This window comes from Pseudomonas sp. BN102, assembly GCF_029871245.1.
GTDB lineage: Bacteria > Pseudomonadota > Gammaproteobacteria > Pseudomonadales > Pseudomonadaceae > Metapseudomonas.
Genome location: NZ_SSON01000078.1, coordinates 110117 through 202424, shown reverse-complemented (window position 1 = coordinate 202424; position 92308 = coordinate 110117). Strand labels below are relative to the sequence as shown.

The following is a 92308-nucleotide window of genomic DNA, read 5'->3' as shown; positions in this document are numbered from 1 at the left end:
GGCCAGGACACCATCGCCGACTTCACCCTCGGCCAGGACCGGCTGAACCTCGAGAACCTGGGGATCACCGCGGCCAACTTCGCGGCCAACGCGAGCATCGTCGACCTGGGGGACAGCACTCAGGTCAACCTCGTCGGCGCCAACAGCATCACCCTGGTGGGGGTGGCTGATGCCAACAGCGTCAACCTGAGTGATTTCATCCTGGCAAGCTGATTCATCGAGGGGGTCCGACGGGGTGAAGTGCCTGGCACTTCACCCCGTTTTCCATGGCGGGAGAAATCCATCCCCACCGCTTGCACATCTTTAATCCAGGCTTCCATGCCGATCTGCAACCGAGGCGGTGCCCTGTCAGGGTCACCGCCTCGGTTGCTGCTTTGCCTAGCAAGAAAGATGCCTCCGAAATGCCCGAATTCCTCAGTCGAATCAACGGTTGTATTCGGCTGATAAGTGGAAATATCGCTGTAGCCGCTCTGGAACGGGGCTTTCAGTGTGGTGGGGAGTGGCGCTACAGGGTGGTCGTGACAGTATTACCGCATGTTTAAGCGGTCCTGGGGTTGCTTGTTTAAATATTTTATTTAAATTCAAATACTTATGGTGTTTTTACATTTTGAAACATGTTGCGACGTATTCTTGACAGTGTCTGGGCACGGAACTTTATTCAGGAATGAGAAATTGCTATTTCTCGGCAGACTGCATCCAGGACGGGACGTTGCAGCCTTTGGCAGTTTTATCTGCTTGGGGAGGACGTCATCATGGATATCGAGTGGTCGCGGCATTGCATGCTGGAGTGTCCACCGATTAGCACACGTATTTCGGGCCGGTTCCACGGGCCGCCTACCGTGTGCATGTGACCGCCGCCAACTTGGGCGCGGCGCGTCACTGATCCGAATCATTCCTCTGATACCTGAGCCCTCATAAGGGCTCGGTGCTTCCGTTCGCGGATTCGATTCGGACTTTTCTTCGACTTCTTCGTTGCAAACGTGGAATCGCTCCCGCGTGGGCGTGATTCAGCCTGACTTTTTGCTGTCGGAACTGAGGACATATAAATGGCCAACTTCATTCAATCTGACCTCGAGTTCATCCTTCAGCAGATTCTCATCGCTGAAGCCAACGCGGCGGGCAAGGACCTCTCCGCCCTGTTGCCCAACAGCCAGGTGCCCTTTGGCCTCAGGACCGTCGACGGAAGATTCAACAATCTGATCTTCGGCCAAGCTGGGTTCGGCGCGGCCGATCAACTCTTTCCACTGTTGCTCGAACAGTCGTTCCGCAATGACCTGGATGGCGACATCTTCGACCTGAACGGTCCGGCACCCGGCGGCGAGCTGACCAATACCAACTTCGCCACTACCGGCCCGGTAGCCGGCAATGTGGTGGACGCCGATCCGCGGATTATCTCCAACCTGATCGCCGACCAGACCAGCAACAACCCGGCGGCGGTCCAGGCGTTCGTCGATGCCGGACAAGGGGCCCTCGCCGATGGCACCCAAATCGATCCGGCGACAGGGTTGCCGTTCGCCATCGGTACCTTGCTGGACCTGAACAATGCACCGATTCCCGCCGGGACGCTCCTGGGCATCCCGAACACCACCCCGGACGAAGGGCTGTCGGCGCCGTTCAACACCTGGTTCACCTTCTTCGGCCAGTTCTTCGACCATGGCCTGGACCTTATCCAGAAGGCCAACAACGGTACCGTTTTCATTCCGTTGCAGCCGGATGACCCCTTGTTCGTGCCGGGCGGAACGAGCAATTTCATGGTCCTCACCCGGGCCGACAACATTGCAGTGGGGGCGGGTGCCGACGGGGTCCTGAACACCGCCGACGATGTGCACCGGCACCTGAACACCACCTCACCCTTCGTCGACCAGAACCAGACCTATACTTCGCACCCCTCGCACCAGGTGTTCCTGCGCGCCTATGAGCTGAATGCGGCCGGCCGGCCGGAGGCCACCGGCAAGCTGATCACCAACCGCAATCTGGGCGCCGATGGCGTGTTCGGCACCGCGGACGACGTGGAACTCGGCGGCATGTCCACCTGGGCAGTGGTCAAGGCCCAGGCCCGCGACCTGCTGGGGATAAACCTGACCGATGCCGATGTGGGCAATCTCCCGCTGCTCGCCACCGACCTCTATGGCAATTTCATCAGGGGCCCGAACGGCTTCCCGCAGGTGGTGATGAGGGGGTTCGATGACGTCGCCGGCACCGCCGATGACGTCCTGGTCGAGGGCAACCCGGCAGCGCCCATCAGTCTGGCCGGCGCGGTGCGCACCGGGCACGCTTTCCTCGTCGATATCGCCCATAGTGCCAATCCCTTCGACAGCGTGACCGGGGCACTGAAGCTCGCGGACGCCGATGGGGTCGCCGGTGTCGATGATGGCATCGCGGGGACCTATGACGACGAACTGCTGGGTCAGCACTTCATGGCCGGTGATGGTCGGGTCAACGAGAATATCGGCCTGACCGCCGTGCACCACGTGTTCCATTCCGAGCACAACCGCCTGGTGGATCACACCAAGTCGGTGATCCTGGCGTCCAACGACCTGGCCTTCCTCACCCCGTGGCTGATGCCGGGCACCGCGCCGGCCACCTTCCCGGTCACGCCGGCGGAGATTGCTGCCCTGCAATGGAACGGCGAACGCCTGTTCCAGGCCGCCAAGTTCGGCACCGAAATGCAGTACCAGCACCTGGTGTTCGAGGAGTTCGCGCGCAAGGTGCAGCCGCAAGTGGATGCCTTCCTCGCGCCGGATGGATTCGATGCGACCATCAACCCGGCGATACTTAACGAGTTCGCCAGCGTGGTGTTCCGCTTCGGTCACTCGATGCTGGTCGAGTCCATCGATCGCCTGGATCCTGACTTCGGCTCGAACGAGATCGGCCTGATCGCCGCCTTCCTCAATCCACTGGCATTCAACAATGTCGGTGGCGTGACCGTCACCGCGGATCAGGCCGCCGGCCTCATAGTCCGGGGCGTGACCCGCCAGCAGGGCAATGAGATCGACGAGTTCGTCACCGAGGCGGTACGCAACAACTTGCTCGGGCTGCCCCTGGACCTGCCGGCCCTTAACTTGAGTCGCGGCCGCGACACCGGGGTGCCTTCCCTGAACGCAGCACGTCGCGAGTTCTACCAGATGACTGGCGACAACCAGCTGAAGCCCTATGCCAGCTGGGTCGAATTCATGGGTAACCTCAAGCATGAGACGTCCCTGATCAACTTCATCGCGGCCTATGGTGCCCACGCGAGTATCACCGGGGCCACGACGCTGGCCGCCAAACGCCTGGCGGCCATGGAACTGGTATTGGGCACCGATCAGAACGGTGACGGCCTGGTGGCCGCCGACCGCCTGGATTTCCTGAACAGCACGGGCGCCTGGGTCAGTGGGGCCAATGGTGTCACCACCACCGGTCTTGATACTGTCGACTTCTGGATCGGCGGCCTGGCCGAGAAGCAGATGCCCTTCGGCGGCCTGCTCGGCTCCACCTTCAACTTCGTCTTCGAGACCCAACTGGAGGCGCTGCAGAACGGCGATCGCCTCTACTACCTGGCCCGGCTGGCGGGGCTGAACTTCCTCACCGAGATGGAGAACAACTCCTTCGCCAAGCTGGTGATGCTCAACACTGACGTGCGGCACCTGCCGGCGGACATCTTCTCGACCCCGGCCTTCATGCTCGAATCCAACCCCGTGGTGCAGCACACTGGCCTGGACGACGCCGGCGCGGATGGTATCCAGGGCACGCTTGACGATGTAATCGGTGCCGATGGGATTGCCGGCAATTCCGATCCGCTGGGCGGCAGCGCCCTGATCCCGCTGGTGATCCGCGACAACCCCGCGACGCCCGGCGCCGACACCAACTACCTGCGCTACACCGGCGAGGACCACGTGGTGCTCGGTGGGAACGAACTCGACGACACCCTCATCGCCAGCATCGGCGACGACACCATTTGGGGTGACGCCGGCAACGACCGGCTGGAAGGCGGCGATGGCGTCGACAATATCGAAGGTGGCGACGGTAATGACATCATCACCGACTTGGGTGGCGACGACGTCCTCAAGGGCAATGCCGGCGACGACGTCATCCACGGCGGCAACGGCGAAAACCTGATTCTCGGCGGTGACGGCAGCGACTTCATCATCACCGGCGAAGACATTACCGAGACCTTCGGCGGACAGGGCAACGACTTCATCCTCGGTTCCCAGATGAACCTGCAGACCTTGGGTAACGAAGGCGATGACTGGATCGAGATAGGTACCTCGGACGGCGCCGGCGGTGACAACTTCGACCCGCTGGAAGCCAGCACCGTGCAAGGCCATGACGTCATCATCACCGGTGGCGGCTTCGACGAGGCCGACGGCGAAGGCGGCGACGACATCATGGTCTTGTCCGACGGCGAGGATCACTTCAATGGCGGTGGCGGCTTCGACTGGGCCAGCTATGACAACGATCCTCTCGGCGTCTCTGCCGACCTGCTGGTCAACGACCTTATCGAGCCGCCGGTGGCGCCCTCGAACCAGGGGATACTCGACCGCTTCGCCTTCGTCGAAGGCCTGACCGGCTCGCAATTCGCTGATGTGCTGCGCGGCGATCACGCCGACGCGGCGGAAATCAACGTACCCGGCGCGTTGAACGGTGGACTCAACGCCGCGGGCATCGCCCGCATCACCGGCCTGCAGGACTTCCTCAACCAGATGCTGGGTACCGATGCAGTACCCGTGGTGACGTCGTTCGCAGCCGGCAACATCATCCTCGGTGGTGGTGGCAGCGACATCATGGAAGGCCGTGGTGGCGATGACCTATTGGACGGCGAGCGCTTCCTCAACGTTCGCATCGCGGTGACCGGCCACGTGCCGCAGCCGGGGCAACCGGTCATCACCACCGTCGATAGCCTGACCGAGCTCATCCCCTTCATGCTGTCCGGCGAAATCACGCCCAGCCAGCTCAGCATCGTCCGTGAAATCAATACGGCCGCCGTTGCCTCCTTCGACACGGCGGTGTTCTCCGATGTCCTGGCCAACTACAACGTGACCACCGATGCGGTCACCGGCGTTACCACGGTCGAGCACTTGGTGGTGGATGTCGATGGCGTTGTGGTGGCGGGACCCGACGGTACGGACCGCGTGGTCAATATCGAGCGGCTGCAGTTCGCTGACCAGACCATGGTGCTGGTGGCCGGTCTCAACGCCGAGCCGGTTGGCCTGCTGACGATCGATGACACTGCGCCGGCGGTCAACCAGGTGCTGACGGTTTCGGCGGCGGACATTACCGATGCCGACAATCCGGGGACTGGTGCGATCACTGGCCCCATCAGCTTCGTCTGGCAGGTGGAACGGATCGCCGGCACGGGCATTTTCGAGGACGTCCGTGCTGAGGGTGCCAACAACCCGGCGACGGTCCACGGCACTACCTTCCGCGTTACGCCCGATCTCGATGGGCTGGCGCTGAGGGTCAGAGCGGTCTACCAGGACGCCAACGGGACGCTGGAAAACGTGTTCTCGGCAGCGACCACGCCGGTCACCGGCGTCATAGTCGTGGCCCCGCCGGCGCCGATTCCCGCCGAGAGCCCCACTGTCAGCCCGGGTAACGGCCTGCACCTTATCCGCAGCGACCTGCAGTTCATCCTCGACCAGATCCTGATCTCGGAACAGCATGCGGCCGGTGCGGACCTGCTGTCCCTGCTGCCCAACTCGCGGGTGCCCTTCGGCATACGCACTGTGGACGGCTCATTGAACAACCTGGTCGTGGGGCAGACCAATTTCGGTGCAGCGGACCAGGACTTCCCGCTGCTGGTGGACCAGCAGTTCCGCAATGACCTGGACGAAGCGCCGTTCAACGGCATCACCAACACCAACTTCGCCACCACCGGACCTGTGGATGGCAACGTGGTCGATTCCGATCCGCGGATCATCTCCAACCTGATCGTCGACCAGACCATCACCAACCCGTCGGCGGTGCAGGCTTTCCTCGAAGCGGGGCTGGGCACCCAGGCCGTAGATCCGGTCACTGGTGCTCCGCTCTTCAATGCCGATGGCACGCCGATCATCCTCGACCTCGGCGGGGTCGTCATCCCGCGTGGCCAGACCCTGACCATCCCCAACACCACGCCTGACGAGGGGCTGTCGGCACCGTTCAACGCCTGGTTCACCTTCTTCGGGCAGTTCTTCGACCACGGCCTGGACCTGGTGCAGAAGGGCGAGAACGGCACGGTCTTCGTTCCCCTGCAGCCGGACGATCCGCTGATCACCCATGGGCCGGACGGCATTGCCGGAACCGGCGACGAACTGACCAACCCGGCCCTGCAGTTCATGATGGTCACCCGTGCCGTCAATACCCAGGTCCTGCCGGGCGTCGATGGCATCCTGGGGACCGCCGATGACGTGCATACGCAGAACAACCAGACGACGCCTTTCGTCGACCAGAACCAGACCTACACCTCGCATCCGGCGCACCAGGTCTTCCTGCGTGCCTATGAGCTGGTTGGGGGCGTACCGATTGCGACAGGCCGGCTGATCACCAACAGGGACCTGGTGGACGGCATCTTCGGCAACGGCAACGACATAGAACTCGGCGGGATGGCCACCTGGGGCGTGGTCAAGGCGCAGGCACGTGACCTCCTGGGCATCGACCTCAGCGACTTCGACGCCCTCAACGTGCCGCTGGTGGCAGTCGATCCCTACGGCAAGTTCATCCCCGGCGCGAATGGCTTCGCCCAGCTGGTGGTCGACCTCGGCCCCGATGGTCTGCCCAACACGGCGGACGATGTGCTGGTGGAAGGCGACCCGGCTGTGCCGATCAGCCCTGCCGCCGTCGGCGCCCTGCGCACCGGCCATATGTTCCTCGCCGACATTGCCCACAGCGCCAACCCCTTCAGTGCCTTCGGCGTTCCGCTGACGGCCGATGCCGACCTCATTGCCGGTGTCGACGATGGCCTGGGTACCACCTACGACGACGAGCTGCTGGCCGAGCACTTCATGGCCGGCGACGGCCGGGTCAACGAGAACATCGCCCTGACCGCCGTGCACCATGTGTTCCACGCCGAGCACAATCGCCTGGTCACGCACATCAAGGATGTGGTGCTCGCCAGCAATGACGTCGCCTTCGTCAACCAGTGGCTGCGGACGCCGATTGCGACCCTGCCCACCACCCAAGGGGAAATCGATACCCTGCAGTGGAATGGCGAGCGCCTGTTCCAGGCGGCGCGCTTCGGCACCGAGATGCAGTACCAGCACTTGGTGTTCGAAGAGTTCGCCCGCAAGGTCCAGCCGCAGGTGGACGTGTTCCTGACCGAAGGCCAGGGCTACGACTCCACGATCGACGCGGCGATTGTCGCCGAGTTCGCTCACGCGGTGTACCGCTTCGGGCACTCGATGCTGCTCGACACCGTCGACCGGCTCGACCCCAACTTCGCCTCCAGCGAGATCGGCCTGGTGCAGGCGTTCCTCAACCCGCTGGCGTTCGATGCCAACGGCACCCTCACCGCTGAGCAGGCGGCCGGCGCCATCGTGCGCGGCGTGACCCGGCAGCAGGGCAACGAGATCGACAACCACGTGACCGAGGCGCTGCGCAACAACCTCCTCGGCCTGCCGCTCGACCTGCCGACCGTCAACCTCAGCCGCGCCCGTGATACCGGTGTTCCGTCGCTGAACGCGGCACGCAGGGAGTTCTACACCGCCACCGGCGACGCCCAGCTCAAGCCCTATGCGAGCTGGGTCGACTTCGCGATGAACTTGCGGCACGAGTCGGCGATCGTGAATTTCATCGCTGCCTACGCTACTCACGGGACCGTCGCCAGTGCGACGACGCTGGCCGACAAGCGCATAGCGGCCATGGAGCTGGTCTTCGGCACGGATCAGAACTTTGATGGGGTGGTGGCGGCCGACCGGCTCGAGTTCCTGAACGGCCCGGCGGCGACCACCGGCGTCGACGATATCGACCTCTGGGTCGGCGGCCTGGCCGAGCGGCAGATGCCCTTCGGTGGCCTGCTGGGTTCGACCTTCAACTACGTGTTCGAAAACCAGATGGAGAAGCTGCAGAACGGCGACCGCTTCTACTACCTGGAACGCACGGCGGGGCTGAACTTCCTCACCGAGCTGGAGAACAACTCGTTCGCCAAGCTGATCATGGCCAACACCAATGCCACGCACTTGCCGGGTGACGTGTTCTCGACACCAGCCTTCATCCTCGAGGCCAATCCGCTGGTGCAGCACACCGGCCTGAACGATGCCGGCCTGGATGGTGTCCAGGGGACGCCCGATGATGTGGCCGGCGTCGATGGCCTGTTCGGCAATGCCGACCCACAAGGCGGCAGTGCCCTGCGCCCGCTGGTGATTCGCGATGACCCGGCGACGCTGGCTTTCGATCCCAACTACCTGCGCTACACCGGCGAAGACCATGTTGTCCTGGGTGGCACCGAGTTCAATGACATCCTCATCTCCAGCATCGGCGACGATACGCTGTATGGCGATGCCGGCAATGACAGGCTGGAGGGTGGCGACGGCGTCGACATGATCCTCGGTGGCGCAGGCGACGACATCATCACGGACCAGGGAGGCGACGATAACCTGCAGGGTGGCGACGGCAATGACGTGATCCATGCAGGCAATGGCATCAACCTGATGCTCGGTGGCTTCGGCAAGGACTTCATCATCACCGGCGAGGACGAGTCCGAGAGCTTCGGTGGCCCGGGTGATGACTTCATCCTGGGCGTGCGGCCGAATGAAATGGTATTCGGTAACGAAGGCGACGACTGGCTCGAGCACGGCATGGCCGACGGCAGTGCCGGCGAGAACTTCGACGCCCGCGGGCTGGACGCCATAGTCGGCAATGATGTGTTCATCGGGCAGGGCACCATCGACCGGATGGAAGGCGAGGGCGGCGACGACATCATGGTCGGCAATGGCGGCCCGACGGACCGCTATATCGGCGGCTCCGGCTTCGACTGGGCGGCGTTCAAGGATGACCCGGGCGGCGTGAATATCGATATGCGCTTCCGCGCCTTCAATGAAGCCCCGCTCGGAGCCTCCGCGGCGTCGGTACTGGCTCGCTTCGAATCCACCGAAGGCCTGTCGGGGTCGGCATTCGGCGATGTCCTGCGTGGCGATGATATCGACGCAGCGGGCATTTCCGTCTCCGGCTTCACCGGCAGCGTGCTGACCAACTTCGACCTGATCAGCAGCCTGCGGTCGTTCATCGGCTCTGTCGGTGACGGCCCGGATGGTATCTCCGGCAACGCCGACGACAGGTTTGGTGCCGGTAATGTCATCCTCGGTGGCAATGGCGGTGATCTCATCGAGGGTGGTGGCGGCGATGACCTGATCGATGGCGACAAGTGGTTGAACGTGCGCATCAGCGTTCGCCAGAACCTGGATGGCAGCGGGCCGGAAATCGCCAGCTTCAACAGCTTGACGGCACTCTTGCCCTTCATGACGACGGGTGTCTTCAACCCGGGGCAACTGGTCATCGTGCGCGAGATCCTACCGGGTACGGGCTCCGGCCTGGACACCGTCGGATTTACCGGCAATGCCGCCGATTACACTGTCAGCATCGACAACAACGGCACCACGCTCGACTTCAGTGACGACATCGTCACCGTGACTGATGTGGAAGTCGGACGGGATGGTGTCGACCGACTGACCGGCATTGAGCGCCTGCAGTTCGCCGACCAGACCCTGAGCCTGGTTCCCACCAGCAATTCGGCTCCGGAAGGGCTGGTGACGGTGAACGATGCGACGCCTGAGGTCGGTACCCTGATGAAGGCGTCCATCGCCGGCGTCACGGATGCGGACAACCCTGGCGGAGCGGTCAGCGGCCCGGTGGCCTACTCCTGGCAGGTGGATAATGGCGATGGCCTGTTCCGGGACATTATCCAGATCGATGTCGCGGCTGCGGATCAGGTGGCGACTGGCGAAACGTTCAGAGTGACAGCCGATCTCGCCGGCCAGACCCTGCGTGCCAAGGCGATCTACAGGGATGCCCAGGGCGTGGTGGAAACCGCGTTCTCGGCACCGACCGCGCTGGTGTCGGCCACGCCGGCCCAGGATGCTGCCACAGGCGAGCCGGCCATCAGCGACATTAGCCCGACCCAGGGCCAAGGCCTGATAGTCGGGCCGGGTACCATCGATGATCCGGATGGACTCACCACCTCGATCTTCAACTTCCAGTGGCAGTCGTCGAGCGATGGGGCCACCTTCACCAACATCGCCGGGGCGACCAACCGTGGCTTCACGCCGACGGCGACGCAGGTCGGCCAGCAGCTGCGGGTCGTGGCGAGCTTCACGGATGACCTCGGTGGCGCGGAAACGCGGACGTCGGCGGCAACGGCGGTGGTGGGGGCGCTGATCCTCGGGACCCCCGGCGCGGATATCCTGGTCGGCACCATTGGTGGCGACATGATCCTGGGCGGTGACGGCAACGACACGCTGCTCGGTGGCCTGGGCGACGATACGCTGCAAGGCGAGGTCGGCGACGATCTGCTGATCGGCGGACCTGGTGCGGATACCATGGTCGGCCTCGTCGGCAACGATGTCTATGAAGTCACCGACGCCGGCGACGTTGTTGTCGAACTCCTCGGCGTAGGCCATGACACGGTGTCCACCTCGCTGAACAGCTACACCTTGGGCGCCAATGTCGAGGGCCTGTTCTTCGGTGGCAGCGGCGACTTCGTCGGCTTCGGCAATGTGCTGGACAACGTCATCGTCGGTGGCGCCGGCAATGATGTGCTGGTGGGTGGTGTCGGGGCCGACATGATGGCCGGCGGCCAGGGCAACGACGCCTATAACGTCGACAACCTCGGGGATGTGGTCAGCGAAGCCGCCAGCGGCGGTGTGGACTGGCTGGTGACCACCTTGGCCAGCCATACCCTGGGTGCCAACATCGAGAACCTGATCTTCGACGGCAGCGCCAACTTCACCGGTATCGGCAACGCCCTGGACAACGTGATGGTCGGTGGCAGCGGCAATGACGTGCTGATCGGCGGCGCCGGTGCCGACACCCTGCGCGGCGGCCTGGGCAACGACATCTTCGAAGTCACCGACGTCGGGGATGGGGTGAACGAACTGGCCGGCGAGGGCCATGACACGGTGTCGACCTCGCTGGCCAGCTACACCCTGGGCGCCAACGTCGAAGGGCTGTTCTTCGGCGGCAGCGGCAACTTCACCGGCATCGGCAACGAGCTGAACAACACCATCGTCGGTGGTGCGGGCAGTGACGTGCTGATCGGTGGCGCCGGGTTCGACGTCATGGCCGGTGGCCTGGGCAACGATATCTACGAAATGACCGAAGTCGCGGATGTAGTGCTCGAGCTGGCGGGCGCCGGTATCGACTCGGTGTCGACCTCGCTGTCGGTCTTCGAGCTTGGGGCGAACCTCGAGCAGATGTTCTTCGGCGGCGCCGGCAACTTCGATGTGGGTATGGGCAACGCCCTGGACAACACCATCGTGGGCGGTGCCGGCCACGACGCGCTGTTCGGCATGGGCGGCAATGACTTCCTGATCGGTGGCGCCGGCAACGACATCTTCGTGTTCGGCGCGGGCTTCGGCCAGGACACCATCGCCGACTTCACCCTCGGCCAGGACCGGCTGAACCTCGAGAACCTGGGGGTCACCGCGGCCAACTTCGCGGCCAACGCGAGCATCGTCGCCGTGGCGGGCGGCACCCAGGTCAATCTCGTCGGCGCCAACAGCATCACCCTGGTGGGGGTGGCGGATGCCAACAGCGTGACCCTGAGTGACTTCATCCTGGCAGGTTGAGGAGGCTGCCGGAGCGCAAGTCGTGGTACTGAAATGAGGATGGGGCGCATTGCGCCCCATCCTCATTTCCTGCCTTTGGAAATCGTCCTTGCTGCTGCTTGATATTCCGAACGCCCGATGCGTATTTTGTACAGACCGCACTATGGAGCGGCCGTCGTGTACAAGGACAACAATCATGACTACCAAAATCCGCAGCCCGCTCGCCGAGCGCCTGGCTGGCGTTGAAGAGATCGAGTGCGTTACCCCGGACCTGAACGGAGTGATGCGGGGCAAGGTGATGACGGGGGAGGGGTTCCTTTCCGGGCGCCGCCTGCAACTGGCCAGGGGCGTGCTGTTGCAATGCATCATGGGCGGCTACCCGCCGGCACGCTTCTATGGCAGCGATGATGGTGACCTGGCCCTCGTCGCGGAGGCGAACCAGGTGCACCGCCTGCCCTGGAGCAAAAGGCCCCGTGCCCTGGCTATCTGCGATGCCCAGGAGTTGGACGGCCGGCCATCCGGGCTTTCCACCCGCGGGTTGTTGCGCAGGGTAGTGGAGCGCTATGCGGCGCATGGGTGGAAGCCGGTGGTGGCCACCGAACTGGAGTTCTTCGTCTTCGCCCCCAACCCCGATCCGCGTCAGGCCTTCGAACCGCCGCTGGGCCTGGATGGTCGACGCGAGACGGGGTGCTCGGCATTCAGCGTGTCGTCCAACAATGGCTTGCGGCCCTTCTTCGAGGAGGTCTATCGCGCCATGGAGACGTTCGGCATGCCGCGCGACACCTTCATGCACGAGATGGGCATCAGCCAGTTCGAGATCAATTTCCTCCACGGCGACCCGCTCCTGTTGGCGGACCAGACCTTCCTGTTCAAGCACCTGCTCAAGGAGATTGCGCTCAAGCACGGGATCCAGGTGGTGTGCATGGCCAAGCCGCTGGCGCACACGCCGGGCAGTTCAATGCACATCCACCAGAGCGTGGTGACGAGCGATGACGGTCGGAACATCTTCAGTGACGACCAGGGGGAGCCGACCGCTGCATTCGCGCATTTCATCGGTGGGCAGCAAGCGGCCATGGCGGACTTCACCGCCCTGTTCGCGCCCAACGTGAATTCCTACCAGCGGCTCTGTCACCCCTATGCCTCGCCGAACAATGCCTGCTGGTCCCACGACAACCGCGCGGCGGGCCTGCGCATTCCGGCCAGCGCGCCGGTGGCCAGAAGGGTGGAAAACCGACTGCCCGGGGCCGACGCCAACCCCTACCTGGCCATTGCCGCCAGCCTGGCGGCGGGGCTTTACGGGATGGAACAGCAACTGCAGCCGAGCGCGCCGATCCAGGGCGAGTTCGAAGCGCCCGACGAGCTGCTGCTGCCCTGTACCCTGCACGCCGCCATCGGACGTCTGAAACGCAGCGATCTGGCGCGTGAACTGTTCGGCAAGGAGTTCATCGAAGGCTACATTGCTACCAAGACGATGGAGCTCAGCAGCTTCTTCGATGAGATCACGCCCTGGGAACGACGCATCCTCGCGTCCCAGGTGTGATCGCCCAAGGGCCGTCCGATCGGGCGGCCCTCCCTGTACATGGAGCCGCCTGGAGCGCCGATGCATCGGATCTGGAAGTCGTTTCGCGCACTGTATTTCGCCACCCTGCTCATGTTGATCGGCTCCGGCCTGCTCAGTACCTACCTGGGGCTGCGCCTGGCCGCCGACAAGGTGGACGGGCTCTGGGTCGGCGCCCTTATGGCGGCCAACTATTTCGGCCTGATCCTTGGCGGCAAGCTGGGTCACCGACTGATCGCCAGGGTGGGGCACATCCGTGCCTATGTGGCCTGCGCCGGGGTGGTGACGGCGGCGGTGCTCGGTCATGGGCTGATCGATATCCTGCCGGTCTGGCTGTTCATGCGGATGCTGGTGGGCCTGGGCATGATGTGCCAGTACATGGTGATCGAGAGCTGGCTCACCGAGCAGGCCGACGCCAGCCAGCGTGGGCAGGTATTCGCCGGCTACATGGTGGCCTCCTACCTCGGTCTGGTGCTGGGCCAACTGGTCCTGGTGCTGCACCCGGGGCTGGGACCGGAACTGCTGATGCTGGTCGCCATGTGCTTCGCCCTGTGCCTGGTACCGGTGGCCCTGACCCGCAAGTTGCACCCGGCGCCCCTGCACCCGGCGCCGCTGGAGCCGCGCTTCTTCATCAAGCGGGTGCCGCAGTCGATGACCACGGTACTGGTCTCCGGCCTGGTGATCGGTTCCTTCTACGGTCTTGCGCCACTCTATGCGACCGCCCAGGGCCTGCCCATCAACCAGGTGGGCCTGTTCATGGGCAGCTGCATTCTCGCCGGCCTGTTGGTGCAGTGGCCGCTCGGCTGGCTGTCCGACCGCCATGACCGCGCGGTGCTGATCCGCATCACGGCGGCCTTGCTCGCGCTCTCCGCGCTGCCGCTGGCGATCATGCCCGAGGTTCCACTGAAGGTTCTGTTCCCGGTGGGCTTCCTGGTCTGTCTGCTGCAGTTCAGCCTTTATCCGCTGGCGGTGGCCTTCTCCAATGACCATATAGAGGCTGAGCGTCGTGTTTCGCTCACCGCGATGCTGCTGATCACGTTCGGTGTCGGCGCCAGTATCGGCCCGTTATTGACCGGCGCTCTGATGAAGCAACTGGGGCCGAACATGCTCTATGCCTTCGTCTGTTTCTGCGCGGCGGTCCTGGTGTTGCGGGTGCGTCCGGATGCTGTCACCGGCCTGCACCGGGTCGACGAGGCGCCGCTGCACCACGTGCCCACGCCCGACAACATGATCAGTTCGCCGCTGGTCGCGGCCCTGGACCCTCGAGTCGACGAAAAGTCGGTGCACGACCAGATGCAGAATGGCGATGGTTCACCGCCGCCGGACGTGCCACCCAAGGACATTCCGGAGCAGCCGCAGCCCAACAAGTAGTGGCCCAACGCCACATCGCTTTTGCCCAATGATCGACGGGTGTGGCTACCTGAGCTTCAAGCCCAAGGCCTGCCTTGGGACTTCAAGGAGGAATTGGTCATGATGTTGAGCATCTCCCTGCATTTGCTGGCCAGCGCTCCGCAGGCCGGCAAGCTTGACCCCAGGCTCGTTCCGGCGCTGGGGGAGGAGGGGGTGAGCCAGTTGCATCGACAACTGGTGGCACGCGTTCTCAATCTCCCGCCCATGGGCTTCAGCGAGCGGATCTTCTGGATCGAGGATGGACCGGACGAGGCCCTGGAAGCCCTGGCCGAGGACAATGACTGGATGGTGGTGGGGCAACCGGTCGGGGACTTGGGGGAACGAATGCGCCGCATTGCCACCTTGGGTCTGTCGGAGAACGACGCTGTGGTGCTCATCGGCCAGCATTGCCCGATGCTGGATGCCGACTACCTGTCAGCCGCCTGCGAGGCATTGGCCGAACACCAGGCCGTGCTGGGGCCTACCGAGGGCGGCCGCTATATGCTGCTTGGCCTGCGTTGCGTGCATCCACGCCTGTTCGAGGACATGCCCTGGGGCAGCAACCAGGTGCTGGCGAGGACCTGCGAACGCCTGCAGCAGCTGGAGTGGCAGCATGGCCTGTTACCGTCGCTCTGGGAGCTGGACCGACCCGAGCATTTGCCGCGCCTGAGTCGATTGGGGTTCAAGCTCGGGGTCGCCTAAGGCAGGCTGTTGAAAAACTACTGCGCTCGGCCATGCGTCGTTGAAATCAGCCTCAAGATGCTCATTTACAACGCGTAAACTGCGCTCTTTCGGCTGATTTCGCCTAGCCTGGCCGTCGCTCGTGACGTTTTTTAACGGCCTGCTAGAAGAGTTCGTCCTTCTCGAAACGCCTCGCTTCGCGCTGCAGCTGGTAGACGAAGCGCTCGACGTTGCGTTGCACCAGGCCGCTCATGTTATGGAAGCGAATCCCCGCGAAGCTCATGCCGAGCTTCTCGTCGAAGCGCACATGGCGCAGTTCGACGGGCGTGGTGATGGGACCGATCGGCAGCTTGGCGGTGAAGCGTTCATAGACCTGGCCCGGTTGCAGGCGCCCGTTCAGGTCACCTTCGAAGCGCAGTTTGCAGCCAGTGGCGGAGATATCGAGCATCATCCCGCTGATCGGCTCCTTCAGCTTGTCGCCGTCCAGCTCGATAGCCACCAATTGGGTCTGCTTGAGCGTCGCACGGTAGGCATTGCGCCGCTGGTGGTAGGTCACTTCGGTGGGCAGGGCGCACCAGTAGCAGCGGTCGCCTTCGAACTCGCCGACCGTGGCCGGCTGGAGGGTCTCCCAGGCGATGCGCACACCTTCGCGAAAACCTTCGATGCGGAAGGTTTCGCCGCTCTTCAGGAAGCGCTCGCCATCGTTCGGGATGATTTCGTCCAGGGCGAGCAGGCCGCGCTCGCGATCCACTTCCACCAGGTAACTCTGGAAGCGTTGGTTGCGGTCGTGGAAAGTGACGATCAGCGGATCGTGGTGCTGCTGCAGCAGACGAAGATTAGCCAGGATCTCGACCGGTGCCTTGAGCACCTTGGGCGGTTGCGGGCCGTTTTCTTCGTGGAATGGGTTGGACACGGTCCAGGTCTCTCCAAACGCAAAGCGGGCTGCACAAAGCATGGCGGCATCGTGCCTTCATGTCTCGGTGGTCTTCTTCTAATGTCGTGTCAGGCCTGGCTGAGCGGGCGCTGCTGGCCGATTCTAGCGGCAGTGCCACGGCTGTCATAGAGGCCGGGTGCGTCGCCGCCGCGCAGGATACCGAGCATGCCGCCGACCGAAGCCCGGTTGGCGCGAATCAGCCGTCCATTGCGCTGATTGGCGGACTGGCAGCCCTCCAGCAATTGGCTGAGTTCGTCGCTGCGGTCGAGCAGCTCCTGGCCAAGGGGGGAGCGTTCGGCCAACTGTTGCAGGCCGGCGCGGTCGGCGCTGAGGTCGAGGCTGGCGAGCAGCTGGCTGCGCTGGCGGCCGTGCTGGTCGAGCAGCGCGAGCAGGGGTTGCTTGTCGGCGAGCAGAAGCTCCAGGCGGGTCAGGTCGCGCTCGCCCAGGGCCTGGAATTCCTCGTCCATCAGCTCAAGCAAGCGCTTGGCGTGGCCGATATCGTCGGTGAACAGCTGGAGCAGGTTGGTGTCGTGCATTACGCGCTCTGGGGATCAGGCGTCCAAGTTCCCCAGCGCTGCCCGTGGACTAGCGCTGGGATTCGAAATTCAGCAGCTTGCTGGCCACGCGCTTGCTGTCGACCTGGTAAGAGCCGTCGGCAATGGCCTGCTTGAGTTTCTCCACGCGTTCCTTGTCCACCACGGGCAGGTCGCGCAGTTTTTCGCCGGCCTGTTGCAGCACCTGGACATCGCTGCTCAGTTGCACGGAATCGTCGCTACGGGCAACCGGGGCCTGCTCACCAGCATTTGGGGTGGCAGCAGGCTGGCCGCTGGTGACGGTCTCGCTCTTGCCACCGGCCTGAGTGTTGCCGGTACGCCCCGAGCCAGCGGGCGTGGGGCCGTCATTGAGCCGGTTGAAGTCGATAACCATGATGTTGAACCTCGGACGCAATTTGGACGCTTACCGTTTTATCGGCCCTGTCCGGGATAACTTTAGAAAATTCTTCGGTACCGGCTGAGTTTAGAAAATCAGCCCTCCCGGGCGCCAGCGGAATCATCCCTACATATCCACCTGGACTTGCCCCGGGCCCTTGACGCGGGCCTTGACCACGCGGCCGGAACTCAGGTTGCGCACGCGAATCTGTTCGCCCGGCGCGCCGTTGGACAGTGCCTCGCCCGGCATGCGCACATTGATCGCCGTGCTCATGGCGCTGATCACCACCTGGTCGCCCTTGCTCACCACTTCCGCCTGTTGCAGATGCAGGGGCGCCAGCACCTGATCGGGTAGCAGCGCGCGGGTGGTCTTCTGGCCGAGGATCTGGCCGGGGTCGGTGAGGAACCCCTGGTTCAGGGTGCCGACGTCCCGCTCGGCCAAGGCAACGTCCTGGGTCCCGATTGGGGCGCCGCGGCGCAGCGAGCGGGTCACCACCACGACTTCACGGTAAAGCCTGACCTGGGCCGGGACGAACACCGTCCACGGCGAGCTGCCGTCGCAGCGGATGCGCACGGTGACCCGTCCCAGTGGCTGGGCCGGACTCTCCAGTTTCGTCGTCAAATCCCTGTCGCACTGCGGCAGGCGCAGGCGCGGATCGAGGCGATTGACCTGGATTTCACTGCGTCCCTGGATGTTGCCGCGTTGCAGATATTCTTCGACAGCGTACTCAAGAAAGCCTTCCGCCGTGCCGATAAGTATCTCAGGCGACGTCAGGTTCGCACTCGACGCCGGGCTGTAGCCGAGGCAGCACAAAGCAGGTAAAACAGCCGCAAGTGATTTACGGCGTTTTGCCATCAGGCGTCGGAAAAGCGTCGTTGTAGCGTTCATACCCATATAGAAGCAAGGCTCGTGCCGCCTGCTTGGCTGAGCTTGTCACAGGAGTCTGGTCATGGCCGGTGTTTTGGATTCGGTAAACCAGCGTACCCAACTGGTCGGGCAGAACCGCCTGGAGTTGCTGCTGTTCCGCCTCGACGGATCGCAGCTCTACGGGATCAACGTGTTCAAGGTGAAGGAGGTGCTGCAGTGTCCCCGCCTCACCCTGTTGCCCAAGTCCAGTCCGGTGGTACGCGGGGTCGCGAATATCCGTGGGGGTACCATTCCGATTCTCGACCTGTCCATGGCGACCGGGCGCAGGGGCCTGGATGACCTGAAGAACAGCTTCGTCATCATCACGGAATACAACACCAAGGTGCAGGGTTTCCTGGTGCGCTCGGTGGAGCGCATCGTCAACATGAACTGGGAAGAGATCCATCCTCCACCCAAGGGCACCGGTCGCGACCACTACCTGACGGCCGTCACCCGGGTCGACAAGCAACTGGTGGAGATCATCGATGTCGAGAAGATCCTCGCCGAAGTGGCGCCTACGTCGGAAGTGGTGTCCGCCGGGATAGTGGACGTCGAGACCCAGAACAAGGCTTTCAGCAAGCGGGTGCTGATCGTCGACGACTCCTCTGTGGCGCGCAAGCAGGTGATCCGCTGCCTGGAGTCCGTCGGCGTCGAGGTCAAGGCCCTCAACGATGGGCGCCAGGCCTACAACTACCTGCGCGAGATGGTCGAGGAGGGCAGGTCGCCGGAGCAGGAATTGCTGATGATGGTTTCCGACATCGAGATGCCGGAGATGGACGGCTACACCCTGACGGCGGAGGTCCGCAACGATCCGCGCATGCAGAAACTGCATATCCTCCTGCATACTTCGCTTTCCGGTGTGTTCAACCAGGCGATGGTGAAGAAGGTGGGCGCGGACGATTTCCTCGCCAAGTTCAAGCCGGACGACCTCGCTGCGCGAGTGGTGGAACGTATCAAGGTAACCGATGGGGGCTGACGGCACGGCCCCCTGACATGGAAATTGATTGGTGAGGCGCCCCTAGTGTCTTCAGGCAATGTGGAATTCGAGCAGTTCCGGGTGTTCCTGGAAAAGACCTGCGGCATCCTGCTGGGCAGCAACAAGCAGTACCTGGTCTCCAGCCGGCTGAACAAGCTGATGGAGCAGAATGGCATCAAGACCCTGGGTGAGCTGACCCAGCGCATCCAGGGTCTCTCCCGTGGCGGCCTGCGCGAGCAGGTGATCGACGCCATGACCACCAATGAAACCCTCTGGTTTCGCGATACCTATCCCTTCGAGGTGCTGAAGAGCCGGGTGTTACCCGAGCTGATCAAGGCCAACCCGAACCAGCCGCTGCGGATCTGGTCGGCGGCCAGTTCCTCAGGGCAGGAACCTTTCTCCATTTCCATGGCGATCGACGAGTTCGAGAAGGTCAATCTCGGCCAGCTCAAGGCCGGTGCGCGCATCGTCGCCACGGACCTGTCGAGCTCCATGCTGGCGGCTTGCCGCTCCGGCGAGTACGACAGCCTGGCCATGGGGCGCGGATTGTCCCAGGAGCGTCTGACTCGTTACTTCGACCCGAAGGGACCGGGGCGCTGGGCAGTGAAGCCGGCGATCCGCAGCCGGGTGGAGTTCCGCCCGCTGAACCTGCTGGACAGCTTTGCGGCGCTGGGCAAGTTCGACATCGTCTTCTGCCGCAATGTGCTGATCTACTTCTCCGCGGAAATGAAGAGGGACATCCTCACCCGCATCCACGCCACCCTGAAACCGGGCGGTTACCTGTTCCTCGGCGCCTCCGAGGCGCTCAACGGCCTGCCGGATCACTATCAGATGGTCCAGTGCAGTCCGGGGATCATCTACAAGGTGAAATGAAGGAGGGAGGCCAGTGGCCTCCCTTTCTGTCGAAATCACACCAGCGTCAGGGTCACGTTGATATTGCCGCGCGTGGCATTGGAGTAGGGGCAGACGATGTGCGCCTTGTCCACCAGTTCCTTGGCGGCCTGCCTGTCCAGCCCGGGCAGGGAAATCTTCAGCTCCACCTCGATGCCGAAGCCGGTGGGCAGGGTGCCGATGCCGACCGCGCCTTCTATATAGGTGTCCTCGCTGAGGGCGATCTTTTCCTTGCCGGCGACGAACTTGATGGCGCCGAGGAAGCAGGCCGAATAGCCGGCCGCGAACAGCTGCTCGGGGTTGGTGCCGTCGCCGCCGGGGCCGCCCAGTTCCTTGGGCGTGGTCAGTTTCACATCCAGCACGCCGTCCGAGGATACGGCGCGGCCTTCACGGCCGCCGTAGGCTTCGGCACGGGCGGTGTACAGGGCTTTCTCGATGGGCATGGCGGGTCTCCGGGTTGGTGGTAGAGACAAGCAAGCCTAGTCAAAGGATTCGGTGCCATCCCTCCGGGCTGACTGAAGGTCAGGCCGTCAGCCAGTCGATGAAGAGGGCGAAGAGTTCCGCCTGTGAACTGATTTCCAGCTTGGTGTAGAGATTCTTGCGGTGCATGCGCACGGTCTCCGGGGAGATTTCCAGGACCTTGGCGCTGGACTTGACCGAGTGGCCGCGCAGCAGCAAGTGGGCGATTTCCCGTTCGCGTTCGGTCAGGCGGTCGCTGCCGAAGTTCATGAAGGCTTCGCGGATCTGCCGGTTGAGGCCGGCGGGGGCGCCACCGCGCGGGACTGCCGCGCTGTGGCCGTCGAGGCAGCGCACCAGGCCGCCGCGCTCGTCGAACTGGCACATCAGCTCACGGACCAGCGGGTGTGCCGTTCGCAGCAAGGCCAGCTCGGCGTCGCTGAAGCGCGCGCCGCTGCGGCCTTGATAGACGCAGAGGGAAACCTTGCGCTGGCCGCCCAGGTCGACGATGAAATGGGCGTCTTCCACCGAGCCGCATTTGAGGTAGTTGGTGCGGTAATACTCGCTGCTGAAGAAGTCGTCCGGGGCGATTTCCGAGAGGTGGTAGAACCCCTCGGCCAGGCCGTTCTCCATGGCCAGGCAGAAGGGGTCGAGCAGGTAGCCCCGGGCGTAGTAGCGCTCGATCAGCGCCTCTCGGTACTCCGCCGGGATGCCGCACTGGTAGAGCGGGCGCGGTGCCAGCCCCCTGCACTCCAGGCCGAGCAGCACCGACTCGATGGGCACCAGGCTCCTCAACGCCTCGATCAGGCGTTCGCAGAACACCGGCTCGGCGACGCTGGCCATGGCCCGCGCCAGCCCCGCATGCCAGGCATGCAGGGCGGCGAGGGTCGGGGCTTCGGGCGCAGTGTTTTCAGTCATGCCCGGCAGTCTACTGGCGCCACCTGGCCGCTGCAAAATGCCCTCAACGGCCCGCATAGTCGCCGCTGCGTTGCAGGTCCGCGGCGGTTTCCAGAATGGCCTCGCGCAATGTCTCGGCTATCTCGTCCACCTGGGCGCGGGTGATGGTCAGGGGCGGCGACATCACGTTCAGGTGCACGATCGGCCGTACCAGCAGACCGCGTTTCTGCGCCCGCAGGTGGATCTGCTCACCGATGTTCAGTTCATCGGGAAACAGCGCCTTGCTCGCCTTGTCGGCGACGAACTCGACGCAGGCCATCAGCTTCTTGCAGCGCACGCTGCCTACCAACGGCAGGTCGGCCAGGCTCTGCAGGCGCTCTTCCAGGTAGGCACCGACCTCGTCCACGTGGGACAGCAGGTTCTCCCGCTGGATGATCTCGATGTTCTTCAGCGCGCTGACGCAGCTCACCGGGTGCCCGCTGTAGGTGAAGCCATGGCTGAAGCAGCGGCCCTTGCCCGGCTCGCCGATCACCTGCCAGATGCGTTGCGAGAAGATGCAGGCGCCCAGCGGCAGGTAGCCGGAGGTCAGGCCCTTGGCGGTGGTGATGATGTCCGGCACCACGCCGAACACCTCCTCCGAGGCGAAGAAGGCGCCCAGACGGCCGAAGGAGGTCACCACCTCGTCCGCCACGTAGAGCACGTCGTGGCGCTGGCAGACTTCCCACATGCGCTTGTGGTAGCCGGCCGGCGGGATGATCACGCCCCCCGAACCCATGATCGGCTCGGCGAAGAAGGCCGCGACTCGGTCGGCGCCCAGGGTGAGGATCTTGTCCTCGAACTCGTTGACCAGGAACTCGAGGAACTCGGCCTCGTCCATGCCCTCCGGCGCGCGGTAGGGGTTGGGGCAGGAGATGTGGTGGATGCGGTCCTTGAGGAAGTCGAACTCCGCCGGCCGGTCCGCCGCCTTTCCGCCCAGGGACATCGTCAGGTAGGTGGAGCCGTGGTAGGCGTTGATTCGGGTGATGACGTGTTTCTTTTCCGGCTTGCCGCGGCAGTTCTGGTAGTACTGCACCAGACGGTAGGCGGTATCCACGGCGGTGGAGCCGCCGGTGGTGAGGAATACGTGGTTCAGGTCGCCGGGCGCGAGCTCGGCGAGCTTCTCGCAGAGTTCGATGGCGGTGACGTTGGCCATGTCGCAGAAGGGGTTGGAATAGGCCAGGCGGCGCACCTGCTCGGCGATGGCCTCGGCCATCTCCTCGCGGCCCAGGCCGATATTGGTGCACCACATGCCGCCTACGGCATCGAGGTAGCGATTGCCGGAGGTGTCGTAGATATAGGCGCCTTCTCCGGCGGCAATGTTCAGCGCGCCGTTCTCCCGGTGGTCGTCGAAGATGTGGTAGCCGTGCATGTAGTGCGCCTTGTCGGCGGCCACCAGGCGCTCGTTGTCGAACTGGGCGAAGAAGTCGGCGTTTGCGGTAGTCATGGTCGTTACCTCGGGTCCATCTGATGCTTGGCAGTTCAAATCACTTGCCGGTCTTGACCGCATTCCAGGTGCGGGTGATCAGGCGCATGGCCTTGGGTGACTGCGGCTTCTGGGTGAAGAGTCGGGCGCGGGTGGCGTCGTCCGGGTAGATCGCCGGGTCGTTGCGCACTTCGGGCGCCACCAGCGGCGTGGCGGCCTGGTTGCTGTTGGCGTAGCGGATGTAATCGGTGACCTCGGCAATCACCTTGGGCTGCAGCATGAACTCGATGAACCTGTGGGCGTTCTCCACATGGGGCGCGTCGTTGGGGATGTAGAAGTCATCGAACCAGATCAGCGAGCCTTCCTTCGGGATGAAGTAATCCAGCTTCACCTTGGCGCCGGCTTCGGTGGCACGGGCCTGGGCGGTGGCGTAGTCGCCGGACCAGGTCATGGCAATGCACTGGTCGCCGTTGGCCAGGCCGTTCAGGTAGCTCATGGAATCGAACTTGCGGATGTAGGGACGTACCTTCATCAGCAGGTCCTGGGCGGCCTTGAGATCCTCGGGCTCCACGCTGTTGGGGTCGCGGCCGAGGTAGGCCAGGGCGAGCGGCAGCACATCGGTCGGCGAGTCGATCAGGGTCACGCCGCAATCGGCGAAGCGCGAGACCACTTGCGGATCGAAGATCATCGCCAGGGAGCCGATGGGCGCATCGGGCATGCGCGCCTTGATCATCTCGACGTTGTAGGTGATGCCATTGCTGCCCCAGGTGTAGGGCGCCGAGTAGGCCACGCCCGGATCGTAGTGTTCGAGGCTGGCCAGCACCTGCGGGTCCAGGTTGCCCCAACTGGGCAAGCGGCTCTTGTCCAGCGGCTGGAACACCCCGGCCTTGAGCAGTGGCGGCACCAGCGCGGCGTTGAGTACCACGAGGTCGTAGCCGGAGCGGCCCGGCAGCAGCTTGCCCTGTACCGTCTCGTAAGAGTCGAAGGTGTCGTAGACCACCTTGATGCCGGTGGCTTTCTCGAAGTCGGCGAGGGTGCGTTCGCCCATGTAGTCCGACCAGTTGTACAGGCGCAGGGTATTGCCATCGTCGGCCGGGCTCAGGGCCGGCAACAGGATAAGCGTCGCGCCAAGTGCTGCAACCAGGGTCTTGCGCATGTCGGTTCCACCTGTGTTGTCGTTATCGGGTCACCTGGCAGCTACTTTGTGCCCCCTGCCGGGTCACGGCCATAACCCGAACGGGTAGGTGGCAATCCCTTTCTTCCTGTACAGTCGTTCAGATTCGCCGTATCACCACAGGAACTGTCTGCATGACGACCCAGGATGTGCGCTATTCCCGTCTGGACCCCGAGCTGCGCAAGGCCCACCTGATCGAAGCGACCCTCATCTGCCTCAAGCGCCATGGCTTCCAGGGCGCATCGATCCGCAAGATCTGCGCCGAAGCCGGGGTTTCGGTGGGGCTGATCAACCACCACTACGCCGGCAAGGACGAACTGGTGGCCGAAGCCTACCTGGCCGTCACCGGGCGGGTGATGGGGCTGCTGCGTGATGCCATCGACGCCGCCCCGTCCAGGCCCCGGGCGAGGCTGTCGGCGTTCTTCCAGGCCTCCTTCTGCGCCGAGCTGCTCGACCCGCAGCTGCTGGAGGCCTGGCTGGCCTTCTGGGGCGCGGTGAAGACCGCCCAGGCCATCAACCTGGCCCACGACCAGTCCTATGGCGAATACCGCGCCATCCTCGCCAAGGTGCTCACCGAGCTGGCGGCGGAGGAGGGCTGGCAGGGCTTCGATGCGGAACTTGCGGCCATCAGCCTCAGCGCGTTGCTTGACGGCCTCTGGCTGGAGTCCGGCCTGAACCCGCAGACCTTCACCCCGGAGCAGGGCGTGCAGATCTGCGAGGCCTGGGTGGATGGTCTGCAGGCCGGCGCCGTGCAGCGATTCCTGCGCCCCGTCGGAGGCCGTTGATCGGTCGTTCAGCTGGCGATAACCTCCTGCCACTCCAACAATAAGAACGCCCCGCCCACTCGCGGTGGCGGAGGGTAATTGCAATGGCTCCCAGTGTGCTGATCGTCGACGACGATCCGCTGATCCGTGAACTGCTCCAGACCTACCTGACCCAGGAGGGCTACCAGGTGCTCTGCGCCAGCACCGCCGAACAGGCCGAAGCCTGCCTGGCCGAGAGCCCGGTGGACCTGGTGATGCTGGACATCCGCCTGCCCGGCAAGGACGGTCTGACCCTGACCCGCGAACTGCGTGTGCGCTCGGAGGTGGGCATCATCCTGATCACCGGCCGCAACGACGAGGTGGACCGCATCGTCGGCCTGGAATGCGGCGCCGACGATTACGTGGTCAAACCCCTCAATCCCCGCGAACTGGTGTCCCGCGCCAAGAACCTGGTGCGCCGGGTGCGCCACGCCCGGCAACCAGCCACGGCGGCCACCACTGTTCAGCTCAAGCGCTTCGCCGATTGGATGCTGGATAGCGACCGCCGGCGCCTGATCGACCAGGATGGCAGCGAAACCCTGCTCACCCACGGTGAGTTCCAGCTGCTCAGCGTCTTCCTGCGCAACGCCGGCCATACCCTCAGCCGTGACCAGCTGATGGACCAGATCCGCAATCGCGAATGGCTGCCCAACGACCGCTCCATCGATGTACTGGTGGGGCGCCTGCGCCGCAAGCTGCGAGACGATCCCGCCGAGCCCCAGCTGATCATCACCATCCACGGTGCGGGCTATCTGTTCACTGCCAATGCTTGTGCCGCCTGAACGCATGAGGGCCGGCGCGCTGCTGTTGTCGCTCCTGCTGAGCGGCGCGGCGCAGGCCGCGCAACCGGTGCGTTACTGCGACCATCCGGTCTATCCGCCGATCTCCTGGAGCGACGGCAAGCAGATGCGCGGCCTCGCCCCGCAGATGGTGCACGCGGTAATGGCCAAGCTGGGCTTCGACGTCGAGCTGGTGGTGCTGGGAAACTGGAAGCGCTGCCTGCTGGACGCCGCCGAGGGGCGGGTGGACGTGGTGCTGGCCTATCGCACCCAGCCGCGTGAAGGCTTCCTGCAGTTCGCGTCGGTGCCGGTGCTGCGCGAGGAAGTGGCGATCTTCTATAACCGCCAGCATCCACTGAAGGTCGAGCGCCTGGAGGACCTGACCCGCTATCGCGGTGGCCTGCTGTTCGGCGAGAGCTACGGCGAGGCCTTCGACCAGACGGTGGCCCGCGCCGGCAATATCGAATGGGTCTCCGACAGCCGGCAGAATTTCGGCAAGCTGATCCGTGGCCGCATCGACTTCATCCCCCACGAGCGGCGAACCGGCCGGTTGTTCATCGAGCACCTGCCCGGCGGCGGCGACATCGGCACCTTGCCGAACACCGTAGCGGTGGACTACCTGCGACTGGCGGTCTCCCGCCACTCACCCCTGGCCGCGCGCATGGACGAGATCGATCGCGAGCTGCAACGGCTGACCGACTCGGGCCAGATCGAACGCTGGCTGAACCAGAGCGAAGCCACCTATCGCGACATGGTCGTGCAACCGGAGCCACAGCCATGACCCGGCTGAAACCCGACAGCGGCCTGCTGCGCAGGCTGCTGCTGTTCATCCTGCTGTTCAGCCTGTGCTTCACCCTGGTGGCCAGCGCCGTGCAGTTGCACCTGGAGTACCGCCGCGAGATGCGCGAGATCGAGGCGCGCCTGGAGCTGATCCGCACCGGCTATCTGGCCAGCTTCGAGCGCAGCTTGTGGGACCTCAACCAGGAGCAGCTGAAGATGCAGGTGCGCGGGTTGGCGGACTTTCCGGACATCGCCCTGGTGCACCTGACCAGCGCCGACTTCGACCTGCAGGAGGGCGTCCGCGACCCGGCCGGCCCGCTGCGCCGCGAGCGCTTCCCCCTGGCCTACCAGCCGCCGGGCGGTGAAGAGCGCCATCTGGGCGAGCTGGAAATCGCCATCGACCTGGGTGCGGTCCACAAGCGCCTCTACGCCACCGGCCTGACCAGCCTGCTGTGGATGGGCGTGTTCCTCTGCGGCCTGGCGGTGGCCTTGTCCTGGCTGTTCCACCGCCTGGTCACCCGTCACTTGCGGGTGATGGCCGACTTCGCCCGGCGCATCGCCACCGGCGACTGGCACGAGGCCCTGCATCTGCACCGCCGGGCCGGGCGCAGTGCCGACGAGATCGACACGGTGGCCCAGTCCCTGGACGACATGCGCCGGGCCATCCTCGACGACATGCAGCGCCGTGAAGACGATCGCGCCGCCTTGCAGGGTCTGGTGGAGCGGCGTACCGCCAGCCTGCAGCGGGCGAAGGAAGAAGCCGAAGCGGCCAACCTGGCCAAGTCGCGCTTCCTCGCCACCATGAGCCATGAAATCCGCACCCCGCTCAACGGCATCCTCGGCATGGCCGAACTGCTGCGCGGCGCGATCCCGGGGGAGCGCGACCGCCAGCGCCTGGAGGCCCTCCACAAGGCTGCCGAAGGCTTGCTGGCGATCCTCAATGAAGTGCTCTATTTCGCCCGCCTGGAAGAAGGGCAGAGCCGCCCGGAGCAGTTGGACTTCTCCCTGCCGGCGCTCCTGGACCAAGTGCTGACCTTGCTCGAACCCAGGGCCAGCGCCAACGGCACCATCCTGCGCTCGCGCCTCGACCCGCGGGTGCAGGGCCGCTGCCATGGCGCCGAGCAGTTCCTCCGCCAGGTGCTGAGCAACCTGCTGGCCAATGCGGTGAAGTTCACCGAGGAGGGCGAGATCCTGGTTGAGGTGCAGTTGCTCGAGGAATTGGCCGACGGCCAGCGCCTGCGCATCAGCGTCACCGACGACGGCATCGGCATCGCCCCCGAGATGCAGGCGAAGATCTTCGAACGCTTCACCCAGGCCAGCGAGGCCGTGGCCCAGCGCTATGGCGGCACCGGCCTGGGCCTGGCCATCAGCAAGCGGCTGGTGGAGCTGATGGGCGGGCGCATTGGCGTGGAAAGTGTGGAGGGCGAGGGAAGCTGTTTCTGGTTCGAGGTGGCCCTGGGGGCCGCGCACAACCAGGTCGCGCAGCCGGCCGCCGTGCCTGCGCTGCGGACGCTGGAGGTGCTGGTGGTGGAGGATGTCGCCCTCAACCGCGAAGTGGTGTCCGGCTTGCTGGAACGCGACGGCCACCGCGTCACCCTGGCCGAGGACGCCGAGCCGGCCCTGGCCTTGAGCCGGCAGCGGCGCTTCGACCTGATCCTTCTCGACTTGCACCTGCCGGGCATGGCCGGCACCGAGTTGTGCCGGCTGATCCGCGCCGACGAGTTGGGCGCCAACCGCGACAGCCGCATCCTCGCCTTCACCGCCAGCCTGCAGCCGGCCCTGGTGCGCAGTTGCCTGGATGCCGGGATGCAGGGCGCCCTGGCCAAGCCGCTGAAGCTCGACGACCTGCGCCGCGCCCTGGCTGGCCAGACCCGGTCGCAGCCGCTCGCGGGGGATGCCGAGTTGCTCGACCTGCAATTGCTGGACACCCACCGTGGCCTGCTCGGCGAGCAGAAGCTCCAGGGACTGCTGGGCCTGCTGCGGCGCATGCTCGACGAGCACCGCGCCGGGCTACTGGAGGCGCTGGCGGCACAGGATTGCGCCGAGGTCGGCAACCTTTCCCATCGCCTGGCCGGCAGCGGCGAGTCCCTCGGTCTGCGCGCGCTGGCCGCCTGCCTGCGGGAGCTGGAGTCGGCGGCCCAGGCCGGCGATACCGCTGCCTTGCTGGCCCTGAAGCCGCGCCTGGAAGCGCTCCTTGCGGACTCCGCCGCGGTGCTCGACGGCCTGCTGCAACCGGTCCCGTGAAAATCGAACAATTTCCTTACGACTTTTTACAACTTCGATCCCGGCTAACAACGGCGTCTTACAAGTCCTTCCAATAATCGGCCCGAACCGCGCTCGAACGCGGTCCCAGTGGCCTATTGGAGACAAGAATAATGACCCGCAAAGCCCGCCTGCGTTGCCACCTCGCCATGGAGGTGCGCCATGTCTGAAGAACGCATCCAGCTCACCCGTGCGCTGAAGAGCCGCCATATTTTCATGCTGTCCCTGGGCGGCGTCATCGGCACCGGCCTGTTCATGGGCTCCGGCTTCACCATCAATCAGGGCGGCCCCGCCGGTGCCGTGCTGGCCTACCTGGTCGCCGGCCTGCTGATGTACCTGGTAATGGTCTGCCTGGGTGAACTCTCGGTGCAGATGCCGGTTTCCGGCTCCTTCCAGGCCCACGCCACCCGTTACGTCGGCCCTGCCACGGGGTTCATGGTGGGCTGGGTCTACTGGCTGAGCTGGGCCACCACCGTCGGCCTGGAATTCACCGCCGCCGGCATGCTGATGGACCGCTGGTTCCCCGATGTCCCTGTCGCGTATTGGTCGGCCCTGTTCGTGGTGCTGCTGTTCGGTATCAACTCCCTCAGCACCCGCGCCTTTGGCGAGGCCGAGTACTGGTTCTCGGGCGTCAAGGTGGCGGCCATTCTGATCTTCATCGTCGTCGGCATCCTGGCCATCTTCGGCGGCCTGCCGCTGGCCAATGGCGAGCCGGCGCCGAAGTTCTCCAACCTGATCGGCGACACCCTGTTCCCCAATGGCATCTCCGCGGTGCTCGCCGTGATGATGACGGTGGTCTACGCCTTCCAGGGCTGCGAGATCATGGGCGTCGCCGCCGGCGAGACCGACGAACCGGAGAAGAGTATTCCCCGTGCCGTACGCAACGTGGTGTTCCGCGTGCTGATCTTCTACGTGCTGGCCATTATCGTGCTGTCGGCCATCGTGCCCTGGCAGCAGGCGGGTCTGATGGAGAGCCCCTTCGTCCAGGTGTTCGACATGGTCGGCATTCCCTTCGCCGCTGACCTGATGAACTTCGTGATCCTCACCGCCATCCTCTCGGTGGGCAACTCCGGCCTCTATGCCTGCACGCGCATCCTCTGGGCCATGTCCAAGTCCGGCATGGCGCCACGCGGGCTGACAAAGCTCAACAAGCGTGGGGTGCCGGTCTACGCCCTGTCCATCACCCTCTGCTTCGCGCTGCTGTCGCTGCTGACCAGCTTCGTCGCCGCGGACACCCTGTTCGTGGTCCTGACCGCCATCAGCGGGCTGGCCGGCACCGTGACCTGGATCGTCATCGCCCTGGCCCAGTACCGCTTCCGCCGCGAACACTACAAGGCCGGTGGCACCGTGCAGGACCTCAAGTACGCCGCGCCGCTGTTCCCGCTGATCCCGATGGCGTGCATCCTGCTGTGCGTCTCGCTGTTCGTGTTCCTGGCCATGGACCCCACCCAGCGTCCGTCGCTGTACTGGGGCTTCGGATTCATCGCGCTCTGCTATGGGGCCTACTACTTCCTGCAGTTCAAGCGCCAGCGCAACCTTGCGCCGATCCCGGCGGCCTGACCTCCGGCGATACCCGAAGAAAGCGCGGCAGAGCGATCTGCCGCGCTTTTTTGTCGGGCCCGCACGGACCGCCCCCTCTCCCTTCCGGGAGAGGGTTGGGGAGAGGGGCGGGAGCCCGCTGGATCTCCCCGGTTCCGAGTTGTTCAAAGATGTAACAACGTCCGCAACCGCGTTCCGTGTAAAAAATAAAAAAGTTAATAAAAACAATCAGATATGAAATTTATGGGGTCGTTACATACCCCATTCGGGCAGGATTGCCGTCTTGTTGAACAGTCGTTTAGGATCGCTTCAATTTCCTCATCATCAAAGACAACAAGACGAGGGCTCCATGACCACACTGCTCAGCCAGGTCGACGCCGGCATCGCCCGGATCACCCTGAACCGCCCCCAGCAGCGCAATGCGCTGGATATCCCCACCCTGAAAGCCCTGCTCGAAGTGCTGGACGCCCATGAGGCCGATCCGGCCGTGCGCGTGGTGGTACTGAGCGGGGAGGGCCGCAGCTTCTGCGCCGGAGCGGACCTGGCCGAATGGGCCGAGGCCGAAGCCCGTGGCGAGCTGGAAACCTACGGTTGGACCGAAACCGCCCACGCCCTGATGACCCGCCTGCATGGCCTGAGCAAGCCCACCATCGCCGCCATCAACGGCACCGCCGTCGGCGCGGGGATGGACCTGGCGCTGTGCTGCGACTTCCGCATCGCCGCCGCCTCGGCGCGCTTCAAGGCCGGCTACACCGGCATGGCCTATTCACCGGATGCCGGCGCCAGCTGGCACCTGCCGCGGCTGATCGGTGCCGAGCAAGCCAAGCGCCTGCTGTTCCTCGACGAGCTCTGGGGTGCCGAACGTGCCCTGGCCGTCGGCCTGGTGGGCGAGGTCTGCGCCGACGAGCAACTGCAGGCGGTGTCCGGCGAACTGGCCGCGCGCCTGGCCGCCGGCCCGACCTTCGCCTTCGCCCAGACCAAGGCGCTGATCCGCGATGGCGCCAGCCGCAGCCTGGCCCAGCAGCTGGAGGCCGAGCAGGCCGCCGGGCTGCTCTGTGGCCGCAGCGAGGATGCCGCCGAGGCGCTGCGCGCAGTCGCCGAAAAACGTTCCCCCCAATTCAAAGGCCGCTGAGAGCGGGTAGGTGAAGCCATGGATTTCAATCTGACCCAGGAACAGGAAATGCTCGTCGAGGCGGTGAAGAGCTTCGTCGAGAAGGAACTGCTGCCCTACGAGGAAGAAGTGGACCGCGCCGATGCCGTGTCCCCGGAGCTGGCCGCGCGGATTCGCGGCAAGGCCATCGCCGCCGGTTTCTATGCCTTCAACATGCCGGAGGAGGTCGGTGGTGGTGGCCTCGACTACCTGTCCCAGGCGCTGATCGAGCGTGAGCTGTCCAAGGTGTCCTGGGCGCTGCACGTATTCGTCGCGCGGCCCTCGAAGATCCTCATGGCCTGCAAGGGCCAGCAGATCGAGGACTACCTGCTGCCTTGCGTGCAGGGCGAGAAAATCGACTGCTTCGCCCTCACCGAGCCGGGCGCGGGCTCCGATGCCAATGCCATCAAGACCCGCGCCGTGCGTGACGGCGACGACTTCGTGCTGAACGGCAGCAAGCACTTCATCAGCCACGCCGGGCACGCCGACTTCGCCATCGTCTTCGCCGTCACCGACACCTATGAACGCAACGGCAAGAAGCGCAATGCCGTAACCTCCTTCCTGGTCGACAAGGGCACCCCGGGCATGACCATCCGCCGTGGGCCCAGGTGCGTCAGCAACAAGGGCTACCACACCTACGAGATCTTCTTCGACGACTGCCGCGTGCCAGCCTCGAAAGTCCTCGGCGAAGTGGACAAGGGCTGGGAAGTGGCCAACGCCTGGCTTACCGCCGGCCGCGTGATGGTCGCCGCCAACTGCGTTGGCCAGGCCCAGCGCGCCCTTGACCTGTCGCTGCAGTGGGCGGCCGACCGCAAGCAGTTCGGCCAGCCCATCGGCAGCTACCAGGGCATCTCCTTCAAGCTTGCCGACATGGCCACGCAGATCCGCGCCGCCGAGCTGATGACCCTGCACACCGCCTGGAAGATGGACCAGGGAACCATGACCGACGGCGAAGCCGGCATGGCCAAGCTGTTCGCCAGCGAAGTGCTGGGCAAGGTGGCCGACGAGACGGTGCAGATCTTCGGTGGCATGGGCCTGATGGACGAAGGTCCGGTGGAGCGCATCTGGCGCAACGCGCGGATCGAGCGGATCTGGGAAGGCACCTCGGAAATCCAGCGCCACATCATTTCCCGCGAACTGCTGCGGCCGCTGCTGCGCTGAATTCTTCGCTCCCCTCCCGCTTGCGTGAGAGGGGCTGGGGGAGAGGGAAATGAGCCTTGTACCGAGACCTGACATGAAAAGAGAAAACCTCAAGCGCCTGCTGGCGCCCAAACACCTCGCCTTCATCGGCGGCCGCAGCATGGCGCGCGCCCTCAAGCGCTGCGCCGAGGGCGGCTTCAGTGGCCAGATGTGGCTGGTCAACCCGCAGCATTCAGAGCTGGAAGGCGTGCCCTGCGTGGCCAGCGTCGCCGACCTGCCGTGCGGGCCCGATGCGGTGTTCATCGCCACCAACCGCGAGCTGACCCTGGACGTGGTCGCCGCGCTCGCCGCCAAGGGCGCCGGCGGCGCCATCTGCTACGCCTCCGGCTTCGCCGAGACAGGCGAGGAAGGCCAGGCCCTGCAACAGAAACTGCTCGCCGCCGCCGGTGAGATGGCCCTGCTCGGGCCGAACTGCTACGGCCTGCTCGACTACCTGCACGGTGCCGCCCTGTGGCCGGTGGCCCATGGTGGGCACCTGGTGGAGAAGGGCGTGGCGGTGCTGACCCAGAGCGGCAACTTCGCCTACAACCTGTCCATGAGCGACCGCTCGCTGCCGGTGGCCTACATGGCCTCGGTGGGCAACCAGGCCCAACTGGGCGTGGCCGAGCTGATGGACGTGCTGCTCGACGAGCCGCGCGTCACCGCCATCGGCCTGCACCTGGAAGGCCTGAAGAACGTCCCCGGTTTCGCCCGCGCCGCCTACAAGGCGCTGCAGAAAGGCGTGCCGGTGATCGCCCTGAAGACCGGCGTCTCCGAGATCGGCGCCGAGCTCGCCCTCAGCCACACCAGCTCCCTGGCCGGCTCCGATGCCCTCTACGACAGCCTCTTCGAGCGCCTCGGGGTGATCCGCGTCAGCGGCCCGGTGAGTTTCATGGAAACCCTCAAGGCCGCCGCCTGCGGCAACCTGCCGGCTGGTCCGAGCCTGGCTGCGCTGGCCTGCTCCGGCGGTGACGCCGGGCTGATCGCCGACTACGCGGAACGTAACGGCCTGCCGCTGCCCAAGCTCGACGACCTGCAGCGTGATGAACTGGCCGAGGTGCTGCCGGACTACGCCAACATCGCCAACCCGCTGGACTTCACCACCGCCATCTGGGGTGACGGCCCGGCGCTGGAGAAGATGCTCGACTGTGCCCTGCGCACTCCGGCCGACGCCGCGCTGCTGGTGCTCGACTATCCCGGTGAGGAAACCGGCGAGCGCCCGCAGTGCGACCTGCTGCTGGAGCTTTACTGCGCCGCGCTCAAGCGTCACGGCAAGGTCGGCTTCATCGCCTCGGCCTTCCCCGAGCTGCTGCCGGCCCATGCCCGCGAGCTGCTGCACGCCCAGGGCGTGGCCGCGCTGCAAGGGGTGGAAGACGGCCTCGCCGCCTGGGGCCGCATCGCCCATTACCGCCAGCGCCGCGACGCGCTGCTGGCCCGTGGCGACGCGGCGCTGGTGCCAATCTGCCCGCTGTCCCTGGAAGGCCAGGGCCGGCTGCTCGATGAGTGGCAGTCCAAGCAGGCCCTGAAACCCTTTGGCGTACCACTGCCCCAGGCTGTGCTGAGCACGCCAGGCCAGGCTCGCGAGGCGGCTGCCGACCTCGGCTTCCCGCTGGTGCTCAAGGCCGTCAGCGCGGACCTGCCGCACAAGACCGAAGCCGGTGGCGTGGCGCTCAACCTGCGCAACGAGGCGGCCCTGGAAGCGGCGCTGTTCGACATGCGCGAGAGCCTGGCCCGGCATGCGCCGCAACTGGCTTTCGAACAGGTGCTGCTGGAGCGCATGGCGAGCCCGCCGCTGGCCGAGCTGATCGTTGGCATCAAGCGCGAGAACGGTTTCGCCCTGGCCCTGGTGATCGGCGCTGGCGGGATTCTCGTCGAGCTGCTCAAGGACAGCCACAGCCTGCTGCTGCCCACCACCGACGCGGCGATCCGCGAAGCCCTGCTGAGCCTGCGCAGCGCGCCGCTGCTCACTGGTTTCCGTGGTCGCCCGGCAGTTCAGATGGACGCCCTGGTGGATGCCATCCGCGCGGTCGCCGACTACGCCTGCGAGCACGCCGACCAGTTGCTGGAGCTGGACGTGAACCCGCTGCTGGTCAATGCCGAGGGCGCGGTGGCGGTGGATGCGCTGATCCGGTTGGGTAGTGCGAACTAACCCGGGCGTGGCACATGAACTCCCCTCTCCCGCTTGCGGGAGAGGGGCGGGGGGAGATGGGCTCTTTGCCGTTGCACCCTCTCCCGAGCCCTCTCCCTGAAGGGAGAGGGAGCTGAATCTTCAGAGGAGAAACCTCATGCAAGACCAGAACACCCTCACCGGCGGCCAGGCCCTGGTCCGCCTGCTGGCCAACTACGGCGTCGACACCGTGTTCGGCATTCCCGGCGTGCACACCCTGGAGCTCTACCGCGGCCTGCCCGGCAGCGGCATCCGCCATGTGCTGACCCGCCACGAGCAGGGCGCCGGCTTCATGGCCGACGGTTATGCGCGCGTCAGCGGCAAACCCGGCGTGTGTTTCATCATCACCGGCCCGGGCGTGACCAATGCCGCGACGCCCATCGGCCAGGCCTACGCCGATTCGATCCCGATGCTGGTGATTTCCAGCGTCAACCACACCGCCAGCCTTGGCAAAGGCTGGGGCTGCCTGCACGAGACCCAGGACCAGCGCGCCATCACCGCGCCGATCACCGCCTTCTCGGCGGTGGCCCTGACCGCCGAAGACCTGCCCGAGCTGATCGCCCGCGCCTACGCGGTGTTCGACAGCGAGCGGCCGCGCCCGGTGCATATCTCGGTGCCGCTGGATGTACTGGCCGCCCCGGTCGCCCGCGACTGGAGCCATGAGGTGGTGCGCCGCCCTGGACACGGCCTGCCCGAGGCCCAGGCGTTGCATGCGGCGGCGGACAAACTCGCCGCCGCGAAGCGACCGATGATCATCGCCGGCGGCGGTGCGTTGCACGCCGCCGAAGCCGTGCAGGCGCTCAGCGAGCGGTTGGCCGCGCCGGTGTTCACCAGCGTCGCCGGCAAGGGCCTGCTGTCGCCCGAGGCACCGCTGAATGCCGGCGCCAGCCTCTGCGTGGCGCCGGGCTGGGAGATGATCGAGCAGGCCGATCTGGTGCTGGCCGTAGGCACCGAGATGGCCGACACCGATTTCTGGCGCGAGCGCCTGCCGTTGTCCGGCGAGCTGATCCGCATCGATATCGACCCGCGCAAGTTCAACGACTTCTATCCCAGCGCCGTAGCGCTGAAGGGCGATGCCCGGCTGACCCTGGATGCCTTGCTGGCGCTTCTGCCGGAGCAGGGCAGGGCGACAGCGCAGGCCGCCGCCCAGGTGGCGCAGCTGCGCGCGACGATCCGCCAGGGCCACGGGCCGCTGCAGGCGATCCACCAGGCGATCCTCGATCGCATCGCCGCCGCCCTGCCGGCGGATGCCTTCGTCAGCACCGACATGACCCAGCTGGCCTACACCGGCAACTACGCCTTCGCCAGCCGGGCGCCGCGCAGCTGGCTGCACCCCACCGGCTACGGCACCCTGGGTTACGGCCTGCCAGCCGGCATCGGCGCCAAGTTTGGTGCACCGCAGCGGCCGGGTCTGGTGCTGGTGGGCGATGGCGGCTTTCTCTACACGGCCCAGGAACTGGCCACTGCCACGGAAGAGCTGGACAGCCCGCTCGTGGTGCTGCTGTGGAACAACGACGCGCTGGGCCAGATCCGCGACGACATGATCGGCCTCGATATCGAGCCGATCGGCGTGCTGCCGCGCAACCCGGATTTTGCCGGCCTCGCCCGCGCCTTCGGCTGCACGGTGAAGCAGCCACAGAACCTCGACGAACTGGAAAGCGACCTGCACAGCAGTTTCGGCCATCCGGGCGTGACCCTGATCGAACTCAAGCACGCCTGCGCGCGCTGAGCAGATGCCCCCGCCCCCCGGCCAGCGCCGGGGTGGCGTACGACAACAACAAGGAGGCCGTCCGGCCATCCACCAAGGAGAGTCAACCATGCCTTTCAGCCGTTCCCTGCTCGCCCTGTCCCTCGGTCTGGTTCTCTGGCAAGGCCAGGCCCATGCCGCGCCGCCAATGTCGCTGGACAACGGCCAGTCGGCGTTGACCGCACAGACCAGCAACGCCTGGGTGGAGATCAACAAGGCCGCCTTCGAACACAATATCCGCACCCTGCAGGCCGAACTCGACGGCAAGTCGAAACTGTGCGCGGTGCTCAAGGCCGACGCCTACGGCCATGGCATCGGCCTGCTGATGCCCTCGGTGATCGCCCTGGACGTGCCCTGCGTCGCCATCGCCAGCAACGAGGAGGCCCGCGTGGTCCGCGCCAGCGGCTTCAAGGGCGAGCTGGTAAGGGTGCGCACCGGCACCCTGGCCGAGTTGGAGGAAGCCCTGCAGTACGAGGTCGAGGAGCTGGTCGGCAATGCCGATTTCGCCCGCCAGGCAGCGGCGATCGCCGAACGTCACGGGCGCACCCTGCGCGTCCACCTGGCACTGAATTCCAGCGGCATGAGCCGCAACGGCGTGGAGATGAACACCGAGCAGGGTCGCCAGGACGCCCTGGCCATCGTGCGCCAGCAGGGCCTGAAGGTGGTGGCGCTGATGACCCACTACGCGGTGGAAGACAAGGACGACGTGCGCAAGGGCCTGGCGGCTTTCAACCAGCAAGCCGATTGGCTAATCCGGGAAGCGGGTATGGATCGCAGCAGGCTGACCCTGCACACGGCCAATTCCTTCGCCACCCTGGAAGTGCCCGAGGCACGCCTGGACATGGTGCGCACCGGGGGCGCGCTGTTCGGCGATACCGTTCCCGCCCGCACCGAGTACAAGCGGGTGATGCAGTTCAAGTCCCACGTCGCCTCGGTCAACAGTTACCCGGCGGGCAACAGCGTCGGCTACGACCGTACCTTCACCCTCGGCCGCGACTCGCGCCTGGCCAACATCACCGTGGGCTACTCCGACGGCTATCGGCGGGTGTTCACCAACAAGGGCCATGTGCTGATCCAGGGCCATCGCGTGCCGGTGGTCGGCAAGGTTTCGATGAACACCCTGATGGTCGATGTCACCGACTTCCCCGGGGTGAAAGCCGGCGACGAGGTGGTGCTGTTCGGCAAGCAGGGCGCCAGCGAAATCGCCCAGAGCGAAATGGAAGACATCAACGGCGCGCTGCTGGCCGACCTCTACACCGTCTGGGGCAGCGCCAACCCGAAAATCTTGGTCGAGCAATAGACGCCGTCCTTGCTCGCCATCGTTCCGAGGAATTATCCGATGCGCTACTCCCAATTGACCCAACGCATTGCCGGCGACGGCGCGGCGGCCTGGGACATCCACTATCGCGCCCTGGCCCGCATGGAGCAGGGGGACGACATCCTCCTGCTGTCGGTCGGCGACCCGGACTTCGACACCCCGGTGCCCATCGTCCAGTCGGCCATCGACAGCCTGCTCTCGGGTAACACTCATTACTCCGACGTGCGCGGCAAGCGCAACCTGCGCGAGGCCATCGCCCGCCGCCATGGGCAGCGTAGCGGCCAGGCGGTGGACGCGGGCAACGTGGTGGTACTGGCCGGCGCGCAATGCGCGCTCTACGCCGTGGCCCAGTGCGTGCTCGACCCCGGCGACGAGGTGATAGTCGCCGAGCCGATGTACGTCACCTACGAGGCGGTGTTCGGCGCCTGTGGGGCCAAGGTGGTGCCGGTGTCGGTGCGCTCCGAGCACGGCTTCCGCGTGCAGGCCGAGGACGTCGCCGCGCTGATCACCCCGCGTACCCGTGCCCTGGCCCTGAACAGCCCGCACAACCCCTCCGGCGCCAGCCTGCCGCGCGCCACCTGGGAAGCCCTGGCCGAGCTGTGCGTTGCCCATGACCTGTGGATGATTTCCGACGAGGTCTACAGCGAACTGGTGTTCGAGGGCGAGCACATCAGCCCGGCCGGCCTGCCGGGCATGGCCGAGCGCACCGCGACCCTCAACAGCCTGTCGAAATCCCACGCCATGACCGGCTGGCGGGTGGGCTGGGTGGTCGCTCCCGAGGGACTCTGCGGGCACCTGGAGAACCTCGCCCTGTGCATGCTCTACGGCTCCCCCGACTTCATCCAGGACGCCGCCTGTACGGCATTGGAAGCGCGCCTGCCGGAGCTCGAAGCGATGCGCGAAGCCTATCGCCAGCGCCGCGACCTGGTCCTCGAATGCCTCGCCGGTTGCCCCGGGCTGCGTGCGCTGAAGCCGGACGGCGGCATGTTCGTGATGGTGGATATCCGCGCTACCGGGCTGTCCGCGCAGGACTTCGCCGACCGCCTGCTGGATCACCATGGCGTTTCCGTGCTGGCCGGCGAAGCCTTCGGCCCCAGCGCCGCCGGGCATATCCGCCTGGGCCTGGTGCTGGGCAGCGCGCCCTTGCGGGAAGCCTGCCGGCGCATCGCTCGCTGCACCGCCGAACTGATGGAGGAGAAACGCTATGCGTGAATATCGTCACCTGTACATCGGCGGCGCTTGGGTCGCGCCCCAGGGCAGTGGCCTGGCCGACGTGATCAACCCGGCCACGGAGGAGGTCGCCGGCCGCGTGCCGCTGGGCAATGAAGCGGATGTCGAGCGTGCGGTCGCGGCGGCGCGGCAGGCGTTCGCCGCCTGGTCGCGGACGCCTTCCGCCGTGCGCGCCGGTTATATCCGCGCCCTGGCCGAACAGCTCAAGGCCCGTGGCGATGAGATGGCCGGCCTGATCACCGCCGAACTGGGCATGCCGGTGCAGTGGTGCCGCATGGTGCAGGTGGACGGGCCGATCGAGGGGCTGGAAAGCTACGTCGAGATCGCTGCGCAGATGGACGCGGTGCGCGAGGTCGGCAATTCCCTGGTGGTGCGCGAGCCGGTGGGCGTCTGCGCCTTCATCAACCCCTGGAACTACCCGCTGCATCAGATGATCGGCAAGCTGGCACCGGCCCTGGCCGCCGGCTGCACAGTGGTGGTCAAACCGAGCCAGGAAACCCCGCTGCACGCCTTCCTGCTGGCCGAAATGATCGAGGCCATCGGCCTGCCGGCCGGGGTGTTCAACCTGGTCAGCGGGCCCGGCTCCAAGGTCGGCGAAGCGCTGGCGCGGCATCCTGACGTCGACATGGTTTCCTTCACCGGTTCCACCGGCGCCGGCGTGCGCGTGGCCGAGGCGGCAGCGCCGACGGTCAAGCGCGTGTGCCTGGAACTGGGTGGCAAGTCGCCACTGCTGATCGGCGCCGACGCCGACCTGGCCGCCGCCGTGCGCTATGGCGTGCAGGACGTGATGATCAACTCCGGGCAGACCTGCACGGCGCTGACCCGCATGCTGCTGCCGGCCAGCCGCTATGCCGAGGCGCTGGAGCTGGCGCGGGCCGAAACCGAGGCCCTGCGCATCGGTGATCCGCTGGACCCGGAATCCTTCCTCGGCCCGATGTGTTCCGCCGGGCAGCGGCGCACGGTGTGCGACTACATCCGCATTGGCGAGGAGGAGGGCGCCCGCCTGTTGACCGGTGGCATGGACGCGCCCGTCGGCCTCGAACGTGGCTTCTACGTACGACCGACCCTGTTCGCCGACGTGCACAACCAGATGCGCATCGCCCGCGAGGAAATCTTCGGTCCGGTGCTCTGCCTGATCCCCTACGCCGATGAGGAAGAAGCCGTGCGCATCGCCAACGATTCGCCCTTCGGCCTTTCCAGCGCGGTGTGGACCGCCAGCCCGCAACGCTCCCTGGAACTGGCGCGGCAGTTGCGCGCCGGGCAGTGCTTCGTCAATGGCGCCGCCTTCAACTACCGCGCGCCCTTCGGCGGCTACAAGCAATCGGGCAATGGCCGCGAGTGGGGCGAGGAAGGGCTGGCGGAGTTCGTCGAAACCAAGGCCATCCAGCTCTGATGGCGGGCGCGCTGCGATGATGGCGTCCAGGCCCCAGGCCTTCATGGCCCTGTACCTCGCCACCTTGCTGCTGCAGGTGGCGGCGGGGCTGCTCAATTCCTGGGTGGCCCTGCGCAGCCTGGCCCTCGGCACCGGCGACTTCCTGATCGGCTCGCTGATGGCGGTGAATGCCCTCGGCCTGGTACTGGGCGCGCTCAGTGGCTACTGGCTGATCGCCCGCATCGGCCATGTGCGGGCCTATGCGCTGGCGTGCGCGCTGGCGGTAGCGGTGACCCTGGCCCATGACTTCAGCACCTGGCTGCCGTTCTGGCTGCTATTGCGCTTCATCGTCGGGCTGGCCCTGATGAGCCTGTACATGGTGCTGGAGAGCTGGATCAACGAGCAGGTCGAGCCCGCGTCGCGCGGCAAGGTGCTGGCCTGGTACATGACCGCCTCCTTCCTCGGCCTGATCGGCGGCCAGCTGGGGCTGGGCCTCGGCGGCGGCGCCAGCCGCGCGCTGCTCGACCTGGTGGCCATCGCCTTCGCCCTCTGCCTGGTGCCGGTCGCCTTCACCCGGCGCCCGTTGCCCCAGGCCGTCGCGCCCAGGGCAAGCCTGCAGCCGTTGCACTTCGTCCGGCGGGTGCCGCAGGCGCTGCTGGCCATAGTCGTCACTGGGCTGCTGTCCGGCGCCTTCCACGGCCTGGCGCCGGTCTACGCCAGCCAGCAAGGGATGGATGCGGCCATGGTCGGCCTGTTCATGGCGTCGTGCCTGGCGGCGGGCCTGCTCGCGCAGTTCCCGCTGGGGCTGCTGTCGGATCGCTTTGCGCGCCCACGCCTGATCCGCCTGTTCGCCCTGCTGTTGGCCGTCGCCTGCCTGCCGTTGTTGTGGACACCGGTACCCTTGGCGCTGCTGCTGGTCTGCGGTTTCGTCATCGGACTGATGCAGTTCTCGCTCTACCCGTTGGCCCTGGCGCTGGCCAACGAACGGGTCGAGAGCCAGGAACGGGTGTCGTTGGCGGGGCTGTTCCTGGTGGGCTTCGGCCTGGGCTCCAGCATCGGGCCGCTACTGGCCGGGGCGGCGATGGAGGTGTTCGGTGGGCGCGCGCTCTACGGCTTTTCCGCGCTCTGTGGCCTGGTCCTGGCACTGCTGGTGCGCGAGCGCCTGGCGGGCCGGCAGCCGGTCGCGGCGGGGGAGGGCTGAGGTGCGCGCCTCAGTCCTGCGCGTCGCGGGGGGTATCGAAGGCCACGAACAACTGGTCGGCGGTGATCTTTTCCAGGTCCAGGCGGACATTGGCTTCGAGCATGGCGAACAGTCCGGTGAAGACTTCATGGACCTTGCAGTGGTCTTCCATGCCGGAGAAGGGGTCGTCGATCTTCTCGGCGATCAGCGAGCTTTCCTGCACCGCATCGTAGACCTCGCGCAAGGTGATCTGCTGCGGCGGGCGGGCCAGGGTCAGGCCGCCGCCCGCGCCACGCTGGGATTTCAGGATGTCGGCCTTGACCAACTGCGACACCAGATTGCGCACCCGCGTGGGATGCACCTTCACCCATTTGGCGATGGTTTCGGTGCGCAGCTTCTGCGGCGCGTTCGCGGCGACGAAGGAGAGGATGTAGGACGCCGTGATCAGGCGGGTCGACTGGCTCATGCAGGAGGCTCCGGGCGCAGCGGGCGTTGGGCGGACGTGAAAGGTTATTGACCGGATAACAATTAGTAAATGCCCCGGGCCATTTCAGCCGGCCAAAGGTAAGGCGAGTCAGCGGACGAACCGACAAAGACGCAATTGCCAGCACTGGAGTTCGCCTCAGGCAATTGTTAATGTTGCGATCGCGATAACAATTAAGCCGCGGCACCTCACCGGCACCAATCGTTTTCTCTGACCAGAACAGGGGTTACTGCAATGAGCGATAACAGGAACAAGATCACTCAGGCAATCCAGGGCTTCCAGCTGGAGTGCCGCGACTTCCTCAAGCTCGGGGCCATGGCTGGCCAGGCCCGGCCCCTGGCCATCCAGATTTAGCAACCCGAGAAATCACCATGAATGTATTGATCGTCCACGCGCATCCCGAGCCGCAATCCTTCACCAGCGCCCTGCGCGACCTGGCCGTGGAAACGCTGCAGGGGCAGGGGCACCAGGTCCAGGTCTCGGACCTCTACGCGATGAACTGGAACCCGGTGGCGTCGGCCTCCGACTTTTCCGAGCGCGCCAACCCGGACTACCTGGTCTATGCCCTGGAGCAGCGCGAGGGCGTCAAGTCCGGGCGGCTCGCCGCAGACATCCAGGCCGAGCTGGACAAGCTCCTCTGGGCAGATCTCGTGATCTTCAACTTCCCGCTCTACTGGTTCTCGGTGCCGGCCATGCTCAAGGGCTGGATCGACCGTGTCCTGGTGTCCGGGGTCTGCTACGGCGGCAAGCGCTTCTACGACCAGGGTGGCCTGGCCGGCAAGAAGGCATTGGTGAGCCTGACCCTGGGCGGGCGCGAACACATGTTCGGCGACGGCGCCATCCATGGCCCGCTGGAGGACATGCTGCGCCCGCTGCTGCGCGGCACCCTGGCCTACGTCGGCCTCGAAGTCCTGCCGCCCTTCGTGGCCTGGCACGTGCCCTATATCAGCAACGAGGCGCGGCAGGATTTTCTGCGCTCTTATCAGGCGCGCCTGCAGGGGCTCGAGGGAGCGGTGCCGCTGGAGTTCCCCCGCCTGGAGCAGTTCGACGAGCGCTTGTACCCGCTGGCGCGATGAGTGCAGGAAGGCCGCCCGAGGGCGGCCTTCTTCTTTTTGCAGGGTGCGCCGTGCGCAACGGAATCCTCGCGCGCAATGGCCGGTGCGCGCAGCGCACCCTACGGCCGTCCTCCTTTCGCCGTCCAGTCGGGCGGCAAGCAGCGGCAAACACCCTTGCCGCTTTGCCGCTCCGGTAGCGTCCTGTTGCCGCTTATTGCCGCCCTGATTCTAATCAAGCCATTGAAAATTAAAGAAAAATAATAATGGCACGGCCCTTGCTGTATCTCTGGCAAGCAACCCAGATTGCCAATGGCAAAGGTTCCGGACCATGAGCATCAGTTTCGAAAAGGCCCTCGGCATCCACCAGCAAGCCCTCAGCTTCCGCGCCCAGCGCGGCGAGGTGCTGGCCAACAACATCGCCAATGCCGATACCCCGAACTACAAGGCTCGCGACCTGGACTTCGCCAGTGTGCTCGCCCAGCAGGCCGAGAAGGCCGCTCGCGGCAGCTTCCAGGCAACCCGTACCAGCGAGCGCCACATCGCCGCCGACGGTTTCGAAATGGGTGAAGGCGAGCTGAAGTACCGCATTCCGTTCCAGGCCGCTATCGACCAGAACACCGTGGACGCCCAGCTGGAGCAGTCGAATTACACCGAGAACTCCATGCAATTCCAGGCCAGCTTCACCTTCCTCAACAGCAAGTTCAAAGGGCTGATCAGCGCCCTGCGCGGCGAGTAACGGAGAGCCAAGCCATGTCCCTGTCCAGCATCTTCAACATCGCCGGCACCGGCATGAGTGCGCAGAACACTCGGCTGAACACCATTTCCAGCAACATCGCCAACGCCGAGACGGTGTCCTCCAGCCTCGACCAGACCTACCGCGCGCGCCACCCGGTGTTCGCCACGATGTTCCAGAACTCCCTGGGTGGCGGCGATCGCGGCTCGCTGTTCGCCGGGGACGACCAGTCCGGCGCCGGCGTGCAGGTGCTCGGCGTGATCGAGGATCAGGGCACCCTGACCCCGCGCTATGAGCCGAACCATCCGGCGGCCAATGCGGAAGGTTACGTCTATTACCCCAACGTCAACGTGGTCGAGGAAATGGCAGACATGATCTCCGCCAGCCGGTCCTTCCAGACCAACGTGGAAATGATGAACACCGCCAAGCAGATGATGCAGAAGGTGCTGACCCTGGGTCAGTGATAGGAAGCGAGGGAACAGCATGAGTGTCAGCAGCGCATCCACGAGCAACACCACCCAGTCGGTGCTCGACCAGTACAGCCGCACCACCGAAACCAAGAAAAGCAACGAGCTGGGCAAGAACGAATTCCTCGAACTGCTGGTCGCCCAGCTGAACAACCAGGACCCCCTGGCGCCCCAGGAGAACGGCGAGTTCATCGCCCAGCTGGCGCAGTTCAGCCAGGTGGAAGGTATCGAGAAGCTGAACACCAGCATGGGCTCGCTCCTTTCCGGCTACCAGTCGTCCCAGGCCCTGCAGGCCTCGTCCCTGGTAGGCCGCAAGGTGATAGTCCCGACCGACAAGGCCGTGGTGGACACCAGCGAAACCTTCAAGGCCAGCGCCACGCTGCCGGTGTCCAGCAGCAACGTCTGGGCCAACGTCTATGACACCAACGGCTCGCTGGTGAACCGCGTCAACCTGGGTCAGCAGTCCGCCGGCAGCGTCAGCTTCATGTGGGACGGCAAGGACTCCAACGGCAATCTGATGCCGCCCGGCACCTACAAGTTCGAGGCGCAGGCCCAGTACGGCGACGAGACCAAGGGGCTCTACACCCTGCTGCCGGCCAACGTCGACAGCGTCACCCTGGGTCAGAACGGCGGCGAGCTGATGCTCAATCTCGCCGGCATCGGCAGTGTCGGCCTTTCCAAGGTTCAGGTCATCGGTCAGTAGCGGCCGGCAAATTCGGCAAGGAGTAATCGGATGAGTTTCAACATCGGGCTGAGTGGCCTGCGCGCCGCCAACAAGGACCTCAACGTCACCGGCAACAACATCGCCAACGCCGGGACCACCGGATTCAAACAATCCCGTGCGGAGTTCGCCGACGTCTATGCATCCTCGGTGCTGGGCAGCGGCAAGAACTCGACGGGCAGCGGCGTGCTGCTGTCGAGCGTTTCCCAGCAGTTCAACCAGGGCAACATCAACTACACCCAGAATGCCCTGGACATGGCCATCAACGGCAACGGTTTCTTCCAGGTCAGCAACAACGGCGCCCTGAGCTACTCCCGGGCGGGTTATTTCGGCACCGATCGCAGCGGCTACATCGTCGACAACTACGGCTACAACCTGCAGGGCTACACCACCGACGCCAACGGCGTGCTGCAGACCGGCTCGATCGGCAACCTGAGGATCCAGACCAACAGCCAGGACCCGAAGGCCACCGGCAGCGTGACGCAGGGCTTCAACCTGAACTCGACCAATGCCGTGCCGACCAATGCCTTCAGTCCCACGGACCCGACCAGCTACAACTCGTCGACCTCGACCAACATCTTCGACAGCCAGGGCAACTCCCACGTGATGACTCAGTACTTCGTCAAGACCGGGCCGAACGCCTGGCAGATGAACGTACTCATCGACGGTAGCCACCCGTTGGCGGGCGTGGCCAACCTGGCCGCCACCACCGCGGCCGGCGCCGGCGGGGCGACGCCGGCCAGCGTGGCTGCCGCTGTGTCGGCGCTGTCCGGTCCCGGCTCCACGGTGTTGCCGGCCCAGGTGACGGCCGCCACCAATGCCGCAGCGGCGGCGGGGGCAACGGTCGAGAGCGTGGTCGCGGCCATCGCCGCAGCGGGCAAGACCCCGGTAAGCGCGAACCTGAGCTTCGACTCGGTGGGCAAGTTGCAGCCGATCGGCGCCACCAACCCCGTGGCCTATGATCCGAATGCCGTACCTGCCATGCCGGCGCCGCAGCCGACCGATGTGTGGGAAAGGAATGCCGACGGCACCCTCAAGATCAGAAGCTGGATCCCCTCCACCTCCAATGGTCAGCAGAACCCGGTGTTTCTCGCCAACGGGGCGCAGGCCAACGCCACCGGCGTCAACCTGGATTTCCGCCAGGCGACCCAGTTCGCCAGCGCCTTCGCGGTCAACAGCGTGGCCCAGGATGGTTACACCACCGGCGAGCTGGCGGGGGTGGAGATCAGCGACACCGGCGAGATCTTCGCCCGCTATACCAATGGCCAGTCGCGGATCCAGGGGCAGGTCATCCTGGCGAACTTCGCCAACGTCCAGGGGCTGGCGCCGGTGGGCAAGACCCAGTGGATCCAGTCCTCGGACTCCGGAGAGCCGGTGCGTAACCCGCCGGGCTCCGGAACCCTGGGCTCCATCCAGTCGGGTGCACTGGAAGACTCCAACGTCGACCTGTCGGATCAGCTGGTGAACCTGATCGTCGCCCAACGCAACTACCAGGCCAACGCCAAGACCATCGAGACGGAGAGCGCCGTGACCCAGACCATCATCAACCTGCGTTGATGAGCTGCTGCGCGTCGGCCATGCGTCGTTGAAAGTGGCCCGAGGAATGCTCATTTACAGTCGTAAACTCGGATGCGAGCCCAGTCCGCTTCCTCGGGCCACTTTCGCCTAGCCTGACTCTAGCTCGCGAGCTCATCGGTGCTACGGAGCCCGCGGGCTCCAGGCGGCAAATCCCCTTGCCGCTGGCGGCAGCCCCTCGCCGCCAGCGCGTCTGTCAGGCCTCGAAAGAGGCCTTTTCTTTTCTATAAATGCCTTTTATTTCAATGTCTTATGATTGATATCCGGGGTTGGCACGACGCTTGCTGAGTACCAGGCAAAGAGCCAAGGGCGGCAACGCCCACTCGGAGAGATTCATGGACAAGATGCTTTACGTCGCGATGAGCGGGGCCAGCCAGAACAGCCTGGCTCAACGCGCCCACGCCAATAACCTGGCGAACATCTCCACCACCGGATTCCGCCGCGACTTCGAGCAGGCGCGTTCCATGCCGGTGTTCGGCGACAGCTTCCCGTCGCGGGTCTATGCCATGACCGAGCGCCCCGGCACTGACTTCACCCCCGGCGCCCTGCAGGAGACCGGCCGCGACCTGGATGTGGCCATCGAAGGGGAGGGCTGGGTCGCCGTGCAGGCACCCGATGGCAGCGAAGCCTATGTGCGCACCGCCAGCCTTCAGATCGACGCCCTTGGCCAGCTGCGTACCGGCAACGGTTTGCCGGTCATGGGCAATGCCGGTCCCATCGCCATCCCGCCGGAGCAGAAGGTGGAGATCGGCCAGGACGGCACCATCAGCATCCGCGCCCTGGGCGAGAACCCCAACGTGGTGGCCGAGGTGGACCGCATCAAACTGGTCAACCCCGATCCGAAGCAGCTGGAGAAGGGCAGCGATGGCCTGATCCGCATCAAGGACCCGCAGCAGGCGGTGCAGGCCGACGCCAATGTGCGCTTGACCTCGGGCTTTCTCGAGGCGAGCAACGTCAACGCCGTGGAAGAGATGACCGCGATCCTTTCGCTGTCCCGCCAGTTCGAGCTTTCCGTGAAGATGATGCGTACCGCCGAGGACAACGCCTCGGCGATGGCGCGGGTCTTGCAGTTCAGCTAATCACCAGCACGCGGCGCCATGATTCCGGCGCCCGAGGAGAAATAGATGCTTCCGGCACTCTGGGTCAGCAAGACCGGCCTGTCCGCCCAGGACATGAACCTGACCACCATTTCCAACAACCTGGCGAACGTCTCCACCACTGGCTTTAAGCGCGACCGCGCCGAGTTCGAGGACCTGCTGTACCAGGTCCGTCGCCAGCCGGGTGGCCAGAGCAGCCAGGACAGCGAGCTGCCCACCGGCCTGCAGCTGGGTACCGGCGTGCGCATCACCGGCACCCAGAAGATCTTCACCCAGGGCAGCCTGCAGACCACCGAACAGCCGCTGGACATGGCCATCAACGGCCGCGGCTTCTTCCAGGTGCTTCTGCCCGACGGCACCGTCTCCTATACCCGCGACGGCAGCTTCCACCTGAGCTCCGACGGCCAGCTGGTCACCTCCCAGGGTTTTGCCCTGGAGCCGGCCATCGTGCTGCCCGCCGAGGTGCAGACCTTCACCGTGGGCGAGGACGGCACCGTTTCCGTGACCACGGTCGGCAACCCCGCCGCCCAGGTGATCGGCAACATCCAGACCGCCGATTTCGTCAACCCGGCCGGCCTGCAGGCCATCGGCAACAACCTGTTCCTCGAGACCGCCTCCAGCGGCGCGCCGCAAGTCGGCACCCCGGGTCTCACCGGCCTTGGCGTCGTGCAGCAGAACACCCTGGAAAACTCCAACGTCAGCGTGGTCGAGGAGCTGGTGAACATGATCACCACCCAGCGCGCCTACGAGATGAACTCCAAGGTCATCTCCACCGCCGACCAGATGCTCGCTTTCGTCACGCAGAACCTGTAACGCCCTGAGGTAGTCGCCATGAACCGGCTGATCATTCTTCTCCCGCTGCTCGGCAGCACCCTCATCACGGGGTGCGTCCAGCCGTCGCCGAAGCCGAACGATCCCTACTACGCGCCCGTGCTGCCGCGTACGCCCCTGCCGGCCGCGCAGAACAACGGCGCCATCTACCAGGCCGGTTTTGAAACCAACCTCTATGACGACCGCAAGGCCTACCGGGTGGGCGACATCATCACCATCACCCTCAACGAGCGCACCCAGGCCAGCAAGAACGCCAACTCGCAGATCCAGAAGGACAGCAACGCGAACATCGGCCTGACCTCGCTCTTCGGCGGCGGCGTCTCGGTGAACAACCCCAACGGCGGCCTCAACCCGCTGGACGCCGCGCGCCTGAGCCTGGATGCCGAGTACAACGCCACCCGCGATACCAAGGGCGACTCCAAGGCGGGACAGAGCAACAGCCTGTCCGGCTCCGTCACGGTCACGGTGTCCGAAGTGCTGCCCAACGGCATCCTCGCCGTGCGCGGCGAGAAATGGCTGACCCTGAACACCGGCGACGAGTTGGTGCGCATCGCCGGCCTGGTCCGCGCCGACGACATCGGCACCGACAACACGGTGCCATCCACCCGCGTGGCCGATGCGCGCATCACCTATTCCGGCACCGGCGCCTTCGCCGATGCCAGCCAGCCGGGCTGGTTCGACCGGTTCTTCATGAGCCCGCTGTTCCCGTTCTGATGAGGCCGACCATGAAGCGAGTGATCACCGCCCTCTGCCTGCTGCTCGCCGCAGGCCTTGCCCAGGCCGAACGCCTGAAGGACCTGGCGAGCATCCAGGGCGTACGCACCAACCAGCTGATCGGCTACGGCCTGGTGGTGGGCCTGAACGGCACCGGCGACCAGACCACCCAGACGCCCTTCACCCTGCAGACCTTCAACAACATGCTGGCGCAGTTCGGCATCAAGGTGCCGGCCAACGTCGGCAACGTGCAGCTGAAGAACGTCGCGGCGGTGTCCATCCATGCCGACCTGCCGCCCTTCGCCAAGCCCGGCCAGACCATCGACGTCACCATCTCCTCCATTGGCAACGCCAAGAGCCTGCGCGGCGGCAGCCTGCTGATGGCGCCGCTCAAGGGCATCGATGGCAACGTCTACGCCATCGCCCAGGGCAACCTGGTGGTGGGCGGCTTCGACGCCGAGGGCAGCGACGGCTCGCGGATCACCGTCAACGTCCCGTCGTCCGGCCGCATCCCTTCCGGCGCCACCGTGGAGCGGCCGGTGCCGAGCGGTTTCGAGCAGGGCAACTTCCTCACCCTGAACCTCAACCGCCCGGACTTCACCACGGCGAAGAACATCGTCGACAAGCTCAACGAGCTCCTCGGCCCGGGCGTGGCCCAGGCCGTGGACGGCGGCTCAGTACGGGTCAGCGCGCCGCTGGACCCGAGCCAGCGCGTGGACTACCTGTCGGTGATCGAGAACCTGGAGATCGAGGCTGGCCAGGCGGTGGCCAAGGTCATCATCAACTCGCGTACCGGCACCATCGTCATCGGCCAGAACGTGCGGGTGCAGCCAGCCGCCGTGACCCACGGCAGCCTCACCGTGACCATCACCGAAGACCCCATCGTCAGCCAGCCCGAAGCCTTCTCCGGTGGCCAGACCGCCGTGGTGCCGCGCTCCAAGGTCAGCGCCGACGAAGAGGCCAAGCCGATGTTCAAATTCGGCCCCGGCACCACCCTCGACGAGATCGTCCGTGCGGTGAACCAGGTGGGGGCGGCCCCGTCCGACCTGATGGCCATCCTCGAAGCGCTGAAGCAGGCAGGTGCCCTGCAGGCCGACCTGATCGTGATTTAAGGAAAGGACGATGAACTCCAGACTCTCCGCAGGCCTCGCCACCAGCTCCAAGCTGGACAGCGGCGCCTACACCGACCTGAACCGGCTGAGCCAGCTCAAGGCCGGCAAGGATCGCGACAGCGAGGGCAATATCCGCAAGGTGGCCCAGGAGTTCGAGTCGCTGTTCCTCAACGAGATGATGAAGTCCATGCGTCAGGCCGGCGAAGCCTTCGCCGAAGGCAACTACCTGAACAGCAACGAGACCAAGACCTACCAGGACATGCACGACCAGCAGCTGGCCGTGACCCTGTCCAAGCAGGGCGGCGTCGGCCTGGCCGATGTGCTGACCCGCCAGCTGTCGAAGACCCGCCACGCCGAGCGGCCCAATCCCTTCGCCCAGGTCCAGGCCGGCGTCCAGGCCAGCGGGACGGCGCAAGTCGCCGGAAATGGCGACGCCACGGCACCGGCGCGTGACGATTCCAAACTGCTCAACCAGCGCCGCCTGGCCCTGCCGAGCCGTCTCAGCGACGGCCAGATGGCGGGCATGGCACCGACCCTCGAACAGCAGGGCAGCAAGCCGCTGGCCGGCAGCGACTGGGCTCCGGCCAAGGCCTATGCCGCGCCGGAGCGCGCAGCGGTGGGCGTCGAGGCCGCCGGCAAGGCCACAGGCGCCGGCAAGCGCGTGTTCGCTTCGCGAGACGAATTCATCGAGACCTTGCTGCCCATGGCCGAGAAGGCCGCCGAGCGCATCGGCGTCGACCCGCGCTACCTGGTGGCCCAGGCCGCCCTGGAAACCGGCTGGGGCAAGTCGATCATCCGCGAGGGCGATGGCAGCAGCAGCCACAACCTGTTCGGCATCAAGGCCCACAAGAGCTGGGACGGCGACTCGGCGCGGGTGCTGACCACTGAGTACAAGGGCGGCAAGGCGGTGAAGGAAGCGGCGTCGTTCCGCTCCTACGACTCCTTCGAGCAGAGCTTCCACGACTACGTGAGCTTCCTGCAGAACAACGACCGCTATCAGGAAGCCCTCGGCTCCACTGACAACCCCGAGCAGTTCGTCCGCGAGCTGCAGCAGGCCGGCTACGCCACCGATCCGCAATACGCCCGCAAGATCACTCAGATCGCCCGCGGCATGCAGATCTACCAGGCCGTTGCCGCCGTCGACGGCACGACCACCAGGATATGAGGCTGAGTCATGGCTGACTTGTTAAACATCGGATTGTCCGGGCTTGCCGTGAGCAAGACGCAGCTGTCCATCACCGGCCACAACATCACCAACGTCAACACGCCGGGATTCAGTCGCCAGGATGCTTCCCAGGCCGCGCGGCTGTCCCAGTTCAGCGGCGCGGGCTACATCGGCTCCGGTGCGGCGCTCACCGAAGTCCGGCGGACCTACAGCGAGTTCCTCACCTCGCAGCTGCGCAACTCCACAGCGCTGAACAGCGATGTGGCCGCCTACAAGAGCCAGATCGACCAGCTGGACTCGCTGCTGGCTGGCACCACCACGGGCATCAGCCCGTCGCTGCAGAAGTTCTTCGCCTCGCTCCAGGCCGCCGCGGAAGATCCGGCCAACACCCCGGCGCGAGAACTGGTGCTGGCCGACGCCGAAGGCCTGGCGCGGCGCTTCAACACCCTGCACGACCGCCTCAGCGAGCAGAACGGTTTCGTCAACAGCCAGATGCAGAGCATCAGCGAACAGGTCAATCGCCTGGCCAGTTCGATCGGCAGCCTGAACAACGCCATCGCCGAGGCTGCGGCCAACGGCCACGCGCCCAACGACCTGCTGGATGCCCGGGACGAGGCGGTGCGCCAGCTGTCGAGCTTCATCGGCGTGTCGGTGGTCAAGCAGGACGACAACAGCCTCAACCTCTTCATCGGCACCGGCCAGCCGCTGGTGGTCGGTGGCACCGTAAGCCGCCTGGACATCGTCAATGGCACCGGCGACCCGACTCGCTTCGAAGTGGAACTGGTCAATGGCGGAACCCGGCAGAACGTCACCAGCCAGGTCAGTGGCGGCCAGCTGGGCGGCCTGATCCGCTACCGCAACGAAGTGCTCGACTCCTCGCTCAACGCGCTGGGGCGCCTGGCGATGGCGGTGACCGAGCAGGTCAACGGCCAGCTGGGCCAGGGGCTCGACCTCAAGGGACGCGTCGGTTCGATGCTGTTCGGCGACTACAACACCCCCGAACTGGCGGACCTGCGGGCCCGTGCCTTCGCCGACAACGCCTCGGGCGTGGATGCTTCCCTGACCATCGACGACACCAGCCGGCTCGGCACCAGCGACTATCGCCTGGAGTTCGACGGCACCTCTTACCAGGCGCGGCGCCTGAGTGACGGGGCGCCCATGACGGTCACAGTCGACCCGGCCAACCCGCTGAAGCTGACCCTGAAGGACGCCTCCGGACGCGACCAGGGCTTCAGTGTGACGCTCACCGGCACGCCGGCCGCCGGTGATCGCTTCATGCTCGAACCGACCCGCACCGGCGCCTCGTCCATCTCGGTGGAACTGGACCAGGCCGACCAGTTGGCCTTCGCCGCGCCCTTGCGCAGCGAAGCCAACCTGCAGAATCGCGGCAACGCGGTGATCGGCGCGCCGGAGATCACCCAGGTGATCGATCCGGCCAACCTGGCCAGCATGCAGGCGCTACGCTCCGACCCGCTGCAGCAGGGTGTGATCAGCGGTTTCCCCAGCCTGACCCTGACCTACGATTCCGCCAGCGGCCAGCTGCAGTTCCCGACGCCGCTGCCGCCGGGCGTGCGCATCACCACGGTGCCGCAGCTGCCGCCGGCCCCCGCGCCGACCGACATCACCGGCCTCGGCGTGACGCCGGGGCAGTCCAATAGCCTGTCCTTTGCGGTGGAAGTCACTGTGGGCGGGGTGACCCAGAGTTACAGCATCCAGCAGAGCTTCAGCGGCCAGCCGCAGAATGGCGATACCTTCACCCTGGGCTTCAACAAGGGCGGCGTCTCCGACAACCGCAACGCCCAGAAGCTGGTGGACCTGCAGAACAAATCCACCGTGGGTGTCGATTCCACCCTGGGCAGCAAGAACTCCGGCGTCAGCTTTTCCGATGGCTACGGCCAGCTGGTGGAGCGCGTCGGCACCCTGACCGCCCAGGCCCGCCAGGACAGCGAGGCCTCCGGCGCCATCCTCAAGCAGGCCAGCGACAACCGTGACTCCTTGTCAGGGGTCAACCTCGATGAAGAAGCCGCCAACCTGATCAAGTTCGAGCAGTACTACAACGCCTCGGCCCAGATCATTCAAGTTGCGCGCTCCTTGTTCGATACCCTGATCAGCAGCTTCCGCTAACGGGCCATCGCCATGCGAATTTCCACTCTCCAAGCCTTCAACAACGGTGTATCGGGCCTGCAGCGCAACTTCTCCGATGTCGCCCGCACCCAGGAACAGATCAGCTCCGGCAAGCGCATCCTCACCCCGGCCGACGATCCGGTGGCTTCGGTGCGCCTGCTGCAACTGGACCAGCAACAAGCCGTGCTCGACCAGTACCAGGGCAACCTCACCGCGGCGCAGAGCAGCCTGAGCCAGGAAGAGGCCACGCTGAACTCGGTGAACAATCTGTTGCAGCGCGTGCGCGAACTGGCGGGGTCGGCGGGTAATGGCGCCTTGAGCCAGGCAGACCGCAAGGCCATCGCCACCGAGCTGGCCGAGCGCGAGGATGAACTCCTCGGCCTGATAAACACACGCAACGCCCGTGGCGAATACCTCTTCGCCGGTTACCAGGGCAAGACCCAACCCTTCGTGCGCAACCCGGACGGCAGCTACAGCTACCAGGGTGATGAAGGCCAGCGCCAGCTGCAGATCGCCAGCTCCCTGCAGGTGCCCATCAGCGACAATGGTCGTGCGCTGTTCGAGAACTCCATCAACGCCGGGCGCCTTTCGGTCACCGGCAACCCGGCGGCGCCGGCCGGTCCCTATGTCAGCGGCGCCCTGGTGGATGACGAGGTGAGCTTCGCCAACTTCCCGGCGGGCGGCATCCAGCTGGATTTCAACGAGCCGGCCGATCCGCTCAAGTACAGCCTCACGCCCCTGCCGCAGCCGGCGGCGGGGCCGGTGGTCAACGGCACCCTGACGGCGGGCAAGGACACCCAGGTCAGCTATGGCGGCGTCACCTTTCACGTGAACGGCACGCCACCTAATGGCGCCAGCGTCACCATCGCCCCGCCCGACAATGACCCCACCACCGCGCCGGCGAACAAGGTCGGGCTCCTCGACACCATTGCCAGCCTGCGCAAATCCCTGGAGTCCGGCGTCGACTCTCCCCAGGGCAGCCGCGAAGTCCGCGACTCGGTGGCGCTCGCCCTGACCAACCTGGACAACGGCATGACCACCCTCGACACCGTGCGCGGGCAGATCGGCGCGCGGCTGAACATAGTCGAGTCCACCCAGACCTCCCACGAGGAAGTCGGCCTGGTGAACAAGAGCGTGCAGGCCGAACTGCGCGACCTGGACTACGCCGAGGCCATTTCCCGGCTGTCCATGCAATCGATCATCCTCGACGCGGCCCAGCAGAGTTACGTGAAGATCAGCGGGCTGAACCTGTTCAACCAGCTGCGTTGATGGTCACGTGGGGGCAATAGGGCAGGACTGCGTTCCGCTTCAGATGCTCACCTTGGTTCGGAGCTTTGCCGTGGCGCGGACGGCCCCCTCTCCCTTCAGGGAGAGGGCGGGGGAGAGGGTGACCAAGCTGGTGCAAAGGTTGGATGGCATCCTCTGCCCGTTGAGCCTCACCGTCGCGCCGGACCATCCCTTTTGTTTCATCCCGCCACGGCTAAGTGTTGGACGTCGCGCGATGGTCGATCCCACGGTCGGTGCGCGCGGCGCACCCTACGGCGGGGCAAGTGCAGGAGTTGCGCCCCAAAAGCGTAGGTAGGCCCCGCCCTCTTATGGGGGCGAAAGCAGGTCCAGGTCCTACGAGCTTGGATTTTTACTGCTAAGTCCTTGTCAAGACAGCAAAAAATAAAAAGCCGAAAAAATCTTCAAGCCAACCCTAAAGGTCCCAGGGGCAGGGCCGATACAAAAGACGAATGCGAACTCACAGGGGCCCGAGCATGGAGGCCCGCGGGTCGCTCGCTCCGGTAACTACCAGGTCCCTTTGGAGAGTCCACCATGGCCTTGACCGTCAATACCAACACCTCTTCCCTCAACGCCCAGCGCAACCTGAATGCGTCCTCCAGCTCGCTGAGCAAGTCCCTGGAGCGCCTGTCCACCGGTTCGCGCATCAACAGCGCCAAGGACGACGCCGCCGGCCTGCAGATCTCCAACCGCATGACCAGCCAGGTCAACGGCCTGGGTGTCGCCGTGCGCAACGCCAACGACGGTATCTCCATGGCCCAGACCGCTGAAGGTGCCCTGCAGCAGTCCACCAACATCCTGCAGCGCATGCGCGACCTGGCCCTGCAGTCGGCCAACGGTTCCAACGGTTCATCCGAGCGCAACGCCCTGCAAGCTGAAGTCACCCAGCTGCAGTCCGAGCTGACCCGTATCGGCGACACCACTCGCTTCGGTAGCCAGAAGCTGCTGGACGGCAGCTTCGGCACCAAGGACTTCCAGGTTGGCGCGCAGGCCAACGAGACCATCAAGGTCACCGTGGCAGATGCCCGTAGTACTGCTCTGGGGAGCAACGTGCTGACCGCGGATGGAACCGTGACTGGGAACGTAGTTGCCACTAACACAATTGCTGCAGAAACCGACTTGTCGTTGACCACGTCTGCAGGCACTGCCGCGAACATCGCTTATGCTGCTGGCGCTTCCGCTAAAGACATTGCAACTGCGATTAATACTGCAGCAAATGGCATTGGTATCACCGCCACAGCTTCCAACAGCACCACGCTGAGTAATCTGAGCGTGGCGGGTACTGTGAGCTTCACGCTCGGTGGGTCTGCTGTCACTGCTAACGTTAGCAACCCGGCAGACCTTACTTCACTGCAGTCGGCAATTAACGGTGTCTCTCAGAGCACCGGAATTACCGCAACATTTGCCAACCCTAACGACAAGACTTCGCTCACGCTCTCGACTACTGATGGTCGCGACATTGCCCTGGCAGCTTTCTCTGTTACTGGCGGCGCATCTACTGCAACCGATAGCGTAAACTTTGGCGGAGCTACCTTGACTGAAGGCGGCACTATCGCATCAACGAAAGTTGGTACTGTCGAGTTGAGCAGTTCCAAAGGGCAAATTGTGACCGCCAACGCCAACGCTGATGTATTCGCAGTTGCCGGCACCAACAACAGCTCCTTCAGCTCGGTAGCCAACGTCAATATCGCCTCCCAGAATGGTGCACAGAGCGCTATCGCCGTCATCGACGCCGCCATCGGCCAGATCGACAGCCAGCGCGCCGACCTGGGTGCGATCCAGAACCGCTTCGACAACACCATCTCCAACCTGCAGAACATCTCGGAGAACGTCTCCTCTGCCCGCGGCCGTATCCAGGACACCGACTTCGCCGCTGAAACCGCCAATATGACCAAGAACCAGGTGCTGCAACAGGCCGGCACAGCGATCCTGGCTCAGGCCAACCAGCTGCCGCAGGCGGTGCTCAGCCTGCTCCGCTGATACCGGCAGCGAGTCCGCGTAACCACCACGGGGGGAAGTGCCTGGCGCTTCTCCCCGTCTTGCCATGTGAGGTGAGGAGATGGACGTTACGAAAATCCAGTCCCAGCCGCCGGCGCTGGCCGTTACCCGCCAGTCCCAGGCGGGCAGCGAACTGGCGATCGGCTCTGCTGGAAAGCCAGTGGAAACGGGTTCGGTCAAGGCCGAGGAGAAGCCCGTCGAGGCTGCGTTATCCAATATCCAGGACTTCGTCCAGCACATCCAGCGCAACCTGAGCTTTGCCCTGGACGAATCCAGCGGGCGGGTGGTGGTCAAGGTCACCGATGCCGAGTCCGGCGAACTGATCCGGCAGATTCCCTCCGAAGAGGTGCTGAAACTGGCGGAAAGCCTGTCCGAGGCCCGCAGCCTGCTGTTCCAGGCCGAAGCCTGAAACAGCTCAAGGTTGGCATGGGATTTGTAGCAATGGTGCACCGGGTACTGCGGTGCCAGAAGCTTGACGAGGTGGAGAAATGGCAGGGATTACGGGACTGGGCTCGGGCGTCAATATCGACAGCATCGTATCGGCATTGGTCAATGCCGAGCGTGCACCCAAGGATGCTCAGCTGGCGCGTGTGGAGAAGGCCACCACCACCAAGTTCACCGCGCTGGGGCAGCTCAAGGGTGCCCTGAGCGACTTCCAGACTGCCCTCAAGGACCTGAACAAGTCGTCGCTGTTCGAGAATCGTTCGGCAACCTCGTCCGATACCAGCCTGCTCACCGCTACTGCCACCAAGTCTGCCCTGGCCGGCACCTACAGCATCAAGGTCAGTCAGCTGGCCACCGGCAGCAAGGTGGGTACGGCGGCCCTGGCCAGTGACTACAAGGTCCCCACCAATGCCGACGCCGATGGGATAGCCGGCAAGCTGACGGTCAAGGTCGGTGCCAGCGATGCCGGCACCGAAGTCGAGATCGCCGAAGGCGCCACCCTCACCGAGGTGCGCGATGCGATCAATGCCAAGCTCAAGGACAAGGGCGTTACTGCCAACCTGGTGAGCAACCCCGCCGACGGCACCACCCGCCTGGTGCTGACCTCCAGCAAGAGCGGCGCCGGCAATGATGTGCAGATCACCAGCAGCGACCCGGACCTGTCTTCGCTGACCATTGGCGGTGGCACCTTGAGCAGCGCCGATCCGGCCAGCAGCGGCATTATCGAAGCCGCACGCAATGCCAAGTTCAGCATCGACGGCCTGGAACTGGAAAGTGCCAGCAATAGCGTGACCGGTGCCATTCCCGAGGTCACCCTCGACCTCAAGGCGGCCAGCACCGACAAGACCATCGCCCTGACCGTCGACCAGGACAAGAGCGGGGTGAAGTCCAGCATCAAGAAGTTCGTCGATGCCTATAACAAGGTGATCACTACTTCAAACCAGTTGACCGCGGTAGTTGCCGTCGGCGACGGCAAGGCTCCAGTCACCGGCGGCCTGGTGGGGGACGCGACGGTGAGGACTCTGCTTGGTGGCCTTCGCAATACCTTGGTGGAAGCGGCTGACCAGACGGGCCTTCGCGTCCTCGCCGACCTGGGTATTTCTACCCAGAAGGACGGCACGCTGAAGATCGATGACACCAAGCTGGACAAGTCCCTGAAGGAAAACTTCGACCAGGTGGCGAGCTTCTTCACTGGCGATACCGGCCTGATGAGCCGGCTGGACAAACAGGTCGACGGCTACGTGCAGAGCGGTGGCATCCTCCAGCAGCGCATGGATGGCCTGCAGAGCACCCTCAAGTCGGTGGACAAGCAGAAGGAATCCCTGGAACTGCGGATCACCCAGCTGCAGGAGCGCCTGTACAAACAGTTCAACGCCATGGACTCCCTGGTGGGCCAACTGACCCAGACCAGCGACCGCCTCACCCAGGCCCTGGCCAGCCTGCCGGGCGTGGTCAGCAAGGATTGATCGCCATGCCGAATCCCATCGAAACCTACAAACAGGTAGTCGCCAGCCCCGAGGTCTCGCCCTACGAGGCGGTGCGCCTGCTGCTGCAAGGCGCGCTGGAGCGCGTTTCCCTGGCCCGCTACGCCATGCAGCAGGGCAATCCCGAAATGCGCGGCAACGCCGTGGGTTCCACCCTGGATATCCTCGGTGCCCTGCAGGCGGGGCTGGACCCGGAACTGGGCGGCGAGATCGCCGCCAACCTCGATGCCCTCTACGACTACATGACCCGCCGCCTCGCAGGCGTGGCGCTGGACAGCACACCGCGCCGGCTGGATGAGGTGGAGGCGCTGCTGTTGCAGATCAAGGACGCCTGGGAAGGCATCGGCCCGGAGGTGGGTGCTTCCGCCGGTTGAGCTGGCGGTTGCTATTGAGGGGGCGTGAGCCATTCGGGAGAATTCGCGAGCAAGCTCGCTCCTACAGGTCCTGTGCTCGCCCGCGAAATTTGCATTAAATCCGGCTAAAGCTTGCCGTTGGTCGGCCGATACCTCGGGTATCAGCCAGTCAGTTCAGCGGGAGCCACCATGTACGCAGCGACAGCCCTCAGGCAGTACCAATCGGTGAATGTCCAGGCGCAGGTTTTCGAGACGACCCCCCACCGTCTGATCCAGATGTTGATGGAAGGCGGCCTCGACCGTATCGCCCAGGCGCACGGCGCCATGAAGCGTGGCCAGGCAGCGCAGAAAGGCGAGCTGATCGGCAAGGCCGTGGCTATCATTGGCGGCCTGCGTGACGGTCTGGATATGCAGAAGGGTGGCGAACTGGCCGGTAACCTGGACCGCCTCTACGACTACATGACCGGTCGGCTGCTGCAGGCCAACCTGAAGAATGATCCGGACCTGCTCGACGAAGTCGCCGGGCTGCTGCGCGAAATCAAATCCGCTTGGGATGCCATCGCTCCCTGATGGCAAACGAGGACGACACCATGAGTTCACCCGTTCAGCGTCTCGAAACCACCGGCAGCGCCCTGCGCACCGCGCTGGCCAGCCAGGACTGGGCGGCCATCGGCGAGCTCGACCAGCAGTGCCGCCAGGCCGTCGACGACGCCATGCTCGACGCGGTGTCCGACACCGAGGTACTGCGAGCACGCATGGAAGAGCTGCTGGCGCTCTACCGCGAGCTGGTCACCATCTGCCAGGTCGAGCAGCAGCGTATTGCCGGCGAACTGATCCAGCTCAACCAGGCCCAGCAGGGCGCCAAGGTCTACAAATTGTTCGGCTGATAGCCGGACGATTCTCTTCTGCCACTAATTCGATACTGCACCGACAACCCTTTAGCCTTTCCGTCGGTTCAATCAAAAAAAGCACGCCATAAAATTGACTCGGCAAGGGTTTTTAACTTTACTAGTGGCCAATTGCCGGTCAACTCCCGCCGCTGGGATGTGCCGTCTACCCATGCGTCGCCCAAAGCGGCGTTCAGCCCTAAAAGCAAGAACCAGACAATGTGGCGTGAAACCAAAATTCTGCTGATCGACGACAACAGCGATCGCCGCCGCGATTTCGCGGTGATCCTGAGTTTCCTCGGTGAAGAGCACCTGGCCTGCGCCAGCCACGACTGGCGCGAGATGACGGACCCCCTGGGTTCCAGCCGCGACGCCCAGTGCGTGATGCTGGGTGAGGTCAGTGCCAAGGGCGGTGTGCTCGAACTGATCAAGCAACTGCTGGCCTGGGACGAGTTCCTGCCGGTGCTGCTGATCGGCGACCAGATCCAGGCGGACTGGCCGGAGGACCTGCGCCGGCGCCTGCTGGTCAGCCTGGAAATGCCGCCGAGCTACAACAAGCTGCTCGACTCCCTGCACCGCGCCCAGGTTTACCGCGAGATGTACGACCACGCCCGCGAGCGCGGCCGTCAGCGCGAGCCGAACCTGTTCCGCAGCCTGGTGGGCACCAGCCGTGCCATCCAGCAGGTGCGGCAGATGATGCAGCAGGTGGCCGACACCGACGCCAGCGTGCTGATCCTCGGCGAATCCGGCACCGGCAAGGAAGTGGTGGCGCGCAACCTCCATTACCATTCCAAGCGCCGCGAAGCGCCTTTCGTACCGGTCAACTGCGGCGCCATCCCGGCGGAGCTGCTGGAAAGTGAACTGTTCGGCCATGAGAAGGGCGCCTTCACCGGCGCCATCACTAGCCGGGCAGGGCGTTTCGAACTGGCCAACGGCGGCACGTTGTTCCTCGACGAGATCGGCGACATGCCGCTGCCGATGCAGGTCAAGCTGCTGCGCGTGCTGCAGGAGCGCACCTTCGAGCGGGTCGGCAGCAACAAGACGCAGAACGTCGACGTGCGCATCATCGCCGCCACCCACAAGAACCTCGAACAGATGATCGAGGCCGGCAGCTTCCGCGAAGACCTCTACTATCGCCTCAATGTGTTCCCCATCGAGATGGCGCCGCTGCGCGAGCGGGTGGAAGACATCCCGCTGCTGATCAACGAACTCATCGCGCGCATGGAGCACGAGAAGCGCGGTTCCATCCGCTTCAACTCCGCCGCCATCATGTCGCTGTGCAACCACGACTGGCCGGGCAACGTCCGCGAGCTGGCCAACATGGTGGAGCGCATGGCGATCATGCATCCCTACGGCGTCATCGGTGTCAGCGAGCTGCCGAAGAAATTCCGCCACGTCGATGACGAGGACGAACAGCTCAAGGCCAGCCTGCGCGAGGAGATCGAAGAGCGTTCGGCTATTGGCGCCGGCCTGCCCGGAGTCGCCGCCCAGGCGCTGTTGCCGCCGGAAGGCCTGGACCTCAAGGACTACCTCGGCAACCTCGAGCAGGGGCTGATCCAGCAGGCGCTGGACGATGCCTCGGGTGTGGTGGCCCGCGCCGCCGAACGCCTGCGCATTCGCCGCACCACCCTGGTGGAGAAGATGCGCAAGTACGGCATGAGCCGTCGCGACGAGGAATTGGCGGAAGAATAATTCCGCTTTTTCCAAGTCGCTGTTTTATAAGGATATTTTTTTAGGCACGGGTATTGCTATGTCTCCCTCGACCGACCGTCTGCTGACGGTCGATGGAGCGAGAGAAGAGCATGAACCCAGCCGTCATCCCCGCGCAGAATCCGCAAGCGTCCCCGGCCGAACAGGCCAGCCGCGCTGGCCTCGAACAAGCCTTTGCACTGTTCAACCAGATGTCGGCGCAGCTCAGCGAGTCCTACAGCATGCTGGAGGCGCGGGTCACCGAGCTGAAGGGCCAATTGGCCCTGGTCAGCGCCCAGCGCATGCAGGAACTGGCGGAGAAAGAACGCCTGGCCAACCGCCTTCAAAGCCTGCTGGACCTGCTGCCCGGCGGCGTCATCGTGATAGACGGGCAGGGCGTTGTACGCGAGGCCAACCCGGTGGCGCGCAGCCTGCTCGGCCAGCCCCTGGCGGGCATGCTCTGGCGCGAGGTGATCGCGCGCAACTTCGCGCCGCGGGAAGACGATGGCCATGAAATTTCCCTCAAGGACGGCCGCCGGCTTTCCATCGCCACCCGCTCCCTGAATGCCGAACCCGGCCAGTTGGTGCTGCTCACCGACCTGACGGAAACCCGTCGCCTGCAGGACCAACTGTCTCGCCACGAGCGTCTGTCCGCCCTCGGGCGGATGGTCGCCTCCCTGGCCCACCAGATCCGCACGCCGCTGTCCGCCGCCTTGCTCTACGCCAGCCACCTCAGCCAGCAGGTGTTGCCGGTGGAGCAGCAGCAGCGCTTCGCCGGCCGCCTCAAGGAACGCCTGCACGAACTGGAGCACCAGGTGCGCGACATGCTGGTGTTCGCCCGCGGCGAGCTGCCGTTGCCGGATCGCCTGGCGCCGCCCGAACTCTTTGCCGCCCTGCGCGCTTCGGCGGAGTCCCATGCGGAGGGCAAGCAGGTGCGCTGGCAGTGCGACCTCGCCGAGGGCGAGCTGTTGTGCAACCGCGACACCCTGGTGGGGGCCATGCTCAACCTGATCGAGAACGCCAGCCAGGCCGCCGGCCGCAACCTGCGGCTGAAGGTCCATCTCTGCCGCCGCGGCGGCGACCTGCGCCTGACTGTCAGTGACAACGGTCCCGGCATCGACGCCAGTACCCTGGCGCGGCTGGGCGAACCCTTCTTCACCACCAAGACCACCGGCACCGGCCTCGGGCTGGCCGTGGTCAAGGCGGTGGCGCGCGCCCACCAGGGCGAGCTGCGGCTGCGCTCGCGGCCCGGCAGAGGTACCTGCGCCACCCTGGTCCTGCCGCTGATTCCCGCGGCGCAATCGGTTACTCAGGAGTAAAGGACGATGACTGCCAAAATTCTGCTGGTCGAGGATGATCGCGCCCTGCGTGAAGCCCTGGCAGACACCCTTCTGATCGGCGGCTACGACTTCCGCGCGGTGGACTGCGCCGAAGCCGCCCTGGTGGCCCTGGGTGAGGAGTCCTTCGGCCTGATGGTCAGCGACGTCAACATGCCCGGCATGGACGGCCACCAGCTGCTGGCCGTGGTCCGCCAGCGCCATCCGCAACTGCCGGTGCTACTGATGACCGCCTATGGTGCCGTGGAGCGCGCGGTGGAGGCCATGCGCCAGGGTGCCGCCGATTACCTGGTGAAACCCTTCGAGCCCAACACCCTGCTGGAACTGGTGGCGCGCCATGCCCTGGGCCGCGTTGCCCCGGCCGCCAGCGACGGCCCGGTAGCCCTGGAACCGGCCAGCCGCCAACTGCTGGAACTGGCCGCTCGGGTGGCACGCAGTGATTCCACCGTGCTCATCTCGGGCGAATCCGGTACCGGCAAGGAGGTGTTGGCGCAGTACATCCACCAGCAGTCGAACCGTGCTGGCGGGCCCTTCATTGCCATCAACTGTGCGGCCATCCCGGACAACATGCTCGAGGCCACCCTGTTCGGCCACGAGAAGGGCGCCTTCACCGGCGCCATTGCCAGTGCGCCGGGCAAGTTCGAACTGGCCGACGGCGGCACCCTCCTGCTCGACGAGATTTCCGAAATGCCCCTGGGGCTGCAGGCCAAGCTGCTGCGCGTGCTGCAAGAGCGTGAAGTGGAGCGGGTGGGCGCGCGCCGGCCGATCAGTCTGGATATCCGTGTGCTCGCCACCACCAACCGCGACCTCGCCGGCGAAGTCGCCGCCGGGCGTTTTCGCGAGGACCTCTACTATCGGCTCTCGGTCTTCCCCCTGGCCTGGCGCCCGTTGCGCGAGCGCCCGGCGGATATCCTGCCGCTGGCCGAGCGTCTGCTGGCCAAGCACGTCAAAAAAATGAACCACGCCGCCGTGCGCTTCTCCAGCGAGGCCCAGGCGACCCTGCTGGCCCATGCCTGGCCGGGCAACGTGCGCGAACTGGACAACGCCGTGCAGCGCGCGCTGATCCTACAGCAAGGCGGCCTGGTCCAGCCCCACGACCTGTGCCTGACCACCCCCATCGGCATGGCCATGGCGCCCGTGGCCCCGATCCCCGCACCCCTGGCCGCGCCGGTGGTCCCGCTGCCGTCGGCCGCCGCGCCGGTCGAAGCCAGCGCCCTGGGTGACGACCTGCGCCGCCACGAATTCCAGATGATCATCGATACCCTGCGCTCCGAACGCGGCCGCCGCAAGGAAGCTGCCGAGCGCTTAGGGATAAGCCCGCGTACCCTGCGCTACAAGCTGGCGCAGATGCGCGATGCGGGGATGGATGTGGAGGCGTACCTGTACGCCAGCTAACGCTGCATGGACTACCTGTAGGGGCGAATTCATTCGCCATGGGCCGCGCAGCGGCCCCCTCTTGGCGGTACCCCGGATCCAGGTGAAACATCCAGGGCAGACCTTCGGCCTGCTTGGCAAATGAATTCGCGCCTACAACGCAGCGCTAGCCATCTTCCGCTCCCGTTCTCTTGGCACCCTTGTTGCACATACCCCTTCATCACGCCGCGCAGCGTCAAAAAATCGCGGCAGCAGGAGGAATGTCATGAGTCAGGGTGTCGAGTTCAATCGGCTGATGTTGGAAATGCGAGCCATGCAGATGGATGCCATGGCGCGTGCCAAGCCCGCCCCTGTGGCAACTCCGGAGGCCAGTGCGCCGAGCTTCGCGGATATGCTCGGACAGGCCGTCGACAAGGTCGCCGATACCCAGAAAGTTTCCACCGAGCTGGCGTCCGCCTTCGAGGTGGGCCAGAAGGGCGTGGACCTCACCGACGTCATGATCGCGTCGCAGAAAGCCAGCGTGTCCTTCGAGGCCATGACCCAGATGCGCAACAAGCTGGTCCAGGCCTACCAAGACATCATGCAGATGCCGGTTTGAGGACGGATTGAGAGATGGCTGAAGCCGCTGTTGCAAAGGTCCCCGCCAAGGCAGATGCATCGATCGATGCAGGCGAGAAGAAGCCGCTGTTCGGCCTTTCGTTCCTGGAAAACCTCTCGCAGATGACCATGCTGCGCCAGGTCGGCCTGCTGGTCGGCCTGGCTGCCAGTGTCGCCATCGGTTTCGCCGTGGTGCTCTGGTCGCAGCAGCCGGACTACCGGCCGCTGTACGGCAGCCTGTCGGGGATGGATGCCAACCAGGTGGTGGACGCCCTGACCGCCGCCGACATCCCCTACAAGATCGAACCCAATTCCGGCGCCCTGCTGGTCAAGTCCGAGGACGTCGCCCGCGCCCGCCTGAAACTCGCCGGCGCCGGCGTGGCCCCCAGCGACGGCAACGTCGGCTTCGAGATCCTCGACAAGGAGCAGGGCCTTGGCACCAGCCAGTTCATGGAGGCCACCCGCTATCGCCGCGGCCTGGAAGGCGAACTGGCGCGCACCGTCTCCAGCCTGAACAACGTCAAGGGTGCCCGCGTGCACCTGGCTATCCCGAAGAGTTCCGTGTTCGTCCGTGACGAGCGCAAACCCAGCGCCTCCGTTCTGGTTGAGCTCTACCCGGGTCGTACCCTGGAGCCGAGCCAGGTGATGGCGATCGTCAACCTGGTGGCCACCAGCGTGCCGGAGCTCGACAAGTCCCAGGTCACCGTGGTCGACCAGAAAGGAAACCTGCTGTCCGACCAGCAGGAACTGTCCGAGCTGACCATGGCGGGCAAGCAATTCGACTACACCCGCCGCATGGAAACCCTCTACACCCAGCGCGTGCACAGCATCCTCCAGCCGGTGCTGGGCAATGGCCGCTACAAGGCGGAAGTCTCGGCGGACGTCGACTTCAGCGCCGTCGAATCCACTTCCGAGATGTTCAATCCGGACCAGCCGGCCCTGCGCAGCGAGCAGAAGCTTGCCGAGGAGCGGCAGAACAACGGCGGTCCGCAAGGCGTGCCCGGTGCGCTGTCGAACCAGCCGCCGGCGCCGGGTGCCGCGCCGCAGCAGGCCACCGCCGCCGCTCCCGCCGGTGTGACGCCGGGGCAGCCGCTGCTGGACGACAACGGCCAGCAGATCATCGACCCGGCCACCGGCAAGCCGATGCTCGCGCCGTACCCCACCGACAAGCGCGACCAGTCCACCCGCAACTACGAGCTGGACCGTTCCATCAGCTACACGAAGCAGCAGCAAGGCCGCCTGCGCCGGCTCTCCGTCGCCGTGGTGCTGGACGACCAGGTCCGCGTGGACCCGCAGAGCGGCGAGACCAGCCATGTGCCCTGGACCGCCGACGCGATCGCCCGCTTCACCCGTCTGGTGCAGGATGCGGTGGGCTTTGATGCCAGCCGTGGCGACAGTGTCAGTGTGATCAACACCCCCTTCATCGCCGACAGCGGCGAAGAGGTGCTCAACATTCCCTTCTACACCCAGCCCTGGTTCTGGGACGTGGTGAAGCAGGTGCTCGGTGTGCTCTTCATCCTGGTCCTGGTGTTCGGCGTGCTGCGCCCGGTGCTGAACAACATCAGCGGCGCCGGCAAGGGCAAGGAGCTGGCCGGCGGCCGTGATGCCGAGCTGGGCGAGATGGGCGGGCTGTCCGGCGAACTGTCGGATGACCGCGTCAGCCTCGGCGGGCCGCAAAGCATCCTCCTGCCCAGCCCGAGCGACGGGTATGATGCGCAGCTCAATGCCATCAAGAACCTGGTCGCGGAAGATCCTGGCCGCGTGGCTCAGGTAGTCAAAGAATGGATCAACGCCGATGAGTGAGAACCGCGCCGCCGCCAAGCTGACCAAGGTCGACAAGGCCGCCATCCTCCTGCTTTCCCTGGGCGAGACCGATGCCGCCCAGGTGCTCCGTCACATGGGGCCCAAGGAAGTGCAGCGGGTCGGCGTGGCCATGGCGCAGATGCGCAACGTTCACCGTGAGCAGGTGGAGCAGGTGATGGGCGAGTTCGTCGAGATAGTCGGCGACCAGACCAGCCTGGGCGTCGGCGCTGATGGCTATATCCGCAAGATGCTCACCCAGGCCCTGGGCGAGGACAAGGCCAACAACCTGATCGACCGCATCCTCCTGGGCGGCAGCACCAGCGGGCTGGACAGCCTGAAGTGGATGGAGCCGCGCGCCGTGGCCGACGTGATCCGCTACGAGCACCCGCAGATCCAGGCCATAGTGGTCGCCTACCTGGACCCGGACCAGGCCGCCGAGGTGCTCAGCCACTTCGACCACAAGGTGCGCCTGGACATCGTCCTGCGCGTGTCCTCGCTGAACACCGTGCAGCCTTCCGCGCTCAAGGAGCTGAACCTGATCCTCGAGAAGCAGTTCGCCGGCAATGCCAGCACCACCCGCACCACCATGGGTGGCGTGAAGCGCGCGGCGGACATCATGAACTTCCTCGAAAGCTCGGTCGAAGGCCAGTTGATGGACTCCATCCGCGAAGTGGACGAAGACCTTTCCACCCAGATCGAGGACCTGATGTTCGTCTTCGACAACCTCGCCGACGTCGACGACCGCGGCATCCAGGCGCTGCTGCGGGAGGTTTCCTCCGATGTACTGGTGCTGGCCCTGAAGGGCTCGGACGAGGCCATCAAGGAAAAGGTCTTCAAGAACATGTCCAAGCGTGCCGCCGAGCTGTTGCGCGACGACCTGGAAGCCAGGGGCCCGGTGCGCGTCAGCGACGTGGAGTCGGCGCAGAAGGAAATCCTCACCATCGCCCGCCGTATGGCCGAAGCCGGGGAAATCGTCCTCGGCGGCAAGGGCGGCGAAGAAATGATCTGAGGTGGTATCCATGGCCAGCAAGGAATCGGCAAGCGAACTGATCCGCGCCAAGGACGCCAAAGTCTTCGACCTCTGGTCCCTGCCCAGCTTCGACCCGGACGCCCCCGCGCCCGTCGAAGCGGAACCGGTGGAGGCTATTGCCGAGGCGCCGTCCGAGCCTGAACCGCAGATCGAGGAAGTGCCGCCGGAGGCCGTCAAGCCGCTGACGCTGGACGAGCTGGAGGCTATCCGCCAGGACGCCTACAACGAAGGCTTTGCCACCGGCGAGCGCGACGGCTTCCACGCCGGCCAGCTCAAGGCCCGGCAGGAGGCCGAGGCCGCTACCCAGGCGCGCCTGGCGCAGCTGGAACGGCTGATGGGCCAACTGCTGGAGCCCATCGCCGAGCAGGATCGGCAGATCGAAGAATCGCTCGTGCACCTCACCAGCCTGATCACCCGCAAGGTGATCCAACGTGAGTTGCGCCTGGATTCCAGCCAGATCCGCCATGTGCTGCGCGAAGCCCTGAAATTGCTGCCCATGGGCGCGAACAATGTGCGCATCCACATCAACCCGCAGGACTTCGAGCTGGTCAAGGCAATGCGCGAGCGCCATGGAGAGAGCTGGCGCATCCTCGAGGACGAATCCCTGGAGCCGGGCGGCTGCCGGGTCGAGACCGAGCATTCGCGGATCGACGCCAGCATCGAGACACGCCTGCAGCAGGCCATGAAGCAGCTGTTCGAACAGCAACGCGAACAGAAGGTCCACCCGCCCTCGGCCGACCTGGTACTGGACCTGGATTCCCCGGACAGCCCCGACCATGCGTATTGAGCGCACCAGCTTCGGCAAGCGCCTGGCGGGTTACAACGACGTCGTCGAACTGCCGTCCCAGCCCATAGTCGAGGGCCGCCTGCTGCGCATGGTCGGCCTCACCCTGGAAGCCGAAGGCCTGCGCGCCCCGGTGGGCAGCCGCTGCCTGGTGATCAACGACGACAGCTACCACCCGGTGCAGGTGGAAGCCGAGGTGATGGGCTTTTCCGGCAGCAAGATCTACCTGATGCCGGTGGGCAGCCTTTCCGGTATCGCCCCCGGTGCCCGTGTGGTGCCGTTGCCGGATACCGGCCGCCTGCCCATGGGCATGTCGATGCTCGGCCGGGTGCTCGACGGCGCCGGTCGCGCCCTGGACGGCAAGGGTGGGATGAAGGCCGAGGACTGGGTGCCGATGGACGGCCCCACCATCAACCCGCTGAAACGCCACCCCATCGACGAACCGCTGGACGTGGGCATCCGCTCCATCAACGCGCTGCTCACCGTGGGGCGCGGCCAGCGCCTCGGTTTGTTCGCCGGCACAGGGGTCGGTAAGAGCGTGTTGCTGGGCATGATGACCCGCTTTACCGAAGCCGAGATCATAGTCGTCGGCCTGATCGGCGAGCGGGGTCGCGAGGTGAAGGAGTTCATCGAACATATCCTCGGCGAAGAAGGCATCAAGCGTTCGGTGGTGGTGGCGTCCCCGGCGGACGATGCACCGCTGATGCGCCTGCGTGCGGCCATGTACTGCACGCGCATCGCCGAGTACTTCCGCGACAAGGGCAAGAACGTCCTGCTGCTGATGGACTCCCTGACCCGTTTCGCCCAGGCCCAGCGCGAGATCGCCCTGGCCATCGGCGAGCCGCCCGCCACCAAGGGCTATCCGCCCTCGGTGTTCGCCAAGCTGCCGAAGCTGGTGGAGCGCGCCGGCAATGCGGAGCAGGGCGGGGGCTCCATCACCGCCTTCTACACCGTGCTCTCCGAGGGCGACGACCAGCAGGACCCCATCGCCGACGCCGCGCGCGGCGTGCTCGACGGGCACTTCGTGCTGTCCCGCCGCCTGGCCGAGGAAGGGCATTACCCGGCCATCGACATCGAAGCCTCTATCAGCCGGGTGATGCCGCAGGTGGTCAGCCCCGAACACATGAAGCTGGCCCAGCGCTTCAAACAGCTCTGGTCGCGCTACCAGCAGAGCCGCGACCTGATCAGCGTCGGCGCCTATGTCGCCGGCGGCGATCCCGACACCGACCAGGCCATCGCCCGCCAGCCGGCCATGGGCGCCTTCCTGCGCCAGGCCCTGGACGAGAGCGAAGGCCTTGCCCAGAGCGGTCAGCGCCTGGCCGCGAGCTTGGGAATCCAGGGCTGATAGCACATGTCACGCAATCGGGCGGCGCGCCTGGCGCCAGTGGTGGAAATGGCCGAGCGCGCCGAACGGGAAGCGGCGCGCATGCTTGGCCGTTGCCAGGGCCAGCTGACCCAGGCCGAAATGAAGCTCGGCGAGCTGGAGCGCTACCGCGCCGACTATCAGCAGCAGTGGATCGAAGAGGGGAGGCGAGGCGTTTCCGGCCAGTGGCTGATGAACTACCAGCGCTTCCTTTCCCAGCTCGAATCGGCCATCGGTCAGCAGTTGCAGAGCGTCAAGTGGCACCGCGACAACCTCGACAAGGCGCGTGCCGCCTGGCAGCAGCGCTACGCGCGGCTGGAAGGTCTGCGCAAGCTGGTGCAGCGTTACCTCGACGAAGCCCGCGCGGCGGACGACAAGCGCGAGCAGAAGCTGCTGGATGAGCTGGTGCAGCGCCTGCCGGTGAATAGCCACGATTAGATTGGTGCCGTAGGGTGCGCCGTGCGCACCAGGCCAGCGGCACGCAGTTATGAAAGCAGGGAGGACAGGGCGGGCCTGCGGTCTGCATCGCGAATGAATTCGCTCCTACAGGGTTCGTTGGACCCTTTGCTCAGAACCATAAATTCTCCCCTGACACCGCTTTCCAGTTGCCCTGCCCGGATGCGGGTGCTAAATCTTCTCCACGCGCATTCCGCACTTGAACAAGGAGCTTTGCATGGCCATCACCTCGATGCCCTCCGATGATGGGCAGGAGCTGACCATCTACATCCAGGGGCGATTCGATTTCGGGGCCCACCAGGAATTCCGCGACGCCTACGAGCGCGTCAATATCACTCCCAAACGCTACGTCGTGGACCTGCGGGGCACCACCTATCTCGACAGCTCCGCCCTCGGCATGCTGCTCCTGCTGCGTGATCACGCCGGCGGTGAGCGTGCGCAGATACGTCTTGCCAACTGCACCCCCGACGTCCGCAAGATCCTCGCCATCTCCAACTTCGAACAACTGTTCCAGATCGCCTGAGGCCAATCGCCATGCCCGCGCCGCTGACGATCCTGATCGCCGAGGACAACGCGGCGGACAGGCTGCTGCTCTCCACCATCGTCAACCGCCAGGGCCATCGCGCCCTGACCGCCGCCAATGGTCGTGAGGCCGTGGCGCTGTTCCAGGAGGAGCAGCCGCAGCTGGTGCTCATGGATGCCCTGATGCCGGTGATGGACGGTTTCGAGGCGGCGCGCCGGATCAAGCAGCTGGCGGGCGAGTCCCTGGTGCCGATCATCTTCCTCACCTCGCTCACCGAGAACGAGGCCCTGGTGCGCTGCCTGGAAGCGGGCGGCGACGACTTCCTCGCCAAGCCCTACAACCGGGTGATCCTGGAAGCCAAGATCAAGGCCCTGGACCGCCTGCGCCGGCTGCAGGACACCGTGCTGCAGCAGCGCGACCTGATCGCCCGGCATAACGAGCACCTGCTCACCGAGCAGAGAGTGGCCAAGGCGGTGTTCGACAAGGTGGCGCACTCCGGCTGCCTGAGCGCGCCGAACATCCGCTACCTGCAATCGCCCTATGCGCTGTTCAACGGCGACCTGCTGCTGGCCGCCTACAAGCCGTCCGGCGGCATGCACGTGCTGCTCGGCGACTTCACCGGCCACGGCCTGCCCGCTGCCATTGGCGCCATGCCCCTGGCCGAAGTGTTCTACGGCATGACCGCCAAGGGCTACGCCATGGCGGATATCCTGCGGGAGATGAACGCCAAGCTGAAACGCATCCTGCCGGTGGGGGTGTTCTGCTGCGCCACCTTCCTCAACCTAAGCTTCCAGCGGCGCATGGTCGAGGTATGGAACGGCGGCCTGCCCGATGGCTACCTGCGCCGCGCCGACACCGGCGCATTGGTGCCCCTGGTATCACGCCACTTGCCGCTGGGCGTGCTCGACCAGACGAGCTTCAACGCCCACTTCGAGGCGTATCCCATCGAGACAGATGACCGGATCTTCCTGGTTTCCGACGGCGTGCTGGAAACCCGCAACGACAGCGACGAAGTCTTCGGCGATGAGCGCCTGCGTGCAGTGTTCGACGCCAATGGCGACGGCAATCGGCTGTTCGACGAAATCCAGCTGGCCCTCAGCGCCTTCCGCGGCCATGCCCAGGACGACGTCAGCATGATCGAAGTGCGCATGCTGGATGAGGTCACCGAGCGCGCCAAGCTGGCCTTCACCGACAGCGGCCAGTCCAGCCCGCTGGACTGGTCGGCCAACTTCGAATTCCGTGCCCAGACCCTCAAGCGCTTCAATCCCTTGCCCTTCCTCCTGCAGCTGCTGCTGGAAGTCCAGGGCCTGCGCGACCAGGGCGGCGCCCTCTACACCGTGCTCGCCGAGCTTTACTCCAATGCCCTGGAACACGGCGTGCTGGGGCTGGACTCCTCGCTCAAGGGCAATGCCGAAGGATTCGCCCGCTACTACCGCGAGCGCACCGAGCGCCTGGCCGGGCTGGAGGCCGGTTATGTGCGCTTTCACTTCCAGCTCATTCCCGAAGGGCGAGGAGGGCGCCTGCTGCTCGATGTGGAGGACAGCGGCAAGGGCTTCGACCTGAGGGAGGCGCTGGTCCGCCGGCCGAACGTGGAAAGCCTCTGCGGACGCGGCCTGACCCTGGTCAGCCAGCTCGCCGCGTGCTGCGAGCCGACCAAGGACGGCAAGGGCATACACGTCGAATTCCGCTGGCCCAATAAGGCATAATTTTCGGATGTTCAGTACAGGGAGTGACGGATTTGTCTGATATCCATCTCGACCATTCTGTGCTGTCTGCGCTGCGGGACGTCATGGAGGATGAGTTTCCTGTCTTGCTGGATACCTTTCTGGCGGATTCCGTGGAGCGCCTGCGCCAGATCCAACAGGCGCTGGCCCCGTCCGACAGCCAGGCCCTGCGCTTGGCCGCCCACAGCTTCAAGGGCAGTTGCAGCAACATGGGTGCGCCCGTGTTATCCGGCTTGTGCAAGCAGCTGGAAGACATCGCCCGGCGCGAGCAACTCGCCGATGCGCCCGCGTTGATCCGGCAGATCGAGGAGGAATTCCTCGTTGTCCGAAGCCTGCTGCAGGAAGAACTTCAGGGCCAGAAGCGCTGACCGCCGTCCCCCTCCTGCCGTCCGGATGTTGGCCCGTCCCTTGCTACCTCAGGGGCAACGAAGTAACCCGAGCGGAGAGTCCCCATGCCCGTTGCCCCAGATCTGCTTCTCCAGGCCAGGCCTGCAGTGAAGCCGCAAGCACCGGCCGCAAAAGCCCCGGAAAAACCGGTAGAAACCAGCAGGGACGAGGCTGCCAGCTTCGCCCGGATGTACGCGAAGGAACGCCAGGCCAAGGCCGCCGAACGCAATGAAGCGGCTGCCAGGCAGTCCAGGACCGGGTCGGACGAGGCGGCGAGCCCGGACGCGCCGGCGGCCGATCCTGCCGTCTGCCAGCCCGCCGTTGCCGATAGCGGCAAGCCCTTGCCGGCCGAGGAGGGGGAGACCGGGGGCGCTTCCGGCGAGTCCGTCATGGACCCGCTGCTGGTCATGGCGATGACCGGGCAACTTCCGGCCGACAAGGCTGCAGCCGATACCACCCTGACCGCTACCGCGCCGTCCGATAGCGCAGTGACCGAACTCGACGGGGTTGGCGAAGCGTTGCCGGCGACACCCGTCGCGCCGCAGGTGAGCAACGCGGCGCAAGTCGCCTTGAACAAGGTCGTTCTCGACTCTGACCCGGGCCAGGCCAGCGGTGTGCCGGCGGTGAAGGCCACCCTGGACCAGGGAGATCAGGTCGCTCGAACCGCACAGGCTGCAACCCGGCAGGTGCAGGACACGGCCTCGGCACAGGCGGCACAGGCGGCACAGGCTGCGCCTACTCCCGATCAGGAATTCTCCGCTGCCCTGGCGGCGTTGGTGGACAAGCCGCTGGAAGCCGATGAAGGCAGGCTGGACAAGGCCCTGTCATCTACCGAACTCGCGGTAGAAGTGTCCGCTGGCCTTGGCGAAAACAAGGGCGAAGTACGCAACGAACTGCTGGCCAACCGACTCAGTGCCTTGAGCCAGGTCATCGGCCAGCAGGCTGCCCAGGCCCAGCGCGCGCCGGCCCTGGTGCCCGGCCAGGCGGTGGCCATGCAGCAGGGTGGCTGGAGCGAGGCGGTGGTGGACCGGGTGATGTGGCTGTCGAGCCAGAACCTCAAGTCCGCCGAGATCCAGCTCGATCCGCAGGAGCTCGGGCGTCTGGAGGTGCGCGTGCACATGACCCAGGACCAGACCCAGGTGACCTTCGCCAGCCCCAACGCCAACGTCCGTGATGCCCTGGAAGGGCAGATGCACCGCTTGCGTGAGCTGTTCGCCCAACAGGGCATGAACCAGCTGGACGTGAACGTCTCCGATCAGTCCCTCAACCGTGGCTGGCAGGGACAGGATGCTGATGGTGAGCGCCGTTCCGCCGGCGGTCGTGGCGACTTCGGCGCGGGCGGCGAGGAGGAAATCTCCGTGAGCCACAGCGAGATTCGTCCGGCCAGTGCGGGTGGGCGAGGGTTGGTGGATTTCTACGCCTGACCCCGGCTGCCCTCTCCCCCGCACGCTGTTTTCCCGAAGGCCCCGTGACAGCCGCCACCGACACTGGTATATCCGCAGCCCTGAAGCAAATGCCCGCCGCCGATTGGCCGGCGAGCTGGCATAACACTTGCTCATTCCCCTGGAAAGGCGGGCTTATCCCGCTCAGTGACGGATTATTGGCATGGCGAAGAAAGAAGCGAAGGCCCCGGCAGAGGGCGGGGCGCCGGCAGGCGGCAGGGGCAAGCTGAAGCTCATCATCCTGGGGGTGGCCGCGCTGCTGCTGGCGGTCTCGCTGTCGGTGGGCGCTACCTGGTTCTTCCTCAGCCGTGGCGACAAGACGGCCGAGCCCGCCTACGACGAAGCCGCCGCAACCACCGAGCCGACTCGGCAGCCTGCTATCTACCAGGAGCTGGCGCCAGCCTTCGTGGTCAACTTCAGCCAGAACGGCCGGCAGCGCTACATGCAGGTCAGCGTTGCGCTGATGGCGCGCGACCAGGCCCAGCTCGATGCGCTCAAGGTACATATGCCGGTGCTGCGCAACAAACTCGTGATGCTCTTCTCCGGTCAGAGTTTCGACACCCTGGTCACTCCGGTGGGCAAGGAGATGCTGCGCCAGCAGGCCACCGCCACCGTGCAGGATCTGGCCAAGCAGGAGACCGGCGCGCTGGCCGTCGAACAAGTGCTTTTCACCAACTTCGTATTGCAGTAGGCAAGGTACGACCATGGCTGTTCAAGACCTGCTGTCCCAGGACGAGATCGATGCGCTGCTCCACGGTGTCGACGATGGCCTGGTGGAAACCGAGACCGATGCGGACCCCAACAGCGTCAAAAGCTATGACCTGACCAGCCAGGACCGCATCGTCCGGGGACGCATGCCGACCCTGGAGATGATCAACGAGCGTTTCGCCCGCTACACCCGCATCAGCATGTTCAACCTGCTGCGCCGCTCGGCCGACGTGGCGGTAGGCGGCGTGCAGGTGATGAAATTCGGCGAGTACGTGCATTCGCTCTACGTGCCCACCAGCCTCAACCTGGTGAAGATGAAGCCGTTGCGCGGCACCGCGCTGTTCATCCTCGACGCCAAGCTGGTGTTCAAGCTGGTGGATAACTTCTTCGGCGGCGACGGCCGCCACGCCAAGATCGAGGGGCGCGAGTTCACCCCCACCGAGCTGCGCGTGGTGCGCATGGTGCTGGACCAGGCCTTCGTCGACCTGGCCGAGGCCTGGCAAGCGGTGATGGACGTGAACTTCGAGTACATCAACTCGGAAGTGAACCCGGCCCTGGCCAATATCGTCAGCCCCAGCGAAGTGGTGGTGGTGTCCACTTTCCACATCGAACTGGACGGCGGTGGCGGCGACCTGCACGTCACCATGCCCTATTCGATGATCGAGCCGATCCGCGAGATGCTCGACGCCGGCTTCCAGTCCGACGTCGACGACCAGGACGAGCGCTGGATCAAGGCCCTGCGCGAAGACATCCTCGACGTCAGCGTGCCGGTGGCCGCAACCGTGGTGCGCCGCCAGCTCAAGCTGCGGGACATCCTGCACATGCAGCCGGGCGACATCATCCCGGTGGAAATGCCCGAGCACATGATCATGCGCGCCAACGGCGTGCCGGCCTTCAAGGCCAAGCTGGGATCGCACAAGGGCAACCTGTCCCTGCAGATCCTCGACCCCATCGAACGCCAGCGCTGATTGCGCGCTACCCACGAATCCAGAGCCAGCCGAGGTCAACCGATGGCAAACGACATGGACACCACCACCCCCGAGGAGCAGGCCCTCGCCGATGAATGGGCTGCGGCCCTGGCCGAGGCCGGCGATGCCAGCCAGGACGATATCGACGCGCTGATGAACCAGGGCAGCGCCGCCGTCCCCAGCTCGCCGCGCGCGCCGATGGAAGAGTTCGGCAGCGGACCCAAGGCCAGTGGCCCGGTGAGCCTGGACGGCCCCAACCTGGACGTGATCCTGGATATCCCGGTGTCCATCTCCATGGAAGTGGGCAATACCGACATCACCATCCGCAACCTGCTGCAGCTCAACCAGGGCTCTGTGATCGAACTCGACCGCCTGGCCGGCGAGCCGCTGGACGTACTGGTCAACGGCACCCTGATCGCCCATGGCGAGGTGGTGGTGGTCAACGAGAAGTTCGGCATCCGGTTGACCGATGTGATCAGCCCGAGCGAACGCATCAAGAAGCTGCGCTGAGACCATGCGCCGCCTTCTTCTCGCGGGGCTGCTCCTGTTGCCCCTGGCTGGCTTCGCCTCCGAACCCGCTGCGACGGTCGCTGCCGCCGCACCTTCTCCGGCGCCGGCCAGCACTGGCATGGCTGCGCAACTGGGGCAATTGGCCCTTGGCCTGTTGCTGGTGGTGGGGCTCATCTTCCTGCTCGCCTGGCTGTTGCGCCGGGTTCAGCAGCTGGGGCCGCGCGGCGGCCAGGTGATCCAGCTGGTCGCCACCCAGGCGCTGGGGCCACGTGATCGGCTGGTGCTGGTGCAGGTGGGGGGCGAACAGATACTGCTGGGCATCAGTGCCGGGCGCATCGCCCCGCTGCATGTGCTGAAGGAGCCGGTGCCGCTGGCCGAGGCGCAGGCCTCCAACCCGCAATTCGCCAAACACCTGATGGATCTGCTCGGCAAGGACAAGCATTGATGCCCCCGCACCGCCTCTTCATCGCACTGCTGCTGGTGCTGGCTGCGCCGCTGGCCCTCGGCGCCGACAATCCGCTGTCGGTGCCGGCCATCACCTTGAGCACCAACCCCGAAGGCCAGCAGGAATACTCGGTCAGCCTGCAGATCCTGCTGATCATGACGGCGCTGAGCTTCATCCCGGCCTTCGTCATGCTGATGACCAGCTTCACCCGGATCATCATCGTCTTCTCCATCCTGCGCCAGGCGCTGGGTCTGCAGCAGACGCCGTCGAATCAGATCCTCATCGGCCTGGCGCTGTTCCTGACGATGTTCGTCATGGCGCCGGTGTTCGACCAGGTGAACCGCGACGCCCTGCAGCCGTACCTCAACGAACAGCTGTCGGCCCAGGATGCGGTGGCCAAGGCCGAAGTGCCGATCAAGAACTTCATGCTCGCGCAGACCCGCTCCAGCGACCTGGAACTGTTCATGCGCCTGTCCAAGCGCACCGACATCCCCAGCCCGGACGCCGCGCCCCTGACCATCCTGGTCCCGGCCTTCGTCACCTCCGAGCTGAAAACCGCCTTCCAGATCGGCTTCATGATTTTCATCCCCTTCCTGATCATCGACCTGGTGGTGGCCAGCGTACTCATGGCCATGGGCATGATGATGCTCTCGCCGCTGATCATCTCGCTGCCGTTCAAGATCATGCTGTTCGTCCTGGTGGATGGCTGGGCGTTGATCATCGGCACCCTCGCCGGCAGTTTCGGCGGCGTCTAGGAGGCTTGCGATGACCCCGGAAATCGCCGTCGACCTGTTCCGTGAGGCGCTCTGGCTGACCTGCCTGATCGTCGGCATCCTCGTGGTGCCGAGCCTGGTGGTGGGCCTGATCGTGGCCATGTTCCAAGCCGCCACCCAGATCAACGAACAGACCCTGAGCTTCCTGCCGCGCCTGTTGGTGATGCTGCTCACCCTGATCTGGGCCGGCCCCTGGCTGACCCGCCAACTGATGGAGTACATCCAGACGCTCTATCAGAACATTCCCTTGCTGATCGGCTGACCATGTTCGAGCTCAGCGATGCGCAGATCGGTGGCTGGGTCGGCAGTTTCCTGCTGCCGCTGTTCCGCATCGCCGCGCTGCTGATGACCATGCCGGTGATCGGCACCCAGCTGGTGCCGCTGCGGGTGCGCCTGTACCTGGCCCTGGCCATTGCCATAGTGCTGGTGCCGACCTTGCCACCGATGCCGCAGGTGGACGCCATCAGCCTGCGCACCCTGCTGCTGGTGGGCGAGCAAGTGCTGGTGGGCGCCTTGCTCGGCTTCGTCCTGCAGCTGTTCTTCCATGCCTTCGTGGTGGCCGGGCAGATCATCTCCATGCAGATGGGCCTGGGCTTCGCTTCCATGGTCGACCCCACCAACGGCGTCTCGGTGCCGGTGCTCGGGCAGTTCTACCTGATGCTGGTAACCCTGCTGTTCCTCGCCATGAATGGCCACCTGGTGGTGTTCGAGGTGCTCGCCGAAAGCTTCGTCACCCTGCCGGTGGGTGGCGGACTGTTGACGGCGCAGTACTGGGAAGTGGCCGGCAAGCTTGGCTGGGTGATGGGCGCCGGGCTGCTGCTGTCGCTGCCGGCGATCACCGCGCTGCTGGTGGTCAACCTGGCCTTCGGCGTGATGACCCGCGCGGCGCCGCAGCTGAACATCTTCTCCATCGGATTCCCGCTGACCCTGGCCCTGGGCCTGGTGATCGTCTGGATCGGGATGGCTGACGTCCTCGCCCAGTACCAGGTCCTGGCCAGCGATGCCCTGCAGCTCATGCGCGAGCTGGCGAGGGCGCGATGAACAACGACTTGCCCGTCCCGGCGGATTTCCGGGCCTACTGCTGAGGTGAGCCGTGGCAGAAAGTGAGAGCGGGGCGGACAAAAGCGAAGAGCCCACAAGTAAAAGGTTGCAGGAGGCCCGCGACAAGGGCCAGATCGCCCGTTCCCGCGAGCTCAATACCCTCGCCGTGACCCTGGCCGGAGCCGGTGGCGTGCTGGCCACGGGTGGCGGCATGGCCGACATGCTGATGAAGATGATGCAGTCCAACTTCGACCTGTCGCGGTCGGTGCTGATGGACGAGCGCAGCATGGCCATCTGGCTGCTGGCCTCGGGCAAGTTGGCCCTGGACGCGGTGCTGCCGCTGTTGATCACGCTGTTGATCGTGTCCATCGCCGGTCCGATTTCCCTGGGCGGCTGGCTGTTTTCCACCGCGGCCATGGCGCCCAAGTTCAGCCGGATGAATCCGCTGTCCGGGCTCAAGCGGATGTTCTCCCTGCATTCCCTGGCGGAACTGCTGAAGGCCCTGGCCAAGTTCGCGGTGATCCTGCTGGTGGCCCTGGCGGTGCTCAATTCCGACCGCGACGACCTGCTGGCCATCGCCCACGAACCGCTGGACATGGCCATCCTGCACAGCGTCCAGGTGGTGGGCTGGAGTGCGGTGTGGCTGGCCTGTGGGCTGATCCTGATTGCCGCCGTGGACGTGCCTTTCCAGCTCTGGGACAACAAGCAGAAGCTGATGATGACCAAGCAGGAAGTGCGCGACGAGTACAAGGACAGCGAGGGCAAGCCCGAGGTCAAGTCGCGCATTCGCCGCCTGCAGCGGGAAATGGCCGAGCGCCGCATGATGGCCGCCGTGCCCCAGGCCGACGTGATCATCACCAACCCGACCCACTTCGCCGTGGCGCTGAAGTACGACGCCGAGAAGGGCGGAGCGCCGCTGCTGCTGGCCAAGGGCAGCGATTTCACGGCGCTGAAGATCCGCGAGATCGGCCAGGAGAACCAGGTGACGGTGCTGGAATCCCCGGCCCTGGCGCGGGCGGTCTACTACTCTACCGAGCTGGACCAGGAAATCCCCGCTGGCCTCTATCTGGCGGTGGCCCAGGTGCTGGCCTACGTCTACCAGCTCAAGCAATTCCGTGCCGGCCGCGGCAAACGCCCGGCGCCGCTGCACGACCTGCCGATCCCCGCGGACCTGCGCCGGGACGAGTGATGCCAGGGGCGCAGGGAACGCTCTCCCTGTAGGGGCGAATTCATTCGCCAAGGGCGGCGAAGCTGCCCCCATCGAGGCCGTGGGGCAGACCTGAGGTTTGCTTGGCGAATGAATTCGCCCCTACGCGGCGTTTCCCGAGTTAATTCTTTTGAATCAGCTCCTTAACGAAGTTGGAAGGCTTCTTGCACACGCGCTGTGACGCCGCGTTCGCGCGTCAAAAGATTGGATGGGCGGAGCGCCAATCCGAGCAAGGAGTAGGGGAGCAGCAGTGGATCGTACGCAACTGATCGGCAATGTCCGCAACAACCTGGTGGGCATGGGGCGCGGCAACCTCGGGGTACCGCTGCTGGTGCTGGTGATGCTGGGCATGATGACGCTGCCGGTGCCGCCTTTCCTGCTGGACGTCTTCTTCACCTTTAACATCGCCCTGTCCATCGTCGTTCTGCTGGTCTGCGTCTACGCCATGCGGCCGCTCGACTTCGCCGTCTTCCCCACCATCCTGCTGGTGGCCACCCTGCTGCGCCTGGCGCTGAACGTGGCCTCCACCCGCGTGGTGCTGCTCCACGGCCAGGATGGCCACGACGCCGCCGGCAAGGTGATCCAGGCCTTCGGCGACGTGGTGGTGGGCGGTAACTACGTGGTCGGCATCGTGGTCTTCGCGATCCTGATGATCATCAACTTCGTGGTGGTCACCAAGGGCGCCGGGCGTATCTCCGAGGTGAGCGCGCGCTTCACCCTGGACGCCATGCCCGGCAAGCAGATGGCCATCGACGCCGACCTCAACGCCGGCCTGATCGACCAGGCCGAAGCCAAGAAGCGCCGCTCCGAGGTGTCCCAGGAAGCCGACTTCTACGGCTCCATGGACGGCGCCAGCAAGTTCGTCCGCGGCGACGCCATCGCCGGTCTGCTGATCCTCTTCATCAACCTGATCGGCGGCATGGCCATCGGCATGCTGCAGCACGGCATGAGCTTCGGCGACGCCGGGCGCATCTACTCCCTGCTGACCATCGGCGACGGCCTGGTGGCGCAGATTCCCTCGCTGCTGCTGTCCACCGCGGCGGCGATCATGGTCACCCGGGTGTCCAGCTCCGAGGACATGGGCCAGCAGGTCAACCGGCAGATGTTCGCCTCGCCCAAGGCGCTGGGGGTGTCCGCCGCGATCCTCATCGCCATGGGCCTGGTGCCGGGCATGCCGCACGTGTCCTTCGTCGGCCTCGGCCTGGTGGCCGCCGGCGGCGCCTGGTGGATCTGGCAGAAGCAGAAGCAGGTCAAGGAGGCGGCGGTCCAGGAAGAGAAGCGCCAGCAGGAGCTGCTGCCGGCCCAGCGCGCCCAGGAAACCAAGGAGCTGGGCTGGGACGACGTGACCCCGGTGGACCTGGTGGGCCTGGAGGTGGGCTACCGGCTGATCCCGCTGGTGGACCGCAACCAGGGCGGCCAATTGCTGGCGCGGATCAAGGGCGTGCGCAAGAAGTTGTCCCAGGAGATGGGCTTCCTGATGCCGTCGGTGCATATCCGCGACAACCTCGACCTGTTGCCCAATGCCTACCGCCTGACCCTGATGGGCGTCAGCGTGGCCGAGGCGGAGGTCTACCCGGACCGCGAACTGGCGATCAACCCCGGCCAGGTGTTCGGCACCCTCAATGGCATCGCCGCCAAGGATCCGGCGTTCGGCCTGGAGGCGGTGTGGATCGACGCCAGTCAGCGCGACCAGGCGCAATCCCTCGGCTACACGGTGGTGGACGCCAGCACCGTGGTCGCCACTCACCTCAACCAGGTGCTGCACAAGCACGCCCACGAGCTGCTCGGCCACGAGGAGGTGCAGCAGCTCATGCAATTGCTGGCCAAGAGCTCGCCACGCCTGGCCGAGGAGCTGGTGCCGGGCATGGTCTCGCTGTCCACCTTGCTCAAGGTGCTCCAGGCACTGCTGCAGGAGCAGGTGCCGGTGCGCGATATCCGCACCATCGCCGAGGCCATCGCCAATGTCGCGCCCAAGAGTCAAGATCCCGCCGCGCTGGTGGCGGCGGTGCGCGTCTCGCTGTCCCGTGCAATCGTGCAAAGCATTGTGGGACTAGAGCCGGAGCTGCCTGTAATTACCCTGGAGCCCAGGTTGGAACAGATATTGCTCAATAGTCTGCAGAAGGCCGGACAGGGTTCGGATGATGGCGTTCTCCTCGAACCCGGAATGGCCGAAAAGTTGCAACGTTCCCTGGTGGAAGCGGCGCAGCGCCAGGAAATGCTCGGCAAGCAGGCGATCCTGCTGGTGGCCGGGCCGATCCGGGCGATGATGTCGCGCTTCGCAAGGCTCGCCGTGCCGACCATGCACGTACTGGCCTACCAGGAAATACCGGACAACAAGCAGGTCACCATAGTTGCGACTGTGGGGCAGAACTAACCGAGGTCAAGGGCCATGCAGGTCAAACGTTTCTTCGCCGCCGATATGCGTCAAGCCATGAAGCTGGTGCGTGATGAACTGGGCGCCGACGCCGCGATCATCGGCAACCGCCGGGTCGCCGGCGGTGTCGAGCTGACCGCCGCGCTGGACTACCCGCTGCCTGCCCCGGCGCCGAGCAAGCCCAACCCGGCCCTGGAAGCCGAGCTGCGCAAGACCCAGGCGCGTATCCTCCAGGCCCAGGCCGATCTGGCCACGCGCGCACAGGCCGATGCCGGCAAGGACCGCCAATTGTTCGCCGGCGAGCCGCTGACCGCCATCGAGTCGGAGCTGCCGGAGTCCACCCTCGAGGCGGCCCTGAGCCGGCCACGCCCGGCCGCCCGGCCGGTGATGGAACCGGTCGGCGCGCCGAAGCCCGCTGCGGTGGACCAGGCCGCGCTGGACGCCATGCGCTTCGAGCTGAGCGGCCTGCGCGAACTGATCGAAGTGCAGCTGGGTTCCATCGCCTGGGGCCAGATGCAGAGCCGCCGTCCGCAGCAGGCTAGCCTCTGGCGCCGCCTGCAGCGCATGGGCCTGCCGGCCGAACTGGGCCGCGTCCTGCTGGACAAGGTCGCCAACGTCAAGGAGCCGCGCCAGGCCTGGCGCATGCTGCTGGCGCACCTGGCCCACGCCATCCGCACGCCGCAGCAGGAGCCGCTGGAAGAGGGCGGGGTGATCGCCCTGGTCGGCCCGGCCGGCATGGGCAAGACCACCACCCTGGCCAAGCTGGCCGCGCGCTATGTGCTCAAGTACGGCGCCCAGAGCGTCGCCCTGGTGAGCATGGACGCCTTCCGCATCGGCGCCCAGGAGCAGCTCAAGACCCTCGGCCGCATCCTCAACGTGCCGGTCACCCTGGTCGATCCTGGCCAGTCCCTGACCCAGGCCCTGGCGCCGCTGGCGCGCAAGCGCGTGGTGTTGATCGATACTGCCGGTCTGCCGGCCAACGACCCGGCCCTGGCCATGCAGCTCGAAGCCCTGGCCAGCCGGGCGATAAATGCGAAGAATTACCTGGTGATGGCCGCCACCAGCCAGAGCCAGGTGCTCAAGGCGGCCTATCACAGCTACAAGCGTTGCGGCCTGTCCGGCTGCATCATTACCAAGGCGGACGAAGCGGCCAGCCTGGGCGAGGTTTTGGGGCTGGCTATCGGCCAGCATCTGCCGGTAGCCTATCTGGCCGACGGACCGCGAATTCCGGATGATCTGCAGGTTCCCCGCAACCACCAGCTGGTGAGCCGGGCGGTCAGCCTCCAGGCACCGGAAGACCCGAGCGAGGAAGCCATGGCCGATCTGTTCGCCGGGCTTTACCAGAATCCGGCGCGGCGCGCCGGTTGAAGAGTTTGAGGCGTTCCAGATTGGATGGTGCTAGACAGCCCCTAAGACAAGGTATTTGAAATGGGAAGTATGCATCCCGTACAGGTGATCGCGGTGACCGGCGGCAAGGGCGGCGTCGGCAAGACCAATGTGTCGGTGAACCTTTCGCTGGCCCTGGCCGATCTCGGTCGCCGCGTCATGTTGCTCGACGCCGACCTCGGCCTGGCCAACGTCGACGTCCTGCTCGGCCTCACCGCCAAGCGCACCCTGGCCGATGTGATCAATGGCGAATGCGACCTGCGCGACGTGCTGTTGCAGGGGCCGGGCGGCATCCGCATCGTCCCGGCGGCCTCCGGCACCCAGAGCATGGTGCACCTCTCGTCCATGCAACACGCCGGCCTGATCCAGGCCTTCAGCGACATCAGCGACAACCTCGACGTGCTGGTGATCGATACCGCCGCCGGTATCGGCGATTCGGTGGTGAGCTTCGTCCGCGCGGCCCAGGAAGTGATTGTGGTGGTCTGCGACGAACCGACCTCCATCACCGACGCCTACGCGCTGATCAAGTTGCTCAACCGCGATTACGGCATGAACCGCTTCCGCGTGCTGGCCAACATGGCCCACAGCCCGCAGGAGGGGCGCAACCTCTTCGCCAAGCTGACCAAGGTCACCGACCGCTTCCTCGACGTCGCCCTGCAGTACGTTGGCGCCGTCCCCTACGACGAGTCGGTGCGCAAGGCCGTGCAGAAGCAGCGCGCGGTCTATGAAGCCTTCCCGCGGTCCAAGTGCTCGCTGGCCTTCAAGGCCATCGCACAGAAGGTCGACGGCTGGCCGCTGCCGGCCAACCCGCGGGGCCACCTGGAGTTCTTCGTCGAGCGGCTGGTCAAACAGCCGTCTGTGGACACTCCCGTATGACACCCGCTACGGGGCTGCGTATGTACAGCAAGGCACAGGCACGGGATTCGCAGCATCAGCTGATCGAGCGCTACGCCCCCCTGGTCAAGCGCATCGCCTACCACCTGCTGGCGCGCTTGCCCGCCAGCGTCCAGGTGGAAGACCTGATGCAGTCCGGGATGATCGGTCTGCTCGAAGCCTCGAAGAAGTACGACTCCGGCAAAGGTGCCAGTTTCGAGACCTACGCCGGCATCCGCATCCGTGGCGCCATGCTCGACGAAGTCCGCAAGGGCGATTGGGCGCCGCGCTCGGTGCACCGCAACACCCGCATGGTGAGTGACGCGATCCGCGCCATCGAAGCGCGGACCGGACGCGACGCTAAAGATCAGGAGGTTGCTGCCGAACTTGGATTGAGTCTCGAAGACTACTACGGCATCCTGAGCGACACCTTGGGCAGCCGCCTGTTCAGCTTCGACGACCTGTTGCAGGAAGGCGAGCACGGCGGGGCGCACGAGGACGCCGGCGTCACCCAACTCGAACCTTCCCATGATCTGGAAGAAGAACGCTTCCAGGCCGCGCTGGCGGACGCCATCGCGAACCTGCCGGAGCGCGAGCGCCTGGTGTTGGCGCTGTACTACGACGAAGAATTGAACTTGAAGGAAATCGGCGAAGTGCTGGGGGTCAGCGAATCGCGGGTCAGCCAGTTGCACAGCCAGTGCGCAGCCCGTCTGCGTGCCCGGCTGAGCGAATGGCGCGCACGCTGAACGGCAACACCGATTCCAGATTTGAACGGCGCACCCGGCAAGAGGGGCGTTTGAGACTGTACGGAGGTCGACTTGGACAAGAATATGAAAATCCTCATCGTTGACGATTTCTCGACGATGAGACGCATCATCAAGAACCTCTTGCGCGACTTGGGTTTCACCAATACCGCCGAAGCCGACGATGGCACCACGGCGCTGCCGATGCTGCACAGCGGCAACTTCGACTTCCTCGTGACCGACTGGAACATGCCAGGCATGACCGGCATCGACCTGCTGCGCGCCGTGCGCGCCGACGAGCGCCTGAAGCACCTGCCGGTCCTGATGGTGACCGCCGAGGCCAAGCGCGACCAGATCATCGAAGCGGCCCAGGCCGGTGTGAACGGCTATGTGGTCAAGCCTTTCACCGCCCAGGTCCTGAAAGAAAAAATCGAGAAGATCTTCGAGCGGGTCAACGGCTGATGTCGGCCGCGAGGGCACAATGGACCATAACGAAACCCTGCTGGGAGACTTCGAGTCGACCCTGAAAGTCCGTGCGCGGGAACTGGTGGACAGCCTGGAGAAGGGCAAATTCACAGACGCCGTGCAACTCATCCACGAACTCAATCACGTCCGCGACCGCGGCCTGTACCAGGAAGTCGGCAAGCTCACCCGCGAACTGCACAACGCCATCGTCAACTTCCAGATCGACCCGCACTTGCCTCATGCCCAGGAGATGTCGCAGATCGCCGACGCGACCGACCGGCTTTCCTACGTGGTGCAGATGACCGAGAAGGCCGCTAACCGCACCATGGACCTGGTGGAGGAGAGCGCGCCGCTGCTCGCTGGTTTGAGCGACGAGGCCCAGCAGTTGGGCGAGGAGTGGGGGCGCTTCATGCGCCGGGAAATCGGCGCGGATGGCTTCCGTGCCCTGGCGCGCCGCATCGAGCAGTACCTCGCTCGCAGCCAGCGCGACTCCGATGCGCTGTCCGGCAAGCTCAACGACATCCTGCTCGCCCAGGACTACCAGGACCTCACCGGCCAGGTGATCAAGCGCGTCACCCAACTGGTCACCGAGGTGGAAAGCAACCTGGTCAAGCTGGTGCTGATGGCCAGCCAGGTGGACCGCTATGCCGGCATCGAGCACGACCATGCCGCGCTGCGTGCCGAGCAAGAACAACAAAAAAGTCCTTCCAGGGGTGAAGGTCCGCAGATCCATGCCGATATACGGGAAGACGTGGTGTCCGGACAGGACGACGTCGACGATCTGCTATCCAGCCTTGGGTTTTAGGGAGCGCTCATATGAGCTTCGACGCCGATGAAGAAATCCTCCAGGACTTTCTGGTAGAGGCCGGCGAGATTTTGGAGCAATTGTCCGAGCAGTTGGTCGAGCTGGAAAGCCGCCCGGACAATATGGACCTGCTCAACGCGATTTTCCGTGGATTCCACACCGTGAAGGGTGGCGCTGGCTTCCTCCAGCTCAACGCCCTGGTGGAGTGCTGCCATATCGCCGAGAACGTCTTCGACATCCTGCGCAAGGGCGAACGCCGCGTGGATGCCGAGCTGATGGACGTGGTGCTGCAGGCCCTGGACACGGTCAACGAAATGTTCAGCGAAGTGCGCGAGCGTGCCGAACCGACGCCCGCCACGCCCGAGCTGCTCGCCGCGCTGGCGCGCCTGGCCGAGCCGGGCGGCGCCGAACCCGTAGCCGCACCGGCCACCCCGGTGGCGCCTGTGACCACTGCTCCGGCGGCTGTCGCAGCCGCTGCCGACATCACCGACAGCGAGTTTGAAGAGCTGCTGGACGCCCTGGGCGATAACGTCGGCGGCGCTGCCGAACCCGTCATCGCTGCTGCCGACGAAATCACCGACGACGAATTCGAAGCGCTCCTCGACCAACTGCATGGCAAGGGCAAGTTCGTCGCCGCTACGGAGCCGGAAGCCGTGGTCGCCGCTCATGCCAGCGCCCCGGCCGTGGCCATTGCGGGCGCCGGCGACGAGATCAGCGACGACGAGTTCGAGGACCTGCTCGACCAGTTGCATGGCAAGGGCAAGTTCGGCGGTGCGGTGGACGCCCCCCCCAGTACGCCTGCTGCGCCGGTCGCGCCGTCGGCGCCTGCGCCCGTTGGTGGCGACAACATCACCGACGACGAATTCGAAGCCTTGCTGGACCAGCTCCATGGCAAGGGCTCCTTCACCGGCGCCGTCGAAAGGCCAGTGGCCGCGCCGGCTCCGACTCCCGCACCCGCGCTGGCGAGCCGCTCGGCGGCCGAGCCCAAGCCGGTGGCCAAGGCCGTCGAGCCCGCACCGCGCCAGGCCAGCGCGTCGCCTGCCGGCAACGCTGCCGCCGCAGTCAGCGAAGCGGAGACCACCGTGCGGGTCGACACCGCGCGCCTGGACGAGATCATGAACATGGTCGGCGAGCTGGTGCTGGTGCGTAACCGCCTGGTGCGCCTGGGCCTGAACAGCGGCGACGAGTCCATGGCCAAGGCCGTGTCCAACCTGGACGTGGTCACCGCCGACCTGCAGACCGCGGTGATGAAGACCCGGATGCAACCGATCAAGAAAGTCTTCGGCCGCTTCCCGCGATTGGTCCGCGACCTGGCGCGCAACCTGAAGAAGGAAATCAACCTCGAGCTGGTGGGCGAGGACACCGACCTGGACAAGAACCTGGTCGAAGCCCTGGCCGACCCGCTGGTGCACCTGGTGCGCAACGCCGTCGACCACGGCATCGAGTCCCCCGAGGAGCGCGAGGCCGCCGGCAAGCCGCGTACCGGCCGGGTGGTGCTCTCCGCCGAACAGGAAGGCGATCACATCCTCCTGATGATCACCGACGACGGCAAGGGCATGGACGCGGCCGTCCTGCGCGCCAAGGCGGTGGAGAAGGGGCTGTTGGACAAGGACGCCGCCGAGCGCCTGACCGAGCTGGAGTGCTACAACCTGATCTTCGCCCCGGGCTTCTCGACCAAGACCGAGATTTCCGACGTCTCCGGCCGTGGTGTCGGCATGGACGTGGTGAAGACCAAGATCTCCCAGCTCAATGGCACGGTGAACGTGTTCTCGCAGAAGGGCTCCGGCTCGAAGATCGTCATCAAGGTCCCGCTGACCCTGGCGATCATGCCGACCCTGATGGTGATGCTGGGCAACCAGGCTTTCGCCTTCCCGCTGGTCAACGTCAACGAAATCTTCCACCTCGACCTGTCCCGCACCAACGTGGTGGACGGCCAGGAAGTGGTGATAGTCCGCGACAAGGCCCTGCCGCTGTTTTACCTCAAGCGCTGGCTGGTGCGTGACGCCACCGTCGAGGGGCAGGGCGAGGGGCATGTGGTGATCCTCTCCGTGGGCACCCAACGCATCGGCTTCGTGGTCGACCAGCTGGTGGGCCAGGAAGAGGTGGTGATCAAGCCATTGGGCAAGATGCTCCAGGGCACGCCGGGCATGTCCGGCGCCACCATCACCGGCGACGGCCGCATTGCCCTGATCCTCGACGTGCCGAGCATGCTCAAGCACTACGCACGCCGCGGCTGATCATGGGCGGCCGGGAATGGCCGCCCGCAAGGAGCTTTATTCATATGGCAGTCAAGGTTCTGGTGGTGGATGACTCCGGGTTCTTCCGCCGCCGTGTCTCGGAAATCCTTTCTTCCGATCCCAATATCCAGGTGGTGGGTACCGCCACCAATGGCCGCGAGGCCATCGACCAGGCGCTGGCACTCAAGCCGGACGTCATCACCATGGACTACGAGATGCCGATGATGGACGGCATCACCGCGGTGCGGCACATCATGCAGCGCTGCCCGACGCCGGTGCTGATGTTCTCCTCGCTGACCCACGAAGGCGCCCGCGTCACCCTCGACGCGCTGGACGCCGGCGCGGTGGACTTCCTGCCGAAGAACTTCGAGGACATCTCGCGCACCCCCGAGAAGGTCAAGCAACTGCTCTGCGAGAAGGTCCACAGCATCGCCCGCAGCAACCGCCGCTACAGCAGCTTCAGCAGCACACCGCATCCGCTGCCGGCGACCAGCAGTCCTGCCCGCCCGGCAGCCGCGCCGGCTGCGGTGTCCGCGCAGCCGAGCCATGTCGGCCATGCCGCGCCGACGAGCTCCCACGCCCCAAAGCGTAAGGCCTACCGGCTGGTGGCCATCGGCACCTCCACCGGCGGGCCGGTAGCGCTGCAGCGGGTGCTGACCCAACTGCCGGCCAACTTCCCGGCGCCGCTGCTGCTGATCCAGCACATGCCGGCGGCCTTCACCAAGGCCTTCGCCGAACGCCTGGACAAGCTCTGCCGGATTTCCGTCAAGGAAGCCGAAGACGGCGATGTGCTGCGCCCCGGCCTGGCCCTGCTGGCCCCCGGCGGCAAGCAGATGATGGTCGACGCCCGTGGCGTGGTGCGCATCCTGCCGGGCGACGAGCGCCTGAACTACAAGCCCTGCGTGGATATCACCTTCGGCTCGGCGGCCAAGTCCTACACGGACAAGGTCCTCGCCGTGGTGCTCACCGGCATGGGCGCGGACGGCCGTGAAGGCGCGCGCCTGCTCAAGCAGGGCGGCAGCCAGGTCTGGGCCCAGGACGAGGCCAGCTGCGTGATCTACGGCATGCCCATGGCGGTGGTAAAGGCCAACCTGGCCGACGCCGTCTATGGCCTGGACGACATCGGCCGGCACCTGGTCGAGGCCTGCATGTAATGGAGAAACCCAGGTAATGGATGTACTGAGCCTCATCGGGGTAATCCTGGCCTTCGTTGCCATCATCGGCGGCAACTACCTCGAAGGCGGTCACGCCGCGGCCCTGCTCAACGGGCCGGCGGCGCTCATCGTGCTGGGCGGTACCCTGGGCGCGGCTTTCCTGCAGACGCCCATGAGCATCTTCAAACGCGCCCTGGGCATCTTTCGCTGGATCCTCTTCCCGCCCCATCTGGACCTCGCCGGTGGCATCAACCGCGTGGTGAACTGGAGCATGACCGCGCGCAAGGAAGGCCTGCTGGGCCTGGAGCCGGTGGCCGACAGCGAGCCCGACCCCTTCGCCCGCAAGGGCCTGCAGCTGCTGGTGGATGGCGCCGAGCCGGAGTCCATCCGCAGCATCCTCGAAGTCGATCTGTTCACCCAGGAGGGCCGCGATCTGCAAGCTGCCAAGGTGTTCGAGAGCATGGGCGGCTATGCGCCCACCATCGGCATCATCGGCGCCGTCATGGGCCTGATCCACGTCATGGGCAACCTGGCCGATCCCAGCCAACTGGGCGGCGGCATAGCCGTGGCCTTCGTCGCCACCATCTACGGCGTGGGCTTCGCCAACCTGCTGCTGCTGCCCATCGGCAACAAGCTGAAGTCCCTCGCCATTCGCCAGTCGCGCTACCGCGAAATGTTGCTGGAGGGCATCCTTTCCATCGCCGAGGGCGAGAACCCGCGGTCCATCGAACTGAAGCTGCAAGGCTTCATGGACTGAGGGGCGGACCATGGCGCGCAGGCGGCATCAGGAAGAACACGAGAATCACGAACGCTGGCTGGTGTCCTACGCGGACTTCATCACCCTGCTGTTCGCCTTCTTCGTGGTGATGTACTCCATCTCCTCGATCAACGAAGGCAAGTACAAGATCCTCTCGGAAACCCTGGTGGGCGTGTTCAACCAGCCGGATCGTTCGGTCAAGCCGATCCCGGTGGGCGAGGAAAAACCGCGCACCACCGAGCAGGACCGGTCCATGGCGGAGGAGAGCGAGCGCAGCCAGACCGCCATTGACGATCCGGGTGCCGACCCCTTGCAGGAAATCGCCCAGAGCATGCGCGATGCCTTCGGCGACCTGATCAAGTCCGACCAGTTAAGCGTGCGCGGCAATGAGCTCTGGGTGGAGATCGAGATGAACTCCAGCCTGCTGTTTCCCAGTGGCGATGCCATTCCCAACGACGTCGCTTTCACCCTGATCGAGAAGGTCGCCAGGATTCTGGCGCCCTATGGCAACCCGGTGCATGTCGAGGGTTTCACCGACAACCTGCCCATCGCCACCACGCAATTTCCGTCGAACTGGGAGCTGTCCACGGCGCGGGCCGCGAGCATAGTACGCATGCTCTCCGTGCAAGGCGTGGCGCCGGAACGCCTGGCCGCGGTGGGCTATGGCGAGTTCCAGCCAGTGGCCGACAACGCCACGGCCGAAGGCCGGGCACGCAATCGCCGGGTGGTGCTGGTGATTTCCCGCAATCTCGATGTGCGCCGCAGCGTCAGCGGCGTCGGCAGCGCCAATGCCAGGCCGGATGCCGCCTTGCAGAGGGCTGGCACGCAACCTGCACCAGCAGCGCCAGCACAGGCCCCTGCAACGGGTGCCGTCAATTCCCCGTCACCGGCCCCCTAGGCCAGGTGCTGATTCTCGGCGCAGCAGCGCAGCCGGGAGGATGAAGAAGATGAGAGTCTGGGCAGTAGCCAACCAAAAAGGTGGAGTCGGCAAGACCACCACATCGATCGCCCTGGCAGGTCTGCTGGCCGACGCTGGCAAGCGCGTGGTGGTGGTGGACCTCGACCCCCATGGGTCGATGACCAGCTATTTCGGGCACGACCCGGACAGCCTGGAGCACAGCTGCTTCGACTTGTTCCTGAACCAGGGCGGCGTGCCCGATGGCCTGCCGCGCGAACTGCTGTTGCCGACCAGCCACGAACGCATTTCGCTGCTGCCGTCGAGCACCGCGCTGGCCACACTGGAGCGCCAGTCGCCGGGGCAGAACGGCCTCGGCCTGGTGGTCGCCAAAAGCCTGACCCAGCTCTGGCAGCAGTTCGACCATGCCATCATCGACAGCCCGCCGCTGCT

General features: G+C 65.3%; 78 protein-coding genes and 1 pseudogene (1 of these 79 only partly in view). 70 read left to right on the top strand and 9 right to left on the bottom strand.

The window, feature by feature from the left end; all coding sequences use genetic code 11:
- From E8F12_RS26930 to E8F12_RS26910, 5 genes and pseudogenes are all read left to right on the top strand, one after another.
- Window positions 1–213, top strand: a pseudogene (locus E8F12_RS26930) (calcium-binding protein); the annotation flags it as partial.
- A gap of 833 nt (window positions 214–1046) precedes the next feature.
- Complete coding sequence (locus tag E8F12_RS26925; protein WP_280328271.1) at window positions 1047–11738, top strand: peroxidase family protein; 10692 nt, start codon at window positions 1047–1049, stop codon at window positions 11736–11738.
- Between the two features lie 277 nt (window positions 11739–12015).
- On the top strand, window positions 12016–13257 hold the full coding sequence (locus E8F12_RS26920) for a glutamine synthetase family protein (protein WP_280328387.1): 1242 nt from the start codon (window positions 12016–12018) through the stop codon (window positions 13255–13257).
- A 60-nt stretch (window positions 13258–13317) separates the two neighbouring features.
- Window positions 13318–14646, top strand: a complete 1329-nt coding sequence (locus E8F12_RS26915) for an MFS transporter (protein WP_280328270.1) — start codon at window positions 13318–13320, stop codon at window positions 14644–14646.
- A 99-nt stretch (window positions 14647–14745) separates the two neighbouring features.
- A complete protein-coding gene (locus tag E8F12_RS26910; protein WP_280328269.1) occupies window positions 14746–15366 on the top strand; it encodes a TIGR04282 family arsenosugar biosynthesis glycosyltransferase in 621 nt (206 codons plus the stop codon).
- 142 nt (window positions 15367–15508) lie between these two features.
- Here the strand turns inward: E8F12_RS26910 and E8F12_RS26905 are convergent, their stop codons facing one another.
- The 4 genes from E8F12_RS26905 to flgA form a co-directional block, all read right to left on the bottom strand.
- Window positions 15509–16300, bottom strand: coding sequence for a flagellar brake protein (locus E8F12_RS26905; protein WP_280328268.1), 792 nt, complete (start codon window positions 16298–16300; stop codon window positions 15509–15511).
- 47 nt (window positions 16301–16347) lie between these two features.
- Window positions 16348–16815, bottom strand: a complete 468-nt coding sequence (locus E8F12_RS26900) for a flagellar protein FlgN (protein ID WP_280328267.1) — start codon at window positions 16813–16815, stop codon at window positions 16348–16350.
- A gap of 49 nt (window positions 16816–16864) precedes the next feature.
- Complete coding sequence (gene flgM / locus E8F12_RS26895; RefSeq protein ID WP_280328266.1) at window positions 16865–17206, bottom strand: flagellar biosynthesis anti-sigma factor FlgM; 342 nt, start codon at window positions 17204–17206, stop codon at window positions 16865–16867.
- A 129-nt stretch (window positions 17207–17335) separates the two neighbouring features.
- Window positions 17336–18064 carry a flagellar basal body P-ring formation chaperone FlgA gene (gene flgA, locus E8F12_RS26890; protein ID WP_280328265.1) on the bottom strand — a complete coding sequence of 243 codons (729 nt, stop codon included), beginning with the start codon at window positions 18062–18064 and terminating at the stop codon, window positions 17336–17338.
- Window positions 18065–18158: 94 nt separating this feature from the next.
- Between flgA and E8F12_RS26885 the strand changes: the two genes are divergently transcribed.
- The gene (locus tag E8F12_RS26885) at window positions 18159–19091 is read left to right on the top strand and encodes a chemotaxis protein CheV (protein WP_280328264.1); all 933 of its coding nucleotides are present in this window, start codon (window positions 18159–18161) and stop codon (window positions 19089–19091) included.
- A 45-nt stretch (window positions 19092–19136) separates the two neighbouring features.
- Window positions 19137–19964, top strand: coding sequence for a protein-glutamate O-methyltransferase CheR (gene cheR / locus E8F12_RS26880; RefSeq protein WP_280328263.1), 828 nt, complete (start codon window positions 19137–19139; stop codon window positions 19962–19964).
- 35 nt (window positions 19965–19999) lie between these two features.
- On the opposite strand, the gene E8F12_RS26875 is transcribed toward cheR, so the two are convergent.
- The 4 genes from E8F12_RS26875 to E8F12_RS26860 form a co-directional block, all read right to left on the bottom strand.
- On the bottom strand, window positions 20000–20425 hold the full coding sequence (locus E8F12_RS26875; protein WP_280328262.1) for an organic hydroperoxide resistance protein: 426 nt from the start codon (window positions 20423–20425) through the stop codon (window positions 20000–20002).
- Between the two features lie 79 nt (window positions 20426–20504).
- Entirely contained in the window at window positions 20505–21356 is an 852-nt protein-coding gene (locus tag E8F12_RS26870; protein WP_280328261.1) for a helix-turn-helix transcriptional regulator, read from the bottom strand.
- Between the two features lie 43 nt (window positions 21357–21399).
- Complete coding sequence (locus E8F12_RS26865; RefSeq protein WP_280328260.1) at window positions 21400–22818, bottom strand: aminotransferase; 1419 nt, start codon at window positions 22816–22818, stop codon at window positions 21400–21402.
- Between the two features lie 40 nt (window positions 22819–22858).
- Complete coding sequence (locus E8F12_RS26860) at window positions 22859–23953, bottom strand: polyamine ABC transporter substrate-binding protein (protein WP_280328259.1); 1095 nt, start codon at window positions 23951–23953, stop codon at window positions 22859–22861.
- Window positions 23954–24105: 152 nt separating this feature from the next.
- Between E8F12_RS26860 and E8F12_RS26855 the strand changes: the two genes are divergently transcribed.
- The 13 genes from E8F12_RS26855 (at window position 24106) to E8F12_RS26795 (ending at window position 41498) form a co-directional block, all read left to right on the top strand.
- Window positions 24106–24756 (top strand): TetR family transcriptional regulator C-terminal domain-containing protein, encoded by a 651-nt coding sequence (locus tag E8F12_RS26855; RefSeq protein ID WP_280328258.1) that lies wholly within the window; start codon window positions 24106–24108, stop codon window positions 24754–24756.
- Window positions 24757–24833: 77 nt separating this feature from the next.
- The gene (locus E8F12_RS26850) at window positions 24834–25556 is read left to right on the top strand and encodes a response regulator (RefSeq protein ID WP_280328386.1); all 723 of its coding nucleotides are present in this window, start codon (window positions 24834–24836) and stop codon (window positions 25554–25556) included.
- Window positions 25557–25560: 4 nt separating this feature from the next.
- The gene (locus E8F12_RS26845) at window positions 25561–26334 is read left to right on the top strand and encodes a transporter substrate-binding domain-containing protein (RefSeq protein ID WP_280328385.1); all 774 of its coding nucleotides are present in this window, start codon (window positions 25561–25563) and stop codon (window positions 26332–26334) included.
- Window positions 26331–28577 carry an ATP-binding protein gene (locus tag E8F12_RS26840; protein WP_280328257.1) on the top strand — a complete coding sequence of 749 codons (2247 nt, stop codon included), beginning with the start codon at window positions 26331–26333 and terminating at the stop codon, window positions 28575–28577. Before E8F12_RS26845 ends, E8F12_RS26840 begins: the two co-directional genes overlap by 4 nt.
- A gap of 180 nt (window positions 28578–28757) precedes the next feature.
- A complete protein-coding gene (locus tag E8F12_RS26835) occupies window positions 28758–30155 on the top strand; it encodes an amino acid permease (RefSeq protein WP_280328256.1) in 1398 nt (465 codons plus the stop codon).
- A gap of 328 nt (window positions 30156–30483) precedes the next feature.
- On the top strand, window positions 30484–31266 hold the full coding sequence (locus tag E8F12_RS26830; RefSeq protein WP_280328255.1) for an enoyl-CoA hydratase-related protein: 783 nt from the start codon (window positions 30484–30486) through the stop codon (window positions 31264–31266).
- Between the two features lie 18 nt (window positions 31267–31284).
- Complete coding sequence (locus E8F12_RS26825) at window positions 31285–32445, top strand: acyl-CoA dehydrogenase family protein (protein ID WP_280328254.1); 1161 nt, start codon at window positions 31285–31287, stop codon at window positions 32443–32445.
- A 73-nt stretch (window positions 32446–32518) separates the two neighbouring features.
- Window positions 32519–34612, top strand: coding sequence for an acetate--CoA ligase family protein (locus E8F12_RS26820; RefSeq protein ID WP_280328253.1), 2094 nt, complete (start codon window positions 32519–32521; stop codon window positions 34610–34612).
- 136 nt (window positions 34613–34748) lie between these two features.
- Complete coding sequence (locus E8F12_RS26815; protein WP_280328252.1) at window positions 34749–36359, top strand: 5-guanidino-2-oxopentanoate decarboxylase; 1611 nt, start codon at window positions 34749–34751, stop codon at window positions 36357–36359.
- An 88-nt stretch (window positions 36360–36447) separates the two neighbouring features.
- Window positions 36448–37677, top strand: a complete 1230-nt coding sequence (alr, locus tag E8F12_RS26810; protein ID WP_280328251.1) for an alanine racemase — start codon at window positions 36448–36450, stop codon at window positions 37675–37677.
- 39 nt (window positions 37678–37716) lie between these two features.
- Window positions 37717–38907, top strand: a complete 1191-nt coding sequence (locus E8F12_RS26805; protein ID WP_280328250.1) for a pyridoxal phosphate-dependent aminotransferase — start codon at window positions 37717–37719, stop codon at window positions 38905–38907.
- Window positions 38900–40318 carry an aldehyde dehydrogenase family protein gene (locus tag E8F12_RS26800; protein ID WP_280328249.1) on the top strand — a complete coding sequence of 473 codons (1419 nt, stop codon included), beginning with the start codon at window positions 38900–38902 and terminating at the stop codon, window positions 40316–40318. The genes E8F12_RS26805 and E8F12_RS26800 overlap by 8 nt, the downstream gene beginning before the upstream one ends.
- Window positions 40319–40334: 16 nt before the next feature.
- Window positions 40335–41498 (top strand): MFS transporter, encoded by a 1164-nt coding sequence (locus tag E8F12_RS26795; RefSeq protein WP_280328248.1) that lies wholly within the window; start codon window positions 40335–40337, stop codon window positions 41496–41498.
- A 10-nt stretch (window positions 41499–41508) separates the two neighbouring features.
- Here the strand turns inward: E8F12_RS26795 and E8F12_RS26790 are convergent, their stop codons facing one another.
- Complete coding sequence (locus tag E8F12_RS26790; protein ID WP_280328247.1) at window positions 41509–41943, bottom strand: Rrf2 family transcriptional regulator; 435 nt, start codon at window positions 41941–41943, stop codon at window positions 41509–41511.
- Between the two features lie 389 nt (window positions 41944–42332).
- Here E8F12_RS26790 and E8F12_RS26785 point away from each other — a divergent pair, with 389 nt between their 5' ends.
- From E8F12_RS26785 to E8F12_RS26540, 50 genes are all read left to right on the top strand, one after another.
- A complete protein-coding gene (locus E8F12_RS26785) occupies window positions 42333–43037 on the top strand; it encodes an NAD(P)H-dependent oxidoreductase (protein ID WP_280328246.1) in 705 nt (234 codons plus the stop codon).
- Between the two features lie 307 nt (window positions 43038–43344).
- Window positions 43345–43752 (top strand): flagellar basal body rod protein FlgB, encoded by a 408-nt coding sequence (gene flgB / locus E8F12_RS26780; protein WP_280328245.1) that lies wholly within the window; start codon window positions 43345–43347, stop codon window positions 43750–43752.
- A gap of 14 nt (window positions 43753–43766) precedes the next feature.
- Window positions 43767–44213, top strand: coding sequence for a flagellar basal body rod protein FlgC (flgC, locus tag E8F12_RS26775; protein ID WP_280328244.1), 447 nt, complete (start codon window positions 43767–43769; stop codon window positions 44211–44213).
- Between the two features lie 19 nt (window positions 44214–44232).
- Window positions 44233–44919, top strand: coding sequence for a flagellar hook assembly protein FlgD (flgD, locus tag E8F12_RS26770; protein WP_280328243.1), 687 nt, complete (start codon window positions 44233–44235; stop codon window positions 44917–44919).
- 30 nt (window positions 44920–44949) lie between these two features.
- Window positions 44950–46494 (top strand): flagellar hook protein FlgE, encoded by a 1545-nt coding sequence (locus E8F12_RS26765; protein ID WP_280328242.1) that lies wholly within the window; start codon window positions 44950–44952, stop codon window positions 46492–46494.
- Window positions 46495–46847: 353 nt separating this feature from the next.
- Window positions 46848–47591: a flagellar basal-body rod protein FlgF gene (gene flgF, locus E8F12_RS26760; RefSeq protein WP_280328241.1), complete on the top strand. Its 744-nt coding sequence runs from the start codon at window positions 46848–46850 to the stop codon at window positions 47589–47591.
- A 45-nt stretch (window positions 47592–47636) separates the two neighbouring features.
- A complete protein-coding gene (flgG, locus tag E8F12_RS26755; protein ID WP_280287599.1) occupies window positions 47637–48422 on the top strand; it encodes a flagellar basal-body rod protein FlgG in 786 nt (261 codons plus the stop codon).
- An 18-nt stretch (window positions 48423–48440) separates the two neighbouring features.
- On the top strand, window positions 48441–49154 hold the full coding sequence (gene flgH, locus E8F12_RS26750) for a flagellar basal body L-ring protein FlgH (protein ID WP_280328240.1): 714 nt from the start codon (window positions 48441–48443) through the stop codon (window positions 49152–49154).
- Window positions 49155–49165: 11 nt separating this feature from the next.
- Window positions 49166–50266, top strand: coding sequence for a flagellar basal body P-ring protein FlgI (locus tag E8F12_RS26745; protein WP_280328239.1), 1101 nt, complete (start codon window positions 49166–49168; stop codon window positions 50264–50266).
- Between the two features lie 10 nt (window positions 50267–50276).
- Entirely contained in the window at window positions 50277–51431 is a 1155-nt protein-coding gene (gene flgJ, locus E8F12_RS26740) for a flagellar assembly peptidoglycan hydrolase FlgJ (protein ID WP_280328238.1), read from the top strand.
- A gap of 9 nt (window positions 51432–51440) precedes the next feature.
- A complete protein-coding gene (gene flgK / locus E8F12_RS26735) occupies window positions 51441–53555 on the top strand; it encodes a flagellar hook-associated protein FlgK (protein WP_280328237.1) in 2115 nt (704 codons plus the stop codon).
- Between the two features lie 12 nt (window positions 53556–53567).
- Complete coding sequence (gene flgL / locus E8F12_RS26730) at window positions 53568–54824, top strand: flagellar hook-associated protein FlgL (protein ID WP_280328236.1); 1257 nt, start codon at window positions 53568–53570, stop codon at window positions 54822–54824.
- 549 nt (window positions 54825–55373) lie between these two features.
- Window positions 55374–56819 (top strand): flagellin, encoded by a 1446-nt coding sequence (locus E8F12_RS26725; protein ID WP_280328235.1) that lies wholly within the window; start codon window positions 55374–55376, stop codon window positions 56817–56819.
- Window positions 56820–56898: 79 nt separating this feature from the next.
- Window positions 56899–57246, top strand: a complete 348-nt coding sequence (locus tag E8F12_RS26720; RefSeq protein ID WP_280328234.1) for a flagellar protein FlaG — start codon at window positions 56899–56901, stop codon at window positions 57244–57246.
- A 79-nt stretch (window positions 57247–57325) separates the two neighbouring features.
- Entirely contained in the window at window positions 57326–58747 is a 1422-nt protein-coding gene (gene fliD / locus E8F12_RS26715) for a flagellar filament capping protein FliD (protein ID WP_280328233.1), read from the top strand.
- Between the two features lie 5 nt (window positions 58748–58752).
- The gene (gene fliS / locus E8F12_RS26710; RefSeq protein WP_280328232.1) at window positions 58753–59139 is read left to right on the top strand and encodes a flagellar export chaperone FliS; all 387 of its coding nucleotides are present in this window, start codon (window positions 58753–58755) and stop codon (window positions 59137–59139) included.
- Between the two features lie 168 nt (window positions 59140–59307).
- Window positions 59308–59688 carry a flagellar export chaperone FliS gene (fliS, locus tag E8F12_RS26705; protein WP_280328231.1) on the top strand — a complete coding sequence of 127 codons (381 nt, stop codon included), beginning with the start codon at window positions 59308–59310 and terminating at the stop codon, window positions 59686–59688.
- 20 nt (window positions 59689–59708) lie between these two features.
- Complete coding sequence (locus tag E8F12_RS26700) at window positions 59709–60005, top strand: flagellar protein FliT (RefSeq protein WP_280328230.1); 297 nt, start codon at window positions 59709–59711, stop codon at window positions 60003–60005.
- A 219-nt stretch (window positions 60006–60224) separates the two neighbouring features.
- Complete coding sequence (locus E8F12_RS26695) at window positions 60225–61697, top strand: sigma-54 dependent transcriptional regulator (protein ID WP_280328229.1); 1473 nt, start codon at window positions 60225–60227, stop codon at window positions 61695–61697.
- Window positions 61698–61807: 110 nt separating this feature from the next.
- Entirely contained in the window at window positions 61808–63013 is a 1206-nt protein-coding gene (locus E8F12_RS26690) for an ATP-binding protein (RefSeq protein ID WP_280328228.1), read from the top strand.
- A 6-nt stretch (window positions 63014–63019) separates the two neighbouring features.
- Entirely contained in the window at window positions 63020–64426 is a 1407-nt protein-coding gene (fleR, locus tag E8F12_RS26685; RefSeq protein WP_280328227.1) for a sigma-54-dependent response regulator transcription factor FleR, read from the top strand.
- Window positions 64427–64670: 244 nt separating this feature from the next.
- Window positions 64671–65003: a flagellar hook-basal body complex protein FliE gene (fliE, locus tag E8F12_RS26680; RefSeq protein WP_280328226.1), complete on the top strand. Its 333-nt coding sequence runs from the start codon at window positions 64671–64673 to the stop codon at window positions 65001–65003.
- A gap of 14 nt (window positions 65004–65017) precedes the next feature.
- Entirely contained in the window at window positions 65018–66805 is a 1788-nt protein-coding gene (gene fliF / locus E8F12_RS26675) for a flagellar basal-body MS-ring/collar protein FliF (RefSeq protein ID WP_280328225.1), read from the top strand.
- On the top strand, window positions 66798–67814 hold the full coding sequence (gene fliG / locus E8F12_RS26670; RefSeq protein ID WP_280328224.1) for a flagellar motor switch protein FliG: 1017 nt from the start codon (window positions 66798–66800) through the stop codon (window positions 67812–67814). The genes fliF and fliG overlap by 8 nt, the downstream gene beginning before the upstream one ends.
- 10 nt (window positions 67815–67824) lie before the next feature.
- Complete coding sequence (gene fliH / locus E8F12_RS26665) at window positions 67825–68622, top strand: flagellar assembly protein FliH (protein ID WP_280328223.1); 798 nt, start codon at window positions 67825–67827, stop codon at window positions 68620–68622.
- Window positions 68612–69964: a flagellar protein export ATPase FliI gene (gene fliI / locus E8F12_RS26660; RefSeq protein WP_280328222.1), complete on the top strand. Its 1353-nt coding sequence runs from the start codon at window positions 68612–68614 to the stop codon at window positions 69962–69964. The genes fliH and fliI overlap by 11 nt, the downstream gene beginning before the upstream one ends.
- A 6-nt stretch (window positions 69965–69970) precedes the next feature.
- Complete coding sequence (gene fliJ, locus E8F12_RS26655; protein ID WP_280328221.1) at window positions 69971–70420, top strand: flagellar export protein FliJ; 450 nt, start codon at window positions 69971–69973, stop codon at window positions 70418–70420.
- 235 nt (window positions 70421–70655) lie between these two features.
- Entirely contained in the window at window positions 70656–70961 is a 306-nt protein-coding gene (locus E8F12_RS26650) for an STAS domain-containing protein (RefSeq protein WP_280328220.1), read from the top strand.
- Between the two features lie 11 nt (window positions 70962–70972).
- Window positions 70973–72667 (top strand): fused response regulator/phosphatase, encoded by a 1695-nt coding sequence (locus E8F12_RS26645; protein WP_280328219.1) that lies wholly within the window; start codon window positions 70973–70975, stop codon window positions 72665–72667.
- 32 nt (window positions 72668–72699) lie between these two features.
- A complete protein-coding gene (locus tag E8F12_RS26640) occupies window positions 72700–73053 on the top strand; it encodes an Hpt domain-containing protein (protein WP_280328218.1) in 354 nt (117 codons plus the stop codon).
- A gap of 84 nt (window positions 73054–73137) precedes the next feature.
- The gene (locus tag E8F12_RS26635; protein WP_280328217.1) at window positions 73138–74496 is read left to right on the top strand and encodes a flagellar hook-length control protein FliK; all 1359 of its coding nucleotides are present in this window, start codon (window positions 73138–73140) and stop codon (window positions 74494–74496) included.
- Between the two features lie 181 nt (window positions 74497–74677).
- Complete coding sequence (gene fliL / locus E8F12_RS26630) at window positions 74678–75205, top strand: flagellar basal body-associated protein FliL (protein ID WP_280328216.1); 528 nt, start codon at window positions 74678–74680, stop codon at window positions 75203–75205.
- Window positions 75206–75218: 13 nt separating this feature from the next.
- Window positions 75219–76190, top strand: coding sequence for a flagellar motor switch protein FliM (gene fliM, locus E8F12_RS26625; protein WP_280286761.1), 972 nt, complete (start codon window positions 75219–75221; stop codon window positions 76188–76190).
- A gap of 42 nt (window positions 76191–76232) precedes the next feature.
- A complete protein-coding gene (gene fliN / locus E8F12_RS26620) occupies window positions 76233–76700 on the top strand; it encodes a flagellar motor switch protein FliN (protein WP_280328215.1) in 468 nt (155 codons plus the stop codon).
- A gap of 4 nt (window positions 76701–76704) precedes the next feature.
- Window positions 76705–77145, top strand: coding sequence for a flagellar biosynthetic protein FliO (fliO, locus tag E8F12_RS26615; protein WP_280328214.1), 441 nt, complete (start codon window positions 76705–76707; stop codon window positions 77143–77145).
- Complete coding sequence (fliP, locus tag E8F12_RS26610) at window positions 77145–77900, top strand: flagellar type III secretion system pore protein FliP (RefSeq protein ID WP_280328213.1); 756 nt, start codon at window positions 77145–77147, stop codon at window positions 77898–77900. The genes fliO and fliP overlap by 1 nt, the downstream gene beginning before the upstream one ends.
- Before the next feature lie 10 nt (window positions 77901–77910).
- Window positions 77911–78180 carry a flagellar biosynthesis protein FliQ gene (fliQ, locus tag E8F12_RS26605; protein ID WP_280328212.1) on the top strand — a complete coding sequence of 90 codons (270 nt, stop codon included), beginning with the start codon at window positions 77911–77913 and terminating at the stop codon, window positions 78178–78180.
- 2 nt (window positions 78181–78182) lie between these two features.
- Window positions 78183–78959, top strand: coding sequence for a flagellar biosynthetic protein FliR (gene fliR, locus E8F12_RS26600; RefSeq protein ID WP_280328211.1), 777 nt, complete (start codon window positions 78183–78185; stop codon window positions 78957–78959).
- Window positions 78960–79011: 52 nt separating this feature from the next.
- On the top strand, window positions 79012–80148 hold the full coding sequence (flhB, locus tag E8F12_RS26595; protein WP_280328210.1) for a flagellar biosynthesis protein FlhB: 1137 nt from the start codon (window positions 79012–79014) through the stop codon (window positions 80146–80148).
- A gap of 268 nt (window positions 80149–80416) precedes the next feature.
- The gene (gene flhA, locus E8F12_RS26590) at window positions 80417–82540 is read left to right on the top strand and encodes a flagellar biosynthesis protein FlhA (protein WP_280328209.1); all 2124 of its coding nucleotides are present in this window, start codon (window positions 80417–80419) and stop codon (window positions 82538–82540) included.
- A gap of 15 nt (window positions 82541–82555) precedes the next feature.
- A complete protein-coding gene (flhF, locus tag E8F12_RS26585; RefSeq protein WP_280328208.1) occupies window positions 82556–83908 on the top strand; it encodes a flagellar biosynthesis protein FlhF in 1353 nt (450 codons plus the stop codon).
- 60 nt (window positions 83909–83968) lie between these two features.
- Window positions 83969–84802: a flagellar synthesis regulator FleN gene (gene fleN, locus E8F12_RS26580; protein ID WP_280328207.1), complete on the top strand. Its 834-nt coding sequence runs from the start codon at window positions 83969–83971 to the stop codon at window positions 84800–84802.
- Entirely contained in the window at window positions 84799–85545 is a 747-nt protein-coding gene (fliA, locus tag E8F12_RS26575; RefSeq protein ID WP_280328206.1) for an RNA polymerase sigma factor FliA, read from the top strand. The genes fleN and fliA overlap by 4 nt, the downstream gene beginning before the upstream one ends.
- A gap of 84 nt (window positions 85546–85629) precedes the next feature.
- Window positions 85630–86004: a chemotaxis response regulator CheY gene (locus tag E8F12_RS26570; RefSeq protein ID WP_003083073.1), complete on the top strand. Its 375-nt coding sequence runs from the start codon at window positions 85630–85632 to the stop codon at window positions 86002–86004.
- Window positions 86005–86023: 19 nt separating this feature from the next.
- Window positions 86024–86812, top strand: a complete 789-nt coding sequence (locus E8F12_RS26565) for a protein phosphatase CheZ (protein ID WP_280328205.1) — start codon at window positions 86024–86026, stop codon at window positions 86810–86812.
- A gap of 11 nt (window positions 86813–86823) precedes the next feature.
- Window positions 86824–89049, top strand: coding sequence for a chemotaxis protein CheA (locus tag E8F12_RS26560; RefSeq protein ID WP_280328204.1), 2226 nt, complete (start codon window positions 86824–86826; stop codon window positions 89047–89049).
- Between the two features lie 44 nt (window positions 89050–89093).
- Window positions 89094–90203 carry a chemotaxis response regulator protein-glutamate methylesterase gene (locus E8F12_RS26555; RefSeq protein ID WP_280328203.1) on the top strand — a complete coding sequence of 370 codons (1110 nt, stop codon included), beginning with the start codon at window positions 89094–89096 and terminating at the stop codon, window positions 90201–90203.
- 16 nt (window positions 90204–90219) lie between these two features.
- Window positions 90220–90960, top strand: a complete 741-nt coding sequence (locus E8F12_RS26550; RefSeq protein ID WP_280328202.1) for a flagellar motor protein — start codon at window positions 90220–90222, stop codon at window positions 90958–90960.
- Between the two features lie 10 nt (window positions 90961–90970).
- Window positions 90971–91858 carry a flagellar motor protein MotD gene (gene motD / locus E8F12_RS26545; protein ID WP_280328201.1) on the top strand — a complete coding sequence of 296 codons (888 nt, stop codon included), beginning with the start codon at window positions 90971–90973 and terminating at the stop codon, window positions 91856–91858.
- 49 nt (window positions 91859–91907) lie between these two features.
- Window positions 91908–92308, top strand: partial view of a ParA family protein gene (locus E8F12_RS26540; RefSeq protein WP_280328200.1) — the 5' portion only. 388 nt of this gene lie beyond the right edge of the window; 401 of the gene's 789 nt are visible here — the first part of the coding sequence; the start codon lies at window positions 91908–91910; the stop codon falls past the right edge of the window.

Coding starts and splice junctions, on each gene's coding strand:
- E8F12_RS26565 (WP_280328205.1), top strand. CDS start 86,024: ATGGACCATAACGAAACCCTGCTGGGAGACTTCGAGTCGACCCTGAAA.
- flgC (WP_280328244.1), top strand. CDS start 43,767: ATGTCCCTGTCCAGCATCTTCAACATCGCCGGCACCGGCATGAGTGCG.
- E8F12_RS26560 (WP_280328204.1), top strand. CDS start 86,824: ATGAGCTTCGACGCCGATGAAGAAATCCTCCAGGACTTTCTGGTAGAG.
- E8F12_RS26920 (WP_280328387.1), top strand. CDS start 12,016: ATGACGGGGGAGGGGTTCCTTTCCGGGCGCCGCCTGCAACTGGCCAGG.
- fliH (WP_280328223.1), top strand. CDS start 67,825: ATGGCCAGCAAGGAATCGGCAAGCGAACTGATCCGCGCCAAGGACGCC.
- fleR (WP_280328227.1), top strand. CDS start 63,020: ATGACTGCCAAAATTCTGCTGGTCGAGGATGATCGCGCCCTGCGTGAA.
- E8F12_RS26845 (WP_280328385.1), top strand. CDS start 25,561: ATGAGGGCCGGCGCGCTGCTGTTGTCGCTCCTGCTGAGCGGCGCGGCG.
- fliL (WP_280328216.1), top strand. CDS start 74,678: ATGGCGAAGAAAGAAGCGAAGGCCCCGGCAGAGGGCGGGGCGCCGGCA.
- E8F12_RS26885 (WP_280328264.1), top strand. CDS start 18,159: ATGGCCGGTGTTTTGGATTCGGTAAACCAGCGTACCCAACTGGTCGGG.
- E8F12_RS26860 (WP_280328259.1), bottom strand. CDS start 23,953: ATGCGCAAGACCCTGGTTGCAGCACTTGGCGCGACGCTTATCCTGTTG.
- alr (WP_280328251.1), top strand. CDS start 36,448: ATGCCTTTCAGCCGTTCCCTGCTCGCCCTGTCCCTCGGTCTGGTTCTC.
- E8F12_RS26875 (WP_280328262.1), bottom strand. CDS start 20,425: ATGCCCATCGAGAAAGCCCTGTACACCGCCCGTGCCGAAGCCTACGGC.
- E8F12_RS26900 (WP_280328267.1), bottom strand. CDS start 16,815: ATGCACGACACCAACCTGCTCCAGCTGTTCACCGACGATATCGGCCAC.
- fliE (WP_280328226.1), top strand. CDS start 64,671: ATGAGTCAGGGTGTCGAGTTCAATCGGCTGATGTTGGAAATGCGAGCC.
- E8F12_RS26825 (WP_280328254.1), top strand. CDS start 31,285: ATGGATTTCAATCTGACCCAGGAACAGGAAATGCTCGTCGAGGCGGTG.
- E8F12_RS26550 (WP_280328202.1), top strand. CDS start 90,220: ATGGATGTACTGAGCCTCATCGGGGTAATCCTGGCCTTCGTTGCCATC.
- fliN (WP_280328215.1), top strand. CDS start 76,233: ATGGCAAACGACATGGACACCACCACCCCCGAGGAGCAGGCCCTCGCC.
- E8F12_RS26635 (WP_280328217.1), top strand. CDS start 73,138: ATGCCCGTTGCCCCAGATCTGCTTCTCCAGGCCAGGCCTGCAGTGAAG.
- E8F12_RS26835 (WP_280328256.1), top strand. CDS start 28,758: ATGTCTGAAGAACGCATCCAGCTCACCCGTGCGCTGAAGAGCCGCCAT.
- E8F12_RS26800 (WP_280328249.1), top strand. CDS start 38,900: ATGCGTGAATATCGTCACCTGTACATCGGCGGCGCTTGGGTCGCGCCC.
- E8F12_RS26690 (WP_280328228.1), top strand. CDS start 61,808: ATGAACCCAGCCGTCATCCCCGCGCAGAATCCGCAAGCGTCCCCGGCC.
- E8F12_RS26700 (WP_280328230.1), top strand. CDS start 59,709: ATGAGTTCACCCGTTCAGCGTCTCGAAACCACCGGCAGCGCCCTGCGC.
- E8F12_RS26650 (WP_280328220.1), top strand. CDS start 70,656: ATGGCCATCACCTCGATGCCCTCCGATGATGGGCAGGAGCTGACCATC.
- flgJ (WP_280328238.1), top strand. CDS start 50,277: ATGAACTCCAGACTCTCCGCAGGCCTCGCCACCAGCTCCAAGCTGGAC.
- flgK (WP_280328237.1), top strand. CDS start 51,441: ATGGCTGACTTGTTAAACATCGGATTGTCCGGGCTTGCCGTGAGCAAG.
- flgM (WP_280328266.1), bottom strand. CDS start 17,206: ATGGTTATCGACTTCAACCGGCTCAATGACGGCCCCACGCCCGCTGGC.
- fliD (WP_280328233.1), top strand. CDS start 57,326: ATGGCAGGGATTACGGGACTGGGCTCGGGCGTCAATATCGACAGCATC.
- fliO (WP_280328214.1), top strand. CDS start 76,705: ATGCGCCGCCTTCTTCTCGCGGGGCTGCTCCTGTTGCCCCTGGCTGGC.
- E8F12_RS26790 (WP_280328247.1), bottom strand. CDS start 41,943: ATGAGCCAGTCGACCCGCCTGATCACGGCGTCCTACATCCTCTCCTTC.
- flgA (WP_280328265.1), bottom strand. CDS start 18,064: ATGGCAAAACGCCGTAAATCACTTGCGGCTGTTTTACCTGCTTTGTGC.
- E8F12_RS26830 (WP_280328255.1), top strand. CDS start 30,484: ATGACCACACTGCTCAGCCAGGTCGACGCCGGCATCGCCCGGATCACC.
- flgH (WP_280328240.1), top strand. CDS start 48,441: ATGAACCGGCTGATCATTCTTCTCCCGCTGCTCGGCAGCACCCTCATC.
- fleN (WP_280328207.1), top strand. CDS start 83,969: ATGGGAAGTATGCATCCCGTACAGGTGATCGCGGTGACCGGCGGCAAG.
- fliJ (WP_280328221.1), top strand. CDS start 69,971: ATGTCACGCAATCGGGCGGCGCGCCTGGCGCCAGTGGTGGAAATGGCC.
- fliQ (WP_280328212.1), top strand. CDS start 77,911: ATGACCCCGGAAATCGCCGTCGACCTGTTCCGTGAGGCGCTCTGGCTG.
- E8F12_RS26555 (WP_280328203.1), top strand. CDS start 89,094: ATGGCAGTCAAGGTTCTGGTGGTGGATGACTCCGGGTTCTTCCGCCGC.
- motD (WP_280328201.1), top strand. CDS start 90,971: ATGGCGCGCAGGCGGCATCAGGAAGAACACGAGAATCACGAACGCTGG.
- fliA (WP_280328206.1), top strand. CDS start 84,799: ATGACACCCGCTACGGGGCTGCGTATGTACAGCAAGGCACAGGCACGG.
- fliP (WP_280328213.1), top strand. CDS start 77,145: ATGCCCCCGCACCGCCTCTTCATCGCACTGCTGCTGGTGCTGGCTGCG.
- fliG (WP_280328224.1), top strand. CDS start 66,798: ATGAGTGAGAACCGCGCCGCCGCCAAGCTGACCAAGGTCGACAAGGCC.
- E8F12_RS26720 (WP_280328234.1), top strand. CDS start 56,899: ATGGACGTTACGAAAATCCAGTCCCAGCCGCCGGCGCTGGCCGTTACC.
- E8F12_RS26840 (WP_280328257.1), top strand. CDS start 26,331: ATGACCCGGCTGAAACCCGACAGCGGCCTGCTGCGCAGGCTGCTGCTG.
- E8F12_RS26905 (WP_280328268.1), bottom strand. CDS start 16,300: ATGCTTTGTGCAGCCCGCTTTGCGTTTGGAGAGACCTGGACCGTGTCC.
- E8F12_RS26795 (WP_280328248.1), top strand. CDS start 40,335: ATGATGGCGTCCAGGCCCCAGGCCTTCATGGCCCTGTACCTCGCCACC.
- E8F12_RS26785 (WP_280328246.1), top strand. CDS start 42,333: ATGAATGTATTGATCGTCCACGCGCATCCCGAGCCGCAATCCTTCACC.
- flgG (WP_280287599.1), top strand. CDS start 47,637: ATGCTTCCGGCACTCTGGGTCAGCAAGACCGGCCTGTCCGCCCAGGAC.
- fliR (WP_280328211.1), top strand. CDS start 78,183: ATGTTCGAGCTCAGCGATGCGCAGATCGGTGGCTGGGTCGGCAGTTTC.
- E8F12_RS26745 (WP_280328239.1), top strand. CDS start 49,166: ATGAAGCGAGTGATCACCGCCCTCTGCCTGCTGCTCGCCGCAGGCCTT.
- E8F12_RS26820 (WP_280328253.1), top strand. CDS start 32,519: ATGAAAAGAGAAAACCTCAAGCGCCTGCTGGCGCCCAAACACCTCGCC.
- flhF (WP_280328208.1), top strand. CDS start 82,556: ATGCAGGTCAAACGTTTCTTCGCCGCCGATATGCGTCAAGCCATGAAG.
- E8F12_RS26925 (WP_280328271.1), top strand. CDS start 1,047: ATGGCCAACTTCATTCAATCTGACCTCGAGTTCATCCTTCAGCAGATT.
- E8F12_RS26855 (WP_280328258.1), top strand. CDS start 24,106: ATGACGACCCAGGATGTGCGCTATTCCCGTCTGGACCCCGAGCTGCGC.
- E8F12_RS26815 (WP_280328252.1), top strand. CDS start 34,749: ATGCAAGACCAGAACACCCTCACCGGCGGCCAGGCCCTGGTCCGCCTG.
- flgF (WP_280328241.1), top strand. CDS start 46,848: ATGGACAAGATGCTTTACGTCGCGATGAGCGGGGCCAGCCAGAACAGC.
- fliF (WP_280328225.1), top strand. CDS start 65,018: ATGGCTGAAGCCGCTGTTGCAAAGGTCCCCGCCAAGGCAGATGCATCG.
- E8F12_RS26765 (WP_280328242.1), top strand. CDS start 44,950: ATGAGTTTCAACATCGGGCTGAGTGGCCTGCGCGCCGCCAACAAGGAC.
- fliI (WP_280328222.1), top strand. CDS start 68,612: ATGCGTATTGAGCGCACCAGCTTCGGCAAGCGCCTGGCGGGTTACAAC.
- E8F12_RS26910 (WP_280328269.1), top strand. CDS start 14,746: ATGATGTTGAGCATCTCCCTGCATTTGCTGGCCAGCGCTCCGCAGGCC.
- fliS (WP_280328231.1), top strand. CDS start 59,308: ATGTACGCAGCGACAGCCCTCAGGCAGTACCAATCGGTGAATGTCCAG.
- E8F12_RS26870 (WP_280328261.1), bottom strand. CDS start 21,356: ATGACTGAAAACACTGCGCCCGAAGCCCCGACCCTCGCCGCCCTGCAT.
- E8F12_RS26805 (WP_280328250.1), top strand. CDS start 37,717: ATGCGCTACTCCCAATTGACCCAACGCATTGCCGGCGACGGCGCGGCG.
- E8F12_RS26645 (WP_280328219.1), top strand. CDS start 70,973: ATGCCCGCGCCGCTGACGATCCTGATCGCCGAGGACAACGCGGCGGAC.
- E8F12_RS26725 (WP_280328235.1), top strand. CDS start 55,374: ATGGCCTTGACCGTCAATACCAACACCTCTTCCCTCAACGCCCAGCGC.
- E8F12_RS26570 (WP_003083073.1), top strand. CDS start 85,630: ATGAAAATCCTCATCGTTGACGATTTCTCGACGATGAGACGCATCATC.
- flgB (WP_280328245.1), top strand. CDS start 43,345: ATGAGCATCAGTTTCGAAAAGGCCCTCGGCATCCACCAGCAAGCCCTC.
- flgL (WP_280328236.1), top strand. CDS start 53,568: ATGCGAATTTCCACTCTCCAAGCCTTCAACAACGGTGTATCGGGCCTG.
- E8F12_RS26915 (WP_280328270.1), top strand. CDS start 13,318: ATGCATCGGATCTGGAAGTCGTTTCGCGCACTGTATTTCGCCACCCTG.
- fliS (WP_280328232.1), top strand. CDS start 58,753: ATGCCGAATCCCATCGAAACCTACAAACAGGTAGTCGCCAGCCCCGAG.
- fliM (WP_280286761.1), top strand. CDS start 75,219: ATGGCTGTTCAAGACCTGCTGTCCCAGGACGAGATCGATGCGCTGCTC.
- E8F12_RS26695 (WP_280328229.1), top strand. CDS start 60,225: ATGTGGCGTGAAACCAAAATTCTGCTGATCGACGACAACAGCGATCGC.
- flgD (WP_280328243.1), top strand. CDS start 44,233: ATGAGTGTCAGCAGCGCATCCACGAGCAACACCACCCAGTCGGTGCTC.
- E8F12_RS26865 (WP_280328260.1), bottom strand. CDS start 22,818: ATGACTACCGCAAACGCCGACTTCTTCGCCCAGTTCGACAACGAGCGC.